Here is a 112147-nt window from a genome sequence, read left to right on the forward strand (position 1 = left end):
TTTGCCGTTGATCATGATCACCGGAATGTCTTCGACGTGCTCGTCGAAGAGCGCCGGATCGTCGAGAATCGAGAGTTCGCTCATGACGATCTCGGGCGCATCGGCCCGCGATTCGACGGCGGCGACCACGGCCTTGATCACGTCGCGGGCGTCGTCGCAGAGATGGCAGCCAGGCTTGCCGATGAGGGTGAGTTCAGCGCGGGGCACCCGTCAAGCCTACGCGGCGCTGCGGCGAGATAGCATCGACGAGTACCCAGATGACGACCGCGAGCGCCTCGTCACCAGCACTGCACAGCGGAACGGCAGAAAAGCAGAAGGGGAACCGATGACGCGCGACGTCGACACGAACCACGGAAACGCCGCCGAGCCCCCGGTCATCGCCTTCTTCGACATCGACAACACTCTGATTCGCGGCGCCACCGTGTATCTCGTGGGCATGGGCGCCTGGCGTCTCAAACTGCTGAAGCTGTCTGACGTGCTCTCGTTCACCTGGCAGCAGGCGCGGTTCATCGCTGTCGGCGAGAACATGCGGCACACCGAGAAGGCCAAGGGCCGCACCCTGCAGATGCTCGCCGGTCACACCGAGGCCGAACTGCGTGAGCTCGGCGAAGAGGTCTACCAACGCCAGATCGAGGCCCGGCTGTGGCCCGAGGTCGTCGAGCGCGCCGAGAAGCATCTGCGTGACGGCCACGAGGTCTGGCTGCTCTCGGCGACCGCAGAGATCGTGGCAGAGGTGATCGCCGAACGGCTCGGCTTCACCGGCGCATGCGCGACCCGGTTCGAGACGGTCGACGGCGTGTTCACGGGGCGTCTCGACGGGCCGATGGTGCACGCAGAAGAGAAGGCCGACGCTGCCGCCCGGCTCGCCAACTCCAGCGGTGCACGCCTCGAAGACTGCTGGGCGTACTCCGACTCGAGCAACGACCTGCCGCTCTTGAGCGCGGTCGGGCATCCGGTCGCCGTGAACGCCGACGCAGCGCTACTGCGAGAAGCGACGACCCGAGGATGGCCGGTGTTGCGCCTGAAATGGCGGCGACACGCAAAAAGCGCCAGACCTCACGGTCTGACGCCCGAAGCAGAACCGAACCTCGAAGCAGATGCCCCCAGCACACCACGCGGTGCGAAGGGATGACAGATGCTTCGAAAGCGGTGCTCTACTTCTTGTTGCGACGCTGGTGACGCGTCTTACGCAGCAGCTTGCGGTGCTTCTTTTTGGCCATGCGCTTACGACGCTTTTTGATGACGGAACCCACTGATACCTCACAAGATTTGGGTTGGGCTACGCAGAACACGCGGCCGAGAAGGAAAAATTGCCTCGGAGCAGTCTAGCGCACCACGGCGTGTCTGCTGGCGTCAGCCCGCCAGCCGACGCCTGGTGGGGCCGGCGGATGCCCGGTCAGGCCTGCGACGCGGTCTCGCCGTGCTGGCTGGCCGGCGTTTCGATGGCGCTCTGCACCGCCGTCTCGGGCACGCGGAACGAACGCCCGAAGCGAATGGCCGGCAGATCACCCGAGTGCACCATGCGGTAGACCGTCATCTTGGACACCCGCATCATGTCGGCCACCTCGGCGACCGTCAGAAAACGAACATCCGACAAGTCGTTCGGCATGGCTTCCTGTCTCGCGGTCGGCGGCTTGGTGTTACCTGTGTGATAACTGGTAACTCTAGGGGTAGGTGTGAGTCGCTGTAAAGCGAATTCAGTCGCTGCCTCGAGCGATGGTGGGAAAACGCCGCGCAGCCCCCCCGAACAGGGCGCGGGCACGTTCCGCGGCGGCTGCGGCGCGCTGGCCGGCCACCTCGCCGACCTTCGCGGCCGAAGACTTGGCCGACGTCACGGCAGCCTCGGCTTTCGACACCAGCTCGTCGAGTTCGTCTTCGAAATCGAGGCCGTCTTCGTCGAGGCCTTCGTCGAAGTCGGCGCTCAGAAACGGAATGAGCCAGTCTTCGACCTCTTCGAGCGGAGCCGCGTCGAGCGCGTAGTAGCGGTGCTGGCCCACCTCACGAACGGTGACGAGGCCGGAGTCGCGCAGCACTTTGAGGTGCTTCGAGACGGTCGGCTGACTCAGCTCGAGCAGCGCCACCAGCTCTGACACGCTGACCTCGCCGAGGGGCGCGCTCGCGCCCTCCGCACCTTCTGCTGCTGCAGCGTCGTCGATGTCTGACGCGACATACCGTTCCAGAAGCAGCGAGAGCACGTGGCGCCGCGTGGGGTCAGCTATCACAGAGAAAATGTCGGCCATGGCTACAGGGTAGTTGCTCTCGGCGTGTTGTGGCATCTGCGTGCGCGGTGCCAAGCTGGAGCCTGTACACGACAGGGCAGGGGTGCGCATGCCGGAGGGCCAGCGGATGCCCGACCCTCGTCGTGCGGTGAAGGGGCCCCGGTATAGCGGCCCCCGGGCATCCACTCGCGTTCGCGATGCCGTCGACTCGTTCTCGGGCCGGTCGCCGGCCCGATTCGCCACGCTCATCTTTCTCTTCTTGATCGCGCTGTTCACCTTCTTGTTCACGCTGCCGATCTCGAGCAGCAGCGGTAGAGGCACGGGATTCGCCGATTCACTCTTCACCGCTGTTTCGGTGATCTGCGTGACCGGGCTCTCGACCGTCGACATGGCCACGCACTGGTCGCTCTTCGGAGAGGTGCTCATCTATATCGGAGTGCAGATCGGCGCCCTCGGGGTTCTCACGGTCGCCTCGCTGCTCGGCCTGGTCATTTCGCGGCGGCTCGGGCTGCGCTCACGGTTGCTGGCGGCGGGCGAAGCCGATCCGTCGCGAAACGTCTCGGGCGGGCGGGCGGCGGTGCGCCTCGGCGACGTCGGCGGCCTGCTGGCCACGGTCGCGGTCAGCGCCCTCGTCATCGAGTTCGTGCTGGCTGTACTGATTTTTCCGCGGATGCTCGTGGCGGGCATCCCCCCGGTGCAGGCCGCGCTGCAGAGCTTCTACTACTCGGCGATGGCGTTCACCAACACGGGGTTCACTCCCAACGCGGAGGGGCTCACGCCGTTCGCAACGGACTACTACTTTCTGGGCATCCTGATGCTGGGAGTGTTTCTGGGCAGCATCGGATTCCCCGTGATCTACGCATTCTCACGGGCCATACGAACGCGCGGGCGGCAGCGCTGGTCGCTGCACGTGAAGCTCACTGTGATCACCTCGCTGATTCTGCTGGGCGGCGGCGCGCTGGTCTACTTCGGGCTCGAGTTCTCGAACCCGGGCACGTTCGGACCGCTCGGGTTCGGCGACAAGCTGTTCCAGTCGCTGTTCTTGTCGACGATGACCCGGTCGGGCGGGTTCGCCACGATCGACATCGATCACCTGAACGGGTCGAGCATGCTCGTCACCGACATGCTGATGTTCATCGGCGGAGGCTCGGCCTCTACCGCCGGCGGCATCAAGGTGACGACGATCGCCGTGCTGTTTCTGGCGGCGGTCGCCGAGGCGCGCGGCAACGATCCCATTCAAGCGTTCCGCCGGCGTATTCCGGTCGACATTCTGCGCTTGGCGGTCAGCGTGGTGCTGTGGGGTGCGACCACGGTGGCGGTCGCGACCATCGTCATTCTGCAGATCACCGGCGCTTCGCTCGACGATGTGCTCTTCGATGTGATCTCGGCGTTCGGCACCTCGGGGCTCTCGACCGGACTCACCGCCCGACTGCCCGACGCGGGCATCTACATCATGGCCGGCGTCATGTTCATGGGTCGCATTGGTACAGTGACGTTCGCGGCGGCCCTGGCCTCGCGGCAGAGCCGGCAGCTGTACCTGAACCCCGAAGAGAGGCCGATCGTTGGCTAGGCAGTCCCCGTCACATCCTCGTCGCGTACCGGTCGACGCGCCCGTGCTCGTCATCGGGCTCGGCCGATTCGGTTCGGCGGCCGCCTCGAAGCTCGAACAGCTCGGCCGCGAGGTGCTCGTCATCGACACCGACCCGCTGCTGGTGCAGAAGTGGGCCGACAAGGTGACGCACGCGGTACAAGCGGATGCCCGTGACCTCGATGCTCTCAAACAGATCGGCGGGCGCGATTTCTCGGTGGCGATCGTCGCCGTCGGGGCTTCGCTCGAGGGCAGCGTGGTCATCACAGCGAACCTGGTCGACCTCGGCATTCCGCAGATCTGGGCGAAGGCCATGTCGCCCTCGCACGGCACGATTCTCGAACGCATCGGTGCCAATCACGTGATCTACGCCGAGGCGGAGGCGGGCGACCGGCTGGCCCACCTGGTGTCGGGGCAAGTGCTCGACTTCATCGAGTTCGACGATGAGCTCTCGGTCGCGAAGCTGCGGCCTCCGCTCGTGGCGCAGGGAGCCGAGATTCAGACGCTCGGGCTGCGGCGTAAGTACGGCGTCACGATCGTGGGGGTGCGGTCGCCCGCCGCGCCCTTCGTCTACGCCAGTTCAGACACGGTTGTAGGGCCGGAAGACTTCATCGTGGTGGCGGGTACCGCCGCAGACGTCGACGCGTTTGCGCGCTTGGCTCGCTAGCCGGCAGCGAGTTCGCGAGCTCGGGCCAGTGCCGCGTCAGTGGCCTCGATGAAGAGGTCGTCGAGGTGGGCATCCTGCAGCACAGAGAGCGCGCGCTCGGTGGTGCCCTTCGGGCTGGTGACCTGGATGCGCAGTTGTTCGGGCGTGGAACCCGACTGGCGCAGGAGCTCGGTTGCACCAATAAAGGTGCCGTTCACGAGCAGAGCCGCCTGCTCAGCGGAGAAGCCTTTCTCCACAGCCGCGGCCGTCAGCATTTCTATCAACAGAAACACGTATGCGGGCCCTGAGCCAGAGATGGTGCTGAGAGCATCGAGCTGTGATTCTTCTACCTCCAGCACCTCCCCCACCGTCGAGAACAAGCGCTTCACTACGTCGAGCTGTGCGGCCGTCGAGCGCGTGCCCGCGCTCACCCCCGTGACGGCGCGGCCCACGCTCGCCGGCGTGTTCGGCATCGAGCGGATGACCGCCACCTCGCTGGGCAGATGCTGCTCGAACGTGGCCACGGTGACTCCGGCCGCGACGCTGACGATCACCGCGCCCGGCTTCAGCGCTGGAGCGATTTCGTCGAGCAGATCGGCCACCATGTAGGGCTTGACCGCGACGAGCACAATATCGGCGCCCTCAACTGCGTCGAGGTTGGCCTTCGGGTTGTCGTCGGTGATGAGGGATTTCACCCGGTTGTCTTCAGGAAGCCGTGCGGCGCTTGCGGCGGTGCGGTTGGTCACGCGGATGGGCCCGTCGACATTCACATTCGGAGCGAGCAGTCCGCTCAGAATCGCGCGACCCATCGACCCGATTCCGAGAATGGAGACGGCGGGAAGCGAAACGTTCGAAGACTCGGTCATGCGACCATCCTAGGATTGAGTTGATCACTCATCGACTCTCAGCAACCACGAAAGAACAGGTCTCTCACGTGAGCACATCGGGCGGCAGCAGAGCGATTCTGGCGGCACTCGGCGCAAACGTCGGCATCGCCATCATCAAGTTCGCCGCGTTCCTCATCTCGGGTTCATCGTCGATGCTCGCAGAGAGCGTGCACTCGCTGGCTGATTCGGGCAACCAGGTGCTGCTGCTGCTGGGCGGCCGCAAGTCCCGCAAAGAGGCTGACATCGAGCATCCGTTCGGGTATGGGCGCGAGCGGTACGTCTACGCGTTCGTGGTCTCGATCATCCTGTTCTCCGTCGGCGGTGTGTTCTCGCTCTACGAAGGAGTCGAGAAGATCACGCACCCGCACCCCCTCGAGGCTCCGTGGGTTCCGATCGTCGTGCTCGTTGCGGCCATGGTTCTCGAAGGGTTCTCGCTGCGCACCGCTATGAAAGAGAGCAACCACACCCGTGGAAAGCAGAGCTGGGTGCAGTTCGTTCGGCGGGCGAAGGCTCCGGAATTGCCCGTCGTGCTGCTCGAAGACGTGGCGGCCCTCACCGGTCTGGCGTTCGCTTTTGTCGGAATTCTGCTCACGATCATCACCGACAACAGCGTCTTCGACGGCATCGGCACGCTGGCGATCGGCACCCTGCTGGTCGCCGTCGCCGTTGTTCTCGGCATCGAGACCAAGAGCCTCCTGGTCGGCGAGGGCGCGAGCGTCGTCGACGTGGCGGCGATCTACGACGCCATCGACTCCGGCCACGACGTCGAGCGCGTGATCCACATGAAGACGCTCTACCTCGGCCCCGACGAGCTGATGGTGGCGGCGAAGATCGCACTGCCGGCCACGGCCCGACTCGACGACGTCGCGAAAACCATCAATGCGGTCGAAGCGCGAATTCGTGAGGCCGTTCCCATTGCGCGGGTCATCTACATCGAACCCGATGTCTATGTCGAGCAGACCAACCCTGCCACGCCGACCGAGGCGATCGTCATCAAGGCGTCGGACTAGTCGAGTTCGTCGGGCCTGGCGGTGTCGCCGCCGCGGAAGAAGTCCGTGAGCAGCGCGGCGCATTCGTCAGCCCTGACTCCCGCGAACACCTCGACCCGGTGGTTCAGCCTGCGATCGCGCAGCACGTCGTAGACCGACCCTGCCGCCCCGGCCTTCTCGTCCCATGCCCCGAACACAACCGTCTCGACCCGTGCCGCGAGAATCGCGCCGGCGCACATCACGCACGGCTCGAGGGTGACGACTAGGGTGGTGCCGGGCAATTGCCACGTGCCCGCTTCGCGGGCGGCCGCGCGCAAGGCGACGATCTCGGCGTGGGCGGTGGGGTCTGAGTCTTGTTCCCGTTCGTTGCGGCCTACCGCGAGAACGTCTCCCGAGGCATCGAGCAGCAGTGCGCCGACGGGTACATCGCCGGAACGCGAGGCCCCGGCAGCCGCGGCGAGGGCAGCGAGCATCCAATGGTCGTGTTGGGCGGAGGCCGGGAAAACCGCGTCGTGCACCTCGCGCCTCCCTCTCTCTTCCTGAAACCTCGACGCCCGTTACTGTCAAGCACCGCCCGGCCCTGCGTTGAGCGACCCTCGAACGGTAGGTTTACTTTATGCGAGTACACGTTGCCGACCACCCGCTCATCACGCACAAACTCACTGTGCTGCGAGACAAGAACACCCCGTCGGCGACCTTCCGCGCCTTGACCGAAGAGCTCGTCACGCTGCTGGCCTACGAAGCGACGCGGAATGTGCGCGTCAACGAGGTCACGATCCAGACTCCGGTCGCCCAAACCACCGGCGTCGCGCTGAGTGAGCCCCGCCCGCTCGTGGTGCCGATTCTGCGCGCCGGGCTCGGCATGCTCGAGGGCATGGTCAAACTCGTTCCCACGGCCGAGGTCGGGTTTCTCGGCATGGTGCGAAACGAAGAGACGCTGAAGCCGTCGACCTACGCCGAGCGGCTGCCCGACGATCTCTCCGATCGGCAGTGCTTCGTGCTCGATCCGATGCTCGCCACGGGCGGGTCGTTGGGGGCCGCCATCGAGTTCCTGTTCGACCGCGGTGCGATCGATGTCACGGCGATCTGTCTGCTCGGCGCTCCCGAAGGCGTCGCGGCGCTCGAAAAGCGCACCGAGGGGCGCGACGTCACGCTGGTGCTCGGAGCTTTGGATGAACGGCTCAACGAGCAGGGATACATCGTGCCGGGCCTCGGCGACGCCGGTGACCGCCTGTACGGTCTCGCGTAGCTGACACTCGTTCTGGTGTCTTCGCAAACTTTAATGCTGCTAATCGCGCAAAATATTTGACGCGCACGCCGGTTTTTTGCTTTACTCGAAGTTATGTATGACAACGTGCCTTCCACTGCTGCCGCTTCGGCCTTTGGGAACGCCGGCATGATGATGCCCGGCGCCGTTGCCATGCCCTGTCGAATGTGTCGCTGACGAGAAACGTCTTCACCAAAGACATCCCCTCGCTGAGTTCGGCCGCAGCGCTCTCGCGTCTCTGACGCACCTGCCGGTCGAACTCCCGAAAGACCCACATCCCGGTCTCTCGCACCCGGGCCCGTCGTCGCTGATGGGTCTAGCCACTCGACATCTCTGCACAGAACGCTCCGTCACTCATTGACGGCTGTGCGCATCATCGCCAAAGGACTTCTCCCGTGTCAATCGCCCAGCTCAAGACCCCGCTCGCCACTTCGTACACCGCTCCTGCCGTCGCTTCGCGAGCCGCACACCCCGCCGCCGCTACCGGTGCGGCAGCCGCATCGGCACCTGTCGCTGGCGGAGCCGCCCCGCACATCCGCGCCGTTCCCGCCGGCACCGAGGCTCGCGGCTTCGTGCTCTACGTGGGAATCGACGAAGAGAAAGCCGAGCACGACGGCACCGAGCTCGGTTCGATCGTCGCCCAGATCAAGGCCCTCGTCGCCCAGCTCGCGCCGAGTTCAGAGACCTACGCCGCCGTGGCGTTGGCTCCCCGCGGCTCAGGCGGACGCGACGTCGACGTCGTCCGCCTCGCCCTGCAAGACCCCGCCGCTCTCGCCAAGCACCGCCAGACCCCCGAACCCGCCGACCGCGCACACGATGGCGTCGTCATCGACCTCTCGCGCAAGCGCGTACTGCTCGACAACGAGTCGGCGAACCTCACCTACAAGGAGTTCGAACTGCTGCAGTACCTCGTTCTTCGCGAGGGCCGCACCATCGAGCGCGCCGAGCTGATCTCGGCGCTCTGGAGCTCGGGCGACGACGACATCCCCAACGAGCGCACCATCGACGTGCACGTTCGCCGTCTGCGCTCCAAGCTCGGCAGCTACGAAGACATCGTGCGCACCGTTCGCGGCGTCGGCTACCGCTTCGACCGCCACGCCGACGTCTCGGTGCGCCAGACCAGCACACCTTCGCCCGACCTGTTCTGAATTGAATTGGCGCGCCGCCGCCTCTGCGGCGCGCAGTGCGACTGGATGCCCGTTCCCCAGTATTGGCCGCTACCACCATTGAACGCGACGAGCGTCGTCGCCGCGTTCAATCGACCACGCTTTGGCGCGCCGCCGCCCCGTGGACAGCGTGAGGGCGGTAGAGCTCTAATAAGGCCGTTATAGCTGCCGCTATTGCGTCGTAACGACCTCCTAAGCGTCCGAGCCGGTCGCGCGCGAGCCGGTCGTGCGCCGCAGAGGCGGCGGCGCACGAATCAAAACGCGGCGGCGCACAAATCAAAAGCGGAACAGACAAGGCCCGGTCGTAGAGGCTAACGACCGGGCCTTTCCCTTGCACCAAGAGTGTCCTGCAATCACATTCCGCGCTTCGCTGCCACAGCAAACAACTAACGCTCTTGAACTATATAACGGTTGCGTAACGACGAGCAAGTTATGCAATCGTTATTTTCCTAAGGATTTGCCTAGAGTCCTTCCCGCGTCACGTCACTCGCCACGGCTCGCTGAACGAGCGGGGGGTGTCCTAGGTGCGCGGCACCCAGGATGCCGCACCCTTCCTCGCCGGTATGGAAGCGGGCAGTGTTGATGGTGGGCCGGACGGGCCTCCATGAGGGAAGGTTCGAAGATGCTTGAGAAGGCTGATGTTGAGACGTGGGTTGCCGGCTATCTCACGGCGTGGACGACGTGCGCACCGGCGGACATCGCCGCGCTGTTCACCGTCGATGCCGAGCAGCACGAACGGCCCTATGAGACCGACTGGATCGGCTGCGAGGCGATCATCGCCGGCTGGCAGTTTCGCGCAAAATGGCAAGAGGGTGGATGGACGTTCACCTGGGAGCTGCTGAAGATCGCCGGCGACACCTTCGTACTCAGCGGCACCGGCGTCTACACGGAGCTGGGAACGTTCGACAACCTCTGGGTCGTCACCCTCGATGACGACGGAAAATGCACCTCGTTCCAGATGTGGAACAACGAAATCTAAGCCCCAGCCCCGCGTGTCTCCGTCACGTGCAGCGTCCCGAGCAGGGCCAGGGCGCCCGCGCTTGCGCTGCCGGGCGCGGGAGTGCCGACGAGCAGTTGCTGGCCGGGCGCGTCCCGCACGTCGAACGTTTGATAAGTGAGTTCGATGCGCCCGACGTGCGGATGCACGAAGACCTTGTACGCCCGTGCCAGACCGCCGACCGTCTGGTCGTCCCACAGTGCACGGAATTCTTCCACCTGGAGCATGTCTGTCACCAGCGAGGCGATCGCGGGATCGTGCGGATCAAAGCCTGCGTTCAGCCGGAGGGCGTGCACCGTCGCCCGCGTCACGGTCGCCCACTCCACGAATACCGATCTGGCTTCAGGGTGGAGGAACAGAACCCTCACCATGTTCAGCGGTGCCTCGTCATGAGGATCGTCGAACGGCGCTAGTAAAGCTGCAGCCACGGTGTTGGTCGCAAGGATGTCGAATGACGGCCCGAGCACGTACGCCGCGGCAGCCGGAAAGGAGTCCAGTAGCACGAGCAACGACGGGTCGACACGATCGCGGGAACGGCCGGCGCGCGGCTGGGGGTTCATGCCGGCGAGTCGATACAGATGGCCTCGTGCATCCGGGGTCAGCCGCAGCGCCCGGCCGATCGCATCCAGAACCTGGGAGGAGGGGCTGCGTTCCCGACCCTGCTCGAGGCGGGCGTAGTAGTCCGCACTGACTCCCGCCAGCACAGCGACTTCTTCGCGGCGAAGACCCGCGACCCGACGAGTTCCCCTGCCGCCCACAAGACCCGCCTCGTCAGGATCAAGCCCACGGCTCGCCCGCAGAAAATCACCGAGCACGTTGTCAGCGGAAGACCTGTTCATATGTCCGAGCGTAGTTGCGGTCGCCGTGACCAAAGATTCGCCTCCGAACGAATCAATTTCGTACCTTTGCCGAATCTGCCTTGACTTGAAGCGCTTTAAGTATCGGAGGCTTGGCACCATGACGTCACGAACAACAGAACGGGCCCCCGGCCGGTTCACCATCCAGGAGGTTTCACGACGTACTGGGGTGAGCGAGCCCACACTGCGGTACTACGAGAAGATCGGGCTCCTCGGGCCGATCGAACGCGACGAGAGCAGCCGGCACCGCCGCTACACCACACGAACCGTGGAGACGATCGAGTCGCTCGGCTGCTTGCGATCGGCGGGGATGCGTGTCGAAGACATGCGGCACTACCTCCGGCTCCTCGAACGCGGAGACGACGCAGCCGTCGAACAGCGCGAACTGTTCGCCACCCACGCCCACCGGCTTTCAGACGAGATAGCCGGCCTCCAACTGCGGCTCATTTACCTCCAACGCAAAGCCGACATGTGGGATGCCCGTGATCGCGGAGACGCGGATGCGGAGTTTCAGGCAACCCGTGACGTCATCCAAGCAGCAGAACAGATCTCAACCCAAGCAAAAGGAACACCATGAACACCCCCTCCACCACCAGCCAGACCAGCCAGACCAGCCAGACCAGCCAGACCACGGTGCTCGTCACCGGAGGCACCGGCTACGTCGGCGGCCACACCATCGCGCGTCTGCTGCGCGACGGCTACACAGTCCGCACCACCGTGCGCGCCAAAGATCGCGAAGGCGAGGTGCTCGCTACGCTTGCTGGATCCGGCATCGATTCCGAGGGCCGGCTGCAGTTCACAGTCGCAGACCTAGCGTCTGACAGCGGCTGGGCCGATGCGGCGCACGGTGTCGACTACGTGCTCCACGTCGCATCCCCGTTCCCGCCCTCCATCCCGGAGAACGACGACGAGATCATCGTTCCTGCACGCGACGGGGCCCTCCGCGTCTTGGCAGCAGCCCGGGACGCCGGGGTGAAGAGAGTTGTCATGACCTCCTCGTTCGCCGCGATCGGTTACAGCCGCAAGCCCAGCGCCGACTACACCGAAGCCGACTGGACCAATCCCGACGACGACAACACCGCCTACATCAAATCCAAGACCATCGCCGAGCGCGCAGCCTGGGACTTCATCGAAGCCAAAGGCGGAGCCCTCGAACTGACCGTCATCAACCCCACCGGCATCTTCGGTCCGCTGCTCAACGACCACCTCTCCACATCCATCGGTCTTGTGAAGGCGATGCTCGACGGGCTCATGCCCGCCGTGCCGCGCATGTACTTCGGTGTCGTCGACGTGCGCGACGTCGCCGACATCCACGTCCTCGCCATGACCAACCCGGCCGCAGCAGGACAACGATTCATCGCCACTAGCGACGAATCCAGCAGCTTCTTCGGGCTCGCGCAACTGCTCGCCCAACACCTCGGAGACGCGGGTGCGAAGCTCCCCACCCTCGAACTCACCGACGACCAAGTCCGTGAGGCGGCGAAAACGAACCCGGGGCTGAAAGAGGCCGCAGGGCAACTCGGCCAGAACCCCGTCATCAGCAACCAGAAGGCCAAGACCGTGCTCGGCTGGCAGCCGCGGTCAGCAGACGACACGATCATCGATACTGCTGACAGTCTCACAGAGCGAGGTCTGATCTCCGAGTAGCTCTGTGCGCGACACGTCAACCCCGTGCATCCATTTAACAAAGCCTCGGGGATCCAAGCCCGTCTCTAAACACACAACTAATGATCTATGCTCATCTATGTGAAGATCGGCGTGTATGTTGATGGCTTCAATCTCTACTACGGAGGTCGTGGCATCTGTGGTCGATCTACTGCAGGGTGGCGATGGCTCGACATTCGAGGCCTCGTTGTCGATCTGATCAAGACGCATTCTCAGTGGGCTGACGCTGAGATCGAAGACGTCGTTTTCTGCACCGCTCGAGTCAGTGGCTCAAGTAATCCGAAAGGCCAGCGGGAGCAGGATGTTTATCTCAGGGCGCTCCAGCACGCGGGGTCGGCCAGCGTCATCAGCTTCGGGAATTACGTCGCTCGCGTCGCAACCGCGCCGTTGGCAATTGCCGGCCGCAACGGCAAACCGGTGATCTCGAATCCTCGGTGGCCACTGATGGTACAAGACGGCTCAGAAAACGACGTGCCAGGTGCGCGATTCATGGCCTCAGTCGCCCGGCGGGAAGAAAAGGGCTCGGATGTCAACGTCGCGTCTCACCTTCTCATTGATGTTCTTTCCGGCGGCCTGGATGCGGCGGTCGTGATCTCGAACGACAGTGATCTAGCCTTTCCGATCTCCTTCGTGCGAGGCCGAGTTCCTGTCGGTCTCGTGAATCCGACAAAGGGGTACCGAGCTGGCAAGCTGGCTGCTAACTCTTCGGACGGGGTGGGCAACCACTGGTGGTACCAACTCCGGGCATCCGACTGGTACGAGCATCAGCTTGCGCCGGCTCTTGGCTCTCGCATCACGAAGCCAGCGGAGTGGTGATCACTGGTATTGTGGACCCACACCACCCGGCCCCTCAGGGGCCGGGTTTTTTCGTCCCTGAAGATCCCCCAGTTGCGCTCAGATCAGCCCCTCTTGCCCGAGGCTACGGAATCGGCGACACGTCAACCCCGGGCATCCATACGCCCGTATGGTCCTGGAGCGGCCTAATCTGTATGGGAGAGGTGCAGTGATGACGGAGAATGAGCGGGTCGCCGAGAAGACGATCGAAAGGGTGTCGCCGGTTTCGGCATGGGAGGCGCTGTTTCGCGCCCAGGTCACTGTCATGCGAAAGCTTGCCGAAGACTTTCCCTCGCATGTGATCTCGCTCACCGAGTACGACGTCATGTACACCCTGTCGATTCAAACCCATCGGCGCATGCGCATTCGCGACCTGAACAGCCGCACCCTGCTCACGCAGCCGAGCGTCTCGCGGCTCGTCGACCGCCTCACCGCTAAGGGCCTGTTGTCGAAGTCTGTCGACCCGTCTGACGGGCGCGGAACCATCGTCACCCTCACCGACCAGGGCTTCGAGGTGTACCGGGATGCCGCGCGGGTGCACGGCCGCTCCATCACCGGGCAGATGACCATGGCGCTCGACCCCGACGAACTCGCCCAGCTTCAGGCGCTCTGCGACAAGCTGCGCATCGGCGTCAGCGGCGGAAACGACGACTGCGTCATCGACCCCGACGCGTCAGACCCCGGTGCTGCGGCCGACGCGCCCGGGGCGCCGTGACACCGAGCACCGCAGGCTCGCCCACACTCGTCTGGTTTCGCGACGATCTGCGCGTGGCCGATCATCCGGCCCTGCACGCGGCGGTCGAGCGCGGCGAACGCATCGTATGCGTCTACGTCTTCGACGAAGTGAGCGAGGGCATCCGCCCGCTCGGCGACGCGTCGAAGTGGTGGTTGCACCACTCGCTCGTGGCGCTTGCGGGCGAACTGGATGCCCGGGGCCTCGCCCTCACGCTGCGCTCCGGCCCCGCGGCCGAGGTCGTCGCAGAACTTGCGGCAGCAACGAACGCCGGTGCCGTGTATTGGAATCGCCGCTACGGACTAGCCGAACGCCAGCTCGACACCGCACTCAAGGCCGAGCTGAAAGCCCAGGGCATCGAAGCACGCAGCTTTCAGGCGAACGTACTTTTCGAGCCGTGGACTCTGCAGACCGGCCAAGGCCAGCCCTACCGCGTCTTCACGCCGTTCTGGAAGGCCTGCCTCGGCGTTCCAGCGCCGCGCAAGCCGCTGCCGGCGCCCAGCGCCGAGACGGTGGCGAAGCTCGGAACGCCGGGCGGGCATCCGCACTCCGAGCGCCTCGACGACTGGCACCTGCTCCCCGAGCATCCTGACTGGGCCAGGGGCCTGCGTGACGCGTGGCAGCCGGGCGAGAAGGCCGCTCACGCCCAGCTGCGTGACTTCACGGCGCACAAGCTCGCCGAGTACCTGCACGACCGCGATCACCCCGCAGAAGACGCCACCTCGCGAATGTCGCCGCGGCTGCGCTGGGGCGAGATGAGCCCGTTCCAGCTATGGCACTCCGTCGATCATCAGGCGCCTGGCGCCGCAGGCTTTCTGCGTGAGCTCGGTTGGCGTGAGTTCGCCTATCACTTGCTCTACAACTTCCCCGAGATCACCCACGAGAACATGCGCCCGGCCTTCAACGCCATGCCGTGGCGAAAGCCCATCGACGACGAACTCGAGCGCTGGCAGCAGGGCCGCACGGGCATCCCGCTCGTCGACGCCGGCATGCGCGAGCTCTGGCAGACGGGCGTGATGCATAACCGCATCCGCATGGTCGCAGCGTCGTTTCTGGTGAAGAACCTGCTGCTCGACTGGCGCATCGGCGAGGCCTGGTTCTGGGACACACTGGTCGATGCCGACCCCGCGAGCAACGCGATGAACTGGCAGTGGGTGGCCGGGTCGGGCGTGGATGCCGCACCCTACTTTCGCGTCTTCAACCCCGAGTTGCAGCAGAAGAAGTTCGACCCCCGCGGCGAGTACGTGGCCCGGTTCGTGCCCGAGTACGCAACGAACGAGTACCCCGCCCCGATGGTGGACCTCGGCGAATCGCGCAAGCGCGCCCTCGCGGCCTACGACGTGATCCGCGGATCGTAGCCGAGTAGGTGGCCCTAGAGGGGCCAGGTGCGAGCGCCGCCGGGCATCCTGTTTTCTGGCGCAGTCGCCGGGAGGCGCACTAGATTGGGGTGATAACGGAAAGGGCAACTCATGGGCATCTTTTCACCAGGCTTCGTCGGCCGTCGGCGCGACGCGAACCCGCTGCTGCCGCCCGGGCAGTACGAGGTCTCGAACTTTCCGGTGCTGTCTGCCGGGCCGACACCGAAGATCAACCTCGACGACTGGGCGTTCTCGATCAGGGCCGGCAACGGCGACCTGAAAGCGTGGAACTGGCAGACGCTCATGGCGCAGCCCATCGAGCAGTTCACCGTCGACCTGCACTGCGTCACGCGCTGGTCGCAGTTCGGAATGGGCTGGCGCGGCGTCTCCCTCGACGTGCTGCTCGACGGTGTCGACACCTCGACGACTCCGTACGCGATGGCGGGCTGCTATGGCGGATACACGACCAACGTGCGCATGTCAGACCTGCTCGGCGGAAAAGCCTGGGTCGCCTTCGAGTTCGACGGCAAGCCGCTCGCCCCCGAGCACGGCGGCCCAGCGCGGCTGCTCATCCCGCACCTCTACCTCTGGAAGAGCGCCAAGTGGCTCAACAGCCTGACCCTGATGGATCACCACGAGCTCGGCTTCTGGGAGATGTACGGTTACAACGACATCGGCGATCCCTGGAAAGAAGAAAGATACAGTTGAGCAGGGTCGCTTAGTGGTCGACTGGCACATGGCGCGCGTCGCCGAGATTCACGAAGAGACCGCCACAGCGCGTTCGCTGCGACTGAAGATCGACGAGTGGCCCGGGCAGCTTTCGGGGCAGCACCTCGACATCCGCGTGACCGCACCCGATGGGTACCAGGCGTCGCGTGAGTACTCGATCGCCTCGGGGGCGTCGACAGATGGGGATGCCCTGGTCGAGGTCTCGGTCGAAGAACTGCCCGATGGCGAGCTCTCGCCGTACCTGGTGCGCGGAGTCGAGGTGGGCGACATGCTCGAGGTGCGAGGTCCCGTCGGCGGATACTTCGTGTGGCGACCGGAGCAACCCGAACCCGTGCAACTCATCGCCGGCGGGTCGGGCGTCGTGCCGCTGATGTCGATGTTGCGCACCCATGCTGCTGCCGGGCATCCGACGCCCATGCGGCTGCTCTACTCGGTGCGCGCGCCACAGTTCGTGTTCTACATGGACGAGTTCATGCAGCTTGCAGAGCAGTCGAACGACAGCGTCATGCTCGACTATGCCTACACTCGCGAGGCGCCCGAGGGCTGGGCTCGCTCGGTCGGCAGGCTCACCCGCGACGAGGTCATCAAACTGACCCTGCCGCCGGAGCAGAACCCGATCACCTACATCTGCGGCCCGAACAGTTTTGTCGAGAACATCGCGATGTGGATGGTCGACCTCGGCCACCCCGCCGAACGGGTGCGTACCGAGCGTTTCGGGGGCGCCTAGACCGTCAACTCAGGTGCTCGGCGAAGAAGGCGTCGATGCGCTGCCAGGCGTCAGCGGCCGCCTCGGGGTTGGGGCCGGCTCCGAGAATCACGGCGGTGAGCGGACGCATGGCCGCGGGGCCCGTCGGCGCATCGTTCAGAAACGAGTGGCCCGCCTTTGCGTACTGTTTGACGTTGTGCGGCACACCCTGACGTGACAGTTCGGCAGCCAGCTTCGCCGCCGCTCCCTGCTGCGTGAAGTCACGAGCGCCGTAGCTGGCGACGATCGGGCACGGGTCGGTGAGCACCTTCGCGAGATCGCGCGGCGGCGGCCCGTAGTTGACGCTGGCGGCGTCGAATCCGCGGCCCGAAGCCGCGACGAGGGCGAACGCACCGCCCATGCAGAAGCCGAGGATGCCGATCTTTCCGGTGCAGTCTTCGCGCGCGGCGAGATACGCCCGCGCCGCCTCGACGTCGACCCACGCGCGGCCCTCGCCGCTGGTGATCGCGGCGAATGTGGCACGAATGCAGTGCCGCACTCCGCCGTCGACGAAGAGGTCGGGCATCAGAACGAGAAAGCCGGCCGCGGCCATCCTGTCGACCTGCCTGCGCATCACGTCGGTCATGCCGAACGCCTCGAACACCATGACGACCGCCGGCCAGGGGCCTTCGCCCGCCGGCACAGCCAGCACACCATAGAGCCCCGGGCTCATGCCCGGCAGATCTGCGCCACTCAGGTCGACATCGGTGACGGTCACGCCGCGGTGGGGGGTGGATGCTCGTTCGGCGCTCATGGGTGCTCCCTCGGTTGGTGAAATCCTAGGCGGTCGCGCCGAGAGAAGCGTTGCCTGAACGAGTCGACCCGAGCAAGCCCAGCAGCGAAGCGCCTCAGGCCAGCGTCGCGATGTCGATCACGAAGCGGTAGCGCACATCCGAGGCGAGCACACGTTCGTAGGCCTCGTTGATCTGATCGGCCGAGATGATTTCGACCTCGGGCGCGATGCCGTGCTCGGCGCAGAAGTCGAGCATCTGCTGTGTCTCCGCGATGCTGCCGATGCTCGACCCGGCGAACGAACGGCGGTTGCCGAACAGGCGAAAGACGGCGACCGGCAGCGCCTCGGGCGGCGCGCCGACGCTGACCAGCGTGCCATCCAGTCTCAGCAATCCGAGGTAGGCGTTGATGTCGATGACCGCGCTCACCGTGTTGATGATCAGATCGAAGCTGTTACGCAGGTCTTTGAGGGTCGCCGGGTCGCTCGTGGCGTAGTAGTGGTCGGCGCCGAGGCGCAGCCCGTCGTCTTTTTTGCTCAGCGACTGCGAGAGAACCGTCACCTCGGCCCCCATCGCATGGGCGATCTTCACGGCCATGTGCCCGAGGCCGCCCATGCCGACAACGGCGACGCGCTTGCCGGGCCCAGCGTTCCAGTGCGCGAGCGGCGAATACGTGGTGATACCAGCGCAGAGCAGCGGCGCAGCGGCCTCATACGGGATGCTCTGCGGCACCTTCAGCACGAAGTCTTCGACGACCACGATGTGGGTCGAGTACCCGCCCTGGGTGATGCTGCCGTCGCGGTCGACCGAAGCGTAGGTTCCCGTGTTGCCGTTGAGGCAGTAGTTCTCGGCACCGGCGAGGCAGTTCTCGCACTCACGGCACGAGTTGACCATGCAGCCGACGCCGACACGGTCGCCCACGGCGTGCAGGGTCACGGCGCTTCCGACCTCAGTAACGGTGCCCACGATCTCGTGCCCGACGGTGAGCGGGTAGACCATGTCGCCCCATTCACCCCGCACGGTGTGAATGTCGGAGTGACAGATGCCTGCGTAGGCGATCTCGATGAGCACGTCGTTCGGGCCGACAGGGCGTCGCTCGATGGTGGTCTTGACGAGCGGTTCGGTGGCAGAAACAGCGGCATAAGCGGCGACGGTAGACACAGGTCTCCTCGGGAAGAAAGTCGGGTGGCGGTGAATCCAGTCTTTCATCCCGAAGCCGGCTCGGGCGCCGCGTCGGGGGTACTGATAGACCCTGCCGAGGTCGGAGTTGACCGCCCACCCACCGGCGAACCAGCGAAACTGATCGTGCCTCGAAGTCGAAGCCCACGTTCTCGGCGTCGGCCGCGTAGCGCACGAGGGCAGGCACGGCGCCGCACGGCACGACACGGCACGGCGCCGCACGGCACGACACGGCACGGCGCTGCACGGGGCACCGCACCCACGCTGCACGATAGCGGGCGGCCCCGGCTCCGCAGCTGAACCCTGCCTGCCGCTGCGGGCACCGAGGCCGCCCGTGTTCACCCGCCGAGCAGAACCCGTGGCCAGGGGCAATTGGGACCCGAGCCCACCGAGCCTGAGAGAAGCTGGAGCACCCGAATGCCCTGCAGCACCTCATTCTCAACGAAGTGTACTGAGCATATCTCACCTGTGTTCCAAGAGCAAACCGGTGAGCGCGTTAACTCCGAATGAAGAATGTGCCCGGGCATCCTGCTGGCACCGCACCCCCAGTGAAGCTCGTTAGACTGAAATGAGTACAGGCTGGGGCACGACCGTTGGGCGGTTTCGAACTGAAGATCATGAGCTACAACCTGCGCAGGCATTCGGCGACCGCCGAGCTGGCGCGGTTGATCGAGCGATACCCCGTCGACGCGCTGACCCTGCAAGAAGGTGACGGCGTGCGCATGCCCACCGAGATCGGCGATCTCAAGCTGGCCAGCGCCACGTACAAGAGCGAGCTCGGCCTGGCGATCTACTACCGCCCCGAGCGCTTCACCGCGCTCGACTCGCACGCGTTTGCGCTGCGTAAAGCGATGCACGACCGCATGCTGCTGCCCGGAATCGAGCGCCTGTTGACCACGCACCTGGTCGACACCGAGACGGGTCAAGACGTTCAGCTCGCCTCTTTTCACGCGTCGCCCCTGTCGGCCACGAACATGCTGCGTCGCCGCCAGATCAAGTCTGCGCTCACGCATCTCGACGCGCTGAACACCGACGCGCCGACGCTCATGGCCGGTGACTTCAACTACCCGGTGCTGCGTAACAAGCTGATCCGACAGGTCGAGTCGGCCGGGTACTCGCTGTCGTTGAGCGACGGCCCCACGTACTTCTATACCAAGTCGATCGCGTACCACTTCGACTTTCTCACCTCGAAGGGCCTCGACATCCAGCTCGTAGAGACCCTCCCCCAGGGCCTCAGCGACCACCGCCCCATCATGGTGACCGCCGAGATTCTGAAGCGCGCAGCCCTCCAGAATCCCCCCGAGCCCGCCACCCACACGGGCCCCCTCTTCGACGAAGTCGACTGAATACATTGGTTCGCCGCCGCCTCTGCGGCGAACGGTGCGACTGGTATCGGGTGGCTCGAGTGTTGGCCGCTACCAACGCGTGACGCGACGAGCGCGGTCGCCGCGTCACGCCGACCTCGTTCGGGTCGCCGCCGATTCTGGGCTCACGTGTCGGCACCCGCCCACATCCATTTTGCGAAAAAGCACCTAAACCCCTTCGGGTAGGTGCTTTTTCGCAAAGTCGATCTTGAAATCCAAGGACAGGCCAAACGAGGTCGGCGGAACGCGGCGACCGCGCTCGTCGCGTTCCGCGTCGGTAGCGGCCAACACACCAACCACCCCGAACCAGTCGCACCGTTTGCCGCAGAGGCGGCGGCAAACCAACCAGCACAGGGCGGCGCATCAACGAATCAGCGCAGTATTTTACCCGGGTTCAGGTTGTTGCCGGGGTCGACCGCCGTGAACATGCCCCGCACCAGGTCGGCGCCGGCCGGGGAGATGTCTTGCTCGGTCCACTGCGAGTGCTCGACTCCCACGCTGTGGTGGTGCGAGAGCGTCGCGCCCGAGTCGATGAAGGCCTGCTGGATGGCCGACTTCACCACGTCGTACTGCGCCAACGGATCGACGCCATCGTGCGTGAACGCGAACGTGAAGTAGAGGCACGCGCCCGAGTGCATCGAGTGCGAGAGGTGGCACATGATCCAGCCGTCGACACCGATCTCGCCGTAGGCCTTGTTGGCGGCGGCGAACACGTTGTCGTACAGCGGCTTGAGCTTCGACCAGGGCGCAGCTGTCTCTGACACGTCTGCCGCGGCACCGCGGTCGAGCAGGAAGTCGCGGAGGTACGGCGTGTCGAACTTCTTCTGGTCGTACAGCGCGCCCGGGCCCTTGCCCAGGGTAATGGCGCCGTGCTTCTTCATGACGTCGCCGACGACCGACTTCTGGTGGGCAACGTTCGCTGCCGTGCCCTCGTAGCCGATGAACGAGAGGCAGACCTCGTCGAGGTTCCAGCCGCGACGCTGCAGAAACGCGAACAGCGCCTTCTGCACCTGGCCGCTGATGCCGTGCGATGCCTTCGAGGTGGAGAACGAGAAGGCGGTCTCACGGGCATCCGACACCCTGGTGATCGACGGGGCGGCGTCGCTCTTGTTGATGTCGTGCATCGCGGCGAGCCCCGCGTCCCAGTCGCGGAACAAATACCCGATGACCTCGCGCTTGGCGGGCAGCTTGTGCACCTGAACCGTGGCCTCGGTGATGACGCCGAGGCGGCCCTCGCTGCCGAGAATGGCCTCGCGCACGCTCGGCCCGGTGGCCGACGACGGAATCGGCCGAACGACGAGCAGCTTGCCCGGCTGAACCACGCGCAGGCCCTTGGTGATCTCGGCGATGTCGCCGTACTTGTCGCTCTGCATACCCGACGAGCGGGTGGCGATCCACCCGCCGAGCGTGGAGTAGGTGAAGCTGTCTGGCTGGTGCCCCATGGTCCAGCCGCGTGCGTTCAGCTGCTCTTCCATGTCGGGGCCGAGCACGCCGGCCTGAATCACCGCAAGACCCGAGTACTCGTCGATGTCGAGCACGCGCGACATGCGGCCCATGTCGAGCGAGATGACGGGGCGCGTCTCGGTGGCGATCGGCTCGAGCGAACCGACGATGTTGCTGCCCCCGCCGAACGGAATGATGACCGCGTCGCTGGCCACAGCGAGGTCGACGATGCGCTGCGTCGCGCTCTCGTCTGCCGGGTAGACCACCACGTCGGGGATGCGCGGCAGCACGCTGGCGCGCAGGCGAATCAGGTCGCGGATGCTCTTTCCGTACGTGTGCACGACGCGCTCTTCGTCGTCTTTCGTGGCGTATTCGGGCCCGACGATGAGCGTCAGCGCATCGAACAGCTCGTCAGGAGCCTGGCTGGCAGGAACCTCGAGCTCGTCGAACGAAATCGGCGGAACCGGCTCTTTCCACACGTCGATTCCGACGGCATTCACGACGAACGGCGCGAACCCGGGCTTGTCTTCGTGGTGAAAACCCACACCTTCGACGCCCCAGCCCCACCATTTCATGTGCTTGACGTCGGTCATGCGGCTCCTTGCTTCGGGTTGTCGTTGCTGTTGTCGTTCTCGGCGCCGTCTGACTGCGCCACACTCGGATGATCGTGCACATTGGTGCCGGCATTGGCAGCTTGAAGCGCCTTCTGGCCGGCGTGCAGCTCGCGCACCGTCTTCTCGATGCGCTTGTTGAACTGTTCGACGGTCTCACCCTCGCCCGCGACGAGCGGGTCGCCGAAGGCCACGTACACGGGCGGACGACCGGGCACGGGCCAGTTGCGGCCGCGCGGCATGGCTTCGGTCGCACCGACGAGTGCCATCGGGATGCACGGGATGCCCGCCTTCATGCAGAGCGCAGCGGCGCCCGCCTTGAAGGGAGCGATCGTGCCGTCTTTCGACCGGGTTCCTTCGGGAAAGACCAGCAGCGGAACGCCACGGCTGAGGAGCTTGCCCGTGAACCCGTTGGACTTCGCGTTGGCGCTGCGATCGACCGGAAAGGCGTTGAAGAAGAGGGCGGTGAGGCCTTTGCGCCACCAGACGTCGAAGAAGTAGTCCGCGGCGGCCGCGGCGGCCAGGTAGCGCGAAAGCCTGCTGGGCATCGAGCCCAGAATGAGCGGCGCGTCGAGGTGGCTGGAGTGGTTCGCGACCACGATGTAGGCGCCGTGCACGTCTTTGACCTTCTCGCGCCCGGTGATGTTGACCTGCACCAACGACCAGATGGTCGGTTTCAGCAGCAGGCGCTGCGCCACGAACCGAGCACCCGCTTGGGCCTTGGACGTATAACGGTTGCCGAACTCCACCTGCCCAGCGTACTCAATAGGCGCGGGGAACCGAAACGCGCTCAGGTCGCGCGCAGAAATGCGCTCCACGCTACGACCGGTACAATTTGTGTCAGTGAGCCCTGCTTGACGAGATGCGCCCCGAGATCGACCGGATGGTGCTGCGCGGCAGGTGCCGAGTGAAGAACGTCAAGAATTTGAATCGTGCAGAAGGGATCGAGATGACTTTGCCCTTCGCCACATCGGCCAGGCAGTCGGCGACGAGCTCGTCGACGTCGATCCAGAGAAATTTCGGAATCGACGACTCTCGTATGCCTGCACGTTCATGGAACTCGGTGTGCACCCAGCCCGGCTGCAGCGCCGTGACTTGCACGCCGCTTCCTTTCAACTCGACGGCGAGGCCCTCGGTATACGAGGTCACCCACGCTTTGATGGCCGAGTAGCTGCCCATCGTGATGTTTCCCGCCACACTCGAGATGTTGATGATGGTGCCCGTGCCGCGTGAACGCATGGCGCGCCCCGCCGCTGCCCCCAGCAGCAGCACCGCGCGACCCATGACGTTGAGCGCCCGCTCGTGCGGAGTGGTGTCTTCGGCCAGAAGCGACGTATGGATGCCGAAACCCGCGTTGTTGACCAGAATGCCGATCGGGTTCTCAGCACGTTCGAGCAGCGCGGCGACCCGCAGCACGTCGTCACGATTCTCCATGTCGGCCGAAACCGTCTCGACTTCGACCCCGAAGGCGTGGCGCAGTTGCGCCGCCGTCTCGGCCAGCCGGCCCTCGTCGCGCGCCACGAGAACGAGGTTGTCACCTCGCTCTGCGAAGGCGCGTGCGAACGCGGCACCGATACCCGATGTGCCACCTGTGACTAAAGCCGTAACCATGGCAACCAAGATACGTCACCGCAGCGAACGACTACTGTGCAACTGGAGAAATCCTGCCGCACCACACGTCTCACCTCTTCCCACTCGCCCTGGAGGCACCCGATGACCGATCCGCACAAGGCCGAACGAGAGCTGATCGGCGACTTCGACATTCGCGCCTACACGCGCACGGCGGCCGGCAGCCACGCAGACTCCCTTCCGCTCGAGGCCTTCGCCGAGCATCCACTCGCCGCGAAAACGTTGCGGGCGATCGCGTACCTGCGCGACCTCGAGCGCTTCACCATGCACCACATGCGCGATGTGCTGGTCACTCCGTCGCACAAGGATGCCCGGCTCACCGCTTTTCTGGCGACCTGGGCCTTCGAGAAGTACTGGATCGCCGACGCTTTCGACCGCATTCTGGCGGCGCACAGCACTTTTGTGCCCGTCAAGAACCGCGCGCGCCTGAGAATCGTGCGGTTCGGGCGCGAATTCGTCGACCGCGTGTCACCCATCTTCACGGCCATTCGAGCGAACCTGATCGGCGAAGACTTCATCTCGATTCACGTCACGCGGGGTTTCATCGATGAACTCGTCAGCCGCGCGACCTACAGCGAGATCGTGCGAAGAGACCCGAACACGGCACTGAAAGACGTTCTGACGGCCTTTCAGCAGCTGCGCAACCGTCATTTGCAGTTTTTCGAAGGCGAAACTCTGCGCCGACTGGAAGAATCGACTTCGGCTCGAAAGCTCACCCACTCATCGTTGAAGCGTTCGTGGGCTCCGACCGGCACGAACGAACAAGCAACCCAGGAGACCCGATTCATGATGACCTATCTGTTCGGCGACGCCGACGGGCGCGCTGACATCGCGGCCATCGACCGGGTCATCGACACCCTGCCGGGGCAGCGCGGGCTGGCTGTGATGAGCAAAGCGGCTCGACGTTTCGGTGTGAAGGGTCTCGGCAACTCCGCCGGCACGAGGGCTACCGCGTGAGCCCGCGCACTCCCGCGTTCAGGCCCCTCGAGGGCCAGCACATCATGCTCACCGGAGCCACGGGCTTCGTCGGGCAGGCCATTCTCGAGAAGCTGCTCGCCGACTACCCGACCACCCGGGTGACGTTGCTCATCCGGCCGAAGGGCTCGCTCACCGGCCAGGCCCGGCTGAAGAGTCTGCTGCGCAAGCCGGTGTTCTCGAAGTGGCGCGAGCGTGTCGGCCAAGACGAGGTCGACCGTGCGGCCGTCGAGCGCATCACCGTGGTCGAATCGACGATGGGCGATGTGGCCTCACTGCCGTCGGATCTCGACGTGCTGATCCACAGCGCCTCGACGGTGTCGTTCGACCCGCCCATCGACGAGGCGTTCAAGACCAACGTCGGCGGAGCAGTCGGCCTCTACGAGGCACTGCTGCGCACCGGATCCGACCCGCACGTGGTGCACGTCTCGACGGCATACGTCGGCGGAATCCGCAAGGGCACCACGGTTGAGGCGTCGCTGAAGCACACGGTCGACTGGCGCGCAGAAATGGCCGCCGCACTCGCCGCTCGTACGGAGGTCGAGGCGGCGTCGCGCCGCCCCGAAACCCTGCGCAAGCTCATCGCCGAGGCCCGCACGGTATCGGGCAAGGTCGGCCCGCAAGCCGTTGCCGCTGCGGCAGAAGAAGGCCGCATCGCCTGGGTGACGGCGCGCCTTGTCGACTACGGCCGCGTGCGTGCGCAGAGCCTGGGCTGGGCCGACGTCTACGCGCTCACCAAGTCGATGAGCGAACGTGTCGCCGAAGAGCTCTGGTTCGGCAACGGTCACCGCCTCTCGGTGGTGCGCCCCGCCATCATCGAGAGCGCACTGCGTCACCCGTACCCGGGCTGGATCGACGGCTTCAAGGTCGCCGACCCGCTGATCATCGCCTACGGTCGCGGGCTGCTGCCCGAGTTTCCGGGCCTGCCCGACAGCGTGCTCGACATCATTCCCGTCGACATCGTGGTCAACGCCACCCTCGCCGTGGCCGCGAACCCGGCGCCGCGCGACGAACCCAAGTACTTTCACCTGAGTTCGGGCGGCCGCAATCCGCTCACCTTCCGCGACATCTACGAGAACGTGCTCACGTACTTTCGGGCGAATCCGATTCCGGATGACCAGCGGGGCCACATCCGCGCGCCACTCTGGGCGTTCCCGGGTGCCCGCGCCATCGCTCGCAGCCTGAAATTCGGCGAGCGCACCAACAAGTACGCGCAGCGCGCCCTGCTGCGCCTGCCGTCGAGCAGCGTCACGCGTAACTGGCAACGCCAGGTCTCGTCGCGGCAGACCGACCTCGAACTGCTGCGGGCCTATTCCGACCTGTACCAGAACTACACCCAGACCGAGATCATCTACGACGACAGCAAGACGGCGGAGCTGAACGACACGCTGCCCGAGGCGCAGCTCGAGAAGTTCGGCTTCGACGCCACCGACATCGACTGGGACCACTACCTGCAGCAGGTGCACTTTCCGGCGATCACGACGCTCATGCGCACGTTCAGCTCCCGGCCGCGAGCGAAGGTGCAGAAGGAGAAGCCGCTGCCGCACACCGAGAACGCGGCGGCATTCTTCGACCTCGAAGGCACGGTTCTCGCGACCAACATCATCGAGCAGTACCTCTGGGTGCGATTGGCGAGCCTCGACCGTTCGAAATGGCCGCGCGAGCTCACCAACCTGTTCAGTTCGCTGCCGCGCTACATCGCTGCCGATCGGCGCGATCGCGGCGAGTTCCTCCGTACATTCCTCAGACGGTATGAAGGGGTCGACGAAGCTGCGTTGCGCTCGCTGATCCACGATTCCATCGGCGATGTGCTGCTGCAGCGCATCCGCCCCGAAGCTGTGCGCCAGATTCGCAAGCATCGCGAGGCCGGTCATCGCACGATTCTCGTCACCGGTGCCGTCGATGTGTTCACCGAGCCGTTCGCCTCCCTCTTCGACGAGGTGGTCGCCAGTTCGATGCATGCCAAAGACGGCATATGGACGGGTTACCTCTCCAAGCCGCCGCTCGTCGACGAGGCGCGCGCGGCCTGGCTGCGCCTGTATGCCGAACGCGAGGGCATCGACCTCGCCAAGTCGTACGCGTACGGAGACTCGCACGCCGACCGCGCCTGGCTCGAACTCGTCGGTCACCCGCAAGCCGTGAATCCCGATGCCGCGCTCTACCAGCACGCCACGGTCAAGCACTGGCGCATCCACCAGTGGAACGACCAGGCCCGTTCGCGGCTCAACACCATCGACGAGCTCGTGCGCGGTGACATGGCGAGCATCACGCACGCCCCGGCGCACACCGGGGCCGACGGAGCGCCGTCGCCGACCCTCACCGCGGCACTCGCCGCCCCCACCGACCTCGCCGCCGAACCGGCCACCGACAGCCCGAAAGAGACCCACGCATGAGCAGACCAGGCTTCGTTCTGAGCGTCGACGCCCAGACCCCGCCCCTCGTCGTATTCCAGGGCGAAAAAGTGCTGCTGCAGCGGCTGCCGAGCGGGTCGAGTGTGCTCTACCCGCCCGAGGCGCTGCCGGGCATCCAGCAGCTCGACGCCGAGATCAGCGAAGCACTCGCCGACCCGGTCGAGAGTGAACCACTCTCCGCGCTGCTGAAGCGCGGGTCGCGCGTGACGATCGTGTTCGACGACCTCTCGCAGCCCATCACCTCTCGAACGGCTCCGGACGTTCGAGCGCGCGTCATCGAACGAGTACTCGAGCTGGCCGCCGCCGCCGGGGTCGACGATGTCGAACTGATCGCCGCCACGGGCCTGCGCCGCCGGCTCACGCCGTACGACCTGCAGAAGGTGCTCGGCGAGCGGGTCTTCGCCTCGTTCTTTCCCGAGCAACTGCACAGCCACGACGCCGAAGACGGCAATGTGGTCACCGTCGGCACGGCCGCCGACGGAACGCCGATCGAGATCAACGCCCGCGTCGTGTCGAGCGATCTGGTCATCTCGGTGCGCCTCGCCACCGCCGTGGCGAACGAGGGGGCGCCTGCCGTCGCCACCAAGCTCGCCAGTGCCCGCACGGCTCGGGCGCTCAACTCGCCACTCGCCGGGCCAGAAGCAGCGGCATCCTACGAATCGCTCGTCGACACGATCGGCGAGACCGCGACCGTGTTCACCATCGACGTGACGCTCACCCCCGAGCCCACCGGGCCCGCCACGGCGTTTCTCAGCAAGCGCGAACGCGAGTGGAGCATCACCGACCGGGCGCTCTCGGCGGGCATCCAGCTCGCGACGAAGGTGCTGCCGAGCCGGGCGCGCGTCGGCCTCACCCAGGTGTCTGGTGTCGGGTTCGGCGTCACATCGGTGCTGGCCGGCAAGCCGAGCGCCGTGCATCCGCTCACCGAGAGCTTCTTGGCGCAGCAGCAGGTCGGCGAGGTCGACTCGGCCGCCGATGTGGCCATCTTCGGCATTCCGAATCCCACCGGCGTGGGCGCTACGCTCAACCCAGTGACGGCGGCGAGCCTGGGGCTCGGCCAGATCTTCAACGGGTCGACCGCGGCCCCCGTGGTGCGGCCGGGTGGCACGGCGATCTTCTACCACCCGCTGACGCCGTGGTTCCACCCGCTGTACAACCCGGCCTACGTCGACTTCTTCGCCGAGGCGCTGAGTGCGACGACCGACCCCGCGCAACTCTCGGCCGAGTTCGAGACGCGGTTCGCGACCGACCCGTGGTACCGGCACCTCTACCAGACGAGCTACGCGCACCACGCGCTGCATCCGTTCCACGCCTGGTACTCGGCGGCACCGGCCATCGACTACCTCGGCGAGATCATCTTCGTCGGCGGCAATCTCGAGTCCACGCGGCGCCTGGGCTTCAAGGCCGCGACGACGCTCAACGATGCGCTCGAGATGGCGTCGGATTCGGTCGGGCTCGAGCCGTCGATCACGTACGTGCACGGCGCGCCGGTGAGCATCTCCGAGGTGAGCTGATGGGCGTTCCGTCGCGGGCGACCGTGCGGCTGCTGGTGAATCCGGTCGTGCGCGGGCGGGAGTACCTCAGCGAGCTTCCGGGTCCGTTCATCTTCGTAGCGAATCATCCGAGCGAACTGGATGCTCCGCTGCTCGCTCTCGTGCTCGCGCGTATCGCGCCGCGGCTGGTGGCGGTGGGCGCTGCTCCACAGACCGGAGCGCGCGGAGCTTTCGAGAGCGCACTCGGCCTGCGCTCCGCTGGGCGGCTGGCCGGGCTACTGAACCGCGGAGTCAGCGTGCTGCTCTTTCCGGAGAACGACCGTGCCGACGACGGAACGCTGACACCGTTCAATCTCGGGGCTGCTCGGCTGGGCATCCAGACCGGCGTGCCGATCGTGCCGGTGGCGCTCTCAGGCACCTACCGGGCCCTTCCGCCGTGGCGACACCTGCCCGAAACCTCGCGGCCTCGGGTGAACGTGGTATTCGGGCGGCCAATCCGGCCCGACGCCGGCTCCGAACCCTCTGCAGTGAACGACGACATCGTGACGGCGATCACACTCGGAATGGCCGAAGTGAAAAACGGCTGGTACGGGGCGTTGCGAGCCGAAGCCGAAGGAACGTTGGTGGCGGCCGGCAGTGCAAGCGATGAGGGTGGCGCCGAGACTGGCACTGCGCGCTGGCGCCGCATCTGGAAAGCGACCGCTCCCGATGAGGTGCAACGCCGAACGGTGTGGGTGAAGTAAGAGCGCCGAGTCAACTGACAGCCCTTGAATCGCACATGTTTTCATATCGCGCAAATTTCCAGCTAGACGCAGCAGAATAGTTACTAACCCGTAGACAGCACGGGTGAGAAAACGACAGAAACGGGAGGATGAGGCCGACACGCGAACTGCGTCACGCCTCCAGTGCTCATGGCCTTCGATATCGACAGCTACACCAAGACGAGCAAGAACGTGGCGTGGGAAGACCTCGACTTCGAAGACTTTCGCACGAATCCGTTGCCGCCCGACACTCTGCGGGTCATCCGCTACATGGCCGACGTCGAGTACCACACGGTCTGCTACATGCGCGACATGCTCGTCACGCCTTCGCACCGCGACCAAGACGTGACCGGGTTCATGACCATGTGGAACCGCGAGGAGTTCTGGCACGGCGAGGCCCTGGCCGACGTGCTGCGCATGCACGACATCACTCTCGAGTTCGACGAACTCAAGTCGAAGCGCCTCAAGCTCGGCTGGAAGGACCGCATCGACCCGGTCAAGCAGTCGGTGCTGTCGAACCTCGTCGGCAAAGACTTCATCGGCGTGCACATGATCTGGGGTGCAGCCAACGAGTGGTCGGCCGTTGCCGCCTACAAGCGCCTGGCCGAGATCGAGGGAAACCCGGTGCTCGCAGAGCTGCTCAAGCGCATCGCGATGCAAGAGGCCCGGCACGTGGCGTTCTACGCCACCCAGGCCCGTGAGCGCCTCGGCAAGAGCGTGGTTGCACAGAAGTTCGCTCGGTTCGCGCTCGGCAAGTTCTGGGGCCCGGTCGGCTCGACCATCATGGACAAGACCGAGGTCAAACACGTGATGGGCCACATCTTCGGCGGCCCCGAGGGGCGCAAGGCCATCAACGCCATCGACGCCCACATCGCCAAGATGCCGGGCCTCGGCGGCCTCACGATCGTGGCCGACTCGCTCGACGCGAACGGCATCGCGGCGTAACTGATGGAGCGGGGGTCTGGCGGTCGGGGTGCTGGCGGTCGGGGTGCTGACCGTCTTCCGTTTGCGGCGATCGTCTACAACCCGACCAAGGTCGACCTGCGCCGGCTGCGTCCGCTCGTCGAGAAGGTGGAGGCCGAGCGCGGCTGGGCACCCAGTCTGTGGGCCGAGACCACCGTCGCCGACCCTGGCGAGGCAGCCTCGGCACAACTGCTCGCGCACGTGCCGACACCGAGCGTGCTGATCGCCGTCGGGGGCGACGGAACCGTCAGCGCGGTCGCCCAGGCGCTGGTGTCGCGAACTTCGCAGAGCTCGCAACGGCTTCAGGGCGCAGGCGCTTCCGTCTCGCGCGACGGTGCGGTTGAGCATCCGGCCCCCGCTTTGCCAGCAGGTGAGCAGGTGACTGCCCCCGACACTCGTGAACTCTCGGTGGGGGTGCCGCTGGGCATCCTGCCGGCCGGAACCACCAACTTGTTCGCGCGGGCTCTCGGGCTTCCGTTGCGCAGCCACAAGAAAGCCCTGCTCGCCGCGTTCAGCGACACGGTTCGCACCGTCGACGTGGGGCGAGTGGATGCCCGGCTCGAGTCGGGCGCAACGCTGAGCCGCGCGTTCATGGTCATGGCAGGTATGGGCGTCGACGCCCAGATGGTGGTCAACACCTCGGCGCGGGGCAAGAGCGCGCTCGGCTGGACAGGGTACATCGCCGCCATTGTGGGCTCGTTCGTGACGAATCGCCGCTTCGACCTCTCGTACACGCTCGACGGAGACGCTCTCGCTGCCGCCCCGGCGCACACGATCGTGGTGGGCAATGCGGGGGTGCTGCCGGCGGGCATCCGCATGATTCCGGGGGCGCGCATCGACGACGGGCTGCTCGATGTGGTCGTACTGCGCCCGAGCGGATTCGCGCAGTGGACCCACGCGCTCGGCTGGTTCGTGCGCACCAACACTCCCGCGCTTCCACGCCGGGCCGCGGGCCGGGCAGCGGCCGACGGCTCTGCGCCCGTGGTGTCGGCCGCGGTGACACACTCGCGCGCGACCACCGTGTCGTGGTCTGCCGGCCCCGCCCAAGACTTCGAGATCGACGGCGAGCACCTCGGCCGCGTCACCTCTGCCGACGCCCACATCGAGCCCGCCGCCCTGCGCGTGCGCGGCAGCGTCGCGCCGTGACCCCGGTTGCATGAGAGCTCGTCGTGACGTATGCTCAATTCAGCGGTTGGCTCTAGCCGACCGAAGTGAACTCGGTAGCCTTCCGGACGGTCGGTGAGCCGAGTTTCGCGCTTAACGGGTGCTCGCCGATCCGCGTTGCGACGTAGGTTCGTCGACATCGACATCGACATCGACTGAGCACGTAATCAGCGGCGAGACTCGTCGGCGCCAATCGCCTCCTCGAGCTACACACCACGCGACAGCGTCGGAAACCCACAAAAGCGGTTCGTCTGCCGATGTCTCGTGTCCATATGTCGCGTGCGACGCGGAACGCGATTTCGTCAATTCGTGAAACAGAATGCGGCGGTCGAACTTTTCAATGGAGTAGTCGCGTTCGAGAATGATTCTGCTGACGTGCGACTGCACTGCGTAACGCGCCACCGCAGCTAGACATCGCTCTCGCGCGACCAGCTCGTCTTTTTCATCGCTGCGGTAGACGGTCACCGACAGGTTCAGCTGTGCGAACTGCGAGAGAATAAGCCGACGACGCGAATCCCCCTCTTTCACAAAGTGAACGCGACGCTGCCCGGATTTTCGGAGCCGTGCTACGGCCTTTCTGGCGTCTGCACAACGACCCTCCGAGACCTGCGTCGCAACGATGAAGTAGCTGCTTCCCTTGCTCTCATCGAGAAAGAGAACGGTCACGTCGTGGCACCTCTCCTGGTCCGGCCGCTCGACCGGTGCGCGCGGCAGATCAACCTTATCTGAGCGTTGCTCACTCATTTCTGACCTGTGCATAAGGTGAGTAGCCTCAGATTGTGGGCAATGCGACGAGCGCAGAGGGCGACCACGAGGTGGCGCGGGTCGCACGCGAGGTGTTCGGGTGGGGCGCGCTGCGGTCCGGGCTCGGTGAGGCGATGCGCACACTCATCGAGGGGCGGGATGTGCTGGCGATCATGCCGACGGGGTACGGCAAGTCGTCGATCTATGAGGTCACGGGCACGGTGCTCGGCGGTGTGACGATCGTGGTGTCACCGCTCATCGCGCTGCAAGAAGATCAGGTGCGCACGCTCACGGCGGTAGCAGATGCTCCCCCGGCCGTCGCCGTCAACTCGAGCCATGGGCAGGCCGCCGCCCGGGCCGCCTGGCGGCGCATCGAGCAAGGGCGGGCGGGGTTCATCTTTCTCGCTCCCGAGCAGTTGGCGAATGAGGATGTACGAGACCGGCTCCGCGCCCTGCCGGTCAGGCTGTTCGTGGTCGACGAGGCGCACTGCGTCTCCTCGTGGGGGCACGACTTCAGGCCGGACTACCTGCAGTTGGGCGACGCGATCGAGACTCTCGGGCATCCACCCGTCTTGGCGATGACGGCGACCGGGGCGTCTCCGGTGCGCGACGAGATCGTCGAGCGGCTGGGGCTCACGAACCACCGGCTGATCGCGCGCGGCTTCGACCGGCCGAACCTGCATCTCGCGGTAGTGCGGCACGAGACAGACGCCGACAAGCGGCGGTCCGTGCGCGAGCAGGTCGAGCGGCTCGAGGGCGTCGGTCTCATCTACGTTCCCACCCGCCACGACACGCAGCTGTACTCGGGCGAGTTGGTTGAGGCGGGCATCCGCTCGGCCGGCTACAACGGCGGAATGCCTGCATCCGAGCGCGAAGAAGTTTACGAGCGGTTCATCGCCGACGAGCTCGACGTGGTGGTCGCGACCAGCGCATTCGGAATGGGAATCGACAAGTCCGACGTGAGATTCGTCGTGCACGCGGCCGTCACCGACTCGATCGACAGCTACTACCAGGAGATCGGCCGCGCGGGCCGTGACGGCGAAGCCGCGAACGTCACCCTGCACTACCGGCCAGAAGACTTCGCGCTCACGAGCTTCTTCGAGGGCGGCGCACCCGACGACGCCCAGGTGCGCCGGATGTTCGGGGCCATCGCCGAGCATCCGGGGCTCTCACGGGCCGAACTCGCCACCGAACTCGATACGCACGAGCGCGCCATCACCCGGCTGCTCGGCCTGCTCGAAGACGCCGGGGTGGTCGTGGCGGCGGCGGATGGTCTGACCGCCGCCACTGCAACCGGCACCGCCGTTCTGGGCACCGCCGTGCCGGGCACCGCCGTGCCGGGCACCGCCGTTCTGGACACCGCCGTGCCGGGCACCGCCGTGCCGGCCAGCACCGGCCCGGCCAGCACGGGCCTGGGCAGCACCGGCACGATCACCGCCGACGAGGCCGTCGCCCGCACCGCGCAGCACGCCGCCTCACGCCAGCGGGTCGAGCACTCGCGGGCCGCGATGATGCGGGAGTACGCCGAGACGCGCTCGTGCCGGCGCCAGGTGCTGCTCGGCTACTTCGGCGAGAATCTGCCCGAGCCGTGCGGCAACTGCGACACCTGCGACTCGGGCAGCGCCTACGAGCACGCTGAATCGACAGCCCGCGCGTCGTTCGCGGTCGATGAGCACGTCACCCACGCCTCCTGGGGCGACGGCGTGGTGATGCGGGTAGAGGCCGACCGGATCACCGTGTTCTTCGAACGAGAGGGATACCGCGTGCTCTCCATCGCAGATGCCACGCGCTTTCATCTGCTGAGCGTGACCCCTTCGGCACCACCCACGCAGTGACGGTGCGCGTGTACGCTGCCAGTGCACGACCCGTCACGCACAAAGGAGCAGCAACGATGACCACCGTCAAGAAGCCCGTCGGCATGAGCAACAACCACTTCGATACGCTTTCGCAGATCTTTCAGCACCCCACGAGCCACAACATCGAGTGGCGCGCCGTGCTCTCGCTGCTCGAAGAGCTCGGCACCGCCGAGGAGCGGCACGACGGCAAGTTCCACGTGACACTGGGCGACGAAACCGAGATCTTCGACCGGCCGCGCGACAAAGACATCGACGTGCAGATGGTGGTCGACCTGCGCCGGATGCTCAGCGGCGCCGGTTACGGACCCGAGCCCACCGAAGCCTGAGCCGTCTCGCCGGCTGCGGCGGTCGGCGGCAGGCGCGCGACAGCGACACTTTCGGACGAGATGAGCCGCCGGGGCGGCCGCTCTCGTCCGAAGACGTCGCTCTCAATGGCGCCGGGCGGCGCCGGGCGGGCGACGATAGGGTGGAGGGGATGCGGTTATTACTGATTCGACACGGCCAGACGATCGACAATGTGCGCGGGGCACTCGGAACCGTCGTTCCGGGCCCGCCGCTCACCGAGCTGGGTGAGACGCAGGCGGCGGCGATTCCCGGGGCACTCGAGGGCGAGCGGATCGACGCGATCTACGTGTCGACGATGCTGCGCACCCACCTCACGGCGGCACCTCTCGCTGCGGCACGCGGGCTCGCGCCGGTCGTGGTCGACGGCCTGCAGGAGATCGACGCCGGCAGCCTCGAGCAGCGCAATGACGAGGATGCAATCCGCGCGTACATGGGTACGATCTTCGCCTGGTGGACCGACTTCTCGGCCCGCATTCCGGGCGGCGAAGACGGCGCCGAGTTCTACGGCAGATACGACGGCGCGATCGAATCCATCGCGCGAAAGCACGCGGGCGAGCCCAACAGCACCGTCGCGATCGTCAGCCACGGGGCCGCGATCAGGGCGTGGGCCTCGTTCACGTCGCAGAATCTCGACGCGGACTTCAGCCGCGAGCATCCGCTCGAGAACACCGGCATGGTGATGCTCGAAGGCTCGCCCGACGCGGGCTGGGTCACCACCGAGTGGGCCGGCGAACCGCTCGGCGGCGCTCAGCTCGAAGACCAGGCCGCACCCGACCCTACGGGCGAGGCGACGGCCTGACCGGATGCCCGGCGAGACGCCGACCCACACATTCGGATGCCCGGGGCAGGGTGACGCAGACTACTCGTCGACCCCGACCAGAACGTCGGACGCCTTGATGACGGCATAGGCAGCCGACCCGACCGTGAGCCCGAGGTCGTCGACGGCCTCGTTCGTGATCGACGCGGTGACGATGGCGCCGCCGCCGATGTCGATTCGTACGTGCGAGGTGGTGGCACCCTTCGTCACTTCGACGATGGTGCCGGTGAGCTGGTTGCGTGCGCTGAGCTTCATGGGGTTCCTTCTTTCGCTGCCTCGACCCTAGGGTGTGATGCTGAACTCTGCACCGGCTACGCGGCGCGTCTCGTGGCGGCCTGCAGCGTTCTCATCGTCGGCCGCACTTCCAGTGCGACCTCCTCTTCGGCCTTGCAGGCCACCACGATCCGAGCCGCTCGCTCAGCACAGAGTTCAGCATCACACCCTAGCGGCCTTGCGCTTGCGGCGTCGGTCGCGCAGCTCGGAGATGCCCATGAAGATCGCGTAGCCGAATAAGAGCACCACCAGGGCGGGAACGATGAACGCCCGCGACGGCCCGGTGATCCAGGTATTGACGTACCCGATCCACGGAATGTCGTACCAGAGCACGCCGCGAATCTGCACCTGCTGAACGGGGTTCGGGTCGGCCAGGTCGTTGTTGTCACCCTTCGTGATGAACGTGGTGCTGCCGTCGCTCGCGATAGTGCGGGAGACGACCCGGTGGCTCACCACAGCCGGCTTGCCCGAATCGATCTGATAGGTCACGACCTGGCCGATGCGGATGTCGTCGACGTCGACGGGGCGGATGACGATGAGTGTGCCCGGCGGCAGCCCCGGTTCCATCGACTGGGTGAGCACCGTCAGCGCCTCGCCCCCGCTCAGCTTGGGAATCACGATGACGACCACCGCGATGGCCAGAATCAGAATGAGCACCGCCACACTGAGGGCCGAGCCGAGGTAGTAGAGAAAGCTGCGCTCGGGCGGCAGAAAACGGTGCCGCGGGCCCTTCGGCACGGCGGCAGCGGCAGCGGCGGAAGCACCGGTGGAAGCGGCACCACCACCAGTACCACCGGTGGAAGCGGCACTGCGGTCACCGGCGGCAGAGGATGCGTCGAGCGTCATGCGGGGCAGTTCACGTGCTCGAGGATGACGCCGATGATGCCCGCGTTGCCGGTGAGCGTGATGGGCAGGCCCGGCGACGTCGTGCCGTACTGCGTCTCGGTCGCCTTCACCAGAAGCGCCTGGGGGCTCACCCCGAGGTCGGCCCACATCACGTCGACGCTGGTCGTCGTGCTCGACTTCATCACCGTGCCGGCCGGCGAGCGGACGAGCTGGTAGCTCAGTCCCGTGCCCGTCGTGCCCGCTGTCGGCGCCGTCCACGACAGCGTCACGTACGACTGAAGCAACCCGAGAATCAACTGGGTTTTCGGCGTGCAGGTGAGCCCCGACGGATCCGCCGTGCGGAAAACGCTCTGGGTGAAGGCCGCGCCGGGTGCCGCCGCGCTCCATTGGGTGCCCACCCGGCCCGTCATCGTCAACGTCACGGCCGACGAGAGACCCTGCGATGCTGCGACCGTCGTGCCGAGGCTCGTGGCGGCGCAGAGCACGAAACTCGCGGCGGGCACGGCGCTGGTCGCCGCGCCCGGCAGGGCGGGCAGCGCAGCCAGTGTTCCGGTCGTGGCCACGCCGGCCCCGGTCGGCACGGTTGCCTGGCAGACGCCGCCCACGGCCATCCACAATGACAGAGTCACGTTCGCTGCCGGAAGCGTTCCGGTGAGCGCCGCCGAGAGCGTGTAGGCGAGGGGTGCGGTGCCGGTGTTAGTCACGGTGAGCGGCGCGACGATGACGGGCGAGGCCGCCGCGACCTGGAACTTATAGCTCGTGGCGAGCGCGCTGGTTCCGGTCAGGGTGGAGGTAGCAGTCGCCGCTGTCGACGCGGCCGAGAGGTTCTGCGGGCCCGCCGTCCAGCTCGCCGAGGCGCCGCTGGAGGCGAAAAACACCAGAAAGACCACAAGAACACCCAGTGTCGCCAGGCGCGCGCGGTTCACGGCTGCGTTCCGTCGATGGTCACGATCACGGTGGCGCTGAGGTTCTGCGCCGTGTTGTCCGCGCTGGTCGCGAGAGCGATCGAGACGCAGAGCGGAGCGCTCGAACCGGCTGCGACGGTGGTGGCGAGCGATCCTGCGGCCCACGTAGCGGCTGTGCCCGTCCAGGTGGGCGTCACGGTGCCGGCCGTGCACGCTGCGGCGGTTCCCGGCCCGACACCGATGGTGAGGGCCGAGCTGAAGGCGGTGGCGGGCGTTCCCGCCGAGAGCCCGGTGACGCGCAGGGCCAACGGCGTGTTGCCGGTGTTGGCCAGCGTGACTGCACCCGTCACTGTTCCTCCCGGGTACAGCCTCGCGGTCGACATGGCGAGCGCCGAGCTGACCGAGAGCGCCGCGGTGCCCGATTGCACGCTGACGGGGCCGCTGGCGTTCGCCGATGAATTCCAGAGCGCGAACGTTCCGCCCGCGCCCAGCACCGCAGCCACGACGATCGCCCCCGCCGTGATGGCGGCGAAGGCGAACGTTCGAGGTACGGAACCGGCGGTGCGGGCGGAACGGGCCACGAAAGAGCCGCGGTTCGAGCTACACCTGGCTCAGTGTCACCGTGAGGTTGGCAAGGCTCACGCTGCCGACCTTCGTCGTGTTCTCGAACCCGGCGGTCGTCGACTTCGGGAAGGTGATGGTGACGACCACGTCGACGGTCTGCGAGATTCCGGCGGACCCGGGTGTGATGGTGTACGTCGGGCTTGTGCCCGTGATGCCGGTTCCGGTTGCGGTCAGAACGGCCGTCGAGGTGAGGTACGCGGCGAGGGCCACGTCGGCCGGTTTGGCCGAGTCGCTGGCGGTGATGGCTGCCGCACCCAGCCCGAGGGTTGCGACGAGGTTGTTTCCGGTCGCGGTGATCGCCATGGTCTTCTTGTAGGTCAGCACGTCGCCCGGAACGATGAGGTAACCGGTCAGGCTGATCGGCGTCGAGCCGCCGTTGATCGTCCACACGCCGGCAGGGCCGGGATCGGTGACGAGCAGGTTGCCCGAGACGATCGATGCACCCGAGATGGTCTGCGACGAGTTCCAGTACGCGAAGGTACCTGCCCCACCCAGAAGCAGCGCGATTCCGGCTGCCGCCGCGATGGCCCCTTTGACGATTTTCTTCATGTGAATTCCCCCCAAGTAACGACCTCTAGACGAAGTCTTGGATGATCATGCTCAACCCGCTCGCAGAAGTACATGTGCATCGCCCAACGTGTCGCGAGGCGGCGGCACGTTGTCGCGGAAACGAGCGCCGAGGCTAGCGCCAGGGCAGAGCGAGGGATGTCGCGACGGCGCCGGCGGCCAGACCGCCGGAGGGCACTTCGAGCAATCCGTCGGCATCGGCAAGACCACGCATCATCGCTGACCCGTTACGTTCGCTCGGCGCTGCCCCGCCCTCGACGAACGAGAAGGGAATCACAAGGGTCGTTCCGTCGCGTCCGGCATGCGCTTGTGCAACCTGCACGGTCTGCAGCGGGGGCACAGGGCGCCCGGCGCACGCGGCGATGAGCGGCACGGCCACGCAGATGAGGCCGACCATCGCGGCGAGCGGATTTCCGGGTAACCCGACCACGAAACATCCATTCGCCGCCCGGGCGAAGATGGTAGGGCCGCCCGGCCGCATGGCGATACCGTCGAACACGATGTTCGCCCCGATGTTCTGCAGGGCATCCCGAACGTAGTCGACGCTGGAATGGCCGGTGCCGCCGGTCGTTATGACGATGTCGGCGTCTCGGATGCCCGCTTCAAGTGCGGCGACCGTGCTCGAGAGCGTGTCGTGGGCCCGTTGCCTGCCTCGCACGTCGGCACCGAGCAGCGTGAGCAGCCCGGGCAGCTGAACTCCGAAAGTGTCGCGCACCCGGCCCGCAGCCGGCCGGCCGCACTCGACGACCTCGTCACCCGTGAAGACGAAACGCACGACCGGTCGACGAACCACCGTCAGCTCGTCGACGGAGCTGAGTGCCGCCACGGCGATGTGTACCGGGTTCAGAATCGTGCCGGCCGCGATCATCGTCTCGCCGCTTCGGGCCTCCTCCCCGGCACGCCGAATGTGCTGCCCGTCGAAGGGCTCGCCGGGGCGGGCATGCGCGGCGAGGTCGAGACGGTTTCCGTTGACAAGAGCGAGCTCGCTTCGTAACACGCTCGTCGCGCCCGCCGGAATCGTTGCACCGGTCACGATGGGCAACGCGGTTGCGGGTGCGAGAGCCGTTGCGACGGGGGCGGATTCGGGCCCGGGATCGGGATCGGTTCCGGGATCGGGATCGGGTCCGGGCTGGGGCTCGAGAATGCGCCACGGGGCAGCACCGCTGACCGCCCAGCCGTCCATAGCAGAAGACGCGAAGTGTGGAATGTCGTACGGCGCCACGAGGTCGTCGGCCAGAACGCGGCCGAGGGCATCCGGCAGCGCGACCGTGTCGGTACCGCGCGGCGTGCCGAGGGCCGCGGCGAGGCTGCGCGCTTCGCGCCAGGTGATCGACCGGTGGGGTGCGGACGGACTGGTCGGCTCTGCGCGCTCGGTCTTCTCGGTCTGCCCGGTCTGCGCGGTCTGCCCGGTCTGCGCGGTCTGCTCGGTCTGCTCGGTCTGCCCAGCGCGCTCTGCGCGTTCGGTCTGCTCGGTCTGCCCGGCGTGCTCGGCGTGCTCGGTCTGCACGGCGGGCTTTACCTGCACGGCGCGCTCGAAACGTTCAGGCACCGTGCTCGGCCTGCCACCGTTTGGCGAGAGCCGTGGCGGCGGCGGTAGCGTCGTTCAGCGCGGAAGCCGCATCCGCCCCGGCCGCGACAGCGAGACCCGTCGCGTACCCGACGAGATAGGTCGTCAACGGCGCAGCCGGGCGAACCACCGCATGGGCCGCGACACCCGCGAGCGCGAGCACCGTGTCGACGTCGGTCTGTGCGTCGAAAGCGACGTCGGTGGATGATCCGCCGACGCCGAGAGCCGTGACGAGCTCGGCGGCCCACGCCGCGAGCAGGGCTGCCTGATCGTCGGTGCTCGAGCGGGAGGCGGGGGTGTCGGTCATTACTCCATTTTCGCGCGCGCCGAGCACAGAGTGCATCGTGGTCGCAATTCCGAAGTCGGCCGCGTCGTCGAACGTGTCGACATCCCGTGTAGAACCGGCCGGAACAGGCACGTCGACCGCCATCAACGAGGACAACAATCGCTTCACCGACAGGTTCGCGAGCGAACCCGCCTCCCGGGCGAGAGCGACGGCCGCCGAGAGCGCCTCGGTGCGATAGACGGCGGTGAGATATTGCGCACGGCCGTCTTCGTCGACCGCCATCGCACCCTGCGCCGCCGGGTCGAGCCGTTCGGCAGCCGCCAGCAGGGCATGCACCGCGGCACCCACCCCGGGCATGTCGCAGGCCAGCACGACGACGAACGGTGCGAGCGGGTGCGCTTCGACCAGTACCTCGATCCCGGCCGCGATGCCCGCTGCGGGCCCGGCGAAGGGCGGCGTCTCGCGGGTGACGGCGACGCTCGCGAGGGAGGCGGCGCGGGGCGCGGCGCCCGCCACGACCGAGGGGTCGCCGACGACGACGATGTGCCGGGCATCCGCCACCGCGTCGAGCGTGCGCTCGAGCAGCGTCTGCCCTTTGAAGCGCAGCGCCGCCTTCGGCTGACCGCCGAGCCGCGCCGAGCGGCCCCCGGCGAGCACGATCGCCACGAAGTTCGAGGGGGCAGAGTTCATGCCAGCAAGAATAGATCGGCCGCCTGAGGCGAGGGCCCTCACCTTCGAAAATCAACCCTGAGAGGCCGCCGCATTGTGCATGCCCGATGCGGATGCTATGTATGGACATATGGGTAGGATCACAGCTCGACGCAGAGTCACACGCATCACCGTCGGCGGCCCGACCTCGCGCCGAGAAGACCTGCTCGCGGTCGAAGAGCCGCTCGAGATCAGGGTGGGCGGAACGGCCCTCGCCATCACGATGCGCACGCCGGGGCACGACTTCGATCTCGCCGCCGGCTTTCTCGTCTCAGAGGGAGTCATCTCGCAGCAACAGCACTTCAGCGCGGCCCGCTACTGCGCGGGCACCAACGACGATGGCGAGAGCACGTACAACGTGCTCGACGTCACGCTCGGTGCAGGCGTGGCGGCCCCCGATCCGAGCCTCGAGCGCAACTTCTACACCACCAGCTCCTGCGGGCTCTGCGGCAAGGCGAGCATCGACGCCGTGCGAACGCACACGCGTTACACCGTGCACGACGACCCGCTGCAGATCAGCGCCGAGCTGCTGGCGACCTTTCCCGACAAGCTGCGCGCCGAGCAAGACGCATTCGACAAGACGGGCGGCCTGCACGCCGCGGCGCTCTTCGACGGAACGACTGGCGAGTTGCTGGTCGTTCGTGAAGACGTCGGCCGGCACAACGCGGTCGACAAAGTGATCGGCTGGGCGCTGACGAACGACAAGCTTCCGCTCGCCGGAACCGTGCTCATGGTGTCGGGCCGGGCGAGTTTCGAACTCGTACAGAAGGCGTCGATGGCGGGCATTCCGCTGCTCGCGGCCGTTTCCGCACCCTCGTCGCTCGCCGTCGGGCTGGCGGCGGAGGTGGGGATGACCGTGGTGGGCTTTCTGCGCGGGCCGTCGATGGTGGTCTACAGTGCGGAGGCCCGCGTCACGAACGACCCCGGGCATCCGGTCGCCGCCGCCGCCGCGGCCCCCGTCGGCGACGCCCGCACAGCCGCCACGCCGGCCACCCCCGAACTCGAGAAAGCAGCTGCCCTGTGAGCAAAAAACCGCTGAACGACGGGTCGAGCTACCCCGATCTCGAGGTCGGGCATCCGAAGCACGAGGCCGTGGGCCTGCCGGGAATCTTTCACTCCATGGAGCCGGCGCTCACCCACCTCGGCCCCGCGCGCACCGCCAAGCTGCTCACGTCGATCAACCAGAAAGACGGCTTCGACTGCATGAGCTGCGCCTGGCCAGACCCCGACAAGCGCAAAGCGCTGGAGTTCTGCGAGAACGGCGCCAAGGCGGTGACCTGGGAGGCGACGCCGGTCACCGTGCCCACCACGTTCTGGGCCGAGAATTCGCTCACCTCTCTGCTCGACAAGTCGGAATACTGGCTCGGCATGCACGGCCGCCTCACCGAGCCCGTTTACAAACGCGCCGACAGCGACCACTACGAGCCGATCTCGTGGGATGAGGCGTTCGCGCTCATCGCCTCGCGCCTCAACGCGTTGCCCTCGCCCGACAACGCCGCCTTCTACACCAGCGGGCGCACGGCGAACGAGACGGCGTTCGCCTACCAGCTCTTCGTGCGCGCGTTCGGCACGAACAACTTGCCCGACTGCTCGAACATGTGCCACGAATCCACCGGAACGGCGCTGGGCGAGACCATCGGCATCGGCAAGTCGACCATCGCGTACGACGACTTCGAGCACACCGACCTCATCATCATCATGGGCCAGAACCCAGGCACAAATCATCCGCGCATGCTCACGGCGCTCGAAGATGCCAAGAAGACCGGGGCCACAATTGTCGCCGTGAATCCGCTGCCCGAGGCCGGGCTCTTTCGTTACAAGAACCCGCAGACCGCGCGGGGGCTCATCGGGCACGGCACCGCACTCGCCGACCAGTACCTGCAGATCCGGTCGGGCGGCGACATGGCGCTGCTGCAGGCCGTGGCCAAGCGTGTGCTCGACGCCGAAGCCGCCGCCCCCGGTACCGTGCTCGACCACGCGTTCCTCTCTTCGTACACTCTGGGACTCGAAGAGCTGAAAGCCCACCTCGCGAACCTCGACGAAGCCGATGTGCTGACCGCGACCGGCCTGTCGTCAGCGGAGATCGACGAGCTCGCCGACCGCTACATTCGTGCCGATCGCACCATCATCACCTGGGCGATGGGGCTCACCCAGCAGAAGAAGGCCGTCGAGACCCTGCGCGACCTGATCAACCTGCTGCTGCTGAAGGGCAACATCGGCAGGCCGGGGGCCGGGGCATCCCCCATCCGCGGCCACAGCAACGTTCAGGGCGACCGCACCATGGGCGTCTGGGAACAGATGAGCGACAGCTTTCTCGACAAACTCGGCGCCGAGTTCGAGTTCGAACCGCCGCGTAAACACGGCACGGATGCCCTGCAGACCATCGAGGCGATGCAGCGCGGTGACATCTCGATCTTCTTCGCGATGGGCGGCAACTTCGTCGGCGCCATCTCCGACACCGCGGCGGCGGAGGCCGCGATGCGGGGGACCTCGCTCACCGTGCAGGTCTCGACGAAGCTGAACCGGTCGCACGTGGTGACCGGATCCGAGGCGTTGATACTGCCGACGCTCGGGCGCACGGAGGTCGACGTGCAGGCCACGGGGGCGCAATTCGTTTCGGTGGAAGACAGCGTGTGTGCGGTGCACGGGTCACACGGGCGTATTCCTCCGGTTGCGCCGGGCATCCTGTCGGAGATCGCGATCGTGTCGCGGCTGGCGCGGGCGACGCTCGGCGCTGGCGCTGGCGCGGCGGCGGGTGCGACAGCGGGTGCGGCCGGGGGCGGCGCCGGCGCGGCGGATGCTCGCGGGAGCCGCATCGATTGGAAGGGCTTCGAAGACGACTACGACATCATTCGCGAGCACATCTCGCACGTCGTTCCCGGATTCGAGAACTTCAACGCCGACGTGCGGCGCAAAGGCGGGTTCATTCTGCCGAACGGCCCGCGCGATTCGCGCACATTCAATACAGCGACCGGCAAGGCGATGATCACCGTCAATCACCTGGAGCCGATCGTTCGGCCTGAGGGGCGCCTCATTCTGCAGACCATGCGCGCGCACGACCAGTTCAACACCACCATCTACAGCCTCAACGACCGGTATCGCGGCATCAAGGCCGGGCGCGATGTGGTGTTCGTGAACCCTCTCGACATTGCCGAGCTGGGCCTCGCCGACGGGCAGCGCGTCGACATCTACAGCGAGTGGCCGGGCGAGGCGGATCGGGTGCTGCCGAACATCCGTGTCGTGTCGTACCCCACCGCGAAGGGGTGTGCCGCCGCGTACTATCCGGAGGCGAACGTGCTCATTCCGCTCGCGAGTGCCGCGGATCGCAGCAACACCCCCGTCTCGAAGGCCATTCTCGTTCGCCTCGAGCCGGTGGGGGCTCTCGTCGCGGGCTGAGCCTGCCTACGCCTCCCCTCGCTCGCGCACTCGCGGTTTCTGGCGCTTGCGCGGTACTTCGGCGCTTGCGCGGTACTTCGGCGCTTGCGCGGTAGTTCGAAAGGGGCGCTTGCGCCAAACGTGCGCGCATACTAACCCCGGGAGGGAGGAGCGCGTGACGCGGTCGTAATGTCGGCCGTGGCTGGCAGAATTGGCGCATGCCGACCGACGAGTCACCCGCGCCTCCTTCCGCAGCGCCCGGCTCGACCACACCTCCCGCCGCCACAGCAGCCGCCGCGCCCGCCGCAACCGCCATCCCGGCTCCTGCAGCCGTCCCCACCTCCGCCACCGCCGGCATGCCGGCACCCGCTGCACCGGCCACCGACCCGTTTCGGCACCGCTGGCTGATTCTCGCGGTGATGCTCACCGCCGAGATCATCGACCTCATCGACTCGACCGTCGTCAACGTCGCCGGGCCGTCGCTCGAGAAGAGCCTCGGCTCCACCGCGACCGGGCTGCAGTGGGTGATCGGCGGGTACGCCCTCACTCTCGGTGCGGGCCTCATTCTGGGCGGCAGGCTCGGCGACAGGTTCGGCCGGCGACGGATGTTCGTGGTGGGCCTCAGCGCGTTCATCCTGACCTCGCTGCTGTGCTCCCTCGCCCCCACCATCGAGTTGCTCATCGCGTTTCGACTCGCGCAGGGCTTTGCGGCGGCCATCCTTCTGCCGCAAGGACTCGGGCTGCTGCGCGCGGCCTTCCCTCCCTCCGAAATCGGCAAGGCGTTCGCGGTCTTCGGGCCCGTGTTCGGGCTGGCCGGCATCTTCGGCCCGATCATCGGCGGGGCGCTCATTCAGGCCGACATCGGGGGCAGCGGCTGGCGCGCCGTGTTTCTCGTGAACATTCCGATCGGCGTGGCCGCTCTGATCATCGCGCTGATCGTGCTGCCGAAGACACCCGGCGACAAGGCGATCGCGATCGACCTTGTCGGTGCGCTCATCGTCATCGTCTCGTCGGCCTTGCTCGTGCTGCCGCTCGTGCAGGGCCAGGCCGCGGGCTGGCCCGCGTGGACGTGGATCAGCATGGTGGCGGCCCTCGCCGGCTTCTACCTGTTCACCGTTCAGCAGCGCTGGAGCGCCAAGCGAGGCGGAACCCCACTTGTCACGCCCGGCATCTTTCGCAAGCGGTCGTACGTTGTCGGTCTCGCCGGCATCGCGTTGTTCTTCGCGAGCAGTGTCGGTGCTCAGCTCGTCTTCACCCTCTTTCTGCAACTCGGCGAAGGCTTCGGCGCAGGTCAGGCCGGCCTCAGCGGCATACCTCTCGCCATCGGCAGCCTCATCGGCGGCGCACTGAGCGGCGCAGTTCTCGCCGACAAACTGGGGCGTTCTGTGCTGCAGATCGGTGCGGTCATCCAGTTAGTCGGCGCCGGCTGGCTCATTTTCGCTCTCGCGAACCTCGCCAGCTTCACGCTCTGGCAGCTCGTTCCGGGTCTCGTGCTCACCGGGCTCGGCAGCGGTCTGGTGATCGCGGCACTCTTCAACATCGTCTTGGGCTCGGTCGACGACTCGGAGGTCGGTTCGGCCTCGGGTGTGCTCACCGCTGTGCAGTCGATCGCCTCGGCCGCTGGAGTCGCCGTTCTCGGCTCGATCTTCTTCGCCGCCCTGAACCTCGGCCAGCCCGGCGCCGGCTACCAGAACGCCCTCATCGCCCAAGTCGTGCTGCTCGTCGTCTTTCTCGTGCTCACCCCGCTCTTTCCCCGTCGCGCCCGAGCCGACAGTTAACTCAGCCGCGCGAGGCGCTCTGAAACGGCCTCAGTCACGGCCCCAGCGTCGAAAGCGGAATGACGTGCACCCCGTCTGGGCGACGATAGGCATACCGAGTGGTGGTGATGACCCCGAGGAGTTCGGGGACTCCCGACTTCGAGGTGTCGACCTTGTCACGAAACTTCGTCAACGACGCAGCCGCCTCGTCGATACGGGCTTCGCCGAGTTTCACTTCGAACGCCGCCCAACGACCATCACCAAGGGTCACGATTGCATCGACCTCCACGCCGGCTGAGTCGCGGTAGTGCGCGACCGATCCGTCTAGCGACTGTGCGTACACCCGCAGATCGCGAACGACGAGAGATTCGAAAAGAAGTCCCAATGTATTCGGATCGGCGAGCAATGTGGAGCTCGACCCGCGCAGCGACGCCACGGCCAGCGATGGATCGACGAAGTGACGTTTCGGCGCCTTCCTGATTGCGTCACGCGAACGGAGGTGCGGAGCCCAACTTGGCTGGTTCTCGACGAGCAAGAGCCTCTCGAGAGTGGAAACGTACTCTGCGAATGTTGCTGCTTTCATCGGCTCAGCACCCCCGACATCGAGAGCGAGTTTCGCATCGGACACCTCTGCCGCCGAATTTCGCGCGAGACTTCGCAGCACGGCGCGAACTCGCTCGGGGCTTCTGCGAATGGATTCCGCACGCGGAAAATCAGCGCGAGCAACGTCGTCGAGGTACGACCGCAGCGCGCGACTGGCGTCATCAGGCGACCGCGAAACAAGTCGTGGCCACCCACCGATCACCAGACGATCGACGGTATCGGCGACGGTTAGTTCGCCAGACGAGCTCGCAACAGTCTCGCCGGCCAGCAGGGCAGCGAGAGACACCGAACCGTCAGAGTGCCCTGACTCGTAAAGACTCATCGGCCGCATTCGAATGCGAAGAATGCGACCTGCGCCACTGTGTCTCGTCACGTCGTCGGCGGGAACCGACGAACCAGCGAGAATGAATTGCCCCACGGCCTGCCGATCATCGATCTCTCGACGCACGGCGTTCCACAACCGCGGTTCGAGTTGCCATTCGTCGATCATTCGCGGCGAAGGCCCGTTCAAGATGAGGAACGGATCAACACCGGCAAGCTTCAGAGCTTGAGCGTCTGTATCCAGCTGTACGGAACTGTTGCTGTGCTCGAGGCCAGTTGCCGTCTTGCCGCTGGCACGGGGCCCCTCGATGAGCACGCCTCCCAAGATCGAAAGCGCGGATTTGACTTCAGCATCGATCACCCGGGGGCAGTACGTTCCACCTTGCATGGCTGAAGCATACCGCGAGGGGCACGTTTGTGGAGATTTTAGGGGCACGTTTAGGGAGGAATTAGGGGCACGTTTGTGGAGGATTTAGGGGCACGTTTAGGGAATGGCCGTGAGAGCCGACTCGGCGGCGAGGGCACCCAGGCCGGCGATGAAGAGTTGAACGCCGAAGCTGAACTCGGCCGCCCCTTCGGCCGCCGTGAGCTCGGCGTCGTCGAGGGTGCCGGTTGCGTTGCCGGTGCCACCGTTGCCCGCCGCGACCCCGATGCTGTCGTACTGCAGGCGTTGCTGCTCGTGCGAGACGTGCCCGAGAATGAAGTGCAGCAGGGCAGTGGATGCCCGGCGAGCCGTTTCGTCATCGAATCCGCCGAGGCGTACGGCGCTCGTCAGCCGCGAGAGCGGAACCGATTCGCCAAGCCCGAGGGCGAGCGTGCTCGATACCACTTCGGCGCCATCGCGGTACGCCAGCAGCGCATCACGGAGGCTTGCCGCCTCGGCGGAGGTCACCGACATCCATTCGGCCGACGGCGAGACATCGGTTCGGCCGCGCGAGGCGATGCGGTCGGCCAGCTCGGCGAGCAGGGTCTGCTTGTTCGGAAAGTGCCAGTACAGAGCACTCGGCTGAACGTCGAGTTCGGCCGCCAGCCGGCGCATGGTGAGGTCGGGTAGTCCGTACTCGTCGAGAATACGCAGGGCCGCTTTCGCGACATCGTCGCGGGAGTGCCGCCCGTTTTTCGCCGGCGAACCGTGCACTGTGGTCATGATTCCTACTATAGTGAACACCGTTCAGGTGAACACTGTTCAGGATGAGTGTTCACGCGGTCAGACGACGAAGTTGAGACAGACAATGAGTGAGCAGGCCACCACACCACGACCGACTCGCACGGCGAGCGCCAGCCGGTGGCGCATCGACGCCACCGACATCGCCCGCATCGCGGTGTTCGCCGCCATCATGGCCGTTCTGGGTCTTCCGGCCGGCATCGCCGTCGGGTCGGTACCGATCACGGCGCAGACCCTGGGTGTCATGCTCGCCGGCGCCATACTCGGCGCGTGGCGCGGGGCGCTCTCGATGATCGTCTTTCTCGTGCTCGTCGCGCTCGGCCTCCCGCTTCTCGCCGGCGGACACGGCGGCATCGGCGTGTTCTTCGGTCCGTCTGCCGGGTACCTCTTCGGCTGGATCATCGGCGCCTTCGTCGTCGGCGCCATCGTTCAACTCGGCGGCCGAAAGCTCACCTGGTGGCGCACGAGCATCGGCGTGCTCGTCGGCGGCATCGCCGTGGTCTACGCCATCGGAATCCCCGTGCAGGCCGCGATAACCCACCAGCCGCTCGGGTTGACCGTGGTGCAGAGCCTCATCTTCATTCCGGGCGACCTCATCAAGGCGGTCATCGCCGTCGTCATCACGATGACGCTGGTGCGGGCCTACCCGCGGGCGTTCCGCTCTCGCACACGGGCGTGATCGGGGCAATCGGATGACCGACCCGATCATCCTCGACGACGTCTCTGTTCTGCTGGGCGAGCGCCTCGCGCTCGACTCGGTTTCGCTGCACCTCGATCAGCAGCGCATCGCCGTCATCGGATCCAACGGGTCCGGCAAGTCGACCTTCGCGCGGCTGATCGGCGGCCTCGTGGCGCCGACGTCGGGCACGCTCTCGGTGCACGGCGTCGACCCGGTCACCCAGAGCAAGGCGCTGCGACGCCTCGTGGGGTTCGTCTTCAGCAACCCCGACGCCCAGATCATCATGCCGACCGTCGCCGAAGACGCCGCGTTCTCGCTGCGCGGCGAGAAGCTGCCGAAGGCCGAGAGCGCCGAGCGTGTTCGCGTCGCGCTCGAGGAGTTCGGCCTGACCGACCTCGCGGATCGGGCCGCGCACGACCTCTCGGGCGGCCAGAAGCAGCTGCTCGCTCTCTGCGGTGCGGTCATCCGGCGGCCGCAGCTCATGATCGCCGACGAGCCGACGGCCTATCTGGATGCCCGAAACAGTCGATTGATAGCCGACCACCTGCTCGCGCCCACCGACCGCCGTCTCGTACTGGTGACCCACGACCTCGCGCTCGCCGCGCGGTGCGACGTGGCAGTGCTGTTCGAAGACGGACGGCTGACTGGCGTCGGCGACCCGGCGGCGATGGCGGCGCAGTACGAAACGAGTCTGGCGTGTTAACCCCGGCGCCAACCCGCGAGGCTCAGCCGTGCTGACCCCGGCGCCAACCCGCGAGGCTCAGCCGTGCTGACCCCGGCGCCAACCCGCGAGGCTCAGCCATGCTGACCCTCTACCGCCCCGGAACCTCCTGGTTCTACCGCGCGCCTGCCGGCCCGAAGGCTTTCGTTCTGCTGCTCGTGGTGCTCGGCGTCTCACTGCTGCCCTCGACCTACCTCTCGGCGGCGATCGCCGGGGGCATCACCGTGGCGGCGTACGTCTCCTCGCGCGTGGGCGTGGCCGAGCTGGCCCGGCAGGTCGTGAGCGTGCGGTGGGTCATCCTCATCACCTTCGCCTTTCAGGTTCTGTTTCTGCCGATGGAGGCTGCCATCGCGAACACGACGCGGGTCGTCGCCGCCATCGTGATCGCGGCCCTGCTGGTTCTGACGACTCGCGTCGCCGCCCTGCTCGACGCGTTCGAGCGCGGGCTGCGACCGTTCGCCCGCTTCGGTGTCGACTCGGCACGAATCGCCCTCGTGCTCGCCGTCGCCATCACCACGGTGCCCGTGCTCATGCGCCTGGCGAACGGAGTACGTGAAGCGCAGCGGGCACGCGGCGTACGCCCAGGCCTGCGCGCATTCGTCATTCCGTTTCTCGTGGTCTCGCTCAAGCACGCGGACGAGCTCGGCGACGCCCTCACCGCTCGCGGGGTGAGCTGAGATGCGTCTACCTCCCGGGGGATCTGACAGGCGCGTACTCGGAGCCGTCGTCGACGACCAGACCCGCTGCATCCACTATCACTCGGCGCTCGACGTGATCGCGATCAAGTTCGCCTGCTGCGGCGAGTACTACCCCTGCCATCTCTGTCACGCCGAAGCGGCAGGGCATGCCGCGCAGACCTGGCCGGTGAGCGAGCAGAGCGAATTGGCGGTGCTCTGCGGCGTCTGCCAGGGCGAACTGAGCGTCACCGAATACCTCGGCGTCGACGGATGCCCGCGCTGCGGTGCAGCGTTCAACCCCGGCTGCCGGCTGCACTCGCACCTCTACTTCGAGCCCGCCGGGTAGCGCCCGAAGCGCCCAACAGAGCGCTCGCCGCCGTTGGCCGGCAGAGCGCGCTAGCATTGAAGCGAATCTAGTAGTGGGCCTCGATTTGGGCTTTTGGTTGATCATCGCCGAAACCTCCGAGGAGCCCTGTGCCTGCCGTGCGACTGCCGAGCCTGTCACCCACGCGAACCATCTCCGGTGCCGCGTCGTCTGCGCAGGCCGTCTCCGGCCACTCGGCTGGCACCGGCTCGACCGTCGCTCAGCGCTTCACGCCCAGCGCCGCCGAGCTGCAGGATGCACTGGCGAGTGCCGAGGCCGGGCATCCACTCGCTCCGCAGCAGTACGAGACGCTGCTGCACGCGCGCGGCGAGGCGCTCGAGCGGCTGCTCGAGGTCGCGAGCGCCCTGCGCGATGAAGGACTCGCCACCGCGGGGCGCCCGGGCGTGATCACCTACTCGCGTAAGGTCTTCATTCCGCTGACCCACCTCTGCCAAGACCGCTGCCACTACTGCATCTTTGTGTCGACTCCGGGCAAGCTCGCCAAAGAGGGCAAGGCGCCGTACTTGCCCATCGAAGAGGTGCTTGAGGTCGCGCGCGCGGGCGCCGCGATGGGCTGCAAAGAGGCCCTGTTCACGCTCGGCGACCGCCCCGAGAACCGCTGGCCGGCGGCGCGGGAGTGGCTCGACGAGCACGGCTACGCCTCGACGCTCGACTACGTCGCCGATGCGGCGCAACGCGTACTCGACGAGACCGGACTCCTTCCGCACCTCAACCCGGGGGTGATGACGTGGGCCGAGATGCAGCGGCTGAAGCCGGTGGGCCCGTCGATGGGCATGATGCTCGAAACCACGGCGACGCGGCTCTGGTCGGAGAAGAGCGGCGCCCACTACGGCTCGCCCGACAAAGATCCTGCGGTGCGTCTGCGGGTGCTCGACGATGCCGGGCGTTCGAAGATTCCGTTCACCACGGGAGTGCTGTTCGGCATCGGGGAGAACTACGCCGAACGGGTCGATTCGATGCTGGCGATACGGGCATCCGCTCGCCTGTGGGGGCACGTGCAAGAGACCATCGTGCAGAACTTTCGGGCCAAAGACGCCACCGCCATGATGCACGAGGTCGATCTCGAAACCGAGGAGTACATCGCGTCGGTCGCCGTGACGCGCCTGGTGATGGGGGCGGATGCTCGGCTTCAGGCCCCGCCGAACCTCACTGACGCGGCGGAACTCGCGCTGCTCATTCGGGCGGGAATCGACGACTGGGGCGGGGTGAGCCCGCTCACTCCCGATCACGTGAATCCGGAGCGCCCGTGGCCGCAGATCGAGTCGCTGGCGCGGCTGACGGCGGCGAGCGGGTTCGAGCTGCGCGAGCGGCTGACCGCGCATCCGCACTATGTTCGCGAGCCAGAGGGGTGGATCGACGACGCCGTGCTGCCGGCGGTGCTCGCCCTGGCCGACGCGAGCGGGCTGGCGCGGATGGACGGCGCCGCAACCGCGGCGGTGCGTGTTGGCGCAGCTGCGGCGGTAGATGGCGGCGCACCTGCGGCGGTAAGAAAGGAGATATCGCGCGCCGAGGAGAATACGGGCTCGAAGGCGAGTATCGCCTTATTTGTCGACAGCACTACCGAGATCACGAGCGCGTTGCGGCGCGCCGAGGCGCACCCCGCCGCACTCAGCGATGCCGAGTACGAGCTGCTGTTGGGCGCCCAGGGTGACGACCTCGAGCAGTTGGCGCGGGTGGCAGATGCGGTGCGCGAGGCGACTCTCGGCGCGACGCTGACCTACGCCGTCAACCGCAACCTCGACTCGTCGCTGGTGCGCACGAGCAGCGGCCCGGGCCTTGTGACCCTCGACGACGTCGAAGCACTCGCGGCGGAGGCGTGGATGCTCGGCGCCACCGAGATCTGCATGCAGGGCGCCGCGCACGCTGACCTCGGGCCGACGGCGTACGCCGATCTGGTGCGGGCCGTGAAGCGCGGGGCGCCAGGGATGCACCTGCACGCGTTTCGGCCCGCCGAGCTGCTCGACGGAGCCCAGCGCGCCGGGCTTCCGCTCGAGGAGTACCTCGCGGGGCTGCACGATGTCGGGCTCGATTCGGTGCCCGGAACAGGAGCGCGCATTCTCGACGACGGCATTCGTGCGCGCCTGAGCGGCGGCACCGAGCTGCCGTCGAGCGAGTGGATTCGCGTGATCACCGCCGCGCACCGCGCCGGCCTTCGCTCCACGGCGACGATGGTCTACGGGCATATCGAGAGCCCGGCGCAGCAGGTGGCACACCTGCGAACGCTAGCGCGACTGCACGACGAGACGGGGGGATTCACCGAGTTCATCCCGATGCCGTTCGTGCCGGCGGATGTTCCGCCGGTGGCGCCGGCCGGGCAGGTCGCGCCAGCCGGGCAGGTCGCGCTGGCCGGGCGGGTCGCGCAGGCCGGGCAGGCCGGGCAGGCCGTTGAACGGGCCGAGGCGCACGCGGCCGCGCGGGCGACGGGTTCGTCGAAACTCGGTACGAGCACTTCGGGCGACGATCGCGTGGGCGCCGAAAGCTCGGCCGCCGACTCTGACCGCACCGCCACCGGGCCGAATCGCTCTCGCACCAATCCTGATCGCACCACCACCGGGCCCGACCGCCGCGAGACCCGCGCTGTGCACGCGGTGGCGCGGCTGATGCTCGCCGGTCGCATCGACCACGTTCAAGCCCCCTGGACCAAGCTCGGCTTCGCCGACTCCCGCGCTGTACTGCGCGGCGGCGCCGACGACCTCGGCGGGCTGCTGCTCGACGGGTCGATCAACGCAGGCGCGGGCGCCGAGGCCGGCCGTTCGCTCGAGCTCACCGACGTCACCGCGACGGCCACGGCGCTCGGCCGCGAGGCTCGCCAGCGCAGCACGCTGTACGCGCCGGTCGGGGCGAGCATCCATGTCGGCTGAGCCCCTCGGCGACGGTAGGCCCACCCACGCCGACGTCGTCATCATCGGGGCCGGATTCGCCGGCATCGGCCTCGGCATGCGCCTGCGCCGGGCCGGCCACGACGACTTCGTGATTCTCGAGCGCGCCGAGGCCGTCGGCGGAACCTGGCGCGACAACACGTACCCCGGCGTGGCCTGCGACATTCCTGCGCAGCTCTACTCGTACTCGTTCCGGCAGAAGGCCGACTGGTCACGTGTCTTCGCTCCCGGCGCCGAGATCAACACGTACCTGAGCGAGTGCGTCGCTGCCGAGGGGCTCGAGCCGAGCATCCACTTCGGTACCGAGTCGCTCGAGGCACGATGGGATGCCCGCCAGAACCACTGGCGCCTGACGACGTCGCGCGGCGACTACACCGCTCGCGTTCTGGTGACCGCCGCGGGCCGGCTCTCTGAGCCCAAGCTGCCCACGGTCGACGGACTCGAAACTTTCGCCGGTCCGCGCTTTCACACGGCCGCCTGGGATCACTCGGTCGACCTCGCCGGCAAACGCGTCGGCGTGGTCGGAACGGGCGCCTCGGCGGTGCAACTCGTTCCGCAGCTCGCGGCAGCGGGTGCGGAGGTCGTGGTGTTCCAGCGCAGCGCGCCCTACGTGATCCCGCGCGGCGATCGCGCCTACACTCCGGCCGAGCGCGAGTTCTTCGCCGGGCATCCGCAGGCCCTCGACCGCGCACGGGCCGACATCTTTCGGGCCGCCGAAGCGGGATTCGCCCAGAAGCGGCACGGCAGCGCGGAGGCGGCGCAGCACCGCGAGCGCGCGCTCGGCCATCTCGAACGCCAGGTGCGCGACCCGGCGCTGAGGCGGATGCTCACTCCCGACTACGAGATCGGCTGCAAACGCGTACTGATCTCCGACGACTACTACCCGGCGCTGGGGCTGCCGACCGTGACACTCGAGCCCTCTGCCCTGGGGAGTGTCGCGGGCATCCGCGCCACCGCGGCCAGCGGCGCCGGGTACGACCTCGACGTGCTGGTCTTCGCGACCGGCTTCGAGACGACAGAGCTGCCCTTCAGCCGCATCGTCATCGGTCGCTCGGGAGGCACCCTCGCCGAGCACTGGAAGCACGGCATGAGCGCCTTCGCCTCGACCAGCGTGCACGGGTTTCCGAACCTGTACATCGTCGACGGCCCGCTCGCGAGCCTCGGCCACAATTCGGCGGTCGAGATGATCGAAACCCAGATCGAGTACATTCTCGGCGCTCTCGCCGAACCCGCGCAGGTGCTCGAGGTCTCGGCCGAGGCCGAGCGCGAGTACACCGCCGAACTCGACCGCGCCAACGCCGACACGGTGTGGGTGCGGGGCGGATGCTCGAGCTGGTACCTCGACCCGCGCACCGGCCGCCAGACGCTGCTCTGGCCCGGCACCGCGCGGGCCTTTCGCGACCGCAACTCCCGCTTCGACCCCGCCCCCTACGCCGCCTCCGGCGCCGTAGCCCTCGCCCCTCTCTGAGCCTCCTCCCCTCTCTCTCTTCCCCCCTCCCCTCCCTCCCACTCCGCTCCCTCGCTCCTTCGCGGCATCGACTTTGCGAAAAAGCCCCATCCCGAGGGTTTTTGGGGGCCTTTTCGCAAAGTCGATTGGTGCGAGGTCCCGCGGGAGGGGAGGGATGCGCGCGGCGTGGCCCGTCAGCGCGGCGTGCTAGCGTGATCGGCGTGAAGCGCCCACTCGAATCCGCCTGTGCCTGAGTCGGTCGCCCCCAGGCCAGAGTCGGACGCGCCCTGGCCTGAGCCGGTCGAGCCCGCGACGCAGTCGGACCCGCCCAGACCTGAGCCTGTCGCGCCGGGGCCGGAGTCCGACGCCGCCGAGCACGAGCCTGAGCGGATCGCGCCGGGGACCGGCGTTCACCCGCTCGTCATCGTCGCGGGGGTCACGGGAGCGGGCAAGTCGACCATCGGCACCGCCATCGCCGTGAAGCTCGGGGTGCCGTTCGTCGACGCGGACTCGCTGCATTCGCCCGCGAACATCGCCAAGATGGCGGCCGGGCATCCCCTCACCGACGCCGACCGCGAGCCCTGGCTCGAACGCATCGGCGCCGAACTGCACGAGCACAGCGAGTCTGGACTCGTCATCGCCTGTTCGTCGCTCAAGCGCAAGTACCGCGACCTCATCCGCTCGGCCGCGCCGAGTACGTTCTTCGTTGTGCTCACGGGCTCCCGCGAACTCATCGAGAGCCGCCTGGCCGCGCGCACAGGGCATTTCATGCCCCCTGCGCTGCTCGACTCGCAGCTGGCAGCCTTCGAGCCGCTGACCCCGGATGAACGGGGCGTCGACCTCTCGATCGACACCGATATCAACTCCATCGTCGACGCCGGTGTCGCCGCTGTCGTCGCCGCGGCAAGGTAGACAAGCACGCAAGCCAGTAACGGCGCGCAGAAGTGACAGCCCACCGTGCCGCCAGCGCCAGCAGCGCAGTCGCCCAGCCGGCGGAAGACCGGCGCGCTGTGCCTGCGCCCGTAACCCTCATTGCGGCCGCCGGATTCGGCGCCCTGCTCGGGGGGCCGTTGCTCGCAGCCGTGCGCACGTCTCGCCGACGCATTCGCCGCTGAGCTCGCGCCGGAGACGGGCCGCGCGCCGCATGCTCCGGCTGGGCCGGCCGACAGCAGACCCTCCGGCCGGCCGACAATCTGACCCTCCGACCGGCCGACAGCCGACCCTTCGGCCGGGCAACCCGGTCTGGCGTTCCCGCGAGCTACGAGCCCGACGGCCTAGTGCCCGGGAACCCTAGTGCCCGGGAACCCTCGTGCCCTGAAACCCTCGTGCCCTGAAACCCTAGTACCCCGAAACGCTGACGCTCGCCGACACCACCGCCGTCAGCACGGCGATCACGATGTACAGCACCGTGAAGACGAGCCCGAGAACGACCGCCGCGAGCGCCAGCCCGTGCCCACGTTCACCCGTGCGCTTGACCTGCCCGAGGGCGACGAAACCGAGGATCGCCCCGAGCAGCGGTACGACGAACGCGCCGATGATGGCGACGATCGAGAGAATGTTGAACCGAGCCTGAGCAACGGCAGGCGAATTTGAGGTGGTCATGGTGATCCTTTGGCATGGAGGCGGTAGCGGAAGTGATGGATTATCACTTAACGCTAGACGATGTCGAGGATTATTTCAACTGTGGCGGAGGGCCTCGATCGGCGTGGATTGCTCAGCAATTAACCCCCATTTCGGGGGTCAATGTTACGATTCTGTGAAAGCACGCTCAGAGTGGCTGGAGCGCTTGCCTAGGGCAAATAATATGGGCTTGCAGGGTTGCCCGGGATCGCAGCTCGGGCGACATTTACCCGTCTGCGACATGCATCCCGAGGTTCACAATGGCGAGAAGACAACGCAAATCAGCGCGCTCGAAATACCTTCAGAATTCCGGCCCTATCTTCATTCCCACGACGAACGACCACGGTCATGTGATGGCCATCGTCGATGCCGTCAACGCCTTCGGCGGCCAGCCCTACGCACGCATCTACCGCGACAAACTCGGCAGCCGCACAACCACGATCGTCAGCCTGCGATTCAGCATGTACCGGGCGAAGATCGGTGAACTGACCGGAGATGTGGCGGCCAAACTACGCATGAGCGTGTTCTTCAATTCGCTGCGCAACCGCGCCATCAGCGTTCCTGCGCGCATCGACACCGACCCGGATTCGCCGACCTATCTCGGCGTCTGGATCAACGTTCCCCCGGGCTCCGCCGGCTAGCCTGGCGGGCCGCGGGTGAGCTGCCGATCATCCGCTCGTCACCCGCCGGTGCGTGCCTTTTGCTGCACCCGAGTCAGAACACGTGACGGCGGAGTCAAGACCTCGCCGTCGGTGCGGAAGCGAAACGCTTGCAGCATGTACTCGCCGAACCGGCGCCAGGCGTCGGACGCCGAACGACGAGTGCCGCGGATGAGCCCGGCGTTCGCGGTCGTCAACAGGTACAGATCGCTGTGGTCGAAGTCGGAGCGGAGGGCCCCCGCTGCAACGGCCCGGTCGACAAGCAGTATCGACGCCGCGAGAGCGCGGTTCATCTGCACGCGAAAGTGCTCCGTGCCGCGATTCGGCGACGCGATGACGTCGCTGAACGCGAGGTCGAGGGCCTGCTGCTCGAGGATGTACAGCACGTAGTCGCGAAACGCCGCCCACGGCTCGGTCAGCGCCTGTTCTGCCGCCAGCTCGGTTCTGTCGGCGTAAAGGCTCATCTTCTCTTCGAAGACGACGCCGATGAGCTCTTCGACCGAGGCGAACCGGCGATAGATCGTTCCGACGCCGACGCCGGCCTCACGCGCGATGGTTTCGAGCGTCACGTCGGTGCCGTGCGCGGCGAAGACGGCCGCCGCCGCGCAGAGAATCGACTGCCGGTTGCGTTCGGCGTCGGCCCGCAACGTTCGAGAGTCGTTAGCCATTACCCGATTCTATCGCAATTGGAATATCTGCTCCGGTTAATGGTTGGATGAAAGCGGAGCAACTATTCCACTCCCACCCGATCAGGCCGGGCAGGCCGAGCAGCCCGAACGAACCCGAACAGAACAGGAACCACCCCGCCATGAAGGCAGTCGCATTCAGCGCATTCGACCACTCCCCCGAGCTCATCGACATCGACGCACCCACCGCGGCAGAGGGCGAAGTGCGGGTGCGCATCGAAGCAGCCTCCGTGAACGGTTTCGACCTCGCCGTAGCGAACGGCTACCTCAACGGAATGATGGAACACCGTTTTCCCGTCGTACTCGGCAAAGATTTCGCCGGAACCGTCGACCAGGTCGGCCCCGGCGTCGACGGCTACGAGATCGGCGACCGCGTCTTCGGCGTCGTGACCAAAGACTTTCTCGGCGACGGCTCGTTCGCCGAGTTCGTGACAGTGCCGGTCACGATCGGCGTCGCCAAGCTGCCTGACACCGTGACATTCATCGAGGCGGCCGGTCTCGGTCTCGCCGGCACAGCCGCCGCCGACTCGTTCGACGCGGCGCAGGTCACGACGGGCACCACCGTGCTGATCGCCGGCGCGACCGGTGGCGTCGGCACGCAAGCCCTGCAGCTCGCCTTGCGGGCCGGGGCAGACGTCATCGTTACAGCACATTCCACAGAAGAGCTCGAAGCGGTGAAGGCCCTCGGCGCGACGCAGATCGTCGACTACACCGGCGATGTCGCCGCGCAGGTTCGCGCACTGCGCGCCGACGGCGTCGACGTGGTGCTGCACTTCGCCGGAGACCCCGCCGCGCTCGCCTCCGCCACCAAGAAGGGCGGCCGGTTCGTGTCGACGCTGGCCCAGTCCGCCGAGCAGTTGGGCGGGGCGGAAGACGTAGAGTTCATCTCGATCTACGCCACTCCCACGACGCCGACGCTCGACCGCCTCGCGAAGAACCAGGCGGAGGGCCACACCGCGGTGAGCATTCAGCGCGCGTATCCGCTCGCCGAAGCGCCCGCGGCCTTCGCCGACTTCGCCGGCGGCACTCTCGGCAAACTGATCATCACGATCTGACACAGTGGATGCCCGGGGTCGCGCCCTCGGCGAGGCAGCGCCCCGGGCATCCACGCCCCGTAACAACGGGCATCCACACCCCGTAACAACGGGCATCCACGCCCGCAGCAAGAGGAGACAGCATGGAACTCGGCATCTACTCGTTCGGCGAGCTCGTCGCGAACCCCGACGGAAGCTCGGCCACGAGCATCCACGAGCGCTTCGACCAGGTGGTCGAACTGGCGAAGCTTGCCGATGGCGGCGGGCTCGACGCCATCTCGCTCGGCGAACATCACCGCGCCGACTTCAGCATGTCGGCGCCCGAGATCGTGCTCGCGGCCATGGCGAGCGTGACGAAGCGGCTGCGGCTCGCCAGCGGAGTGACGGTGATCTCGAGCCAAGACCCGGTGCGCGTCTTCGAGCAGTTCGCGACCCTCGACCACGTCTCGAACGGGCGCGCCGAGATCATCGTGGGGCGCGGGGCCTTCACCGAATCGTTCCCACTCTTCGGGTACGACCTCGCCGACTACGACGCACTCTTCGACGAGAAGCTGCGCCTCTTGCTGCAGATTCGGGATCACCCGGTCGTCACCTGGAACGGGCGGTTTCGCTCCGCCCTCGAGAACGTCGAGATCTCACCGCGCCCACTGCAAGACCCGCTGCCGATCTGGGTGGGAATCGGCGGTACGCCCGCCTCGGCCGTGCGCGCCGGAATACTCGGCCTGCCCATGATGATGGGCTTTTTCGCCGGCCCCGAGCAGTTCGTCTCCCGCGTCGAGCTCTACCAGCGCGCCGGCGCCCAGGCCGGCCACGACCCGGCGGCCCTGCGACTCGGAGTGAGCGGACACATGTACGTGGGCCGCACTTCGCAGAAGGCCCGCGACGACTTCTACCCCTACTACTCGCGTTACTTTCAGAAGGGCGGCGCATCGTTCGCCGCGAACGGCTTTCCGCGCGAAGCCTACGACGCCTGGATCGCCGGAGGCCTGCCCGTCGGCAGCCCGCAGCAGGTGATCGACGCCATCATGCGACGCGTCGAACTGCTCGGCATCGACCGTTTCATGGGCCAGATCGACGTCTGCAACCTGCCCTGGAGCATGACCCGCGAGTCCCTCGAGTTGTACATGACCGAGGTCGCGCCGGTCGTGCGACGCGAAACAGCGGATGCCCGCCCGGCCCTATAGGCGACCTGTACGATGAAGGCGTAAGCACTTCAATGCGGTAGTGAATGGTTATGCACTCGGGCTGCCGCCGAACGAACAGGATCATCGAATGACACTCGTGGCCTCACCCATGTACCAGAACCAGTTCACCGGCCGCACCGCGGTCGTGACCGGCGCGGGCAGAGGCATCGGGCTGGCCATCGCGCAGTCGTTCGCCGAATCCGGAGCATCTGTGCTGCTGATCGACCGCGACGAGGTCGTCGAAGAATCTGCCGAGACGCTGCGCGCCGCGGGCTACGACGTTCGCGGGCTGCGGGCCGACGTGACAGACGAAGAGGCGATGAAGAGCGCGTTCCGCTGGGTCGACGAGCTCTGGGGAAGACTGGATGTTCTGGTCAACAACGCCGGAATCATCACGATCTCGAACCTCGACGACCTCAGCCTCGCCGAATTCCAGCGCGTGCTGAACGTCAACACCACCGCCATGTTCCTCTGCTGCCGCGAGGCCGCGCCGCTGCTGCGCAAGAGTCCGAGCGGGGTCATCTTGAATGCGGCCTCGGGCCAGGCCCGGCAAGGTTTCATCTACACGCCGCACTACGCCGCGAGCAAGTTCGGCGTGGTGGGGCTGAGCCAGTCACTGGCGAAAGAGCTGGCGGCAGACAACATCCGCGTCAACTCGTACTGCCCGGGCATCGTGAAGACCGACATGTGGCAGTACAACGACCGCGAGTGGGGCAAGCGGCTCGGCGACTACGCGCCGGGCGAGCTGATTCAGGAGTGGATCGACGACATTCCGCTGAAGCGGGCGGCCGAGGCGAGCGACGTGGCGAACCTGTTGCTGTTTCTGGCCTCGGATGCGGCCTCGTACATCACCGGCCAGGCGATCAACATCGACGGCGGCATGTTCATGAGCTGAGCCGACCTGAGCCGCTGCGACGTCGGCGGCCTGCTCAGGCGTCGCCCGGCTGGGTGCTCTCGAGCGCCTTCGCCTCGAGCAGCTTCGCTTCCAGCAGCTCGGCCAGATGCACCGACCCGACACCCGCGAGATCGTCGAGCTGAGTGCGGCAGGAGAATCCGTCGGCCAGAACGACCGCGTTCTCGGGCGCACCCGCCACGGCGGGCAGCAGGTTCTGCTCGGCGATCGCCACCGACACCTTGTAATGCCCGCGCTCGAGGCCGAAGTTGCCGGCCAGCCCGCAGCATCCGCTGACCCTGCTCACCTCGGCTCCGAGCGACTCGAGCAGTTTCTGGTCGGCGTTCCAGCCCATGACCGCGTGGTGGTGGCAGTGCGGCTGCGCGACGATCTGCGTGCCCGAGAGATCGGGGCCCACCCACGGCTCGCGACCGCCCGGCGCCACGGCCGCATCCGCCGCCACGGTCAGCAGCTCGGCCAGCGTCGTCGTCGCGCGCGCCACACTCCGAGCCGCGTCGCTGCCCAGCAACTCGACCGCGTCGCTGCGCAGCACCGCCGTGCACGACGGCTCGATGCCCACAATGGGCATTCCTGCCGCCGCAGAGAGCTGCAGTGCATCCACCGTCTCGGTCAGAATGGCACGGGCCGACGTCAGCTGCCCGGTGGTGATCCAGGTCAGCCCGCAACACACCTCACGTTCGGTGATCTGCGGCGCGAATCCCGCCGACTCGAGCACCGCGACCATCGACTTCGCCACTTTCGGCTCGAAATGATTCGTGAAACTGTCGACGAACAGCAGCACGGGCACACCCGTCGTTGCGGCAGGGCGCCGGCGAAACCACTCGCGAAAGCTCTCGTGCGCAAAGGGCGGAATCGTTCGCCTGCTATCGACCCCCGCCGCGAACAGGCCGGCCCGACGGATGCCCGGCAACCGCAGTGCGAGGTTCGCCAGCGCGGGGGCATGCCGCGCCAGCCGGCTCCAGCGCGGCAGCTGCCCCACGCTGTAGTGCGACCGCGGTCGAAGCCGCCTGCGGTAGCGCTGCTGCAGCGCCTCCGACTTGTAGGCGGCCATGTCGACGCCCGTCGGGCAATCGGATGCACAGCCCTTGCACGACAGACACAGGTCTAGAGCGTCTTCGACCTCGGGCGACTTCCACGTCAGCAGGCGGTCGCCGCGAATCACCTCTTCGAGCACGCGGGCGCGGCCGCGGGTGGAATCCTTCTCTTCTCGGGTCGCCCCGAACGACGGGCACATCACCCCGCCCGCCGCACTGTTGTCGGCCCGGCACGAGCCGACCCCGGTACAGCGGTGCACCGCCTGCGCGAAGTCGCCGTTGTCAGACGTGTAGCCGAACATCAGGTCGACGGGCGTGCGCAGCGGGGCCGCGACACGGATGCCCGCATCAAGCGAGTCCGCACCGACGAGCACACCGGGGTTCAGCACGTTGCCCGGGTCGAAGGCGTGTTTGATCTCGGCGAACATCCTCATCGCGTCTGCGGAGTACATGCGGCCCAGCAGTTCGCTGCGCGCCCGGCCGTCGCCGTGCTCCCCCGACAGCGAACCCCCGAAGCGCGCAACGAGGTCTGCCGCATCGGTGACGAACTCGCGGAACGTGTCGGTGCCGCCCGGGGAGCCGAGCGGATAGTCGAGCCGCACATGCACGCACCCGTCGCCGAAGTGACCGTAGGGCATCGAGCTCATGCCGTACCGAGCGACGAGTTCGTCGAATTCGCGCAGGTAGGCGCCGAGCGCCGCGGGCGGCACGGCCGAGTCTTCCCAGCCCGCCCACGCCGGCAGCCCGGAGGGCGCTCGACCGGCGAGCCCCGCCCCGGCCTCGCGAATGCGCCACAGCGCGGCCGCCTCAGCCGCGCTGGTGACGACGCGGCTCTCGATTCCGAAACCTGCCGCGGCCAGCTCGTGAGCACGAGCCGCCGCCAGACCGGCGTCGTCGTCGGAGATCTCGACGAACAGCCAGGCGTTACCGCGCGGGAGGTCGGGCACCAGCGCCTGACCGCGGCGCGACCGCACGACGTCGACGATGCGGGCGTCGAGCCCTTCGCACGCGGTGGGGTGGAACACGAGCACGGCAGGCGCGGCGTCAGCGGCCGACGCGATATCGGCGAATCCGATCGCGACGACCACCCGGTAGAGCGGTTCGGGAACGAGCCGAAGCGTGGCCTCGGTCACGATTCCGAGGGTTCCTTCGCTGCCCACCAGCAGCTTCGTGAGATCGAGCTTGTTCTCGGGCAGAAGGTGCTCGGCGGCGTAGCCGGAGACTTGGCGACCGAATCGGGCGAACTCGGTGCGGGCCGTGCTGAGATGCCGTGACGCCACGGCCCGCAGCGCCGCGGCGAGTTCGTCGGTGCCGCGCTCGCTGCCGCCGCGCCCGCTGCCGTCGCATAGCGTCGGTACCCCGTGCTCGTCGTAGCCCGTAACGAAGCGCTTGCCCCCGGCTCCGACCACCTCGAGCCCGAGCACGTTGTCAGACGTGCGACCGTAGACGAGGCTGTGCGATCCGCACGCGTTGTTGCCGATCATGCCCCCGATGGTGCATCGCGTATGCGTCGACGGATCGGGGCCGAACCGCAGACCATGTGGCCGAACATGCTTCTGAACCTCGGCCTGCACCAACCCGGGCTGCACCCGCGCCCACCGCTCGTCGATGTCGACCTCGAGCACCTGGTCGAAGTGACGACTGAAATCGAGCACCAGTCCGCGCCCGATGGCGTTGCCCGCGATCGACGTACCGCCACCGCGGGCGGTCACCGGCACTCCGAAACGCTCGGCGGCCGCCACAATGGTTGCGACCTCGTCGGCCGAGCGCGGTCGGGCGACACCGATCGGCGGCACCCGATACAGCGATGCATCACTGGAGTACATGACGATGCTGCCGGCGTCGTCTTTCACGTCGACCCCCGCACGGCGTAACGACCGAAACAGCTCGCGGTTTCGAGTGAGTTCGCCCATGAACACGATGCTAGGCGCTCAGGGTCTCCGCGCGGCGAGCATCCTCAGATCTCGAGCGTCAACCTGCACCCGCCCACCGATCGCCCGACGCAGATGAACATCGTTTCGTTGTCTGCGCGTTCGGCTGCGGTCAGAATCGAGTCGCGATGCTCAGGAATTCCGTCGATCACCACGGTCTCACAGGTGCCGCAGGTGCCTTCGCGGCATGAGGAGATCACGTTCAGACCGAGCTCCTCTGCAACCTCGAGAATCGACCGATCCGCCGGGATCGTCGCCGTAAGCCCACTGTCGGCGAACTCGACCTCGAATGCCACATCGCCCGCCGTGTCGACCGCCGACGCGACGAACCGTTCGGTGTGCAGAGCGCCGGCCGGCCAGTGTTCCGTTGCAGCCTGCACCACCTCGAGCATCCGCTCAGGACCACAGCAGTAGATCAGCGTGTCGCTCTCGGGCTCGGCGAACAGGCCGGCGAAATCGACCCGCCCGTGCGTGTCTTCTGGCACGAGGCGAACTCGATCGCCGTACTCGGCGACCTCACGTGCGAACGCCATCGACGCCGCGGTTCTCCCGCCGTACACCAGGCTCCAGTCGGCGCCGGCCTGCTCGGCCTGCCTGATCATGGGGATGATCGGGGTGATGCCGATGCCACCCGCGACGAAGACGTAGCGAGGCGAGGGCGCGAGTGCGAAGTTGTTTCGGGGCAGGCTCACCGCTATCACGTCACCCGGTTTCACGGTGTCGTGGATGAGCGTAGAACCACCGCGCCCGTCACGTGCGTTCAAGATGCCCACTCGCCAGAACGACAGGTCTTCGGGATTCGAACAGAGCGAATAGTGCCGAACGATCGTGTCGGTGACGTGAAAATCGATGTGCGAGCCAGGAGTCCAGAACGGCAGCGGCAGGCCGCCGGCGTCGACGAGTTCGAGCGACACGACGCCGTCAGACTCATCGGCGCGACGGCGAACGGTCAGGGTCAGTCGACCGCGATCATCCGTCGGCCAGCCGCCGGTCTCGTCGACCGCTGTCACTCCAGCAGCCTTCGTGCGATCAGCAACTGCTGAATCTCGTTGGTTCCCTCACCCAGAATGAGCAGCATGGCATCGCGATAGAGACGCTCGACCATGAACTCCTGCGAATAGCCGTAGCCGCCGTGGATGCGCATCGACTCCGTTGCGACCTCTAGTGCGGTCTCGGTGGCGAAGTACTTGGCCATGCCCGCCTCGAGGTCGACCCGGCCACCCTCTGCCTTCTTCTCGGCCGCGTCGAAGACGAGAAGCTCGGAGGCCTTGATCTTGGTGCCCATCTGGGCGATCTTCAGCTGAATCGCCTGATGCTTGCTGATCTTCTTGCCGAACGTTTCGCGCTCGTTCGCGTACTTCACGGCCTGCTCGAGAGCACAAGTCGCGAGTCCCACCGCGCGGGCGCCCACGTTCACGCGACCGAGCTCGACAGCCGCCATGAACTGCTTGAACCCGGCACCGATGTTGACTTCGCCACCGAGCACCGACGACGCAGGCGTGCGGAATCCCTCGAAAATGAGTTCGGTGGATTCGACCCCCTTGTAGCCCATCTTCTTCAACTGCGGGGGCACGATGAGCCCGGGCTGATGCGAAACACCGGCCTCTTTCTCGAGAATGAACGCTGTCATTCCGCGGTGCCGGGGTTCGGCTGTCGGGTCGGTCACCGTCAGAATCATGATCATGTCTGCACGCAGACCGTTCGTGACCCACATCTTCGATCCGTCGATGACGAACTCATCGCCCTCGCGCCGTGCGCGCGTGGTGATCGCCTGCACGTCGGAGCCGGCCTGCGGCTCGGTCATCGAGTATGCGCTGCGCATCTCGCCGGTGACCATGCGGGGGAGGTAGTGCAGCTTCTGCTCCTCGCTGCCGTAGGTCATGATCATCCACGCCGCCATGAAGTGAGTGTTGATGACGCCGGCGAGCGAAATCCACCCGCGCGCCAGCTCCTTGATGACGAGGGCATAGGTGAGCAGGTCGAGCCCCAATCCCCCGTACTCCTCGGGAATCGTGATGCCGAACAGCCCCATCTCTTTCATGGCCTCGACGAGCTCTTCGGGGAATTCGTCTCGGTGATCGAAGGCAGAGGCGACCGGAAGCACCTCCTGGTCGACCCACGATCGAACGAGCTGGGTGAGTTCTTCTTGCTCAACGCTGAGTCGGGTCATTCGGCGGATCCTTTGGTTTCAGAACGGCTAGCTGAGATTGCGGCTATTGATGCGTATAATTATGACGGATACGAAGGTGGGGCGCAATGAACCAATTCCTGCTGAACTCGAGCGCGAACGACGCGGCTCTGCGAAAGACCGCAGAGTCTCTTCTCGACGGCAGATCTGAGGTGACAGTCTGCGCAGCAATGTCGCCGCAGCAGCCGACGTTTCTTCTCGCGGCACTGATTCGCGAGGCCCGCCGGCTCGGCATCGCGATTCGGCTGCTCGTCGCCGACATCGACGGTACGTTCGATTTTCTCGACGACGACGGCCGCATCGATCTTGCCTCGGGGCGACTGCAGATTTCGATGCTGGCCGGGGGCGTTCCTCGCGCGCTGAGCGGCCTCGTCGACAGCTGGCCGCATTCGTTGTGGGACGCCGACCGGATGCTCGGCAGCGGTCGGATCGCGTGCGACATCTACGCGGTTCGGGTGCAACCGGGCCTTGTCGACGGCGTATTCGACCTGGGCAACATGGTCGCCTACACACCGACCCTGGCAGCGCGCCCCGACGTTGCGCTCGCCCTCGAGGTGTCGCATTCTCAGCAGTACGCGACGGGCTTCGCGACGCTCGATGCAGACGCCGCCGCACGGGCGATCGCCTGGCACGACACCGTGACGCCCCACGAGGCCGCCCCGCCGGTTCCGCTGCGACACGATGCCGAGCGGGAGCACATGGCACGGCTGATCGCGTCGATCGTGCCACCGAATGCGACGGTACAGGTCGGCATCGGCGGGGTGGCCGAAGCGATCATCGGAGCGCTTTCGAGCAACGGCCGCCGGGGCATCCACACCGGTATGCTGCCGAACTCGCTGCGCACCGAGCTGGCAGCGGGGCGATTCACGGGGGCGGCCAAGACCGTCGACGAGGGCCTCGCGGTGGCCACCGGTCTCTCGCCGACCGCCGGGCCCGATGCGTGGCCGAAGACCGTCGAGCTTCGGCCCATCTCGCAGACCCACTCGCCGGTCGAGCTCGCTCGGCACCAGAACCTGTGGTCGATCAATTCGGCGTTCTCGGTCGACCTGGGCGGTGGCGCCAACGCCGAGTGGCTGAACGGGCAGAAGCTCGCCTGCGGCGGCGGCCAGGCCGACTTCATGCGGGCAGCCCACCTGAGCGCCCATGGCGCATCGGTGATAGCCCTGCCGTCGCGCAGCGCAAAAGGACACAGTCGCATCGTCGACGCGCTCGACGGCGCGGCGGTAACGACAGCGGGTGGGGACGTCGACTACGTCGTGACCGAATACGGCATTGCGCACCTCACCGGGCGCACGTTGTTCGAGCGCCGCGAACTGCTCGCCCAAATCGCCCATCCTGACGACCGGGTGCGTCTTCGCACATAGCACTGTCTTTCGTTGAGAACGACTCGCTTGCGGCGTGCGGCACAACCCCGAATACTATGATCATGAATGTTCTTATTGTTCAGGCGGGCAGGAGTATCAATGAGCGAGTCTGAGCCGAAGTCGGCGTGGCCCACCAATTTCAGCGCATCGGCCATCGGACGTCAGGTCAAGACCTCCGAGCGCGTCGCGTCGGCCATCGTGACCCTCATCGTCGACAACGGCTTGAAGCCGGGCGATCGGTTGCCCAATGAGGCCGAGATGATCGAGCAGTTCGAGGTCGGTCGCGGCTCACTGCGCGAGGCTCTGCGCATTCTGGAAACCTATGGCATGATCAGCCTGCGCTCCGGTCCCGGCGGCGGCCCCGTGCTGCTGAGCGTCAATCCGCGCGACGTCAGCCGCAGCTTCTCGCTCTACCTCAACATCAGCGGCGCCACGGTTCAGGAGCTGGTCGATGCGCGCCTGATCATCGACCCGCAAGCCGCCCGCATGGCCGCCGAAGCGATCAGCGACGAGTCGAAGGCCGCGATACTCGCCACGCTCGACCGCGAGGAGTCGGTGCGCCCGACCGCGGGAACCGTGGTGGAAGCCGCAAACGACTTTCACTATCTGCTCGCCACTCTCACCGGAAACGGCGTATTCAACCTGGTCGCCACCGCCCTGAAAGAGATGTACACGACTCGCGTCGTGGGGGTCGGCCTCGCCGAGAAGACGACAAAACCGACCATCAGGCACGAGCATCGCCGCATCGGCGACGCGGTGATCGCCGGCGACGGCGATCTGGCCGAGAGACTCATGCGTGAGCACCTCATCGAGCACTTCGCCCAGACGCTCGACGCCTCGCCCGGTTTCGGGCCGTCGGTCATCAACTGGGGCTGACGATCGACGGCCACGAACCGTTGCGCGGAATGACGTGTCGACGGGCATCCGCTCTCGGCCAGGGGAGCCCGACTACGCCCGCTTCAGCAGCAGTTCGGCGACCCGGTAGTCGGGAAGAGTGATCACCCGCCCGTTGAGCACTGCGGCCGGGTCACCTTTCGCGGTCGCCTCTTCGTACGCCTCGACGACCTCTTTCGCCTTTGCGACCTCGGCGGCAGACGGGCGCATGACCTCGTTGATGATCGGCAGATGCGCCGGCGACACGGCGATGCAGGCCGTGTAGCCGAGGTCTGACCACGACTGGATGAGCGCCCGCACTTTATCGAGGTCTTTGTAGTCGGGGATGAGTGAGCCACCGGTCGCGAACAAGCCATAGGCGGCCGCCGCAATGGCGATCTTCGATCGCGCGTAACCGCTGGTCAGCATCGAGAGCTCACCGTTCGCATCGAACGGGCGGCTGCCGACGTCTGCCGCGAAGTCGACATAGCCGAAGTGCAGGCCGGCCACCGCTTCATGCGACGCGATCGAATCGATCTCGATGAGCGCCCGCGCGGTCTCGATCATGACGTGCAGTGGATGCGCGTTACCGGCGGCCGCGAGAATGGCCGCCACCTCGTCGAGCTCTTCGCGCCGCTCGACCTTGGGATACGACACCACGATGTCGGCCGAGACCGCGCCGAGCGCCTCGAGGTCATCACGGCCCCACGGGGTGGCGAGGTTGTTGCACCGAACGATGACGCGGCGACCGCCGAAGTACGACATATCGCCGAGCGCCTCGATGATCGCTGAGCGCACGGCGGCCTTGTTCGCCGGCGTCGCCGAGTCTTCGAGGTCGAGCATGATGGCATCGGCCTGCACCTCGGGCACCTTCGACCAGTACTTGGGGTTCAGAATCGGCACTTCGATGAGGCTCGTCATCGTTGCGAAATCCGCCCGTGCGGTCATGCGTTCACCTTCTCGGCAGCGAGAAAGTCTTCGATGGCTGTCGTGAATTCGTCAGGCTGTTCACGCGGAATGTAGTGACCCGTCTCGAACCAGAGCGCTACGGCGTCGGGCATGACGGTCGTCATCTTCTCGACCAGACCTTCGTCGAGCACGTTGCTCGTGCGCCCGATCATGAGCAGGGTGGGCATGGTCGCTTGGGCGCACATCTTCCACAGGTAGGGGATGTCTGGCAGGCTCGCCGAGCCGGTGATCCACTGCACGTCGGGGTCGGCCTTCAGAACGAGTTTGCCGGCCCAGTTCTTGCGCAGCTGGTGTTCGACATGCAGATCGATGAATTCCTCGACCCACTGCGGGTGCTCGGTCTTGTAATACTCGCGCGCCTCCGCGGAGTTGCGGAAACCCTTGATGGCCACCGTGCGCTGAATAAAGTCACGCATGAACTCCGCGCCTGCCCGGGTCGTTTCGGGGCCGGCGTCAGACAGAATGAGCTTCTTGACAATGTCGGGCCGCTCCCCCGCCAACGAGAGCGCCACTCGTACGCCGGCCGAGTGCCCCACCAGGTCGAAGGCGCCGATACCGAGCGCATCGACGAACAGGCTGATGTCATTCGACATCGAGCGCACGCGGTACCCCGTCTTCGACCAGTCGCTCTCGCCGTGCCCGCGCAGATCGGGGGTGAACACGTGATAGTCGGCAGCGAGTCGACGCGAGATCGGATCCCACGTGTGCGCTTGAACATTGAGTCCGTGCAGCATCACCAGGGGCGGTTTACCCGGGGTGCCCCACTCGAGGTAGTGCAGGTTGAGGCCGCCGACGCGAACGTCACCGTCTTGATAGTCGTGCATAATCCATAACTCCTCGCTGAGCAGATAACTCCACCAACATCATTCTTATCAATGTTACTATATGCATGAATTGACTTTCCAATGAAGTGAGGACGACATGACCATTCCCGCTGGCGTGAGCCCGGCGACCTCGAGTGTCGCTTCTGGTGCGGGCGGAATGGCGCGCGCGCTCGCAGAGAAGATTTCCGAGCTGGTCGACGCCCCGCTGACCTCTTCCGCAGTCACAGCCGTGTCGAATCGCCTCACCCACTCGCTCGGCGTCAGCCTGGCCAGCACCGCGTTGCAGCCCTTCACCACCGCTCTCGACGCGCTCACGGCAGAGCCGGGCGAGGCCGTTGTGGTCGGTTCATCCACTCGCCTCGCGCCGGGAGCCGCGGCCTTCGTGAACGCGGTGACAGCACACAGCAGTCTGCAGGAAGACTGCGGGCCGGGCGGATTTCGTGAGGGGAGTCACCCCGGCACCTACGTGATTCCCGCAGCACTGGCTGCCGCAGACCTCAGCGGATGCTCGGGCGACCGATTGCAGCGTGCCATCATCGCGGGGTACGAGGCCGTTCACCGGCTCGGTCTGGCGGTTCCGCCCGCGCTCAGCGCGCGCCGGTTTCGGCCCGTCGGCGTCATGGGGCCGTTCGGCGCCGCCGTAGCCGCCGCGTACGCTCTCGGTGGCGACGCCGAGGCGGTCGGCCGCGCCATCGGCATCGCCGCCAATACCTCGGCCGGCACCAGCCAGGGCTTCGTCTCCGGCAGCATGGAACCGTACTTCCACGCCGGGTTCGCCGCCCGAAATGGCCTGCTGGCGGCCTCGCTGGCCGTCGCCGGAGCCCCGAGCGCCGAGTTGGCCTTAGAGGGCGAACACGGGTTCTTCGCCGTTTACGCCGGGCAGGCAGCCCTTACAGATCCACTTTTCGCCGACGACGAGCGGCTCGCTATCGAGGGCTTGGGGAGCAAGAAGTACGCAGTGTGCTTGCAGAACCAAGAGAGCATCGAACTGGCCGACGAGGTGCGCGAGTTGATCGGCGGCCGCGAGATCGACGCCGTCGTTCTTCGACGCCCGAATACACCCGAGAACGGCACCGCAAGCCCGGGAGTCGGCGCAGACGGACCCTATGAAACCCGGCTGCAGCGACAGATGTCAGCCCGCTTCACCGCGGCCGCCGCCCTTCTGGGGCGGCCCGTCAACCGCCCGTTCTATTTCGAGTCGGCCGGTTCCGATGCGGCGACTCACGACTTAGCAGAACGGGTGCATCTGCAGACATCGACCAGCGGCGACGTCGAGTACGTCGCCCACCTGAGCAACGGCGAGACGGTCGCGCTGGCTGGGCGCCGACCGGGCATCCTGTTTCCCGACGACGAGTCGTTCGCTCGCCTGTTTCTGGTGCGTGCGACCCCCGTACTCGGCGAAGCGCGGGCCTCGGCTGCGCTTGGGCAGATCAGTCTGCTCGGCAGCGCCGCCGACGCGCGTTCTCTGACGAAGTCGTTCGCGCTCTAGAGGCTGCCCGAACCGTCGCCGACGATCGTATCGGCCATCACGATGGGAAATACCTCAGTGGTGCCGCCGTCGACCGGAATGGTATGGCCAGTCACATACGAGGCCTCATCGCTCGCCAGGTACAGCACCGCGAACGCGACATCCCACCCCGTGCCTTCGGTGCCGAGCATCGTCGCCTTTGCGCGGCGACGGCGCATCTCGCCCGTTCCCCCGCCGTTCCAGCCCGCGAAGCCGAGGCCCATAGGAATCGCGACGTGCCCGGGCGCGACCGTGTTGACGCGCACCCCGCGCGGACCGTACTCGTAGGCCTGAGCCTTGGCCATGGCGATGAGGCCGCCTTTCGACGCCGAATAGCCGATTCCCCCGCCGGCGCGCAGACCGGCCACCGAGGTGATGTGGATGATCGAACCCGCCCCCTTTTCGAACATGCTCGGCAGCACCGCATCAGACATGAGCTTCACGGCCGTCAAGTTGAGGGCGATGATCTTGTCCCACATCGAACGAAGGTTCTCTTGCTCGCCGGGCGCGATGGCCGCGTTGTTGACCAGAATGTCGACACTACCGAATTCTCGAATGCATTTGTCGACGGCGTCTTCGCACTCCTCTTGATCGGTGATGTCGGCGACCGCGACCAGACAGGTGCCGCCGACGCGTTCGACCGCTTCGGCGGTGTGCCACGCGCGCGCTTGATCGACATCGAGAATCATGACGTTCGCCCCCTTCGCGGCGAGCAACACGGCGATATCTGAGCCGGTGCCGCCCATCTCGCCGGCCGAGCCGGCTCCGGTCACGATGGCGGTTCGGCCCGCGAGGCGCTTATCGCTCGTGAATTCGGGAATGTCGAGGCGCTGAGAGTCAGCCATGGTGTCTCCTTTGACGATGAAAATGTAAGTGATGCTCGATGCCCTGAGCTCGACGCTCTGAGCCGAGAGTTCGCATCGAACCGCGTGCGCCGGGCAGCTACGACGAGATGCCGCCGTCGACCCAGTGCCCGCTGCCCTCCAGCCCGAGCCCGTGGCTCAGGTCCTCGGCGAAGAACCGGCGTGCTGCGATCGACACCGCCGCCTTCGAGAACCGAAGTACGGGAACGCTCAGCGTGGCAAGCTGCTCGGCGATGGCATGAGCCCGCGGCAGAACCTCGCCGTATGGCAGAACCTCGTGCACGAATCCGATGGTTCTGCCCTCGTGCGCGTCGATGGTCGCTGCGGTGAGCAGAAAGTACTTCACGCGAGAAGGGCCGAGCAAGTTCGCCCAGACCGCGTGGGCGCCGTCGCCCGGAGCCGTGCGGCGCGTGATGTGGATGTGGTCACCGAACACCGCCGTGTCAGAGGCGATGACGATATCGGCCAGCACCGCGATCTCTGCGTGCGCGGTGGCAGGGCCGTTGACTGCCGCGATGACGGGAACGTCGATGTCGCTGATGTTCTGCAGCATGCGCCGCCCCTCCCACCAGATCTCGTCCCAGGGCATTCCCTTGAACGACGCCACGTCAATGCTGGAACAGAACGTCTCACCCGTTCCGGTGATGATCACCGCTTTGGTCGACCGGCGAGACCCCGCCCATCCGAAGGCTTCCATCACCTCACGATGCGACGTCGCGCTCCACACAAGAGAGCCCTCGCCGGAATGCAACCTCAGCTCGACGATGTCGTCGATAACCGAGACGGCCACGGTCTCCCATTCGGGAATCACTTCACTCATGGAGCACACTCCTTCGGGCGGGCCACGCTGACCGGTCGCACCCTAGATCGTACCGGCGGCGCGCAGTTCGGCGATCTGCTCGGGCGTGCGACCGAGCGCTCCCCCGTACACGGCATCGCTGTCTTCGCCGAGGGCCGGCGCTGTGCGCCAGACCTTTCCGGCATAGTTGGCCAGCCGCGGAAAGACGTTCTGCATCTTCACCATGCCGAGATCGGGGTCTTCGATCTCGACGACGTTCTCGCGTTCACGGTAGGTCGGGTCGGCGAGTATGTCTTCGACCGTGAAGATCGGCGACGCAACGACCTCGAGTCGGGTCATCTCGGCGATGCACTCCTCGAGCGTGTGCTGCAGAATCCACTGCCGCACCATCTCGTCGAGCCGCGCCTTGCGCACCACCTGCATAGCCGCCGTGGCATACTCCTCGATCGGCTCACCGACGAGGGCGGCCACGTTCTGTACGGAACGCGGAGTGCCCGACGTGACCGTGATCCAGCGATCATCCGAGGTCTTGAACGTGTTGATGACCGCGGCGGGCGCGGCTGACAACTCGTTGCCGACACGGGTGGGGTTCTCACCGAGCTGGTCGTAGAAGATGACCTGCCATTCGATGAGCCGGAACAGTCCGTCGTACAGGGCGAGGTCGATCCATTCTCCGCGGAAGTCGGGGTCGGTGTTCTTGCGGTACAGGGCCGCCATCACCGAGAACGCACCCATCAGACCGGTGACCGAGTCGCCGTGCGAGAAGCCGGTGTGCACGGGCGGACCGTCGGGAAAGCCGGTGATGTTCACGACACCGCTCATGGCCTCGCCCACCTTGCCGAACCCGGGAGAGTTGCGTTTGGAGGAGGTGTTGCCGAAGCCCGTCACCTGCAGCATGATCAGCTTCGGGTTGATCTTGTTCAGCGAGACGAAGTCGAGCTCCCACTTCTCGAGCGTTTCCACGCGGAAGTTGCAGATCACGACGTCGGCCCACATGGCGAGCTCACGGGCGAGCACCCGACCCTCTTCGGTGCGCAGATTGAGCGTGACCGACTTCTTGTTGCGCGCCGAGACTTTCCACCACAGGTGTGTGCCGTCTTTTGCCGGCCCAGCGTTGCGCTGCGGATCGCCGCGTCCCGGGTCTTCGACGTGCACGACATCGGCGCCCAGGTCGGCCATCAACGTGCCGGCCAGCGGGCCCGCGATCACGTGAGCGAACTCGACGATTTTCAGACCGCTCAGCACTCTCAGGTCGGTCGGGCCGAACGGTTCGGTTGTGATGGGCTTGTCGGTAATGCTCACGGGTTACAACTCCTTGGGTAGTAGCGAAGCTCGGGCGTCGTCGCACGAGCGGTGAAAAGGGTTCAGACCCGCCAGTCGGAGGCGGGTTCCGGAAAGCGGCTGACCGCCTGCGGGGCGCTGCGGCGGTACATCATGAAAGTGCGCAAGTACTCGACGACGGTCTCGCCGCGCTGGTTCACTCCACGAGTGCGGATGCTCACAATGCCCTGATGCGGGCGCGATTTCGACTCTCGCGTCGAGAGCACCTCGCTCTCGGCCCAGAGCGTGTCTCCGGCGAACACCGGTGTCGGCATCGAGATCGAGTCCCAGCCGAGGTTCGCCATGGCGTTCTCGCTGGTGTCGGCGACCGACAAACCAACCACGATCGACAGGGTCAGACACGAGTTCACCAACGGCTCTTTGAACTCGGTCGCCGCCGCGAACTCGCTGTTGAAGTGCACTTGATTGGTGTTGCACGTGAGCAAGGTGAACCACGTGTTGTCGGTCTGTTCGATGGTTCGTCCGAGGCGACTGCGATAGACATCTCCGACCTCCATGTCTTCGAAATACCGCCCTCGCCATTCCTTCGGCGCCTGCACGGTGGTGGTGTCTGTCATGGTCATTCCTCTCTGCGATTCGTCGCGCTCTGCATCGGTGCTGCGTTGTGCATCGAAAGAATTCGTTGGGCCTGCAGCACGACCGGCAGGTCGACGAGCTTGCCGTTGTAGGCCGTCACGGCGAGGCCGGACTGCTGAGCATCCGTGTAGGCCTCGACGACACCGAGAGCATCGTTCACCTCGTCGGCACTAGGGCTGAAGACGCGATTGACGACATCGATCTGGGCAGGGTGGATGCACGCCTTGGCCGTGAAGCCGAGAGCCTTGCCGCGCCGGCTGCTCTCGAGCAGCGCCTCGGCGTCTGACACGGCGAGGTGCACCACGTCGATCGGTGCCTCGCGCAGCGCCGCCGCCGAGGCGAAGGCGACCCGGGCGCGCGGATACTGCATATCGATCTCATTCGACGAGAGCGTGATTCCGAGTTCTGCGGCCAGGTCGGCCGACCCGAGCATGAGCCGTACGACCTGCCGGTGCGACGCGATCGAGAAGGCCTGCTCCACCCCGAGCGCGGTCTCGATCAGAGCGACGACCTGCGTGTTTGGAGACAGCGCGGCGAGTTCTCGAAGGCTGGCGTCGGAGGCCTTGGGAAGCATGACCGCGGCCGCCTTCGATTCGGCGATCGCTTCGATGTCGTCGACGAAGAAGGGCGTTCCTGCGGCGTTGATACGTACCACGAGCTGCGCGCTGCCTGCATAAGACTCGATGTAGTCGAGCACGCGGCGGCGAGCGGCCACCTTGTTCTCGGGTGCAACGGCATCTTCGAGATCGATGATCAGGGCATCCGCCTTCGCCGAAGCCGCCTTGGCGAGCTTGCGGTCGTCGTCGCCCGGCACGAAGAGAAAAGAACGCAGACCCTGGCGCATCACGCCGACCGCCGTCGCTGCGGGCGAATGCGCTTCGAACTGCAGAATACCGCCGTGCCGCGCACCTCGACCTGGTAGACGCCGATGCGCCCGAGAATCGCTCCGCCGACGCTGGCACCGGTCTTGAGTTCGAACTCGTACCCGTGCCACGGGCAGGTCACGACTTCGCCCTCTTGAGCGAACACGTACTCGTTACGGTCGGAGGGCTCCATGGTGCCCTTGATCGCGCCGTCGCACATGGGGCCGCCCTGGTGGGGGCAGCTCGAGCCGATGGCGAAGACGCCGGCCACGGTTCGAACGACGCCGATCTCGCGACCGCCCACTTCTGAGCGGCGAATCTTGTTCGGCACGAGCTCGTCGAGCTCGCAGATGTATTCGAAGCCGTCGGTCTCGGTAGCAACCGTCGATCCGACACGTTCGTCCGTCATGCCCGCACCGAAACGAAGGGCAGCAGAGCTGCACCGTTGCCGAGCACGAGTGCGGCATCCGTCTCGCCCAGCTGTTCGACCAGGTCGGCCGGAGCGTCGCCATCGAACGGTGCGTGCGAACCGAAAACGATGCGGCTGCGCAGAGCGTCTGTGCTGAACAGGCGGTGCCAGTCGTCGTCCATGGTGGCCTCTTGCAGCGGCCAGGTGGTGATCCAGACGTTCTCGAGCACGTACTCGCTCGGCACTCGCTTCACCCACGGCACATCGTGCCGGAATGTGCGCCACTCCCGATCGAGTCGCCAGAGCAACGACGGAAGCCAGCTGAACCCGAAGCCCGAGAACACGACGCGAAGCTGCGGAAAACGCTCGAAGACTCCCTCGAAGGCCAGGCTGGTGATGGTCGACTCCGCGAGCTGTGGCAGCAGCACGAGCCGCGAGAAGGCCGACTGGTGAACACCGCCGCCGAGCCCAGGTGCACCGGCGTAGAAGCCCTCGACGCCCGAGAAGTGAAAGACGATGGGCAGCCCCGCGTTCGACGCGGCCTCGTAGATCGGGTCGTAGTACTTCGAACCGGCGAGCGTGGCGCCGAGCGGCAACGCTACGGCGCCGAATCCGCCGTCACCGGCACGACGCGTGATCTCGCGCGCCGACCATTCAGGGTCTGCAGCCGAGACGACAATCGCGGGTGCCGTTTTCGCGCTCACCCAGTTCTCAGCGGCAAAACTGTTGAAGGCCTCGACAAAGACCGCGGCAGCGACGTTATCGGCCCAGCCGTTGATAGTCAGGGCCTGATGCGGCACGAGCAGGGTGTGATCTGCCTCGGCGAGCGCCGGGGCAGATTCAGGTGCAGCACCGAAACGGCTCGACACCCTGATGTGGTTCGACGACTCCGCGATGGAGCCAACGAATTCTTTGCGTTCGAAATGCTTCTGCCAGGAGTGTTCCATGAACGGAAAGATCTCACTGTAGCTCTGAACCGCGACATGGCGGTCAGCGTCGAAAATCATGACGTACCTCTCTGTAGGTCTGGGGGTGCTGCGCAGGTGGGCGACGGATGCTCGGTGCGGCGCCTCAGGCGACGGCACGCAGAATCTCGGGGCCGAACACCCCGACCGCATTCTGATAGCAGAGCGCGGCGCGCAATTCTTCGGGAATCTTGTTCTGCAGCACGAATCGTGGATCGTCCGTGTCGTAGTGCGGGTAGTCCGAACTGAAGAGCAACATGTCGCTCATTCCGCTGGCGGAGAAGAGCGCCTTTCGGTCAGCCTGCGTCTCGACCTCGTCGAGCGGCTGAGTGGTGAAGGTGAAGTGCTTCTGGATGTACTCGCTCGGCAGCTTCTTGATACGCAGGGCCGCGGAAGGGTCACGCTGCCAGAACAGATCGAGCCGGTTGCTCAGCGAGGGCAGCCAGCTGAATCCCCACTCCACCATGACGACTTTGAGTTCGGGGAAGCGCTCGAATGCGCCGCCGACCACCATGTCGGCGACATTCGCTGCCCCGACCTGGGTCAGCACCACGTGGCGTTCACCATATGACCGCGGAACACCGACGGCCGGCCCCTGCGAGTAGGTGAAGCACCCCTCTGCTCCGCTCTGGTGCATCGCGATAGGAAGACCAGCCTCGCAGGCGGCTTCGTAAATCGGGTCGTACCAGGTGTCGCCCATCATGCGATCCATCAGCAGCAGCTGTACCGCGATCACCCCGGGGGTGTTCGCGTGTCGACGGATCTCCGCCGCCGCGGCGGCCGGGTCGTGCGGCGAAACCGTAACGGCGAGGCTGTAGCGCTCGTCGTAACCGACCCACTTTTCGACGAAGAAGTCGTTGGTGGCAGAGATAAAAGCGCTGGCGGCGTCGATGTCTCCCCACGATGTGACGCCGTAGGGCTGCTGAGGCAGCAACAGTGCGACGCTGATGCCGAAGGGGTCGAGGTGACGCGCGATGGTCATCGCCGGGTCAGAGCCCGCGGGCCCTCCGTCTTCGGGATACGCGTCGAGCCGCTGGGTGTCGGCGGGGTGGTTGTAGCGGTCACGAGCGCGGGCGTAGGTACGAATGCCACGCTCATCGAAGTGCTGGCGCCACGCCGAAGACAAATACGGGTAGAAGTCCGCCGTTGACGGAGCCATGGGGTGAATATCGCAATCCACAATGGGGTACGTCGTCTCCGGCCCGGTAACGGGCGCGGGAGCTGCTAACTGCGTTGTCATGGCATCCTCCGAAGCTTAGGTGCTTACTATGATCATGATTATATTGATCTTGTATATGCGAAGCAAGCACGCCAAGCTTGTCGACGGGTCGCTCAGAGAGGAAAATCCGAACGTGCTGCATGCCTTGACGAAGTCGTCAGCTCCGCCCGCTCTGGTCTGGGGCGTTAAGACGAGCTTTCGGCGGTACCTCCGAACCGCCGGCGGAACGATAGAAGTGGAGGCGCCTGCCACAGAAGACGGTTTCTTTTTCGTCTTTCCGGTGGTGTCCGACGCGGACTCTACAGATGGCGACAGTGAGCGTGCCGTGCAATTCACCGGGTCGGTTCACTTCTCCGCCCACTTCGGCGCGCTCGACTTCTCGCTGAGCGACCCGGCCATCGTCGTGCGTCACAGCGCCATATGGCTGACTGTCGCTAGTGCGTCGTCGCCCGCCGGCCGTGCAGAGCGACTCATGATCGCCCTTCTCACGAGCGGCCCCGATCACACCGCCGCAGAGCGCACGGAGGCAGGGCAGATCGAGTTCTGGCCGGTGTTGACGGCAGAGGGCTCTCATCTCTTCGGTGACGTCTATCCCACCGAGACGATGTTCGACCCGCTGTATGTCCCGCGCTCGGTCATCGACTCTGCTTCGCAATGAGCCGGGCGAGTTCTGGCCTGTCGCCCCGCATTCTTTCTGCGACCATTCCGGTGGCTTTCGTCGTCATCGTCGCCGGGCCCAATCTGCCCAATCCACTTCTACCGCTCTACGGCCGAACCTTGGGTCTCGACCCTGCCGACCTCTCGATCGTCTACAGCTCGTTTCTCATCACGCTCACGGCGACACTCGCAGTGATGGCCCGGCCGCGTCTGCAATCCCGCCCGGGAGCGGCCCTGGTGGCGGCCCTGCTCATGGCGGTCGTCGCCGACGTTGTTCTCTCGCTGGCCACGCACCCGGCCCTCATCGTCGGCCGGGCGCTCAACGGAATCAGCCTCGGCCTCGGCACCGGCGCGGCCGCCAGCCTCGCGCTAGCGCTGCGCGGTGAGCGAGCTCGAACCATAGCGGCCACGGGCACGATCGTCGGCGCAGTCGTCGGCAGCATCTTCGCCGTCACTCTCGCCCAATTCGGGCCCGCACCGCTGCTCGCGGGATATGCCATTCATGCGGCCGTCACCTGCGCGGCGCTCATCGCCGTGATCGTCGGCCTCATACGCTGGCCCCGATCATCGTGGGCGCTCGACCGGCAGGTCGCAGTCAACACAGCCATTCCTCACGATCTGCCTGCTCGCTGGACCGGATACCTGATGGGCTCGCTCGCCTGGATCTCGGGCGGCATTATCGTGGCGCTCGTACCGCTCGCCATCAGCCAAGACCTCAACACAACGTCGTTGCTGATCGCCGGCTTGGGAACCATCGCTTTACTCGTCTTCGCGAACATCGGGCAATTCTCTGTGGGCGGACGGTCGATCAGGCACATGTCGGCCCTAGCGATGATCTGCATGGGAGCCGGAGTCGTGGTCATTGCAGCCTCGGTCGCAGGCGGCCTGGTTCCGTTCGTCGTGGTCGGGTGCGCCTTCGTCGGGTTCGGCCAGGGTGCCGGCTACCGCCTCGGACTTCGAATCGCCTCAGCGGGCCTCACCCCGCGGCTGCAGGGCGGCAGGGCGTCGGTGTACGCCGGTATCTCGTACGCGGCCTGCGCGCTGTTCGTGATCGCCAGCGGCGAACTCGCGACGCGCGTGGGACTGACGAATGGGCTGTGGATCGTCGCAGCAGTTCTGACTCCACTGTTTGTGGTGGCCGCATCGACAGCCAGCCGCCGGGCGCGAAAAAGGGTGCCGCAACACAGCTGATGCGGCACCCGAGATCGGTTCGGCGGGCTCGATCAGACCGACGCGGCGGTCGACTTCAGCAGAATGGCCGCAACCGGGCACACATCCGCAGCCGTCTCGACCTCGTTCTCATCCCCCGGTTCGACGTCTGAGCGCAGAAGTACGACGGTACCGTCGATGGAATCCTGATCGAAGTAGTCCGGCGACACCTCGGCACAGTTTCCCGCACCCATGCACCGTTCGCGCATGACCTCGATTTTGACTGACATTGTTCACACCTTTCTAAGAGAAGAGAGCGGTGAGCGGATTCACCACTCGACGGGCAGGGCGACGACCCCGTAGATGAGCGAGTCTTTGAAGCGCAGCTCGCTCTCGGGTACGGCAAGACGGATGTTCGGCAGCCGTTGGAACAGCTTGCCGAACACGGCTTGCAGCTCGACCCGGGCAAGCGCCTGACCGAGGCACTGGTGCACGCCGTAACCGAACGCGAGGTGCCCTCTCGCATCACGCCGAATGTCGAAGACGTGCGGCGAGGGAAAGACCTCGGGGTCGTAGTTCGCCGCCATGAGCGGCGCGATCACGCCGTCACCCTCGCTGATGCTCTTGCCGGCGATTTCGATTGGGCCGGCCGCGATGCGATACGCCACGTGATGGGCGACGGTGAGATAACGCAAGAGCTCCTCGACCGCATTCGGCAAGAGGCTCGGGTCGGCGAGCAGCAGTTCGAGCTGGTCGGGGTGCTGGATGAACGTGAGGGTGCCGAGCGCAATCATGTTCGCTGTCGTGTCGAACCCGCCCACCAGAATCAGGCCCAGCATGTGCTGGAGCTCCCCGCGAGTCAATTGGCCGGTGTTCAATCGCTCGCGGATCAGCCGGCTGACGAGATCGTCGGCCGTGCTCTCGAGCCTTGAGGTGATGAGCCGGTCGAAGTAGTCGATTGCTTCGGCTCCGGCAGCCGCAGACACCGCCGGTTCGACCTCGAGACTCATCCAGGTGTTCACGCGGTCGAGAAAGAACTCGCTGTCTTCCGGCGGCAAATCGAGAAGCCGCGTGATGATGTTCGCCGGAACCGGCTGGGCGAGAATCTTCACGAGATCGACAGGGCCCTCTGCCGCCTCCATCTCGTCGAGAAAGTGGTCAATGAGCTCATCGAGATACGGCCGCAATTCGCGCACATGACGCACCATGAAATCGGCCGTGAGCATCAAACGATGCTCGTCGTGCTGCGGCGGGTCCATGCGGGCAAAGACCCGCTGACCGCCACGGAACGATGCCGCCGTGGCGTTCGCCTGCGGAAAGCCCTCACGCATCGTGTCCGAACTCAAATTGGGGTTGTGCAGCAGCGCCCTGATGTCTTCATAGCGCGTCGCAAGCCACGCGCGGTTGCCATTCCACAGCTCTACCTGCGTGACGGGGTCGCTGGTACGCAGCTCGTCGAATTCGGGCGCAGGCGCAAGGGGCGACGTGCGCGTGAACGGGTAGCGCTTGATCGCAGGCGCTTCGGTCTGACCAGTCGGTGTCATTGGTTCTCTCCTTCGAGTTCTTCAGTTCACGTGGTGCTCGGGGTGTGGCGAGCGGCTCAGTAACCTTTTCCGGTGGTCCAGCCGCCGTCTGCATGGATCACGGTTCCGGTGATGAACTTCGCTGCGGGCGAGCATAAAAACACGACGGGCGCTGCCACGTCTTCTGGCTGGCCCCAGTGGCCCATCGGCGTGCCGTCGAGGATGACCGGGGTCACCGGCGAATCCCGAAGGTACTCCGAGTTCAGTGCGGTCTCCACGATGCCGGGCGCCACTGCGTTGCATCGCACACCGTCTGCGCCCAGTTCTCTCGCGATGGATTTCGTCAGCATCACCAGCGCCGCCTTCGACGAGTTGTAAGCCGCCCGATTGCCGAAGGCCAGGTCCGCTGCGACCGAGGTGACGTTGACGAGGCTGCCACCACCACCCTGCGCGACCATGATCTTCGCGGCCTCGCGGCAGATCAAGAACGGAGCCGTGACGTTCAGAGCGAACGTTCGCTCCCAGTCCGCCAGAGGGTAGTCCAGAAACGCATACACGCCGCGGCGCCCGGCATTGTTCACGGCGATGTCGAGCTGGCCGAAGTCGTCGGCAACCCGGCTCGGCAGCGATTGGGCGATCTCAGGCAATGACAGGTCGGCCAGATAGCCGCGCACGTCGTCGCTTTGGCCGCCGAGCGATTCCACGGCGTCGTTGAGCGCCTCTTCTTGAACGTCGACGAGGGCGACTTGCGCTCCCGCAGCTCGCAGCCCGGCAGCAATCGCGAGGCCGATTCCCTGGGCTGCACCGGTGACAAGCGCTACCTGCCCGTCGAGCAAAAGGTCCGCGCTCATGCCGTGCGCTCCAGCACCTGCTGGCGTTTTGCTTCGGCGGCCTCTCGAAGCGCCTGGGCGTGGGCACGCACCTCGTCCAGCGAGCCTCCGCTGTTGACGAGAGCACGATACCGAAAGATGGAGGCGCCCGCTTTCATGCCCGCAACGGCAACGAGTCGGCCTTCGTGCAGGTACGCGACGAGCAGGAGGTCAGGGTCGTCGTCGAGCACGACTGCCTCATCGTGGCCGAACGTCGACCCGATGCTCTGGATACGCGACCCGTACTGGTCGGACCAGAAGTACGGTGCGCTGACGAACCCGTCGGGGTCGTGGGTGCCCAGCAGTCGTTTCGCAGCATAAGCGCCCTGCTCGATGGCATTCGTCCAGTGCTCGACTCGCATCTGCCGCTGATAAAGGGAGTTGTACCAGGTGACGGCGTCACCGGCCGCGACGACCCCGTCGATGACGGCGCCCTTCTCGTCGAGCACGGCACAGGTGGCGTCGCAAATGACGCCCTGACTGATGTCGACGCCCGAGCCGGCTAGCCAGGTGGTTGCCGGAACCGATCCGATTGCCACCAGAACCACGTCGGCGGGAATGCGGCTGCCGTCGCCCAAGACGACCTCGCTGACGGCACCGCTTTCGCCTCGCTCGAGTGACGACACACTCGCGCCCAGGCGAACGTCGACGCCCTGCAATTGGTGATTCTTCAGCAACTGCAGGCTGAACTCTTCACCGAACACCCGTTCCAGTGGGAGCGCGGCCGCTTCGACGACGGTGACCGACTTTCCGAGCGAACGCGCAACGGCGGCTACCTCGAGACCGATGAAGCCGCCACCGACCACGACCAGGCTGCGGGCATCCACCAGCTCGTCGCGCATTTTGATGGAGTCGGTATAGTTTCGCAGCGAGTGCACCCCCGGGATGCCCTCACCGAACGGCGACGGGCGAGAGACTGTGCCTGTGGCGATGATCAGGCCATCGAACCCGATGTCGCGAGTCCCGGCGGCGGTGCTGATCGAGACCGAACGCTCTGCCAGGTTCAGCCCGGTCAGTTCGACCCCGACCAGTCGTTCCGCATCGAGGTCGTCGGGCCACGGCATGCTCACCTTGTCGAGGCCGAGCACGCCGGAGACGAGCCCCTTCGAAACTTCTGGGCGACGGTAGGGAGAGTGCGGGTCACGATCGATGATGGTCAGATGGCCCGTGTACCCCTGCGCGCGCAGCTCGCGAGCAGCGGTCACGCCCGCCACCGAGGCTCCGGCGATCACCACATTCTGCAAGACCATTTGAAGAACTCCGTCGTTCGTATCGGGTATGAGTCGATAATTCATTACCAGCATGCTAACTATACGCACAGATTATCGATATGCCCAGTGGGTCTGACTCTGCCACCTCTGCGTCCGCTACAGGGAGTTTCAGAGCAACAGCAAATTCGGTATCCAATCGATTAATCCTTTTCATACGCAGCAATTTGCGCGATACTTGAGGGCACGAACACCACCTACAAGGGAGTAGCTATGAGCCAAGTCGTTCAGGGTACCGTCGAACAGACGCTGACGAATCACGTAATCGACGTCGACATTCCCGAACCAGACGCTGTTTTTGTGGGCGGCGAATGGGTAAAGCTTGCCGAAGCGGCCACGATCGATGTCATCGACCCGACCACTGAGCAGGTTCTGCTCAAGGTCGCCCGCCCGGGAGTAGCCGAGGCCGATGCCGCCGTCGCTGCGGCGCGCGCCGCCTTCGACAAGGGCGAGTGGCCTCGCATGTCACCGGGTGAACGTGTTGCAGCCGTGCGCCGCTTCACCGACGCCATCACCGAGAAACTCGAAGACCTCAACCGCGCCTGGGCATTCGAATCCGGCCCGACTCTTGCGCACGCGCGCATTATCAACAACGGCGCCGCCGTCATCTCGTGGAACAGCTCGATCGACATCGCCGAGAGTCTGCCCTGGGAAGAAGATCGGGGCGACGCGATCATTCGTCGTGAGCCCACCGGAACCGTGTTGGCCATTCTCACCAACAACGGCCCGACCGTTCTGATCGGTATGAAGGTCGTTCCGGCGCTTCTCGCCGGCTGCACCGTGGTCGTCAAGCATGCCCCGGAATCGCAGCTCAGCGCTCACATTCTGGCGGAGGCTGCTCGCACGTCTGGGTTGCCGAAGGGTGTCATCAACTTCGTGCCGGCCGAGCTCGACATCACCCAATACCTGGTGAGCCACGACGGCATCGACATGGTGACCATCACGGGTAGCCAGCGCGCCGCGACCGACATCGTGCAGCGCACGGCAGGCCGGCTGGCGCGTACGGCACTCGAGCTGGGCGGCAAGTCGCCCGCCATTCTGGGCGAAGACTTCGACCTCGAGTCCGTCATCCCCAACCTGGCAGAAGGCGCTCAAGCCTTCAACGGCCAGGTCTGCGTGGCGCTGTCACGCATTCTGGTGCCGAACAGCCGCTACGACGAGACAGCAGCCGCCTTCGCTGACTACTTCAGCAAGTTCACGCTGGGCGACCCCTTCAGCCCCGACACCACTCGCGGTCCGCTGGCCACCGCGCGCTCGGTGACCCGGGTTGAGGGGTTCGTGAAGGGTGCACTCGCTCAGGGTGCCGACATCGTCATCGGCGGTAAGCAGCCCGACGGTTTCGAGCACGGCTACTTCTACGAGCCGACCGTGCTCGGCAACGTGACCCGCGACATGACGGTTGCGCAAGAAGAGGTCTTCGGCCCGGTCACCGTGCTGATGCGCTATGACGGCATCGACGAGGCGGTTGAAATCGCCAACGACACCGACTACGGCCTCGCCGGGTCGATCTTCACCCAAGACAACGACTTCGCCCTGCAGATCGCCCGTCGCATCCGCTCGGGCACCGTCGGCGTCAACGTCTCGGGCATGTCGCTCGGTCAGCCGTTCGGCGGTATGAAGAAGTCGGGCTGGGGCCGCGAATGCGGGCCTGAGGGCATTCTCGAGTTCACCGACATCAAGCAGATGCTTCTGCCGTCGGGCACGTCGTACCTCCAGGCCTGATAGACCCGGGCCAAGCGCCCGTCCAAGCCAAAAGCTCCCGGCAGATCTCATCAATCTGCCGGGAGCTTTTGTTTTGACTGAGAGAACTAAGCGACGAACCCTTGCACGGCGCCGCCGGGAAGAAGCATCTGCTTCGTGTCGGTGAACTCGAGAATGCCCTCAGGCCCGCACTCGCGGCCCCACCCTGATTGCTTCATACCGCCGAACGGCTGGCCCAGAGACATTCCGGCCAGGTTGATGCCCACACTGCCCGAACGGATGCGCCGGGCGATCGCCAGTGCCTCCTCACGGCTCTCGGTGTAGACCGAGGCCGCGAGGCCATAGTCGGAAGCGTTCGCAATGCGGATCGCATCGTCGATCGTGTCGTACGCGATCAGCACGGTGACCGGGCCGAACACCTCTTCTTGCGCCACCGTCATGTCATTCGTGACATTGGTCAGCACCGTCGGCTCGTAGTAGTACCCGCGCTCGAACCCCGGCGGCCTGCGCCCGCCGTACGCCACGGTGGCGCCCTGCGCGATTGCGCCGGCGACGTAGCGCTCCGTGCGCGTGACAGCGCGTTCGACCGCCAGTGGCCCGCGTTCCGTGGCCGGGTCGAGCGGGTCGCCGATGGTCAGGGCCGAATAGAAGTCCACAAATGCACGAGTGACCTCTTCGTAGCGCGACCGAGGCACCAGAATGCGCGAGAGGAGCACGCAGATCTGGCCACCGAACATGCTCGACCCGTCGCCGAGCGTGGCCATCACCGTGTCGAGATCGGCGTTCTCACCGATGATCGCGGGCGACTTGCCGCCCAGCTCCAGCGCGGTGCGGGCGAGTCGCGGCAGCGAGCGCTCGACAACGTCGCGCGCGATCGCCTGGCTGCCGGTCACCGTGACCATGTCGACTCCGGCGTGACCGACGAGGTACTGCGTGATCTCGGTGTCCGTGGGCAAGAAGCTCAGCACGCCGGTCGGAAAGCCTGCTAAACGCGCGGCTTCGGCGATGATGTGCGCAACGAACTGGGTCTCCGGTGCGTGCTTCACGATCACCGTGCATCCGGCAAGCAAGGCCGGAACGACCTTCATGCCGATCAGCGAGACCGGGCCGTTGTAGGTCAATACCGCCAGCACCGTGCCCAGCGGCTCGTGTCGAACGATGGCGTCACCGCGGTCTTCTTCCCACACGATCTCGTGCGAGGCAGCAAGCGCCGCATCCCACGAAACGGATGCCGCACCCTTGTTGAGCCCTCGGGCGAACCCGATCGGGGCACCGGTCTCGATAGCCCAGACGCGGGCCAGATCTTCGAAGCGCTCTTCGATATTGCGCACGAACGACGTGACGACATCGCGGCGCTCGTCGATACTCAACCACGGCCACGGGCCGTCATCGAACGCGGTACGAGCTGCATCGACCGCAGCATCCGCATCGCCGCGGCCCGGCAGCGTGACCCGCGCGACGACCGACTCTGTGGAAGGCGACATGACATCCCAGGTACGGTCGTCGACCGAGGAACGCCATTCACCGCCGATCAGTACTTGATCGACTCCCGGAATGTAGACGCCGACGGCGTCGTCGATGAACACGTCTTTCGCGATGGTGTCACTCATGCGCGTCTCTTTCTTACTGGCGATCTGTCAGCTGACGCCGGTGAGCGCCGGCGAGTCGTGGCGCTCGGCGGCTTCGTTCGGTGGCTGAACATCTTTCGACTGCTTCGACCCTTTACTACGCGAACGGCCCCGGCTGACAGCGAGCGCGACGGCCGCGATCAGCGCGATGCCATTGAACATCGGGCTGAGCCAGGTGACGCCGGAGAGCAGTTGAAGGCCCTGAACGCCGAGCGCCAAGACGAAGATGGCGAGCAGCGTTCCCCACACGTTGAATCGGCCGGGGAAGAGCTGAGTCGAGCCGAGGAACACCGCAGCGAAGGCCGGCAGCAACAGGGTCGCCCCGAAGGTGAACGAAGGGCCGGTCAGTGAGGTGTAGAGAATGCCGCCGATGCCGGCGATTCCGCCGGAGAGCACGAGAGAGACCCACGACCAGCGGTTCACTCGAACGCCGGCCAGGCGAGCGGCGTCGCGGTTGCTGCCGATGGCGTGCAGATAACGGCCGGCGGGAGTGAACTCGAGCAGCCACCAGGCGAGCAGGGCGAGCACGATCAGGTAGACGATGACGATCTGAAACCCGCCGAACTCGAATTGCGTGAGGCTCTTCCAGCCGGCCGACGTGGGCTGAGGCGGCACGACCGAATTCGTGACGATGATCACCGATGCGGTCAGAATCGACGAGACACCGAGGGTCGCGATGAACGAATCCACCTTCAGTACCACCACAATGAACCCGTTGACGAAGCCGATGAGCACTCCGAGTGCCACGCCAGAGATGAGAGCGGCCGGCAACGACCAGCCCCAGTACCCCTGCAGGGCGACGACGACCAGACCGGTGAGGTTGGCGTTCGTACCGACCGACAGGTCGTACTGCCCGGCGACCATGGGTATCAGCAGCGCGATGGCGATGATGCCGGCGATCGACTGACTCGACGCAATGACGTGAAAGGTCGCCGGCGTCAAGAATTCGGGGGTTGCGAACCCGAACACAATGACGAGAATGACGCCGAGGTACACGCCGCTGAAGCGATCCAGCCCGAGTTTTGAAATGACGCTGTTCATGCGTGGACCAGTCCTTCGCGATTGATGTCCGAGTGGAAACTTGTGTTGATGTCTTTGACCGTGACACGTGCGCCCGTGAGCTCTTCGGCTACGTGACCGTCACGAAGAACGAGAACCCGTTCGCAGAGAGAAGCGAGCTCTTCGACGTCAGACGATCCGATGATCACGGCGGTGCCATTGGTCGCTGCGAGCGCGATCTGCTTGTGCACCTCGAGCTTGGCGCCGACGTCGACACCCTGACTGGGTTCGTCGAGCAGCATGACTTTCGGATCGATACGCAGCCACTTGCCGAGCAGAATCTTCTGCTGATTACCGCCACTGAAGGTACTGAGCAGGGCCTCTTCCGCCTTCTGCGGTTGCACATTCAGGCGCTCGAACCAGCGCGCGGCTTCGGCTACCTCGGGCTTCTTACGCAAGAACCCACCGCGAAAGAACTGCTTCATGTTGAGCAGAGTCATGTTGTGCCGCGCGGTCTGACTCATGAACCCGCCCAGAGTCTTGCGGTCGGGGGGCATGTAACCGATGCCGAGCCGAATGGCCGCATCGGGCCGGCCTGGCCGCAGCGTTTCACCCTGCACCACGATGGTGCCGGCGTCGGCCGAAAGCGAGCCGAAGATGGCGGGCAGAATTTCTTCGCGTCCCGACCCGGTCAATCCGTACAGACCGACTATTTCCCCGGGTCGCACGCTGAGCGAAAAGTCCTCCAGGCGCCCGGCCTGAAGGCCGGAAACGACAATCGCTGGAGCCGCAGACAGATCGCTGTCGACCTTGTCGCGCTGGGTGTTCATCTCGGCGGCGAGCGCTTCGCCGATCAAGTGCTCGACGAGTTCGCCGTGCGAGATCTCGGTGGTATTCCATGTGCCGACCAGACGGCCATTCCGCAGCACACTGACTCGCTGGGCGAAGTTCGGAATCTCGTCGAGGTGATGGGTGACGTACAAAATGCCCACGCCGGCCGCCGCCGTCTGCCGAACTGTCGACAGCAGTGCCTGTACCTCGATCGTCGGCAACGATGCTGTCGGCTCGTCGAGAACAAGCACACTGGGTGTCTCGTCGTTGTGCGAGAGCAGCGCTCGAGCGACGGCGAGCCCAGTGCGCTCGGCGGGACGGAGGTCTTTGACGAAAGTATCGAGGTCGAGGTCGAGTCCGACCGTTGCGAGAGCGCGCTTCGCTCGGCGGCGACCCTCGCGCTTGTCAACCACGCCCATCCGCACCGGAAAGGAACTGCTCATGAACATGTTGTCGAGCACCGACATGTCCAAGATGAGCGCGAGGTCTTGGTGCACGAACCGGCACCCCAGAGCGAAAGAGTCTTGGGGTGAGCCGAACGCAAGGTCTTTGCCGCCGACGGCGACGAATGACCCTGCGTCCGGCTCGTGGTACCCCGCCAGTGCTTTGATGAAGGTCGACTTGCCTGAGCCGTTCTGACCGAGCAGGGCGTGAATCTCGCCCGGCTTGATGGTCAGATCGAAGTCTTGCAGCACAGCTTTGCCTGCGAACGACTTCGTCATCGAACGAACGTCGAGAGCGTACTCTTCGGTGCTCATTTGGTCTCCCTTGACACGTACCGAGTGGGGTGGATGTTCGGTGTTACTTGATCTGCCAGAGCTTCGAGAACTGAGCAAGCGCGTCGGTCGGCAGGTTCCAGGGCACCGTGACGGTGCTGGCGTTGGCCGACGTGACGAGCTGAACAGGCTGCACAGCGTTGTTGGTGGTCAGATCGACACCCTGCTGCTTACGGAACGCGAGATCCATCGACGCGTAGCCGGTGTACTCGAAGCCGATCGTGGTCCAGGCAGAGGTACCGCCGGCCGCGAGGTCGGAGATGTCTTTCGGCTCCGGCGCGATACCGGCTACCTTGACGTTCGTCAGACCTGCGGCAGCGAGCTTGCTGTCGATTCCCACCGCGAACTGGCCGTTGTCGAAGAAGAGGTAGCCGGTGTTCGGACTACGACGAAGTGCTGCGACAGCGGTGTCTTGGTTGGTGCCGGCCTGAATGTCAGCGAGGCTGATGTCGGTGACATTCACGGTGCAGCCCGGGCAGAGCGCCTGAACCTCAGGGATGAAGCCGTCGGGCAAGCCTTTCAGGCTCGGAAAGCTCGAGACGCTTGCGATGATCGCATTGCCGGTGCCCTTGGAATCGACGATGAACCAGTCGGCCAAGATCTTGCCCATGGCCTTGTTCAACGCGTAGCCATTCGGAATCTCGGTTGAATCGGCCACGATCGGAGCGTCGGCGACGACCGGCTCCGCACTGTTGACGATGATTCCGACGCCGGCTGCCTTGTATGCAGCCAAGACCGAGTCGCCGAACTGCGACTGCGGCGTGCCTGCTTCGGTGACGAACGTCGGGTTCTTCGCCAGAGCGTTCATCAATGCCGCCTGCAACGATGCGGGACTCGAGGCGTCGAAGGAGATCGACTGGAATTCCCAGCCGGCCGCTTCGGCTGCCGCCTGCACGCCAGCTCCGATTCGCAACGAGCCCGGCAGGCCGTTGTCTACGTCGATGACCAGGCCGTGTTCTGGCGCTTTCGGCAGCGGAACAGTCTGAGTGATCGCGGTGGGAGCCTTGAGCGCGGCATCCACTGAGGTTTGGGCGGCGGCTAGGTCGGCCGGGGCTGCCGACCCACTGCTGCTACTGCTGCCGCTGCCTGAGCTACAGCCCACCAGCCCGGTTGCGACAGAAGCGACGGTGAGAGCCGCCAGCATCGTGAGCGTCATGCGCGCTCGGGTAGATCGTGCCATGTGTTTCTCCTTTGAAACGGTAGAAGTGCAGCTGAGAAAGCGAATGTGACTTGCTAGCACTGAATATAACCATAATCATGAATAGGATGCAATGACCAACTCGTTCAAAGGAGACCGCATGTCTGACCACCATCGATCCGTGTTCGTCACGGGAGCCGCAAGCGGCATCGGCCGAGCCACTGCATTACGGTTCGCGGGCTTAGGCGACCATGTGTCAGTAGTCGACCGAAATCTCCAGGCGGCCGAGGCCACTGTGCAGACCATTACCGATGGCGGAGGCCAGGCGATCGCGATCGAAACCGACATCTCGGATTCGAAATCGTGCGATGCCGCTATAGCCGCAGCCGTTGCGCACTGGGGGCGCCTCAATGTCGTCGTGAATTGCGCGGGCATCGTCGCACTGACCGAAGTCGAGTCGACATCGAACGAACAGTGGGATGCTCTGCTCGCGGTTCTCTTGAGCGGCACTTTCTACCTCAACCGCGCCGCGGTTCCGGCCCTTGAGTCCGACCACGCCGGCCGCATCATCAACATCACCTCCGTCGCCGGCATCAAGGCGATCACTCGGCGCGGTGCATACGCCGCGACCAAGGCCGGTGTGGTGCAATTGACAAAGACCCTGGCACTCGAAGTCGGCGAGCGCGGCATAACGGTGAACGCCATCGCGCCCGGTCCGATTCAGACCGCCCTGGTTGAGGAGGCGCACGCATCGTCAACTCACGACGCATGGCTGAAATTGCTCGCCGTGAAGCGGTTCGGCCGCCCCGAGGAGATCGCGGCGGCGGTCACATTTCTCGCCTCGGCCGAAGCCGGCTTCATCACCGGGCAGGTCTTGGCGGTCGACGGCGGATTCACCGCCGGTGCGTTCATGGAGGACTGACGGGCATCCGCTCGGCGTCAATCGGCAACGCCGGCGCGACAATCGGGCCGCGCCGGCGTTGTCGGTTCTGCGACGATTCGTTAGATGTTGGTGTTACCGGCGTCGACCTTGAGCTGGGTACCGGTGACATAGCGAGCCTCGTCGGAGGCCAGGAAGAGCACAGCGTTGCTGATCTCGACAGGCTCGAGCAGGTCGATAGGCATCGGGTTGGTGAAGATGGGTCCCATCTTGGGGTCTTCGGCGATGAACTGGTTGAGTATCTCGAATCCGTTCGTGGCCAGCGGAGTGTTGACACCGGTCGGGTGAACGGTGTTCGCCCGAATGTTGTGTCGCGCGAGCTCGTTGGCGAACATGCGGATGATGCCGACCACGCCGTGCTTCGCAGCGACGTACGGGCCGAGCCACGGGGTGCCCTTGATGCCCGAGGTCGAGCTGGTGGCGATGATCGACCCGCCGCCGTTGGCGATGAGGTGCGGAATGCCGGCGACGATGGTGTTCCACACGCCGGTGAGGTTCACGTCGAGGGTGTCTTGCCAGACCTGGGCCGACGTGTCGTCCCACTTCTGCCACGAGCAGATCGCTGCGTTCGCGACGATGATGTCGAGCTTTCCGAACTCGGCGACGCCGTCATTCACGGCCTTCGCGAGCCCGGCGGCGTCACGAACATCCACCTTGCTTGCGAGGATGCGGCGGTCGAGTGCTTCAACGAGACGAACGGTCTCTTGCAGGTCTTCTTCGCTGGCCATGTCGTAACGAACGGTGTCGAAGTTCGTGCATGCATCGATTGCGATGATGTCGGCGCCTTCTTGTGCCAGGCGGATCGCGTGAGCGCGGCCCTGGCCTCGCCCTGCGCCGGTGATGAAGGCGACTTTGCCTTTCAGACGGTCTCCCATGGAGTACTCCTTTGTAGTCGGTTGTGCGTTCCCTCAGTGTATTGCTGCGAATGAATTGGAGCAATCGAATCATTCGTAATGTATGGTTTTGACATGATTGAGCCACTCATCGGGTTCGGCGATGCCGCCGCGGCTGACCGCGCCTGTGCCGCGCTCGGCATCACACCGACCCGTATCGAGATCTTGCGTGTCGTGCTCGCGTCAGGCGACGTGAGTGCAAGCGAGCTCGCTCTGAATCTCGGCCTGAGTCGCAACGGAGTGCTTCATCACCTGCGAGCCCTTACCGAGGGCGGCCTGCTTCGCGCCCGGCATTGCACGCACCCTCGCGGCAGCGGCCCGATCACCTACTGGCGCGCTGACGAACAAGAGGTGCGAAGCGTTTTGCACGATGTCGACCGCCATCTTTTTACCGATAGCTCCAGCCCCTCCGTCCGCCCCTGAGAATATGCGTGCACTACCTTGTATTTACTAGGACATGCAGATAGTTTGAGATTATGAAGATTGTTGTGCTGCTGAAAGAGGTCCCCGATACCTACGGTGACCGCAAACTCCATCTTGACAGCGGACTGGCCGACCGAGCCGCGAGCGACGCGACCGCCGACGAGGTCGACGAGCGTGCTCTCGAGGTCGCCTTGACCTACGCTGACGCGAATACGGGAACCGAAGTCGTGCTCGTCTCCATGGGCCCTGAGTCGGCCGTCACCACGCTGCGCAAGGGCCTCGCGATGGGCGGAACCTCCGTCGTGCAGGTCGTCGATGAGCGTCTCGTCGGCGCCGACACCGGGTTGACCGCCGAAGTACTCGCCGCGGCGATCGCGCATGCGGGGTTCGATCTCGTGATCGCGGGCAACGTGTCGACCGACGGATACGGCGGTGTCGTGCCCGCAATGATCGCGGAGCTGCTCGGCGTGCCGCAGGCCACGAACCTCGAACAGGTTCAGATCTTCGCCGATCACGTCGAAGGAACCCGCGCGACCGAGGCCGGAACATTCACCGTCACCGCCCCGCTGCCGGCCGTGATCAGCGTGACCGAGAAGCTGCCGGAGGCCCGCTTTCCGAATTTCAAGGGCATCATGGCGGCGAAGAAGAAGCCTCACGAAAAACTCACTCTCGCCGATCTCGGTATCGATCCCGACGACGCGACGAAAGCCCGCTCGATCGTGATCGCTGTCGCTGAACGCCCGGCGCGCGCCGCAGGAGTGACCATCGTCGACGAGGGAACCGCGGGCGAGCAGCTCGCCGACTACCTCATCTTGAACAGACTCGCGTAGGAGAATCCCATGCCACAGAACTCCATTTTGGTGCTCGCCGAAATCACTCCCGACGGCGCCGTTCACAAGAACACGGCCAGCCTGATCGGCGCCGCCGCACTGATCGGCGAGCCCGTCGCGCTTGTCGTCACCGGCATCGGCCAGGCGGCCGACGCCGCACAGGTTGTTGCAGAGCTCGGCGCTACGCGCGTGCTGACCGTCGAAACCGACGAGTTCAGCACCACGCTGACCGTGCCCGCGCTCGACGCCCTCACCGCCGCATTCGCCGCTGTGGCCCCCGACGCGGTGCTGATCTCGAACAACGTCGACGGCAAAGATCTCGCCGCCCGGTTCGCCATTCGTGCCCGGCTCGGTCTGGCAGTGGATGCCGTGGCCCTCAGCCGAGACGAAGAAGGGGTCGTGGCATCCCACTCTGTATACGGCGGCGCCTACAACGTCGACTCCGCGGCTAGCATGGGCGCGCTCGTCGTGACCGTGCGCCAAGGATCGATCGACGCCCGCGCCGACGCCCGAGAAGCCGTTATCGAGGCCCTCGACGTGCCCACTTCGGCCGCGCCCGCAGCGACGATCACCGGTTTTCAGCCCCTCGTCTCCAACTCCGCCCGACCCGACCTGCGCGGTGCGGCGAAAGTCGTCTCCGGCGGCCGCGGTCTGCAATCCGGCGAGAAGTTCGTGCTCGTCGAACAACTCGCCGACACCCTCGGTGCTGCCGTCGGCGCTTCCCGAGCTGCCGTCGACGCCGGCTACGTGCCGCAGAACTATCAGGTCGGTCAGACCGGTGTCTCCGTCTCCCCCCAGTTGTACATCGCACTCGGCATCTCGGGCGCCATTCAGCACCGCGCCGGAATGCAGACCGCGAAGACCATCGTCGCCATCAACAAAGACGCCGACGCGCCTATCTTCGCCATCGCCGACTTCGGCATCGTCGGTGACGTATTCTCGGTCGTACCCCAATTGATCCACACTCTGGAGACCAGAAAGGCCTAGGAGTGACCACGCCCCCACCACCTCGCCGACGACAAGGCCTGCCGCGACCGGGTCAGCCGGCGACCCCCGCACCCGCCGAGATCACGGAACCGACTACAGAGAATTTGGCGGCAACCACCGCCGCGGCACAGGAGCCGACAGCCACAGCAGCCGTAGCGCCAGCCACCCCCGCGCGGCGGCAGGGTCTGCCTCGCTCCGGTCAGCCTGCGCCCGCCGCGTCAGCGCCCACCTCGTCGGCGCCCGTCGCCACCCCGGCCGCCGCGGCCCCGCCCGCAGCCGAACAGACCACCGCGGCAGCGCCGTCACGGCGGCAAGGTCTACCGCGAGTGCTCGTCGTGTCATCCGAGGCCACTCCCGTATCGGCAGACGCGCCGGCCAGCGCCGTCGAAGCGGCACCGGTGGCCGCTCGGCCCACGGGTCGCGTCGGGCTGTCTGCAGCTGCGTCGGCAACCACGGCAACGCCCGCCTCGGCCGCGGCCTCCACGGCCGCCGGTCCAGCGAGCTCCTCCTCGGCCCCGGCGCTCTCCGAAGAACAACTCACGCGCCGCAAACGGCGACGCCGCTACATCGCCGGCGCAATCGTGCTCGTCGTAGCTGCCGCGGTCGTCGTGCTGATCGCGCGCGCGCTCGTCTCAATGACAGCGGTGCAGGACTTTCTCGTGACGTATCCCGGCGAGACCCCGCTGCCGTCCGCCGCCCCCGTCGGAATACCCGTCTGGCTCGAGTGGCAGCACTTTCTCAACGCGTTCTTCATCGTGCTGATCATCCGGTCGGGCTGGCTCGTTCGAACCACGAAACGACCGCCGGCCTCCTGGATCCGCAACAACGACGGCCTCATCAAAACCAAAGGCCGCCCCAAACGCATCAGCCTCGATCTGTGGTTCCACCTCACCATGGACTCGTTCTGGTTTCTCAACGGCATCGTCTTCATCGTGCTGCTCTTCGCCACCGGGCAGTGGATGCGCATCGTGCCCACCAGCTGGGCCATCGTTCCCAACACGATCTCCGCCGCCCTGCAGTACGCGTCTCTGAACTGGCCCACCGAAGACGGCTGGGTCAACTACAACAGCCTGCAAGTGCTGACGTACTTCGCCACCGTCTTCCTCGCCGCCCCGCTCGCCGCGATCACCGGCATCCGCATGTCGGGGGCCTGGCCCTCGAAGGCGAAGATCAACCGGTTCTACCCGATCGAGCTCGCCCGCGCCATCCACTTTCCCGTCATGCTCTACTTCGTGGTGTTCATCATCATTCACGTCACCCTCGTGCTCGCCACCGGCGCCCTGCGCAACCTCAACCACATGTACGGCGGCCAAGACGCGGTCAACTGGTGGGGTTTCGGCATCTTCGTCGCGTCGCTGCTCGTGATGGCCGGCGCGGTGCTCGCCGCCCGGCCGATCATTCTCGCCCCCATCGCGGGACTCATGGGCAAAGTCGGCCGCTGAGCCCTGGCCACTGAACCCGGGCACTGACTCTGGCCGCCGAGTCCGGTCGGTGGTCGCAGCGTCGCCCGGTATGCTTCCAAGACTGACCCGTACGCGTCGAAAGGACCGAACTGTGCCCGCGTCGTCGCCCCTTCCGATCGATCCCATTGCGGAGGCGAAGCGGCAGTGGCTCGATCACGGCTGGGCAGACGCGGCCAGTGGAATGGCTGCGGTCACGTCGATCATGCGTGCGCAGCAGATCATGCTCGCCCGCGTGGAGGGCGCTCTGAAGCCGTTCGGTCTGTCGTTCGCGCGCTTCGAGCTGCTGCGCTTGCTGGCGTTCTCGCGCGGGGGCGCGTTGCCGATGTCGAGCGCGACTGCGCGGCTTCAGGTGCATCCGACAAGCGTCACGAACACCGTCGACAGGCTAGAGCGGGCGGGGCTCGTGAAGCGCTCGCCGCATCCCACCGACGGCCGCGCGACCCTGCTCGAACTCACCGACGCCGGCACCGAGGTCGTGGGCAAAGCCACCGATGCGCTGAACGAGACGGTCTTCTCCAAGCCCGGTTTCGCCGATGACGACCTCGCCGATCTGGTGAGCATTCTGGCGCAGTTCCGTCGCCGCTCGGGCGACTTCGGCGATCCGCCGACGATTCCCGATCCGCTCTAGCCCCGCGTCAGAGGCGCGCGAGACCCGCGTGAGCCGGGCTCAGCTGTTGCTGAAGTCGGGCTTTCGCTTCTCGAGAAAGGCGAGCATCCCCTCGGTCTGATCGTTCAGGGCGAACGTCGCGTAGAAGGTGCGCCGTTCGAATCGCAGGCCCTCGGCGAGGGTGGATTCGGCCGCGACCTTGACGGCCTCTTTCGCCGCCCGGATGACCGGAAGCGAGTGATTCGCGATCGTCGTCGCCGTGGCGATCGCATCCTCGAGCAGGTCAGCCGCCGCAACCACACGAGCCACGAGACCCGCAGCCTCGGCCTCTGCTGCGCCCATGGTGCGCCCGGTGAGAATCAACTCCATGGCCTTGGCCTTGCCGATGGCGCGGGTGAGTCGCTGCGTGCCACCGATGCCGGGGATCACGCCGAGATTCACTTCGGGCTGGCCGAACGTGGCCGTGTCGGCCGCGATGATGAAGTCGCACATCATGGCCACTTCGCAGCCGCCGCCGAGCGCGTACCCCGCTACGGCAGCAATCGTCGGGGTTCGGATGCTCGCGAACGCATCCCACCCGGCGAAGAGGTTCTGCTCTGACACCTCGACGAAGCCGAGGCTCGACATCTCTTTGATGTCGGCGCCGGCGGCGAACGCTCGCTCTGAACCGGTGAGAACGATGGCGCCGACACCGGAATCGTCGTCGAACGCGGTCGCGGCCTCGACGACTTCGAGCATGAGCGCCGTATTCAAGGCGTTCAGCGCCTTCGGCCGGTTCAGCGTGATGATTCCCACTCGCCCGCGCTGTTCGACGATGATGTTCTCGTAGTCACTCATGCTGCGCCCTGAGCCTCACTGCGCTCACGAATGTCGTTGATGATGCCCGAGAAGTCGGCGTTCGCGCCGGCACCCTCGGCGAATCGCTGATAGATCTCGTTCGCGAGCTTGCCGATGAGGGCATCTACTCCGGTCGATTCGAAGGCCTGGGCGGCGAGACCGAGGTCTTTCGCCATCAGGGCTCCGGCGAACCCCGGCTGGTAGTCGCGGTTCGCGGGACTGGTGGGAACCGGCCCCGGAACCGGGCAGTTCGTGGTGAGAGCCCAGCACTGCCCCGAGGCGTTCGAGGCGACGTCGTAGAGCGCTTGATGTTCGAGCCCCAGCTTTTCGCCGAGCACAAACGCCTCGCTGACGCCGATCATCGAGATACCCAGAATGAGGTTGTTGCAGACCTTCGCCGCTTGACCGAGCCCCGAACCGCCGCAGTGCACGATGCGCTTACCCATCACCTGCAGAATCGGCTCAGCCGCGGCGAAGTCTTCGGATGATCCGCCCACCATGAAGGCGAGCGTGCCTGCTTCGGCGCCGACGGTGCCACCCGAGACCGGGGCATCCATCGCCCGGTGACCCGCCGCCACAGCGAGGTCGTGCGCCGTTCGTGCGTCGTCGACGGCGATGGTCGACGAATCGATGAACAGCGTACCCGGCCGGGCGTAGGCGAGCAGCCCCAAGTCGTCGCCCGAGGGGGAGTACGCGCCGATGACATGCCGGCCGGCCGGCAGCATCGTGATCACGACGTCTGCGGTCGCAACCGCCTCTGCTGCGCTGCCGGCAATGAGGATGTCGTGCCCGGCGACGGCGTCGAGAGCCGCCTGCGACAGGTCGAAACCCGTCACGGCGTGCCCGGCCTTCGCCAGATTGATCGCCATCGGGCCGCCCATGTGGCCGAGACCGATGAATGCGATTGAGGTGGTCATGTGCTTTCCATTCCTTCGCGGTGGTTCAGGTGCCGCAGAGGGTCGAACGGATGACCGGATGAACGGATGTTCATCGATCGACCACGACGAGCTCGTCGTCGCCCAGCGATTCGAAGTACGCCTCGACCAGCGACGCGTCGACAGCATCGATCTCGGCCGGACGCCACTTCGGCGAGCGGTCTTTGTCGATGACTTGAGCACGCACGCCTTCGGCGAAGTCAGGCGCACGAACGGCTCGAAGCGAGACCCGGAACTCCTGCTCGATACTCGAGGTGAGATCGAGGTCTTTGGCGCGACGCAGGGATTCGAGGGTGACCGCGAGGGCCGTCGGCGATTTGGCAGCCACGGTGTTCGCGGCATCACGCGCCGCATCGACCGCAGAGCCGTGCAACCGCTCGACGATCTGCTGCACACTGCTGCCGGCGAACGCACGATCGATCCATTCCTGTTGCGCAAGCAGTGTCGACGCGGGCGGCTCGGTTGCCAGCAACAGCACGACTTCGCCCGCATCCGCGCGTTCGAGTGCAGACAGCAGTTGCTCGATCGACGAGGAGGGCAGCCACCAATCGGCAAGGCCCAGGGCGATCGCATCGGCTCCGCTGGCGGACCCTGCGGTCAGGGCGAGAAAGGTTCCGAGCTCGCCGGGCGCGTGCGAGAGCAGCCAGGTTCCGCCAACGTCGGGCACGAAGCCGATTCCGGTTTCGGGCATGCCGACTTTCGTGCGCTCCGTGACGATGCGGTGCGAGCCGTGCGCCGAGATGCCGATTCCTCCGCCCAGCACGATGCCGTCCATGACCGCGACGTAGGGCTTCGGGTAGTTCGCGATCATGATGTTCAAGGCATATTCGTCGCGCCAGAACTGAACGGTGCCCGAGAGGTCGCCGCTCTGGGCTTCTCGGTAGATCGAAACGATGTCGCCGCCCGCACACAGCCCTCGTTCACCCGAACCGACGATCGCGACCGTCGAAATCGTGTCGTCGTCTCTCCAGGCCGATAGCGCCTGGTGAATCGAGATGACCATCGCGTGATTGAGTGCGTTGATCGCTCGCGGTCGGTTCAGAGTGATGAGGCCCAGCCTGCCGCGCTGTTCGAAGATCACGTCGGGTTCGGGCACGGTTTCGTTCGTCATTTGGCGGTCTCCAGAAGAGCCCGGCCCACGATGACCCGCATGATCTCGTTCGACCCTTCGAGAATCTGGTGCACTCGCAGATCGCGAACCACCTTCTCGATTCCGTACTCTGCGAGATAGCCGTAGCCGCCGTGCAGTTGAAGGGCCGAGTTCGCCGCCGTGAAGGCCGCATCCGTTGCAAAGCGTTTGGCCATCGCGCAGATGGTTGCGACATCGGGGTCGTCGTTATCCATCGCCAGCGCGGCTTGGCGCAGCATTCCGCGCGCAGCCTGAAGTTCGGTCTCCATATCCGCGAGGGTGAAGACGAGCGACTGCTGTGCGGCGAGTGGCTTGCCGAACGCTTCTCGTTCGTTCAGATGCGTGATCGTCTGCTCGAGAGCCCATTGGGCGCCACCCAGCGAACACGCACCCATATTGACCCGCCCCCCGTTCAGGCCCTTCATGGCGATGCGAAAGCCGCCACCTTCTTCGCCGAGACGGTTCGTCACCGGAACCCGCAGCTCGTCGAAGATGACCTGGCGGGTGGGCTGCGCATTCCAGCCCATCTTCTTCTCGTTGGCACCGAACGAGAGCCCGGGGGTGTCGGCCGGAACGACGATGGCGCTGATTCCGTGCGGCCCCTGCTCGCCGGTTCGCGCCATGACGATGTAGACGCTCGATGCCCCGGCGCCGGAGATGAACTGCTTCGTGCCGTTCAGTACGTACTCGTCGCCGTCGCGGCGCGCGGTGGTCTGCAGTGCCGCGGCATCCGATCCCGCACCGGGTTCGGTGAGACAGTAGCTGCCGAGCTGGCGCATCGAGGCGAGTTCGGGCACCCAGCGATGACGTTGTTCGTCGTTGCCGAAGGTGTCGATCATCCAGACCACCATGTTGTGAATGGAGATGTAGGCCGCGATCGTGGTGTCGCCCCGAGCCAGCTCTTCGAAGATGAGCACCGCATCGCTTCGGGTCAGACCGGCGCCGCCGACGTCTTCGCGCGTGTAGATGCCGCCCAGGCCGAGTTCGCCGGCCTGCTTGAGAACGTCGACGGGAAAGAACTTGGTCTGATCCCACTCGATGGCGTGCGGAGCAAGCTCCGACTCCGAGAAGTCGCGAACAGCCTCGACGAGAGCCTTCTGGTCTTCGGTCAGGTCGTACATGCCCTCAGTCCATCGTCGGGATCGAGAAGCTGGCTCCCTCTTTCAGACCCGAGGGCCAGCGTGATGTCACCGTCTTGGTCTTGGTGTAGAAGCGGAAGGCATCGGGGCCGTGCTGATTCAGGTCGCCGAAGCCCGACTTCTTCCAGCCGCCGAAGGTGTGGTACGCGATCGGCACGGGAATCGGCACGTTCACGCCGACCATTCCGACGTTCACTCGGGCGGTGAAGTCACGAGCGGTGTCGCCGTCTCGGGTGAAGATCGAAACGCCGTTGCCGTACATGTGCTCGGAGGGCAGTCGCAAGGCCTCTTCGTAGTCTTTTGCGCGGGCGATGATCAGCACGGGGCCGAAGATCTCTTCGAGGTAGATGGTCATGTCGGGGGTCACGTTGTCGAAGAGTGTCGGGCCGAGGTAGAAGCCGTTTTCGTAGCCTTCGACGACGTGACCGCGACCGTCGGCGAGCAGTGTCGCTCCCTCGTCGATACCGACCTGGATGTATCCACTCACCTTGTCGACGGCGGCCTGAGTCACGAGGGGGCCGTAGTCGCTGGTCTCATCGAGCGCCGGGCCGATCTTCAACTCTTTGACCCGCTCGGTGAGCTTCGCGGCCAGGGCGTTCGCCGTCGCCTCCCCCACCGGAACGGCCACCGAGATAGCCATGCAGCGCTCGCCGGCCGATCCGTAGCCCGCCCCGATGAGAGCGTCGGCGACCTGGTCGAGGTCTGCGTCGGGCATCACGATCATGTGGTTCTTCGCGCCGCCGAAGCACTGCGCGCGCTTACCGTTCTGCGCGGCTGTTTCGTAGATGTACTGCGCGATGGGTGTCGAGCCGACGAAGCCGATGGCCTTCACACGGTCATCGTGCAGCAGAGCATCCACGCTGACCTTGTCGCCGTTCACGACGTTGAAGACGCCGGGCGGCATGCCCGCCTCGATGAAGAGTTCGGCCAGAGCGAGAGGAACCGAAGGGTCGCGCTCGCTCGGCTTCAAAATGAACGAATTGCCCGCGGCGAGCGCCGGCCCGCACTTCCACAGCGGAATCATGGCGGGAAAGTTGAACGGAGTGATTCCGGCGACGACACCGAGGGGCTGGCGCATCGAGTAGACGTCGATTCCGGTGCCTGCGCCGGTGGTGTATTCGCCCTTCAGCAGGTGCGGGCCACCGACGGCGAACTCGACGACCTCGACCCCGCGCTGAATGTCGCCCTTCGCATCGGCGACGGTCTTGCCGTGCTCGGAGCTGAGCAGCCGGGCGAGCTTGTCGAGATCGCGCTCGACCAGGGTGAGAAACTTGGCGAGCACCCGGGCGCGACGCTGCGGATTCCACGCGCCCCAGATGAGTTGCGCCTCTTCGGCGTTCGCGATGGCCGCTTCGACCTCTTCGGTGGTCGCCAACGGCACGCGGGCCTGCACCTCGCCCGTGCTCGGGTCGAACACGTCGCTGAAGCGGCCGGATGTTCCGGCGACTGCCACGCCGCCAACGAAATGCGTCAATTCGCGAACCATGAAGCCTTTTCCTCACCCGCCACCGCCGTGGTGCACGTTTGGTCTCAATATAGTAGGAATGGAGACTATTTACTAGGTCTTAGTTGTATCTGCTAGCAGTACCATGGGATAGCGTGGACCGCGCACAAGGAGGTGCCATATGGCAACCAGCGTCATCGTCTCAGGAGCACGGACTCCGATCGGCAAACTCTTGGGTGCGCTCTCGACCCTCACCGCACCAGAGCTGGGCGGCATTGCCATTCGCGCGGCGATCGAACGCTCCGGCGTGCCGATCGACGCCTTCGACGCCGCCTTTCTCGGCAACGTCGTTCAGGCAGGAGTCGGTCCTAACCCCGCCCGGCTGGCCGCCGTCGCGGGCGGTCTGCCGCTCGACGTGCCAGCGACGACGATCAACAAGCTCTGCCTGTCAGGGCTCACCGCCGTCGCGACCGCTGACGCGTTCATCCGTGCCGGCCAGTACCGCACCGTGCTGGCGGGCGGCTTCGAATCGATGTCGAACGCGCCCTATCTCGAGCGGGGCGTGCGCGCCGGCCTGAAGTACGGCCGGGCCGACCTCGAAGACGCCCTGGATCGCGACGCGCTGATCTGCGGAATCGACGGAGACATCATGGGCCTGGCGACCGAGAAGTATCAGCGGCCCTTTCACTTCACCCGCACACAGCTCGACGAATTCGCGGCGCTCTCGCATACCCGTGCGAGCGCAGCGCGGGTCGACGGTCGATTCGAAGACGAGCTCGTCCCTGTTGAGATCACGACCCGGGCCGGCGTCACCGACGTCGTCGACGATGAAGGCGTACGACCTGCGACCACGGTCGAGAGCCTGTCGAAACTGCGGCCTGCTTTTCTGCCCGACGGCACGATCACCGCGGGGTCGTCATCGCAGCTCTCCGACGGAGGCGCTGCCCTGGTCGTCATGCAGAAAGCCGAGGCCGAACGACAGGGCCTCGAGTGGCTCGCCGAGATCGTCAGTTACGGCTCGGTGGGCGGACCGGATCCGTCACTCGTCGTGCAGCCCGCCGGTGCGATCGAGAATGCCCTGGCACACGCCGCGGAGCTCGGCGCAGGATCGCTGAGCGCGGCGGACCTCGACCTGATCGAAATCAACGAGGCCTTTGCGGGCGTGGCGCTCGGGTCGATGAAGCAGCTGAAGGTCGACCCCGACATCGTGAACGTCAACGGCGGTGCCATCGCGCTCGGCCACCCGGTGGGCATGAGTGGCGCGCGCCTGGTTCTGACCCTGGCACTCGAACTCAAGCGGCGCGGGGGCGGTCTCGGCGCGGCCGCACTCTGCGGCGGCGGCGGTCAGGGTGATGCCCTGATCATCCGGGTTCCCTGACCGGGCCCCTCCCACATCGCGCTCACTCTCTCCCCCCACCTCCCTCTCCCCCGTCAGCCCATTCGCTCGCTCTAGGAGTCGCCATGACCTACCCCGCTTTTGAAACGCTCACCCTCAGTCGATCGGAGTCGGGCATCGTCACCGTTGCACTCAATCGGCCCGATCGGATGAACGCAATGACGTCGACCATGTTCGACGAGTTCGATCTGCTCGCCAGGGCCGTGACCGCCGACCGCAGCGCTCGAGTGCTCATCCTGACCGGAGCCGGCAGAGCGTTCTGCGCGGGTTACGACACAGACGAGGCGAAGCAGCTCTCGGTCATGTCGGGCATGGATTTTCTCGAACTGCAAGAGCGTGCCGCCCGAGCGCTGTCGGGCATCCGATCAGTGCGGGTGCCGGTGATCGCCGCCGTGAACGGGGTCGCCGCAGGGGGCGGACTCGCTCTGGCCCTCGCCGCCGACATTCGCCTCGCGTCGCCGGCGGCGCGCTTCAATGCCGCCTTCGTTCGCATCGGGCTCTCTGCGGGAGATCTCGGCACCTCGTGGTTGCTGCCCCGTCTGGTGGGGCCGGCGGTCGCCGCCGAGATCGCCTTCACGGGCAGACTGGTCGGGGCTTCGGAAGCCGCCAGAATCGGCCTGGTGAATTCTGTCAGTGCCGACGGTGAACTGCTGGCCGACGCCGAAGCGATGGCAGAACTCATCTGCACGAATTCGCCGAGCGGCGTGGCCATGTCGAAGCGAGCTCTGCAGGCGAACGGCGAAATCAGTTCGTACGCGGCGGCGATGGAATTGGAGAACCGCGGCCAAGCGCTTCTCACCCGCACAGAAGACATGCCAGAAGCGCTGGCCGCTTTTCTCGACAAGCGCGCGCCGAACTTCACGGGCCAGTGAAGCCGGCCGGTGAATCTAAGCTGTCGTAATGACCCAGATATCTGAACTCTTCGACGAGTCGGTGTGGATGCCCGTCGACGGCTTCGCCGACCTCACCGACATCACCTACCACCACGACCACGCCGGCCGGGTGGCCCGAGTCGCCTTCAACCGGCCGGAGGTGCTGAACGCGTTTCGGCCGCAATCGGTCGACGAACTGTTCCGTGTGCTCGAAGACGCCCGCCAGAACACCCGCATCGGGGTCGTTCTGCTGACCGGCAACGGGCCCAGCCCGAAAGACGGCAACTGGGCCTTCTGCTCGGGGGGCGACCAGCGCATCCGCGGCCGCGACGGCTACCAGTACAAAGACGGTACGCACTCGACGGGCCGGCTGCACATTCTCGAGGTGCAGCGCCTGATTCGGTTCATGCCCAAGGTCGTGATCGCGGTTGTTCCCGGCTGGGCCGCGGGCGGCGGTCACTCGTTGCACGTCACCTGCGATCTCACCATCGCGAGCGCCGAACACGGCAAGTTCAAGCAGACCGATGCGAACGTCGGCTCGTTCGACGGCGGGTACGGAAGCGCCTATCTGGCGCGGCAGGTCGGCCAGAAATTCGCCCGCGAGATTTTCTTTCTGGGGCAGGAGTACAGCGCCCAGCGGGCCTACGAGATGGGCGCGATCAACGCAGTCGTGCCGCACGCCGAGTTGGAGACGACGGCGTATGCCTGGGCGAACACCATTCTGACGAAGTCGCCGACGTCGATCCGTATGCTCAAATTCTCGTTCAACGCCGTCGATGACGGCCTGGTCGGTCAGCAGCTGTTCGCCGGCGAGGCCACCCGCCTCGCCTACGGAACCGACGAAGCGGTCGAGGGCCGCGATTCGTTCCTCGAGAAGCGCGAGCCCGACTGGGGGCCGTACCCCTGGCAGTTCTGACCGGTCAGTTCTGAGCGCCGCACGATCGCCGGCGAGGCGCTCAGTCCATCAATCGTTTTGTGAGATCGTCGGTCAGGCTCGCACCGTTCGCGTCGACGAGTGAACCGAAGTACTGCTCGCGGGTCGCTTGTCGAGGTTGAATGAACAACGCCGACGCGGTGGCGAAGACGACATCAGGCTGCGAAGACACGGCGATGCTGCCCTCGATCCACGTCTTTCGCCCCTCTGTCGAAGACACCGCCGCCTTCATGGTCAGTTCGGTGTCGAGGGGAAGAGCGCGCCGATAGTCGACGGTCAGCTGAGCCGTCATGCCCCAGCGGCCCGCCCGCGCCATGGCGGTGCCCAGCAGCTCATCGAAGATCAGGGCCGAAATGCCGCCGTGCACAAACCCGGGAGGCCCCTCGAACCGGCGGTCGAAAGCACCGCGTGCCTCCACACCCTCTGGCGTCGTCTCGAAGGTGAGCGGCGGCGCCATGGGGTTGCCCGCACCGATCACCGGGCTGAAAAATCGCTTGCCCTCGGCGAGATCGTCGAACGGCGACACTTCGGTCAGCGGCCGAACGACGTCGCCGAGACCGTCGATGGCACCACGAACAGCGACCGCCGCAGAAGCCAACTGCTGGGCGGTGGCGTCGACACTCGTCACCACGATGTTCGCGCGCCTCAGGGCATCGGCCAGATCGAGTGCGGCGGTACGCCGCCGCTCGAGGTCGTCGTTTTCACGCGGGTGCGGGGCAGAAGTCGGCATACTCCATTGTCTCGCCCCCAGCGCCGGGCCTCTGGCCGCAATGGTCTGTCCGTTGATACGGTATGTCCAATATGACAACCTCGAAGAAGTCGATCTTCGCCCCCGACGTACTGGCGGGCAAACGCATTCTCATCACCGGTGGCGGCACGGGGCTGGGCCGTGGTGTGGCCAAGCACCTCGTCGAGCACGGCGCCGAGGTGCACCTGTGGGGTCGCCGAATCTCTGTGCTCGAAGAGGCGGCGGCCGAGGCATCCGGCGGCCGTGACGGCCGCGTGTTCTACCAGGCGGTGGATGTTCGCAAGGCTGATCTCGTCGATGAAGCTATGGGCGCCATCTGGCACGAGCACGGCCCCCTGACGAGCGTGATCAACAACGCCGCCGGTAACTTCATCGCGCCCACCGCGAGCCTCAGCTCGCGGGCTTTCGAAGCGGTGAGCTCGACGGTGATGAACGGATCGTTCAACACCACCCATGCCGCGGGCAAGCGCTGGATCGCCGAAGGCCTTGCCGGCTGCGTGCTCTCGACGCTCACCACCTGGGTGTGGACGGGCTCGGCCTTCGTAGTGCCCTCAGCCATGGCGAAGGCGGCCGTGCACGCCATGACGATGTCGCTCGCCGTCGAGTGGGCCCGGTACGGCATTAGGCTGAACGCCCTGGCCCCCGGTCCGATTCCCACCGACTACGCCTGGGAGATGCTGAGCCCCACCGACAGCAGCGCCGTCGGTGCAACCCAGCCCGACCAGATTCCGATGAAGCGCGCGGGCACCATCGAGGAGCTCGCCGCGCTGACGATCTTTCTGCTCTCAGACGCGTGCGACTACCTCACCGGCGAGACGATCGCGATGGATGGCGGGCAGCGCCTCGCCGGCCCCGCCACCTTCGCCGGCCTCACCTCGCTCAGCGATCAGGACTGGGCCGACGTTCGCGCGGCCAGTCAGGCCGCGTCTGAAGCCAGCAAGACGCAGCGAAGCGTCTGAGCGCACGGGCCCCACGGGCGCGGGCTGAACGGGTGCTGCGGATTCGGGCGGCCATTTTGGTTATCCATTGCAATGGACAGACCAAAAATGTACTCTGATGCTGGTTCGACAGTGTCGTGAATCTCCGACGGCCGTGAACCCTCAACGAGAGGTCGGTGAAGTCAATGACGACTACCGAAGCCAACCACGCCCTTGCCCGCTACACCCCGCAGCAGATCGAGGCATTCGAAAACAGCGGCCAGTGGGATGCCGGCACGCTCGCGTCGTACATCGACGACTTTGCGATCGCGGCCCCCCACAAAATCGCCCTCACCGATGGGTACGAGTCGCTCACCCGCGGCGAACTGCACGACCGCTCGCGGCGGCTGGCGCTGTCGCTGAAGAACCTCGGTATCACCCACGGCGACCGCGTGCAGGTGCAATTGCCGAACTGGAACGAGTTCGCGGTCATCTACCTCGCCCTCGCCCGGCTCGGCGCGATACTCGTGCCGACGATGCCGGTGTACCGCGACGATGAAGTGAAGTTCGTCATCGACAACTCCGGCGCGAAGATGTCGATCGTCACCTCGAATTTTCGCCACTTCGACTACGTCACAATGATCGAGGGCATCCGCGCGGTGACTCCTGCACTCGAGAATGTCATCGTCGTGCGCGGAGCAGCCTCGGCATCGACGCTCGCGTACGACGACCTCATCGCCGGCGAGCACGTGCCGACGGATGCCGAGCTCGGACGCGGGCCCTCGTCAGAAGACACCCACGCCATCATCTACACCTCGGGCACCGAGTCTCGGCCGAAGGGCTGCGAACACACCTTCGCGACCATGGCCTTCACCGCCCGGCGCCTGGCGGCCGACGTCTTTCAACTGACAGAAGACGACGTGATGCTCATGCCGACGCCGATCACGCACGCCACGGGGCTCGCTGCAGGGCTCATGATGCCGCTGCTGTACGGAGCGAGCATCCATCTCGTCGACGTCTGGGAGCCGCACGACGCGCTGCACCGCATCGCCGAATACGGAACGACCGTCAGCATGAGCGCCACGCCCTTTCTGCAGATGACCCTCGGTGCGCTGAAGACCGACCCCACGCACGATATGTCGAGCATGCGCGTCTGGGCCAGTGCCGGCGCGCCGATTCCGGAGTCGATGCTGCGTGCCTGGCGAGACCTCGCTCCCGGATGTCTCGCGCTGCCGGTCTATGGCAACAGCGAGGCGCTGATCGTCACCGCGATGCAGCACGACGACCCGGCAGAGAAGGCGCTGGTGTCCGATGGACGCCCGGCCGACGGGGTGACCCTCGAGATTCGTGACGAGGCGGGCGCAGCCGTCACCGACGGCAGCGAAGGCGAGATCGTGTTCCGCAGCCCCGGGTTGCTGCTCGGCTACTGGAACGACCCGCAGAAGACTGCCGGCGCTATCGGGGCCGACGGATTCTTCGCCAGCGGCGACCTGGGTAAGGTCACCGACGGCTACCTGCGCGTCACCGGGCGTATCAAAGACCTGATCATCCGTGGTGGCCTCAACATCTCTGCGCGCGAGGTAGAAGAGAACGCCGCCTACCATCCGGCGATTACGGCGGTCGCCGCCGTGTCGATGCCCGACGAGCGGCTGGGCGAAAAGGTGTGCGCCTTCATCGTGGCGGCCGGAGACGAACAGCTGACCATCGGCGAACTCGCCGCCTTCTTGCAGGGCGAGCGACACATCGCGGCGCACAAATGCCCCGAACGCATCATCTACATCGACGAGTTGCCGACGACTGCGACCGGCAAGGTCAAGAAGTTCGAACTGCGTCAGCGCGCCGCTGTCTGAGACGCTACGTGGCCCGGTGACCGGCCGGCGAAGCGCGTGCGGCCGGTCACCGGGTCACGCCTCGTCGGCCGCAACCGAAACCGCAACCGCGACGGATGCCTCGGCACTCACGACGGCAACCGTGTTTACGGCCGCGACGAGCGTGATCTCCGCCAGGCCGGCCCGCACGGCACCCACTGTCGCCGACACCTCGATGGTGTCGCCGAGGCGCACGGGGGCGACGAAGCGAACATCGAGCGAGCGCAGGTTCTCGACCCCGACCCAGTCGGTCAGAAAACCGGCGAGGATTCCCGCCTGAAACTGCCCCATGGCGATCACGTCGTCGAATCCTGCCCTCCGAGCGGCCTCCGGGTCGTGATGCAGAGGATTGAAGTCTCCGCCGGCGCCGGCGAAACGCACGATGTCGGTGCGCGTGACGGGCCCGACCCGGCGTGGCGAGGGTGGTACGAGGGTCATGCGCTCGGCCTTTCGATGAGTACTTCGCGCTGCACCAGGGCGGTCTCGCCGCCCTGGTCGACGAACTCGGTGGCGAGGGTGACCAGGCGCAGGGGGCCACGCTTGCTCTCGCGCACGAGGTCGGCCTCGACACGGCGGGTGGCGACGAGACGATCGCCTGAGACCAGCGGCCGTGAGTACTGCCACGACACCGATCCCACCACGATGCGCTCGATGGCGAGCCCGAGCCGGGCGACGAAGTCGCGCTGATCGCGGTAGTGCCCCGTCACGACCGAATGGGTCGCCGTAGCCAGTTCGCCGCTGAGGTGGCGCGGGTCTTCGGTGAACGTGGCGCAGGCGAATTCTCGAATCTTTCCGGCTTCTACCGTGAACTCGACGACATCGACGACGCCTCCGATGGGAATTCCAGCCACTTTCACCTCTTTTGGTCTGACCAATAGTATCATCAGACCTGAAACATGTGAGGAAGTGTAATGGACCTGTCGGATTCGCCCGAAGAAGCACGATTCCGCGCCGACGCTCGAGCCTTCATCGAGACGACGCTGCCGACCCTGCCCTGGCCGGAACCCGCCGATCTGGTGGCGAAGGTTCCGTTCTGGACCCAGTGGCAGAAGGCCCTGTTCGAGGGCGGGTATGCCGGGCTGTCATGGCCGAAAGAGTACGGTGGCGGGGGTGCCGGCCCGAACATCCGGGCCATCTTCGCAGAAGAGCTCGATCTGGCCGGAGCCCCCGAGCGCCTGAACACCATCGGCGAAGACTTCTCGGGCCCGACGATCATCGATTTCGGCACGCCTGAGCAGAAAGACCGCTTTCTGCGCCCGATTCTGGCCGGCGACGACATCTGGTGCCAGCTCTTCTCCGAGCCGGAGGCCGGGTCAGACCTGGCCTCGCTGCGCACCAAAGCGACGAAGGTCGAAGGCGGGTTCTCGATCACGGGCCAGAAGATCTGGACCAGCCGCGCGCACATCGCCTCGTACGCCATCTTGCTCGCCCGCACCGGAACCGAGCCGCGGCACAAGTCAATCACCTTCTTCATCTTGCCCCTGAACAGCCCCGGCGTCACGATTCGCCCGCTGCGGCACATGCTCGGCGAGGCCGAATTCAACGAGGTCTTTCTCGACGAGGTCTTCGTGCCCGACGACTTGGTCGTCGGCGAGGTCGACGGTGGCTGGGCGGTGACCATGGGCACGCTCGCCTACGAGCGCGTGGCGATCGCCACGGGTCGGGTCAACACCCAGCGTGCCGTGCGCGACATCGTCGCAGACGTGCGCACCGCGACCGACAGCGCCGGCCGCCCTCTCGGCGCCGACTCTCGTGTGCGCGACACCGTCGCCGATCTCTATGGCCGGGCGCTCATCCACTACCTCATCGGCCAGCGGGTCGTCTCGCTGGCCACCGACGACGGCCCTCCCGGCCCCGTGACGTCGATCGGCAAGCTGTTCTTCTGCCCGCTCGTCGAAGATCTCGCCGACTTTCGGCTCTCGCTCTCGCCTCTCGGCGGGCAATTCGCGCCCGAGGGCGACGATCACGAAACAGCGCGCTGGGTGCGCCTGGCCTACCAAGCGCGCGGCACCGCCATCGCCGGCGGTTCCACCTTCATTCAGCGCAACATCGTCGCCGAACGGATGCTCGCCATGCCCCGGAGCGCACGATGACCGATTACGAATGGCAGCCGACTGCCGAATACATCGAGAACGCGAACGTCACCCGGCTCGGGCGCAGCAACGACCTGGCGACCCTGCCCGAGTTGCGAGCGCGGTCGGTCGCCGACATCGGCTGGTACTGGAACGCGGTGGTGGCGGATCTCGGTCTGCCGTTCCGCACGCCGTACAACGAAGTCGTCGACGTCTCGGCGGGCATCGAGCGCCCCGAGTGGTTCACCGGGTCGACGATGAACATCGTCGACGCCTGCCTGACCCGCTGGCAGACGCCGCAGCACGCCGACAAGATCGCCGTGGCGCACGAGGCCGAAGACGGCACCGTCACGAAGCTGACCTATCGTGAAGTCGCACAACAGGCCGCCTCCATCGCGGCCG

The 112147-nt window shown here is 65.9% G+C and carries 112 protein-coding genes (2 of these 112 running past the window's edge); 58 read left to right on the forward strand and 54 right to left on the reverse strand.

Annotated features, from left to right (window positions below; translation table 11 throughout):
• On the reverse strand, positions 1-207 hold the 5' portion of the coding sequence (locus LQ955_RS13545) for a glutaredoxin family protein (protein ID WP_231025033.1). 63 nt of this gene lie to the left of the window's left edge; only the first 207 of its 270 coding nucleotides appear in the window; its start codon is at positions 205-207; its stop codon lies beyond the left edge, outside the window.
• A 118-nt stretch (positions 208-325) separates the two neighbouring features.
• On the opposite strand from LQ955_RS13545, the gene LQ955_RS13550 reads away from it, so the two are divergent.
• Positions 326-1132, forward strand: coding sequence for an HAD family hydrolase (locus LQ955_RS13550; protein WP_231025034.1), 807 nt, complete (start codon positions 326-328; stop codon positions 1130-1132).
• A 22-nt stretch (positions 1133-1154) separates the two neighbouring features.
• Here LQ955_RS13550 and LQ955_RS13555 read toward each other — a convergent pair whose 3' ends face one another.
• The 3 genes from LQ955_RS13555 to LQ955_RS13565 all read right to left on the reverse strand — a co-directional run bounded on the left by LQ955_RS13555 (position 1155) and on the right by LQ955_RS13565 (position 2240).
• Positions 1155-1253 (reverse strand): 30S ribosomal protein bS22, encoded by a 99-nt coding sequence (locus LQ955_RS13555; RefSeq protein ID WP_003792170.1) that lies wholly within the window; start codon positions 1251-1253, stop codon positions 1155-1157.
• 143 nt (positions 1254-1396) lie between these two features.
• The gene (locus tag LQ955_RS13560; RefSeq protein WP_231025035.1) at positions 1397-1609 is read right to left on the reverse strand and encodes a helix-turn-helix domain-containing protein; all 213 of its coding nucleotides are present in this window, start codon (positions 1607-1609) and stop codon (positions 1397-1399) included.
• An 88-nt stretch (positions 1610-1697) separates the two neighbouring features.
• Positions 1698-2240 carry an ArsR/SmtB family transcription factor gene (locus LQ955_RS13565; protein ID WP_231025036.1) on the reverse strand — a complete coding sequence of 181 codons (543 nt, stop codon included), beginning with the start codon at positions 2238-2240 and terminating at the stop codon, positions 1698-1700.
• Between the two features lie 106 nt (positions 2241-2346).
• Here LQ955_RS13565 and LQ955_RS13570 point away from each other — a divergent pair, with 106 nt between their 5' ends.
• Together LQ955_RS13570 and LQ955_RS13575 are read left to right on the forward strand one after the other, a co-directional pair.
• Positions 2347-3789 (forward strand): TrkH family potassium uptake protein, encoded by a 1443-nt coding sequence (locus LQ955_RS13570; protein ID WP_231028150.1) that lies wholly within the window; start codon positions 2347-2349, stop codon positions 3787-3789.
• Entirely contained in the window at positions 3782-4474 is a 693-nt protein-coding gene (locus LQ955_RS13575; protein ID WP_231025037.1) for a potassium channel family protein, read from the forward strand. The genes LQ955_RS13570 and LQ955_RS13575 overlap by 8 nt, the downstream gene beginning before the upstream one ends.
• On the opposite strand, the gene proC is transcribed toward LQ955_RS13575, so the two are convergent.
• Positions 4471-5319, reverse strand: coding sequence for a pyrroline-5-carboxylate reductase (gene proC, locus LQ955_RS13580; protein ID WP_231025038.1), 849 nt, complete (start codon positions 5317-5319; stop codon positions 4471-4473). The two genes, LQ955_RS13575 and proC, sit on opposite strands and share 4 nt — an antisense overlap.
• A gap of 68 nt (positions 5320-5387) precedes the next feature.
• On the opposite strand from proC, the gene LQ955_RS13585 reads away from it, so the two are divergent.
• Positions 5388-6350 (forward strand): cation diffusion facilitator family transporter, encoded by a 963-nt coding sequence (locus tag LQ955_RS13585; RefSeq protein WP_231025039.1) that lies wholly within the window; start codon positions 5388-5390, stop codon positions 6348-6350.
• Here LQ955_RS13585 and tadA read toward each other — a convergent pair.
• Positions 6347-6847, reverse strand: a complete 501-nt coding sequence (tadA, locus tag LQ955_RS13590) for a tRNA adenosine(34) deaminase TadA (RefSeq protein ID WP_255713605.1) — start codon at positions 6845-6847, stop codon at positions 6347-6349. The two genes, LQ955_RS13585 and tadA, sit on opposite strands and share 4 nt — an antisense overlap.
• A gap of 98 nt (positions 6848-6945) precedes the next feature.
• On the opposite strand from tadA, the gene upp reads away from it, so the two are divergent.
• The 3 genes from upp to LQ955_RS13605 all read left to right on the forward strand — a co-directional run bounded on the left by upp (position 6946) and on the right by LQ955_RS13605 (position 9741).
• Positions 6946-7578, forward strand: a complete 633-nt coding sequence (gene upp / locus LQ955_RS13595; RefSeq protein WP_231025040.1) for a uracil phosphoribosyltransferase — start codon at positions 6946-6948, stop codon at positions 7576-7578.
• A 413-nt stretch (positions 7579-7991) separates the two neighbouring features.
• Positions 7992-8744 carry a winged helix-turn-helix domain-containing protein gene (locus LQ955_RS13600; RefSeq protein WP_231025041.1) on the forward strand — a complete coding sequence of 251 codons (753 nt, stop codon included), beginning with the start codon at positions 7992-7994 and terminating at the stop codon, positions 8742-8744.
• 640 nt (positions 8745-9384) lie between these two features.
• Positions 9385-9741 carry a nuclear transport factor 2 family protein gene (locus tag LQ955_RS13605; RefSeq protein WP_231025042.1) on the forward strand — a complete coding sequence of 119 codons (357 nt, stop codon included), beginning with the start codon at positions 9385-9387 and terminating at the stop codon, positions 9739-9741.
• On the opposite strand, the gene LQ955_RS13610 is transcribed toward LQ955_RS13605, so the two are convergent.
• Positions 9738-10598 carry a helix-turn-helix domain-containing protein gene (locus LQ955_RS13610; protein ID WP_231025043.1) on the reverse strand — a complete coding sequence of 287 codons (861 nt, stop codon included), beginning with the start codon at positions 10596-10598 and terminating at the stop codon, positions 9738-9740. The genes LQ955_RS13605 and LQ955_RS13610 overlap by 4 nt on opposite strands.
• Before the next feature lie 118 nt (positions 10599-10716).
• On the opposite strand from LQ955_RS13610, the gene LQ955_RS13615 reads away from it, so the two are divergent.
• The 7 genes from LQ955_RS13615 (at position 10717) to LQ955_RS13645 (ending at position 16662) form a co-directional block, all read left to right on the forward strand.
• Positions 10717-11193, forward strand: coding sequence for a MerR family transcriptional regulator (locus tag LQ955_RS13615; RefSeq protein ID WP_231025044.1), 477 nt, complete (start codon positions 10717-10719; stop codon positions 11191-11193).
• Positions 11190-12263 (forward strand): SDR family oxidoreductase, encoded by a 1074-nt coding sequence (locus LQ955_RS13620; RefSeq protein ID WP_231025045.1) that lies wholly within the window; start codon positions 11190-11192, stop codon positions 12261-12263. The genes LQ955_RS13615 and LQ955_RS13620 overlap by 4 nt, the downstream gene beginning before the upstream one ends.
• 87 nt (positions 12264-12350) lie before the next feature.
• The gene (locus LQ955_RS13625; RefSeq protein ID WP_231025046.1) at positions 12351-13097 is read left to right on the forward strand and encodes a PIN domain-containing protein; all 747 of its coding nucleotides are present in this window, start codon (positions 12351-12353) and stop codon (positions 13095-13097) included.
• 190 nt (positions 13098-13287) lie between these two features.
• Complete coding sequence (locus LQ955_RS13630) at positions 13288-13830, forward strand: MarR family winged helix-turn-helix transcriptional regulator (protein ID WP_231025047.1); 543 nt, start codon at positions 13288-13290, stop codon at positions 13828-13830.
• Positions 13827-15206, forward strand: a complete 1380-nt coding sequence (locus LQ955_RS13635) for a cryptochrome/photolyase family protein (RefSeq protein ID WP_231025048.1) — start codon at positions 13827-13829, stop codon at positions 15204-15206. Before LQ955_RS13630 ends, LQ955_RS13635 begins: the two co-directional genes overlap by 4 nt.
• Positions 15207-15317: 111 nt before the next feature.
• Positions 15318-15914, forward strand: a complete 597-nt coding sequence (locus tag LQ955_RS13640) for a molybdopterin-dependent oxidoreductase (RefSeq protein ID WP_231025049.1) — start codon at positions 15318-15320, stop codon at positions 15912-15914.
• A 13-nt stretch (positions 15915-15927) separates the two neighbouring features.
• The gene (locus tag LQ955_RS13645; protein WP_231025050.1) at positions 15928-16662 is read left to right on the forward strand and encodes a ferredoxin reductase; all 735 of its coding nucleotides are present in this window, start codon (positions 15928-15930) and stop codon (positions 16660-16662) included.
• A 4-nt stretch (positions 16663-16666) separates the two neighbouring features.
• On the opposite strand, the gene LQ955_RS13650 is transcribed toward LQ955_RS13645, so the two are convergent.
• Positions 16667-17434: a dienelactone hydrolase family protein gene (locus LQ955_RS13650; protein WP_231025051.1), complete on the reverse strand. Its 768-nt coding sequence runs from the start codon at positions 17432-17434 to the stop codon at positions 16667-16669.
• Between the two features lie 94 nt (positions 17435-17528).
• Positions 17529-18572: an NAD(P)-dependent alcohol dehydrogenase gene (locus LQ955_RS13655; protein WP_231025052.1), complete on the reverse strand. Its 1044-nt coding sequence runs from the start codon at positions 18570-18572 to the stop codon at positions 17529-17531.
• Positions 18573-19183: 611 nt separating this feature from the next.
• Between LQ955_RS13655 and LQ955_RS13660 the strand changes: the two genes are divergently transcribed.
• Entirely contained in the window at positions 19184-19936 is a 753-nt protein-coding gene (locus LQ955_RS13660; protein WP_313788353.1) for an endonuclease/exonuclease/phosphatase family protein, read from the forward strand.
• Positions 19937-20325: 389 nt separating this feature from the next.
• On the opposite strand, the gene LQ955_RS13665 is transcribed toward LQ955_RS13660, so the two are convergent.
• The 3 genes from LQ955_RS13665 to LQ955_RS13675 form a co-directional block, all read right to left on the reverse strand.
• Positions 20326-21990, reverse strand: a complete 1665-nt coding sequence (locus tag LQ955_RS13665; protein ID WP_231025053.1) for an FAD-binding oxidoreductase — start codon at positions 21988-21990, stop codon at positions 20326-20328.
• Positions 21987-22757 carry a lysophospholipid acyltransferase family protein gene (locus LQ955_RS13670; protein WP_231025054.1) on the reverse strand — a complete coding sequence of 257 codons (771 nt, stop codon included), beginning with the start codon at positions 22755-22757 and terminating at the stop codon, positions 21987-21989. Before LQ955_RS13670 ends, LQ955_RS13665 begins: the two co-directional genes overlap by 4 nt.
• 91 nt (positions 22758-22848) lie before the next feature.
• Complete coding sequence (locus LQ955_RS13675) at positions 22849-23619, reverse strand: SDR family NAD(P)-dependent oxidoreductase (protein ID WP_231025055.1); 771 nt, start codon at positions 23617-23619, stop codon at positions 22849-22851.
• A gap of 102 nt (positions 23620-23721) precedes the next feature.
• On the opposite strand from LQ955_RS13675, the gene LQ955_RS13680 reads away from it, so the two are divergent.
• The 6 genes from LQ955_RS13680 (at position 23722) to LQ955_RS13705 (ending at position 31386) form a co-directional block, all read left to right on the forward strand.
• Positions 23722-24594 carry a hypothetical protein gene (locus LQ955_RS13680; RefSeq protein ID WP_231025056.1) on the forward strand — a complete coding sequence of 291 codons (873 nt, stop codon included), beginning with the start codon at positions 23722-23724 and terminating at the stop codon, positions 24592-24594.
• On the forward strand, positions 24591-27005 hold the full coding sequence (locus tag LQ955_RS13685) for an HAD-IB family hydrolase (protein WP_313788354.1): 2415 nt from the start codon (positions 24591-24593) through the stop codon (positions 27003-27005). Before LQ955_RS13680 ends, LQ955_RS13685 begins: the two co-directional genes overlap by 4 nt.
• Positions 27002-28537, forward strand: coding sequence for a lactate racemase domain-containing protein (locus LQ955_RS13690; protein WP_231025057.1), 1536 nt, complete (start codon positions 27002-27004; stop codon positions 28535-28537). The genes LQ955_RS13685 and LQ955_RS13690 overlap by 4 nt, the downstream gene beginning before the upstream one ends.
• A complete protein-coding gene (locus tag LQ955_RS13695; protein ID WP_231025058.1) occupies positions 28537-29259 on the forward strand; it encodes a lysophospholipid acyltransferase family protein in 723 nt (240 codons plus the stop codon). Before LQ955_RS13690 ends, LQ955_RS13695 begins: the two co-directional genes overlap by 1 nt.
• A 168-nt stretch (positions 29260-29427) precedes the next feature.
• Positions 29428-30222, forward strand: coding sequence for a ferritin family protein (locus LQ955_RS13700; protein ID WP_231025059.1), 795 nt, complete (start codon positions 29428-29430; stop codon positions 30220-30222).
• A gap of 3 nt (positions 30223-30225) precedes the next feature.
• Complete coding sequence (locus LQ955_RS13705) at positions 30226-31386, forward strand: diacylglycerol/lipid kinase family protein (RefSeq protein WP_231025060.1); 1161 nt, start codon at positions 30226-30228, stop codon at positions 31384-31386.
• A 111-nt stretch (positions 31387-31497) separates the two neighbouring features.
• Here the strand turns inward: LQ955_RS13705 and LQ955_RS13710 are convergent, their stop codons facing one another.
• A complete protein-coding gene (locus LQ955_RS13710) occupies positions 31498-32148 on the reverse strand; it encodes a DUF3800 domain-containing protein (protein ID WP_231025061.1) in 651 nt (216 codons plus the stop codon).
• A gap of 35 nt (positions 32149-32183) precedes the next feature.
• On the opposite strand from LQ955_RS13710, the gene LQ955_RS13715 reads away from it, so the two are divergent.
• From LQ955_RS13715 to LQ955_RS13725, 3 genes are all read left to right on the forward strand, one after another.
• Positions 32184-33983, forward strand: coding sequence for a RecQ family ATP-dependent DNA helicase (locus tag LQ955_RS13715; RefSeq protein ID WP_231025062.1), 1800 nt, complete (start codon positions 32184-32186; stop codon positions 33981-33983).
• Between the two features lie 56 nt (positions 33984-34039).
• A complete protein-coding gene (locus LQ955_RS13720) occupies positions 34040-34330 on the forward strand; it encodes a hypothetical protein (protein ID WP_231025063.1) in 291 nt (96 codons plus the stop codon).
• Positions 34331-34479: 149 nt separating this feature from the next.
• The gene (locus tag LQ955_RS13725) at positions 34480-35148 is read left to right on the forward strand and encodes a histidine phosphatase family protein (RefSeq protein WP_231025064.1); all 669 of its coding nucleotides are present in this window, start codon (positions 34480-34482) and stop codon (positions 35146-35148) included.
• Between the two features lie 60 nt (positions 35149-35208).
• On the opposite strand, the gene LQ955_RS13730 is transcribed toward LQ955_RS13725, so the two are convergent.
• The 7 genes from LQ955_RS13730 to LQ955_RS13760 form a co-directional block, all read right to left on the reverse strand.
• Positions 35209-35421 carry a TOBE domain-containing protein gene (locus LQ955_RS13730; protein WP_231025065.1) on the reverse strand — a complete coding sequence of 71 codons (213 nt, stop codon included), beginning with the start codon at positions 35419-35421 and terminating at the stop codon, positions 35209-35211.
• Positions 35422-35601: 180 nt separating this feature from the next.
• Complete coding sequence (locus tag LQ955_RS13735) at positions 35602-36285, reverse strand: signal peptidase I (RefSeq protein WP_231025066.1); 684 nt, start codon at positions 36283-36285, stop codon at positions 35602-35604.
• Complete coding sequence (locus LQ955_RS13740; protein WP_231025067.1) at positions 36282-37211, reverse strand: hypothetical protein; 930 nt, start codon at positions 37209-37211, stop codon at positions 36282-36284. The genes LQ955_RS13735 and LQ955_RS13740 overlap by 4 nt, the downstream gene beginning before the upstream one ends.
• Positions 37208-37771: a SipW-dependent-type signal peptide-containing protein gene (locus tag LQ955_RS13745; RefSeq protein WP_231025068.1), complete on the reverse strand. Its 564-nt coding sequence runs from the start codon at positions 37769-37771 to the stop codon at positions 37208-37210. The genes LQ955_RS13740 and LQ955_RS13745 overlap by 4 nt, the downstream gene beginning before the upstream one ends.
• Before the next feature lie 19 nt (positions 37772-37790).
• Positions 37791-38363 carry an alternate-type signal peptide domain-containing protein gene (locus tag LQ955_RS13750; RefSeq protein WP_231025069.1) on the reverse strand — a complete coding sequence of 191 codons (573 nt, stop codon included), beginning with the start codon at positions 38361-38363 and terminating at the stop codon, positions 37791-37793.
• A 133-nt stretch (positions 38364-38496) separates the two neighbouring features.
• The gene (locus LQ955_RS13755; protein WP_231025070.1) at positions 38497-39930 is read right to left on the reverse strand and encodes a molybdopterin molybdotransferase MoeA; all 1434 of its coding nucleotides are present in this window, start codon (positions 39928-39930) and stop codon (positions 38497-38499) included.
• Positions 39923-40924 (reverse strand): NTP transferase domain-containing protein, encoded by a 1002-nt coding sequence (locus tag LQ955_RS13760; RefSeq protein WP_231025071.1) that lies wholly within the window; start codon positions 40922-40924, stop codon positions 39923-39925. The genes LQ955_RS13755 and LQ955_RS13760 overlap by 8 nt, the downstream gene beginning before the upstream one ends.
• Positions 40925-41033: 109 nt before the next feature.
• Here LQ955_RS13760 and fdhD point away from each other — a divergent pair, with 109 nt between their 5' ends.
• From fdhD to LQ955_RS13775, 3 genes are all read left to right on the forward strand, one after another.
• A complete protein-coding gene (gene fdhD, locus LQ955_RS13765) occupies positions 41034-41966 on the forward strand; it encodes a formate dehydrogenase accessory sulfurtransferase FdhD (RefSeq protein WP_231025072.1) in 933 nt (310 codons plus the stop codon).
• Positions 41963-44338, forward strand: coding sequence for an FdhF/YdeP family oxidoreductase (locus tag LQ955_RS13770; RefSeq protein ID WP_231025073.1), 2376 nt, complete (start codon positions 41963-41965; stop codon positions 44336-44338). The genes fdhD and LQ955_RS13770 overlap by 4 nt, the downstream gene beginning before the upstream one ends.
• 197 nt (positions 44339-44535) lie before the next feature.
• Complete coding sequence (locus tag LQ955_RS13775; RefSeq protein ID WP_231025074.1) at positions 44536-46095, forward strand: MFS transporter; 1560 nt, start codon at positions 44536-44538, stop codon at positions 46093-46095.
• Between the two features lie 34 nt (positions 46096-46129).
• Here LQ955_RS13775 and LQ955_RS13780 read toward each other — a convergent pair whose 3' ends face one another.
• On the reverse strand, positions 46130-47386 hold the full coding sequence (locus LQ955_RS13780) for an ATP-binding protein (protein WP_231025075.1): 1257 nt from the start codon (positions 47384-47386) through the stop codon (positions 46130-46132).
• Between the two features lie 96 nt (positions 47387-47482).
• A complete protein-coding gene (locus tag LQ955_RS13785; RefSeq protein WP_231025076.1) occupies positions 47483-48145 on the reverse strand; it encodes a TetR family transcriptional regulator in 663 nt (220 codons plus the stop codon).
• Positions 48146-48230: 85 nt separating this feature from the next.
• Between LQ955_RS13785 and LQ955_RS13790 the strand changes: the two genes are divergently transcribed.
• The 8 genes from LQ955_RS13790 to LQ955_RS13825 all read left to right on the forward strand — a co-directional run bounded on the left by LQ955_RS13790 (position 48231) and on the right by LQ955_RS13825 (position 56066).
• The gene (locus LQ955_RS13790; RefSeq protein ID WP_231025077.1) at positions 48231-48842 is read left to right on the forward strand and encodes a biotin transporter BioY; all 612 of its coding nucleotides are present in this window, start codon (positions 48231-48233) and stop codon (positions 48840-48842) included.
• A gap of 13 nt (positions 48843-48855) precedes the next feature.
• A complete protein-coding gene (locus tag LQ955_RS13795) occupies positions 48856-49545 on the forward strand; it encodes an energy-coupling factor ABC transporter ATP-binding protein (RefSeq protein ID WP_231025078.1) in 690 nt (229 codons plus the stop codon).
• Between the two features lie 98 nt (positions 49546-49643).
• Positions 49644-50240 (forward strand): energy-coupling factor transporter transmembrane component T family protein, encoded by a 597-nt coding sequence (locus LQ955_RS13800; protein ID WP_231025079.1) that lies wholly within the window; start codon positions 49644-49646, stop codon positions 50238-50240.
• Between the two features lies 1 nt (position 50241).
• Complete coding sequence (locus LQ955_RS13805; protein ID WP_231025080.1) at positions 50242-50586, forward strand: CHY zinc finger protein; 345 nt, start codon at positions 50242-50244, stop codon at positions 50584-50586.
• Positions 50587-50714: 128 nt separating this feature from the next.
• Positions 50715-53486, forward strand: a complete 2772-nt coding sequence (cofG, locus tag LQ955_RS13810; RefSeq protein WP_231025081.1) for a 7,8-didemethyl-8-hydroxy-5-deazariboflavin synthase CofG — start codon at positions 50715-50717, stop codon at positions 53484-53486.
• Positions 53476-54972 carry a flavin-containing monooxygenase gene (locus LQ955_RS13815; protein WP_231025082.1) on the forward strand — a complete coding sequence of 499 codons (1497 nt, stop codon included), beginning with the start codon at positions 53476-53478 and terminating at the stop codon, positions 54970-54972. The genes cofG and LQ955_RS13815 overlap by 11 nt, the downstream gene beginning before the upstream one ends.
• 225 nt (positions 54973-55197) lie before the next feature.
• Positions 55198-55863 (forward strand): gluconokinase, encoded by a 666-nt coding sequence (locus LQ955_RS13820; RefSeq protein WP_231025083.1) that lies wholly within the window; start codon positions 55198-55200, stop codon positions 55861-55863.
• Between the two features lie 32 nt (positions 55864-55895).
• A complete protein-coding gene (locus LQ955_RS13825) occupies positions 55896-56066 on the forward strand; it encodes a hypothetical protein (protein ID WP_231025084.1) in 171 nt (56 codons plus the stop codon).
• 223 nt (positions 56067-56289) lie between these two features.
• Here the strand turns inward: LQ955_RS13825 and LQ955_RS13830 are convergent, their stop codons facing one another.
• Positions 56290-56553 carry a DUF4190 domain-containing protein gene (locus tag LQ955_RS13830; RefSeq protein ID WP_231025085.1) on the reverse strand — a complete coding sequence of 88 codons (264 nt, stop codon included), beginning with the start codon at positions 56551-56553 and terminating at the stop codon, positions 56290-56292.
• 371 nt (positions 56554-56924) lie between these two features.
• Between LQ955_RS13830 and LQ955_RS13835 the strand changes: the two genes are divergently transcribed.
• Positions 56925-57212 (forward strand): hypothetical protein, encoded by a 288-nt coding sequence (locus tag LQ955_RS13835; protein WP_231025086.1) that lies wholly within the window; start codon positions 56925-56927, stop codon positions 57210-57212.
• 38 nt (positions 57213-57250) lie between these two features.
• Here LQ955_RS13835 and LQ955_RS13840 read toward each other — a convergent pair whose 3' ends face one another.
• Complete coding sequence (locus LQ955_RS13840; RefSeq protein WP_231025087.1) at positions 57251-57898, reverse strand: TetR/AcrR family transcriptional regulator; 648 nt, start codon at positions 57896-57898, stop codon at positions 57251-57253.
• 140 nt (positions 57899-58038) lie between these two features.
• On the opposite strand from LQ955_RS13840, the gene LQ955_RS13845 reads away from it, so the two are divergent.
• The 3 genes from LQ955_RS13845 (at position 58039) to LQ955_RS13855 (ending at position 61029) form a co-directional block, all read left to right on the forward strand.
• Entirely contained in the window at positions 58039-58971 is a 933-nt protein-coding gene (locus LQ955_RS13845) for an NADP-dependent oxidoreductase (RefSeq protein WP_231025088.1), read from the forward strand.
• A gap of 122 nt (positions 58972-59093) precedes the next feature.
• Complete coding sequence (locus LQ955_RS13850; protein ID WP_231025089.1) at positions 59094-60134, forward strand: LLM class flavin-dependent oxidoreductase; 1041 nt, start codon at positions 59094-59096, stop codon at positions 60132-60134.
• An 88-nt stretch (positions 60135-60222) separates the two neighbouring features.
• Positions 60223-61029, forward strand: coding sequence for an SDR family NAD(P)-dependent oxidoreductase (locus tag LQ955_RS13855; RefSeq protein ID WP_231025090.1), 807 nt, complete (start codon positions 60223-60225; stop codon positions 61027-61029).
• A 34-nt stretch (positions 61030-61063) separates the two neighbouring features.
• On the opposite strand, the gene LQ955_RS13860 is transcribed toward LQ955_RS13855, so the two are convergent.
• From LQ955_RS13860 to LQ955_RS13870, 3 genes are read right to left on the reverse strand one after another with little or no spacing between them, the layout of a single operon-like run.
• Positions 61064-63994: an FAD-binding and (Fe-S)-binding domain-containing protein gene (locus LQ955_RS13860; RefSeq protein WP_231025091.1), complete on the reverse strand. Its 2931-nt coding sequence runs from the start codon at positions 63992-63994 to the stop codon at positions 61064-61066.
• A gap of 44 nt (positions 63995-64038) precedes the next feature.
• On the reverse strand, positions 64039-65022 hold the full coding sequence (locus LQ955_RS13865) for a PDR/VanB family oxidoreductase (RefSeq protein WP_231025092.1): 984 nt from the start codon (positions 65020-65022) through the stop codon (positions 64039-64041).
• Entirely contained in the window at positions 65019-66182 is a 1164-nt protein-coding gene (locus tag LQ955_RS13870) for an acyl-CoA dehydrogenase family protein (protein ID WP_231025093.1), read from the reverse strand. Before LQ955_RS13870 ends, LQ955_RS13865 begins: the two co-directional genes overlap by 4 nt.
• Before the next feature lie 86 nt (positions 66183-66268).
• Between LQ955_RS13870 and LQ955_RS13875 the strand changes: the two genes are divergently transcribed.
• Complete coding sequence (locus LQ955_RS13875) at positions 66269-67564, forward strand: acetyl-CoA hydrolase/transferase C-terminal domain-containing protein (protein ID WP_231025094.1); 1296 nt, start codon at positions 66269-66271, stop codon at positions 67562-67564.
• Between the two features lie 99 nt (positions 67565-67663).
• Positions 67664-68440: a FadR/GntR family transcriptional regulator gene (locus LQ955_RS13880; protein WP_231025095.1), complete on the forward strand. Its 777-nt coding sequence runs from the start codon at positions 67664-67666 to the stop codon at positions 68438-68440.
• Between the two features lie 72 nt (positions 68441-68512).
• Here the strand turns inward: LQ955_RS13880 and LQ955_RS13885 are convergent, their stop codons facing one another.
• Both LQ955_RS13885 and LQ955_RS13890 read right to left on the reverse strand, forming a co-directional pair.
• On the reverse strand, positions 68513-69385 hold the full coding sequence (locus LQ955_RS13885; RefSeq protein ID WP_231025096.1) for an HpcH/HpaI aldolase/citrate lyase family protein: 873 nt from the start codon (positions 69383-69385) through the stop codon (positions 68513-68515).
• On the reverse strand, positions 69382-70230 hold the full coding sequence (locus LQ955_RS13890) for an alpha/beta fold hydrolase (RefSeq protein WP_231025097.1): 849 nt from the start codon (positions 70228-70230) through the stop codon (positions 69382-69384). Before LQ955_RS13890 ends, LQ955_RS13885 begins: the two co-directional genes overlap by 4 nt.
• A 97-nt stretch (positions 70231-70327) precedes the next feature.
• On the opposite strand from LQ955_RS13890, the gene LQ955_RS13895 reads away from it, so the two are divergent.
• Positions 70328-71719 carry an MmgE/PrpD family protein gene (locus LQ955_RS13895; protein WP_231025098.1) on the forward strand — a complete coding sequence of 464 codons (1392 nt, stop codon included), beginning with the start codon at positions 70328-70330 and terminating at the stop codon, positions 71717-71719.
• On the opposite strand, the gene LQ955_RS13900 is transcribed toward LQ955_RS13895, so the two are convergent.
• The 8 genes from LQ955_RS13900 to LQ955_RS13935 all read right to left on the reverse strand — a co-directional run bounded on the left by LQ955_RS13900 (position 71716) and on the right by LQ955_RS13935 (position 78793).
• Positions 71716-72582, reverse strand: a complete 867-nt coding sequence (locus LQ955_RS13900; RefSeq protein WP_231025099.1) for an SDR family NAD(P)-dependent oxidoreductase — start codon at positions 72580-72582, stop codon at positions 71716-71718. The two genes, LQ955_RS13895 and LQ955_RS13900, sit on opposite strands and share 4 nt — an antisense overlap.
• Positions 72583-72679: 97 nt before the next feature.
• Entirely contained in the window at positions 72680-73420 is a 741-nt protein-coding gene (locus tag LQ955_RS13905; RefSeq protein WP_231025100.1) for an enoyl-CoA hydratase/isomerase family protein, read from the reverse strand.
• A gap of 42 nt (positions 73421-73462) precedes the next feature.
• A complete protein-coding gene (locus tag LQ955_RS13910; RefSeq protein WP_231025101.1) occupies positions 73463-74701 on the reverse strand; it encodes a CaiB/BaiF CoA transferase family protein in 1239 nt (412 codons plus the stop codon).
• 62 nt (positions 74702-74763) lie between these two features.
• Entirely contained in the window at positions 74764-75297 is a 534-nt protein-coding gene (locus tag LQ955_RS13915) for a MaoC family dehydratase (RefSeq protein ID WP_231025102.1), read from the reverse strand.
• A gap of 2 nt (positions 75298-75299) precedes the next feature.
• Positions 75300-76160, reverse strand: coding sequence for an HpcH/HpaI aldolase/citrate lyase family protein (locus LQ955_RS13920; protein WP_231028154.1), 861 nt, complete (start codon positions 76158-76160; stop codon positions 75300-75302).
• The gene (locus LQ955_RS13925) at positions 76160-76588 is read right to left on the reverse strand and encodes a Rieske (2Fe-2S) protein (protein WP_231025103.1); all 429 of its coding nucleotides are present in this window, start codon (positions 76586-76588) and stop codon (positions 76160-76162) included. Before LQ955_RS13925 ends, LQ955_RS13920 begins: the two co-directional genes overlap by 1 nt.
• Positions 76585-77595 carry an amidohydrolase family protein gene (locus LQ955_RS13930; protein ID WP_231025104.1) on the reverse strand — a complete coding sequence of 337 codons (1011 nt, stop codon included), beginning with the start codon at positions 77593-77595 and terminating at the stop codon, positions 76585-76587. The genes LQ955_RS13925 and LQ955_RS13930 overlap by 4 nt, the downstream gene beginning before the upstream one ends.
• Positions 77596-77659: 64 nt before the next feature.
• Positions 77660-78793, reverse strand: a complete 1134-nt coding sequence (locus LQ955_RS13935) for an amidohydrolase family protein (RefSeq protein WP_255713607.1) — start codon at positions 78791-78793, stop codon at positions 77660-77662.
• A gap of 28 nt (positions 78794-78821) precedes the next feature.
• On the opposite strand from LQ955_RS13935, the gene LQ955_RS13940 reads away from it, so the two are divergent.
• Both LQ955_RS13940 and LQ955_RS13945 read left to right on the forward strand, forming a co-directional pair.
• On the forward strand, positions 78822-79430 hold the full coding sequence (locus tag LQ955_RS13940; RefSeq protein WP_231028155.1) for an HtaA domain-containing protein: 609 nt from the start codon (positions 78822-78824) through the stop codon (positions 79428-79430).
• The gene (locus LQ955_RS13945; protein ID WP_231025106.1) at positions 79427-80620 is read left to right on the forward strand and encodes a hypothetical protein; all 1194 of its coding nucleotides are present in this window, start codon (positions 79427-79429) and stop codon (positions 80618-80620) included. Before LQ955_RS13940 ends, LQ955_RS13945 begins: the two co-directional genes overlap by 4 nt.
• 32 nt (positions 80621-80652) lie before the next feature.
• On the opposite strand, the gene LQ955_RS13950 is transcribed toward LQ955_RS13945, so the two are convergent.
• From LQ955_RS13950 to LQ955_RS13965, 4 genes are read right to left on the reverse strand one after another with little or no spacing between them, the layout of a single operon-like run.
• Positions 80653-80868, reverse strand: coding sequence for a ferredoxin (locus tag LQ955_RS13950; RefSeq protein WP_231025107.1), 216 nt, complete (start codon positions 80866-80868; stop codon positions 80653-80655).
• A 39-nt stretch (positions 80869-80907) separates the two neighbouring features.
• Positions 80908-82122: a cytochrome P450 gene (locus tag LQ955_RS13955; RefSeq protein WP_231025108.1), complete on the reverse strand. Its 1215-nt coding sequence runs from the start codon at positions 82120-82122 to the stop codon at positions 80908-80910.
• 56 nt (positions 82123-82178) lie between these two features.
• The gene (locus LQ955_RS13960) at positions 82179-82952 is read right to left on the reverse strand and encodes an SDR family NAD(P)-dependent oxidoreductase (RefSeq protein WP_231025109.1); all 774 of its coding nucleotides are present in this window, start codon (positions 82950-82952) and stop codon (positions 82179-82181) included.
• Positions 82949-84265, reverse strand: coding sequence for an NAD(P)/FAD-dependent oxidoreductase (locus tag LQ955_RS13965; RefSeq protein WP_231025110.1), 1317 nt, complete (start codon positions 84263-84265; stop codon positions 82949-82951). The genes LQ955_RS13960 and LQ955_RS13965 overlap by 4 nt, the downstream gene beginning before the upstream one ends.
• 186 nt (positions 84266-84451) lie before the next feature.
• Here LQ955_RS13965 and LQ955_RS13970 point away from each other — a divergent pair, with 186 nt between their 5' ends.
• On the forward strand, positions 84452-85960 hold the full coding sequence (locus LQ955_RS13970) for an aldehyde dehydrogenase family protein (RefSeq protein ID WP_231025111.1): 1509 nt from the start codon (positions 84452-84454) through the stop codon (positions 85958-85960).
• 86 nt (positions 85961-86046) lie between these two features.
• On the opposite strand, the gene LQ955_RS13975 is transcribed toward LQ955_RS13970, so the two are convergent.
• Genes LQ955_RS13975 through LQ955_RS13990 form a run of 4 tightly spaced genes read right to left on the reverse strand, consistent with a single transcriptional unit; the run spans position 86047 to position 91353 of the window.
• Complete coding sequence (locus LQ955_RS13975) at positions 86047-87549, reverse strand: aldehyde dehydrogenase family protein (protein WP_231025112.1); 1503 nt, start codon at positions 87547-87549, stop codon at positions 86047-86049.
• Positions 87550-87576: 27 nt separating this feature from the next.
• Positions 87577-88608 (reverse strand): ABC transporter permease, encoded by a 1032-nt coding sequence (locus LQ955_RS13980; protein ID WP_231025113.1) that lies wholly within the window; start codon positions 88606-88608, stop codon positions 87577-87579.
• Positions 88605-90155, reverse strand: coding sequence for a sugar ABC transporter ATP-binding protein (locus LQ955_RS13985; RefSeq protein WP_231025114.1), 1551 nt, complete (start codon positions 90153-90155; stop codon positions 88605-88607). The genes LQ955_RS13980 and LQ955_RS13985 overlap by 4 nt, the downstream gene beginning before the upstream one ends.
• A gap of 43 nt (positions 90156-90198) precedes the next feature.
• Complete coding sequence (locus LQ955_RS13990) at positions 90199-91353, reverse strand: type 1 periplasmic-binding domain-containing protein (RefSeq protein WP_231025115.1); 1155 nt, start codon at positions 91351-91353, stop codon at positions 90199-90201.
• A gap of 118 nt (positions 91354-91471) precedes the next feature.
• Between LQ955_RS13990 and LQ955_RS13995 the strand changes: the two genes are divergently transcribed.
• A complete protein-coding gene (locus tag LQ955_RS13995) occupies positions 91472-92233 on the forward strand; it encodes an SDR family NAD(P)-dependent oxidoreductase (protein WP_231025116.1) in 762 nt (253 codons plus the stop codon).
• Positions 92234-92313: 80 nt separating this feature from the next.
• Here the strand turns inward: LQ955_RS13995 and LQ955_RS14000 are convergent, their stop codons facing one another.
• Positions 92314-93126 (reverse strand): mycofactocin-coupled SDR family oxidoreductase, encoded by an 813-nt coding sequence (locus LQ955_RS14000; protein WP_231025117.1) that lies wholly within the window; start codon positions 93124-93126, stop codon positions 92314-92316.
• Positions 93127-93219: 93 nt separating this feature from the next.
• Between LQ955_RS14000 and LQ955_RS14005 the strand changes: the two genes are divergently transcribed.
• The 5 genes from LQ955_RS14005 (at position 93220) to LQ955_RS14025 (ending at position 97475) form a co-directional block, all read left to right on the forward strand.
• Entirely contained in the window at positions 93220-93567 is a 348-nt protein-coding gene (locus tag LQ955_RS14005; protein ID WP_231025118.1) for an ArsR/SmtB family transcription factor, read from the forward strand.
• Positions 93568-93620: 53 nt separating this feature from the next.
• Positions 93621-94397 (forward strand): electron transfer flavoprotein subunit beta/FixA family protein, encoded by a 777-nt coding sequence (locus tag LQ955_RS14010; protein WP_231025119.1) that lies wholly within the window; start codon positions 93621-93623, stop codon positions 94395-94397.
• Between the two features lie 9 nt (positions 94398-94406).
• On the forward strand, positions 94407-95384 hold the full coding sequence (locus LQ955_RS14015) for an electron transfer flavoprotein subunit alpha/FixB family protein (protein ID WP_231025120.1): 978 nt from the start codon (positions 94407-94409) through the stop codon (positions 95382-95384).
• A 566-nt stretch (positions 95385-95950) separates the two neighbouring features.
• Positions 95951-96826, forward strand: coding sequence for a cytochrome b/b6 domain-containing protein (locus tag LQ955_RS14020; RefSeq protein ID WP_231028156.1), 876 nt, complete (start codon positions 95951-95953; stop codon positions 96824-96826).
• A 70-nt stretch (positions 96827-96896) separates the two neighbouring features.
• Complete coding sequence (locus LQ955_RS14025) at positions 96897-97475, forward strand: MarR family winged helix-turn-helix transcriptional regulator (protein ID WP_231025121.1); 579 nt, start codon at positions 96897-96899, stop codon at positions 97473-97475.
• A gap of 39 nt (positions 97476-97514) precedes the next feature.
• On the opposite strand, the gene LQ955_RS14030 is transcribed toward LQ955_RS14025, so the two are convergent.
• From LQ955_RS14030 to LQ955_RS14050, 5 genes are all read right to left on the reverse strand, one after another.
• Positions 97515-98291: an enoyl-CoA hydratase gene (locus tag LQ955_RS14030; protein ID WP_231025122.1), complete on the reverse strand. Its 777-nt coding sequence runs from the start codon at positions 98289-98291 to the stop codon at positions 97515-97517.
• Complete coding sequence (gene mmsB, locus LQ955_RS14035) at positions 98288-99208, reverse strand: 3-hydroxyisobutyrate dehydrogenase (protein WP_231025123.1); 921 nt, start codon at positions 99206-99208, stop codon at positions 98288-98290. The genes LQ955_RS14030 and mmsB overlap by 4 nt, the downstream gene beginning before the upstream one ends.
• 70 nt (positions 99209-99278) lie before the next feature.
• Positions 99279-100337, reverse strand: a complete 1059-nt coding sequence (locus LQ955_RS14040) for an enoyl-CoA hydratase/isomerase family protein (RefSeq protein ID WP_231025124.1) — start codon at positions 100335-100337, stop codon at positions 99279-99281.
• Positions 100334-101476 carry an acyl-CoA dehydrogenase family protein gene (locus tag LQ955_RS14045; RefSeq protein WP_231025125.1) on the reverse strand — a complete coding sequence of 381 codons (1143 nt, stop codon included), beginning with the start codon at positions 101474-101476 and terminating at the stop codon, positions 100334-100336. Before LQ955_RS14045 ends, LQ955_RS14040 begins: the two co-directional genes overlap by 4 nt.
• Positions 101477-101480: 4 nt before the next feature.
• A complete protein-coding gene (locus tag LQ955_RS14050; RefSeq protein ID WP_231025126.1) occupies positions 101481-102980 on the reverse strand; it encodes a CoA-acylating methylmalonate-semialdehyde dehydrogenase in 1500 nt (499 codons plus the stop codon).
• 139 nt (positions 102981-103119) lie between these two features.
• On the opposite strand from LQ955_RS14050, the gene LQ955_RS14055 reads away from it, so the two are divergent.
• The 3 genes from LQ955_RS14055 to LQ955_RS14065 all read left to right on the forward strand — a co-directional run bounded on the left by LQ955_RS14055 (position 103120) and on the right by LQ955_RS14065 (position 106122).
• Positions 103120-104316, forward strand: coding sequence for an acetyl-CoA C-acyltransferase (locus tag LQ955_RS14055; protein WP_231025127.1), 1197 nt, complete (start codon positions 103120-103122; stop codon positions 104314-104316).
• Positions 104317-104399: 83 nt separating this feature from the next.
• Positions 104400-105206 carry an enoyl-CoA hydratase/isomerase family protein gene (locus LQ955_RS14060; RefSeq protein WP_231025128.1) on the forward strand — a complete coding sequence of 269 codons (807 nt, stop codon included), beginning with the start codon at positions 104400-104402 and terminating at the stop codon, positions 105204-105206.
• 28 nt (positions 105207-105234) lie between these two features.
• Complete coding sequence (locus LQ955_RS14065) at positions 105235-106122, forward strand: 1,4-dihydroxy-2-naphthoyl-CoA synthase (RefSeq protein WP_231025129.1); 888 nt, start codon at positions 105235-105237, stop codon at positions 106120-106122.
• A gap of 40 nt (positions 106123-106162) precedes the next feature.
• Here LQ955_RS14065 and LQ955_RS14070 read toward each other — a convergent pair whose 3' ends face one another.
• Positions 106163-106870, reverse strand: a complete 708-nt coding sequence (locus LQ955_RS14070; protein WP_231025130.1) for a PaaI family thioesterase — start codon at positions 106868-106870, stop codon at positions 106163-106165.
• 71 nt (positions 106871-106941) lie between these two features.
• On the opposite strand from LQ955_RS14070, the gene LQ955_RS14075 reads away from it, so the two are divergent.
• Positions 106942-107847: an SDR family oxidoreductase gene (locus LQ955_RS14075; protein ID WP_231025131.1), complete on the forward strand. Its 906-nt coding sequence runs from the start codon at positions 106942-106944 to the stop codon at positions 107845-107847.
• Between the two features lie 164 nt (positions 107848-108011).
• On the forward strand, positions 108012-109655 hold the full coding sequence (locus LQ955_RS14080; RefSeq protein WP_231025132.1) for an AMP-binding protein: 1644 nt from the start codon (positions 108012-108014) through the stop codon (positions 109653-109655).
• A 54-nt stretch (positions 109656-109709) separates the two neighbouring features.
• Here LQ955_RS14080 and LQ955_RS14085 read toward each other — a convergent pair whose 3' ends face one another.
• A complete protein-coding gene (locus LQ955_RS14085; RefSeq protein WP_231025133.1) occupies positions 109710-110111 on the reverse strand; it encodes a MaoC family dehydratase in 402 nt (133 codons plus the stop codon).
• Entirely contained in the window at positions 110108-110524 is a 417-nt protein-coding gene (locus LQ955_RS14090; RefSeq protein WP_231025134.1) for an FAS1-like dehydratase domain-containing protein, read from the reverse strand. Before LQ955_RS14090 ends, LQ955_RS14085 begins: the two co-directional genes overlap by 4 nt.
• Before the next feature lie 60 nt (positions 110525-110584).
• Between LQ955_RS14090 and LQ955_RS14095 the strand changes: the two genes are divergently transcribed.
• Both LQ955_RS14095 and LQ955_RS14100 read left to right on the forward strand, forming a co-directional pair.
• Positions 110585-111766, forward strand: a complete 1182-nt coding sequence (locus tag LQ955_RS14095) for an acyl-CoA dehydrogenase family protein (protein WP_231025135.1) — start codon at positions 110585-110587, stop codon at positions 111764-111766.
• Positions 111763-112147 carry the start of an AMP-binding protein gene (locus LQ955_RS14100; protein WP_231025136.1) on the forward strand. Its footprint extends 1556 nt past the window's final position, so only the first 385 of its 1941 coding nucleotides appear in the window; the start codon lies at positions 111763-111765; its stop codon lies off the right edge, out of view. Before LQ955_RS14095 ends, LQ955_RS14100 begins: the two co-directional genes overlap by 4 nt.

The organism is Subtercola endophyticus, from assembly GCF_021044565.1.
GTDB classification, from domain to species: domain Bacteria; phylum Actinomycetota; class Actinomycetes; order Actinomycetales; family Microbacteriaceae; genus Subtercola; species Subtercola endophyticus.

What these genes read in the sequence shown, in the direction of transcription:
- LQ955_RS13900 (WP_231025099.1), bottom strand. Translation starts at nt 72,582, where the DNA reads ATGGCTGACTCTCAGCGCCTCGACATTCCCGAATTCACGAGCGATAAG.
- LQ955_RS14095 (WP_231025135.1), top strand. Translation starts at nt 110,585, where the DNA reads ATGGACCTGTCGGATTCGCCCGAAGAAGCACGATTCCGCGCCGACGCT.
- LQ955_RS13675 (WP_231025055.1), bottom strand. Translation starts at nt 23,619, where the DNA reads ATGGTTACGGCTTTAGTCACAGGTGGCACATCGGGTATCGGTGCCGCG.
- LQ955_RS13995 (WP_231025116.1), top strand. Translation starts at nt 91,472, where the DNA reads ATGTCTGACCACCATCGATCCGTGTTCGTCACGGGAGCCGCAAGCGGC.
- LQ955_RS13735 (WP_231025066.1), bottom strand. Translation starts at nt 36,285, where the DNA reads ATGACGCTCGACGCATCCTCTGCCGCCGGTGACCGCAGTGCCGCTTCC.
- LQ955_RS13690 (WP_231025057.1), top strand. Translation starts at nt 27,002, where the DNA reads ATGAGCAGACCAGGCTTCGTTCTGAGCGTCGACGCCCAGACCCCGCCC.
- LQ955_RS13630 (WP_231025047.1), top strand. Translation starts at nt 13,288, where the DNA reads ATGACGGAGAATGAGCGGGTCGCCGAGAAGACGATCGAAAGGGTGTCG.
- LQ955_RS13610 (WP_231025043.1), bottom strand. Translation starts at nt 10,598, where the DNA reads ATGAACAGGTCTTCCGCTGACAACGTGCTCGGTGATTTTCTGCGGGCG.
- LQ955_RS13890 (WP_231025097.1), bottom strand. Translation starts at nt 70,230, where the DNA reads ATGCACGACTATCAAGACGGTGACGTTCGCGTCGGCGGCCTCAACCTG.
- LQ955_RS14080 (WP_231025132.1), top strand. Translation starts at nt 108,012, where the DNA reads ATGACGACTACCGAAGCCAACCACGCCCTTGCCCGCTACACCCCGCAG.
- LQ955_RS13975 (WP_231025112.1), bottom strand. Translation starts at nt 87,549, where the DNA reads ATGAGTGACACCATCGCGAAAGACGTGTTCATCGACGACGCCGTCGGC.
- LQ955_RS14005 (WP_231025118.1), top strand. Translation starts at nt 93,220, where the DNA reads ATGATTGAGCCACTCATCGGGTTCGGCGATGCCGCCGCGGCTGACCGC.
- LQ955_RS14040 (WP_231025124.1), bottom strand. Translation starts at nt 100,337, where the DNA reads ATGACGAACGAAACCGTGCCCGAACCCGACGTGATCTTCGAACAGCGC.
- LQ955_RS13665 (WP_231025053.1), bottom strand. Translation starts at nt 21,990, where the DNA reads ATGACCGACGTCAAGCACATGAAATGGTGGGGCTGGGGCGTCGAAGGT.
- LQ955_RS13760 (WP_231025071.1), bottom strand. Translation starts at nt 40,924, where the DNA reads ATGAACTCTGCCCCCTCGAACTTCGTGGCGATCGTGCTCGCCGGGGGC.
- LQ955_RS14065 (WP_231025129.1), top strand. Translation starts at nt 105,235, where the DNA reads ATGACCCAGATATCTGAACTCTTCGACGAGTCGGTGTGGATGCCCGTC.
- LQ955_RS13550 (WP_231025034.1), top strand. Translation starts at nt 326, where the DNA reads ATGACGCGCGACGTCGACACGAACCACGGAAACGCCGCCGAGCCCCCG.
- LQ955_RS14085 (WP_231025133.1), bottom strand. Translation starts at nt 110,111, where the DNA reads ATGACCCTCGTACCACCCTCGCCACGCCGGGTCGGGCCCGTCACGCGC.
- LQ955_RS13730 (WP_231025065.1), bottom strand. Translation starts at nt 35,421, where the DNA reads ATGAAGCTCAGCGCACGCAACCAGCTCACCGGCACCATCGTCGAAGTG.
- upp (WP_231025040.1), top strand. Translation starts at nt 6,946, where the DNA reads ATGCGAGTACACGTTGCCGACCACCCGCTCATCACGCACAAACTCACT.
- LQ955_RS13700 (WP_231025059.1), top strand. Translation starts at nt 29,428, where the DNA reads ATGGCCTTCGATATCGACAGCTACACCAAGACGAGCAAGAACGTGGCG.
- LQ955_RS13990 (WP_231025115.1), bottom strand. Translation starts at nt 91,353, where the DNA reads ATGGCACGATCTACCCGAGCGCGCATGACGCTCACGATGCTGGCGGCT.
- LQ955_RS13625 (WP_231025046.1), top strand. Translation starts at nt 12,351, where the DNA reads ATGCTCATCTATGTGAAGATCGGCGTGTATGTTGATGGCTTCAATCTC.
- LQ955_RS13955 (WP_231025108.1), bottom strand. Translation starts at nt 82,122, where the DNA reads ATGACACCGACTGGTCAGACCGAAGCGCCTGCGATCAAGCGCTACCCG.
- mmsB (WP_231025123.1), bottom strand. Translation starts at nt 99,208, where the DNA reads ATGACCACCTCAATCGCATTCATCGGTCTCGGCCACATGGGCGGCCCG.
- LQ955_RS13880 (WP_231025095.1), top strand. Translation starts at nt 67,664, where the DNA reads ATGAGCGAGTCTGAGCCGAAGTCGGCGTGGCCCACCAATTTCAGCGCA.
- LQ955_RS13905 (WP_231025100.1), bottom strand. Translation starts at nt 73,420, where the DNA reads ATGAGTGAAGTGATTCCCGAATGGGAGACCGTGGCCGTCTCGGTTATC.
- LQ955_RS13940 (WP_231028155.1), top strand. Translation starts at nt 78,822, where the DNA reads ATGATCATGATTATATTGATCTTGTATATGCGAAGCAAGCACGCCAAG.
- LQ955_RS14045 (WP_231025125.1), bottom strand. Translation starts at nt 101,476, where the DNA reads ATGTACGACCTGACCGAAGACCAGAAGGCTCTCGTCGAGGCTGTTCGC.
- LQ955_RS13605 (WP_231025042.1), top strand. Translation starts at nt 9,385, where the DNA reads ATGCTTGAGAAGGCTGATGTTGAGACGTGGGTTGCCGGCTATCTCACG.
- LQ955_RS14030 (WP_231025122.1), bottom strand. Translation starts at nt 98,291, where the DNA reads ATGAGTGACTACGAGAACATCATCGTCGAACAGCGCGGGCGAGTGGGA.
- LQ955_RS13925 (WP_231025103.1), bottom strand. Translation starts at nt 76,588, where the DNA reads ATGACGGACGAACGTGTCGGATCGACGGTTGCTACCGAGACCGACGGC.
- LQ955_RS13835 (WP_231025086.1), top strand. Translation starts at nt 56,925, where the DNA reads ATGGCCATCGTCGATGCCGTCAACGCCTTCGGCGGCCAGCCCTACGCA.
- LQ955_RS13750 (WP_231025069.1), bottom strand. Translation starts at nt 38,363, where the DNA reads ATGAAGAAAATCGTCAAAGGGGCCATCGCGGCGGCAGCCGGAATCGCG.
- LQ955_RS13845 (WP_231025088.1), top strand. Translation starts at nt 58,039, where the DNA reads ATGAAGGCAGTCGCATTCAGCGCATTCGACCACTCCCCCGAGCTCATC.
- LQ955_RS13875 (WP_231025094.1), top strand. Translation starts at nt 66,269, where the DNA reads ATGAACCAATTCCTGCTGAACTCGAGCGCGAACGACGCGGCTCTGCGA.
- LQ955_RS13980 (WP_231025113.1), bottom strand. Translation starts at nt 88,608, where the DNA reads ATGAACAGCGTCATTTCAAAACTCGGGCTGGATCGCTTCAGCGGCGTG.
- LQ955_RS13615 (WP_231025044.1), top strand. Translation starts at nt 10,717, where the DNA reads ATGACGTCACGAACAACAGAACGGGCCCCCGGCCGGTTCACCATCCAG.
- fdhD (WP_231025072.1), top strand. Translation starts at nt 41,034, where the DNA reads ATGGGTAGGATCACAGCTCGACGCAGAGTCACACGCATCACCGTCGGC.
- LQ955_RS13855 (WP_231025090.1), top strand. Translation starts at nt 60,223, where the DNA reads ATGACACTCGTGGCCTCACCCATGTACCAGAACCAGTTCACCGGCCGC.
- LQ955_RS13640 (WP_231025049.1), top strand. Translation starts at nt 15,318, where the DNA reads ATGGGCATCTTTTCACCAGGCTTCGTCGGCCGTCGGCGCGACGCGAAC.
- LQ955_RS14000 (WP_231025117.1), bottom strand. Translation starts at nt 93,126, where the DNA reads ATGGGAGACCGTCTGAAAGGCAAAGTCGCCTTCATCACCGGCGCAGGG.
- LQ955_RS13945 (WP_231025106.1), top strand. Translation starts at nt 79,427, where the DNA reads ATGAGCCGGGCGAGTTCTGGCCTGTCGCCCCGCATTCTTTCTGCGACC.
- LQ955_RS13885 (WP_231025096.1), bottom strand. Translation starts at nt 69,385, where the DNA reads ATGACCGCACGGGCGGATTTCGCAACGATGACGAGCCTCATCGAAGTG.
- LQ955_RS13930 (WP_231025104.1), bottom strand. Translation starts at nt 77,595, where the DNA reads ATGATTTTCGACGCTGACCGCCATGTCGCGGTTCAGAGCTACAGTGAG.
- LQ955_RS13565 (WP_231025036.1), bottom strand. Translation starts at nt 2,240, where the DNA reads ATGGCCGACATTTTCTCTGTGATAGCTGACCCCACGCGGCGCCACGTG.
- LQ955_RS13710 (WP_231025061.1), bottom strand. Translation starts at nt 32,148, where the DNA reads ATGAGTGAGCAACGCTCAGATAAGGTTGATCTGCCGCGCGCACCGGTC.
- LQ955_RS13840 (WP_231025087.1), bottom strand. Translation starts at nt 57,898, where the DNA reads ATGGCTAACGACTCTCGAACGTTGCGGGCCGACGCCGAACGCAACCGG.
- LQ955_RS14060 (WP_231025128.1), top strand. Translation starts at nt 104,400, where the DNA reads ATGACCTACCCCGCTTTTGAAACGCTCACCCTCAGTCGATCGGAGTCG.
- LQ955_RS13915 (WP_231025102.1), bottom strand. Translation starts at nt 75,297, where the DNA reads ATGACAGACACCACCACCGTGCAGGCGCCGAAGGAATGGCGAGGGCGG.
- LQ955_RS13895 (WP_231025098.1), top strand. Translation starts at nt 70,328, where the DNA reads ATGACCATTCCCGCTGGCGTGAGCCCGGCGACCTCGAGTGTCGCTTCT.
- LQ955_RS13935 (WP_255713607.1), bottom strand. Translation starts at nt 78,793, where the DNA reads ATGACAACGCAGTTAGCAGCTCCCGCGCCCGTTACCGGGCCGGAGACG.
- LQ955_RS13985 (WP_231025114.1), bottom strand. Translation starts at nt 90,155, where the DNA reads ATGAGCACCGAAGAGTACGCTCTCGACGTTCGTTCGATGACGAAGTCG.
- LQ955_RS13620 (WP_231025045.1), top strand. Translation starts at nt 11,190, where the DNA reads ATGAACACCCCCTCCACCACCAGCCAGACCAGCCAGACCAGCCAGACC.
- LQ955_RS13970 (WP_231025111.1), top strand. Translation starts at nt 84,452, where the DNA reads ATGAGCCAAGTCGTTCAGGGTACCGTCGAACAGACGCTGACGAATCAC.
- LQ955_RS13950 (WP_231025107.1), bottom strand. Translation starts at nt 80,868, where the DNA reads ATGTCAGTCAAAATCGAGGTCATGCGCGAACGGTGCATGGGTGCGGGA.
- LQ955_RS13815 (WP_231025082.1), top strand. Translation starts at nt 53,476, where the DNA reads ATGTCGGCTGAGCCCCTCGGCGACGGTAGGCCCACCCACGCCGACGTC.
- LQ955_RS13680 (WP_231025056.1), top strand. Translation starts at nt 23,722, where the DNA reads ATGACCGATCCGCACAAGGCCGAACGAGAGCTGATCGGCGACTTCGAC.
- LQ955_RS13650 (WP_231025051.1), bottom strand. Translation starts at nt 17,434, where the DNA reads ATGAGCGCCGAACGAGCATCCACCCCCCACCGCGGCGTGACCGTCACC.
- LQ955_RS13790 (WP_231025077.1), top strand. Translation starts at nt 48,231, where the DNA reads ATGAGTGAGCAGGCCACCACACCACGACCGACTCGCACGGCGAGCGCC.
- LQ955_RS14025 (WP_231025121.1), top strand. Translation starts at nt 96,897, where the DNA reads ATGCTTCCAAGACTGACCCGTACGCGTCGAAAGGACCGAACTGTGCCC.
- LQ955_RS13705 (WP_231025060.1), top strand. Translation starts at nt 30,226, where the DNA reads ATGGAGCGGGGGTCTGGCGGTCGGGGTGCTGGCGGTCGGGGTGCTGAC.
- LQ955_RS13800 (WP_231025079.1), top strand. Translation starts at nt 49,644, where the DNA reads ATGCTGACCCTCTACCGCCCCGGAACCTCCTGGTTCTACCGCGCGCCT.
- LQ955_RS13920 (WP_231028154.1), bottom strand. Translation starts at nt 76,160, where the DNA reads ATGCGCCAGGGTCTGCGTTCTTTTCTCTTCGTGCCGGGCGACGACGAC.
- LQ955_RS14015 (WP_231025120.1), top strand. Translation starts at nt 94,407, where the DNA reads ATGCCACAGAACTCCATTTTGGTGCTCGCCGAAATCACTCCCGACGGC.
- LQ955_RS13570 (WP_231028150.1), top strand. Translation starts at nt 2,347, where the DNA reads ATGCCCGACCCTCGTCGTGCGGTGAAGGGGCCCCGGTATAGCGGCCCC.
- LQ955_RS13860 (WP_231025091.1), bottom strand. Translation starts at nt 63,994, where the DNA reads ATGGGCGAACTCACTCGAAACCGCGAGCTGTTTCGGTCGTTACGCCGT.
- LQ955_RS14010 (WP_231025119.1), top strand. Translation starts at nt 93,621, where the DNA reads ATGAAGATTGTTGTGCTGCTGAAAGAGGTCCCCGATACCTACGGTGAC.
- LQ955_RS14050 (WP_231025126.1), bottom strand. Translation starts at nt 102,980, where the DNA reads ATGGTTCGCGAATTGACGCATTTCGTTGGCGGCGTGGCAGTCGCCGGA.
- LQ955_RS13965 (WP_231025110.1), bottom strand. Translation starts at nt 84,265, where the DNA reads ATGAATTATCGACTCATACCCGATACGAACGACGGAGTTCTTCAAATG.
- LQ955_RS13830 (WP_231025085.1), bottom strand. Translation starts at nt 56,553, where the DNA reads ATGACCACCTCAAATTCGCCTGCCGTTGCTCAGGCTCGGTTCAACATT.
- LQ955_RS13805 (WP_231025080.1), top strand. Translation starts at nt 50,242, where the DNA reads ATGCGTCTACCTCCCGGGGGATCTGACAGGCGCGTACTCGGAGCCGTC.
- LQ955_RS13850 (WP_231025089.1), top strand. Translation starts at nt 59,094, where the DNA reads ATGGAACTCGGCATCTACTCGTTCGGCGAGCTCGTCGCGAACCCCGAC.
- LQ955_RS14055 (WP_231025127.1), top strand. Translation starts at nt 103,120, where the DNA reads ATGGCAACCAGCGTCATCGTCTCAGGAGCACGGACTCCGATCGGCAAA.
- LQ955_RS13560 (WP_231025035.1), bottom strand. Translation starts at nt 1,609, where the DNA reads ATGCCGAACGACTTGTCGGATGTTCGTTTTCTGACGGTCGCCGAGGTG.
- LQ955_RS13725 (WP_231025064.1), top strand. Translation starts at nt 34,480, where the DNA reads ATGCGGTTATTACTGATTCGACACGGCCAGACGATCGACAATGTGCGC.
- LQ955_RS13960 (WP_231025109.1), bottom strand. Translation starts at nt 82,952, where the DNA reads ATGAGCGCGGACCTTTTGCTCGACGGGCAGGTAGCGCTTGTCACCGGT.
- LQ955_RS13870 (WP_231025093.1), bottom strand. Translation starts at nt 66,182, where the DNA reads ATGACCCGACTCAGCGTTGAGCAAGAAGAACTCACCCAGCTCGTTCGA.
- proC (WP_231025038.1), bottom strand. Translation starts at nt 5,319, where the DNA reads ATGACCGAGTCTTCGAACGTTTCGCTTCCCGCCGTCTCCATTCTCGGA.
- LQ955_RS13695 (WP_231025058.1), top strand. Translation starts at nt 28,537, where the DNA reads ATGGGCGTTCCGTCGCGGGCGACCGTGCGGCTGCTGGTGAATCCGGTC.
- LQ955_RS14070 (WP_231025130.1), bottom strand. Translation starts at nt 106,870, where the DNA reads ATGCCGACTTCTGCCCCGCACCCGCGTGAAAACGACGACCTCGAGCGG.
- LQ955_RS13720 (WP_231025063.1), top strand. Translation starts at nt 34,040, where the DNA reads ATGACCACCGTCAAGAAGCCCGTCGGCATGAGCAACAACCACTTCGAT.
- LQ955_RS13795 (WP_231025078.1), top strand. Translation starts at nt 48,856, where the DNA reads ATGACCGACCCGATCATCCTCGACGACGTCTCTGTTCTGCTGGGCGAG.
- LQ955_RS14075 (WP_231025131.1), top strand. Translation starts at nt 106,942, where the DNA reads ATGACAACCTCGAAGAAGTCGATCTTCGCCCCCGACGTACTGGCGGGC.
- LQ955_RS13785 (WP_231025076.1), bottom strand. Translation starts at nt 48,145, where the DNA reads ATGACCACAGTGCACGGTTCGCCGGCGAAAAACGGGCGGCACTCCCGC.
- LQ955_RS13775 (WP_231025074.1), top strand. Translation starts at nt 44,536, where the DNA reads ATGCCGACCGACGAGTCACCCGCGCCTCCTTCCGCAGCGCCCGGCTCG.
- LQ955_RS13780 (WP_231025075.1), bottom strand. Translation starts at nt 47,386, where the DNA reads ATGCAAGGTGGAACGTACTGCCCCCGGGTGATCGATGCTGAAGTCAAA.